The sequence below is a fragment of the Rummeliibacillus pycnus genome, assembly GCF_044359855.1.
GTDB lineage: Bacteria > Bacillota > Bacilli > Bacillales_A > Planococcaceae > Rummeliibacillus > Rummeliibacillus pycnus_A.
In genome coordinates this window covers 2,422,204-2,537,546 of the sequence record NZ_CP132291.1, presented here as the reverse complement: position 1 = coordinate 2,537,546, position 115,343 = coordinate 2,422,204, and the positions used below count along the sequence as shown (strand labels likewise).

Below are 115,343 nucleotides of genomic sequence, written 5' to 3'. Positions count from 1 at the left end.
GAGCTGTGCCAATATGAATATGCAAATCACTCGGATTACAATGCTCAACTTGTTTTAGATGTTCAAATGTTTTCAAAGTAATTTCTTTGACAGTCCCTAGCCAGCCAGAATGAATCACACCAATGAGGCCATTCTCTTCATGATAAAAAGTGACGGGTACACAGTCGGCTGTAAAAGAGCATAATAATAGATTTGGCTCAAAAGTGTATATGGCATCTGTATTCGGAATAGCTGTATCTTTACTTTCAGCACCTCTGCCTTTATCAGCAACCGTTACCTTATAGACATTTGCGCTATGAGTTTGATTGGCGCAAACAAAATGATCTAGTCCACAACCGAGAGAAATGGCTAATCTTTTACGGTTTTCCAATACATCATCGGGGTTAACACAAGTATGTAGTGCCATATTTCCTTGTTCACGTTCGATTTCATCCCTTAGAGTAATACCCGCAATAAACTTTTCATTATCTAAGTAAATGTTTGTTTTCATATCATCACCTAATTTTAATATATCTTAATGGACAGAAGATGTATAGGCATTCTGAATTTCGGCAAAAAAGCTCATATAGCATTGTGCCATATGAGCTGTAGTTTATTTGTTTAATAAGCTATGTTTTTTACCATAAATAAAGTAAATGATTAAGCCTATAATCATCCAAATCCCACAGAAAATAATTGTGTGTAGAGATAATTGAGTCATTAAGAAAATACATAGAACAAATGAGATAATTGGAATGGCTGGGAAGAATGGAACTTTAAATCCATCAGTTGGAATATCCTTTTTCTTACGTAAAAGGATTATGCCGATTGATACAACAGTAAAGGCTAATAAAGTACCCATATTGACTAGTTCAGTTAGCTTGTCTAAAGGAACAAAGCCCGCACAGAAAGCGATTAGGATTGCTGTAATCCAAGTGTTTTTAATCGGTGTTTGACGCTTTGTGTTTACTTCTGACATTATTTTTGGGAGTAAACCATCACGACTAAATGCGAAAATAAGACGGGTACCACCGTATAGCATTACAAGGATCACAGTCATCATACCAATCACTGCACCTAAAGAGATAATGCCAGAAATCCAATCTTGATGAACTAGTTGCATCGCATAGCTTACGGGATCATTTACATTTAATTCTGTGTAAGGAACCATTCCTGTTAAAACAAGCGATACAATAACATATAAAACTGTACAGATGAGCAATGAACCAATAATACCGATTGGCATATTGCGTTGTGGATTTTTCACTTCTTCAGCAGCTGACGATACTGCGTCAAAGCCAAGATAAGCAAAGAAAACAAGTGCAGCGCCCGACAATATACCACTTGTCCCAAATGGCGTGAATGGTTTCCAGTTTGCAGGCTCGACATAAAATACACCTACAAAGATAAAAAGAAGAATAACCGCTACTTTTAAGCAAACCATGATTGTGTTGAGTTTAGTTGATTCTTTTATACCCATACTTAATAGAAATGCGATTACTAAAATGATTACAATCGCAGGTAGATTTACATAAGTTCCATTTGCAGGATTAAATGCTCCTGAAATCGCTTGCGGTATATGAATATTAAAGCCTGCTAATAGTGAACTAAGATAAGATGACCAACCTGTTGCAACAGCTGCAACAGCTAAGCCGTATTCTAATATTAATGACCATCCAACAAGCCAAGCAACAACTTCTCCAAACACGACATAGCTATATGTGTAAGCACTACCTGTTACGGGAATTGATGAAGAAAATTCAGAGTAGCACATGGCAGCGAATGCACAAACAATAGCAGCGATGATAAAGGAGAAAATAATCCCTGGACCTGCGTGTTCAGCAGCAACAGTACCTGGTAAGATGAATATCCCTGTACCAACAATTGCACCGACTCCCAGTAGCATTAAATCGAACGCGCCTAGTGTTTTATTTAGTTGAACTTTTCCGTGTTGATGTAAAAGCTCATCAACGGACTTTTTTCGGAAAATAGTATTTTTCATTGGATACACTCGATTCTATTTAAATTATATAAATATTCTAAACATTTAAATATTAAAAGTCAAATAGAAATGTCGAATTTGTCCGAATTTTGTCGAATTAGGGAAACTATTTGCAATATAATAGTACTTTTGTGCGTTGAAACATTAAATTGCTGAAAGGGCTATATTTTTTTATGTAAAATAGTAATTTAATGTATTATTATATAAATTAATAAAAGGATAATGTGTAAATTTATAGAAGTAAAAGAAAGGGTTTTGATGATGTGGATATTAGCTGCATTACTTCTAGTAGGGATCTTCATAGTATGCCTCAAGTTAAACTTGATGCGATTAAAATTACAGCAAAAAATGAAACATTTAACTCCCATGATACAAGTTGTAGAGAATGCAAAAGATATTCTGTATTATTGTGACACTAAGCCAAAATTAAAATATCGTTATTTGAGCCCTGTCATTGATAATATACTTGGACCTGATTCTTTAAAGGAACATTTGCATTGTCCAAATAAAATCTATGAGATTGTCCATCCAGATGATTATGAGACCTTATTAAAGAAAATAACAGGGAATCTTGATTATAGTAAGCCGATTATTCTTAGATTGAAAAGGGATGACGGCGAATACATATGGTTTGAGGAGTATACAACACCGATTTATGAAAATAGTGAAGTTGTTGCTGTTCAAGGGATTTATAGAAATATAAACGAAAAAGTTGAATTACAGAAAAAGTTAGAATATAAAGTTTCCCATGATGCATTAACCAATATTTATAACCGTGAATACTTTGAAACAAAATTTTATTATTACGATAATGAGAGTAATGTTCCAGTTGCTATTGTTATATGCGATTTGGATGAGCTTAAATTCATAAATGATCAATTTGGGCATAAAATGGGAGACGTATTAATACAAGAAACCGCTAAGTTACTATACAGAATCTCTAGTGAGAAGGAAATTGTTGCAAGAATAGGTGGGGATGAATTTGCAATTATTTTAATTGATACGAATCCATCGCAGATTGAAGTATTTTTGGCTAATTTACAAAATGAAATTGATCTTTTCAATAGCAGTAATCATACATTTTATATAAAAATGTCGAAGGGGCATGCTTATAGTAGCTCATCCATTTTAAAAATGAAGCAGCTATTTATTGAAGCGGATAACAAAATGTATGAGGAGAAGAGAAAGAAAAAGAAAGATCAACTCCTAGAACTTGTTTAATTATGTCATATATTAAAAGTATCAGTTGGATGAATATTTAGATTATTCTCTCTAATTGTTATTGAAGGTTTCTACTTAAACTTACCACGCAACTTCGTTTAAGTAGAAAATGGGGATAGGAGCATTAACGAGCATCTTTGAATACATTACTAAGGGCTGCTCTGGTTGCATTAGGTTAATCAAATGGATTAGAAGGTTAAAAACAGTAGGATTTTAATTAACGGTCTAAGTTAAAAGAATAGAATTCTCTTGCGTGGTCTAAAAATTCTTAGAAGAGATTAGTAAAGACCAAAAATTTATAGGTCTTCATGCTTTACATAATATTGCTATATCGCTTTCTAAATGTTTTATTAATATAGTTAAAGTGATTTATTAGAAAATCCAAGTAACCCAGTAATACAAAATCACGAGTGTAAATAACACTGTAGGTGGTATAACAACCAGAGTAACTTTTATATATTTCCACCATGTAATTTTTATATTTCCATTTCTTACGATGTGCATCCACATTAGTGTAGCTAGTGTACCCATTGGGAGTAAAAGCGAGCCGACGTCACTCCCAATTACATTAGCCAAATAGGCAACCTTTAAGGAAAGTGGATCTAAATTCATATTCGTTAATGTCAATGTTCCGACCATAAGAGCAGGGTGATTATTAAATATGTTTGAGAGTATAGAAAGTAGTATCCCCATTAACACGCTAGTATGAAGTAGACTTCCAGAAACCATCGGACGCATAAACTCAATCAGCCATTCCGTTAGTCCAATATTGTTAAGACCATATATGATGATATACATACTAAATGCAAAAATAATAATATACCACGGGGTTTTTTTTAACATGTCACCTGGAGGTACTTTTAGGTAAATCCATCGCCATCCTAAAAGAACAAGTGAACCAAAAACAGCCATAAGGGAAACAGGAATGGAAACAAAGGAAGCGGCAAAAAGGCTGAGACGTACGGCAAAGACGAATAGTAGGATGTTGCGCATAAATTTTGTACGGTCATTCTCCGAAGCATACATAGAACTTTGCTTTAAAGGATGGTAATTTGGAAGTGATAATCCTGTGATTTTTGTCGGAACTTTTTTAGGTAAATCCTTTTTGAATCTTAAAAATAGGAGCACAACTAACAAGATCAACCCAAGTGTGGCGGGAACGAACATCATTGCCGTATGCAAATATAAACTCATATGCACAATTTTTAGTGCAATCAAATTTACGATGTTACTTACACCAATTGGAGCACTTGAAGCAGTGGCTATTAATCCCCCAGACAACAGATATGGAATTTTTTGATGGTTTTTTAAGCCCATATTGTTTAATAACATAACCAAAATAGGTGTTGTGATTAAAATACTACCATCGTTATTAAAAAAGAGAGTCATTAGAAAACATAAAAGATTCACATACCAGAATAAGCGGATACCTGATCCTCTAGCTTTTTCTGCCAATTTTTCTGCGACCCAGTTAAAGAAGCCGAAGCTCTCTAAGACTATTGCCATAACGATTGTTGCCATAATGGTTATGGCTGCGCCACTTATGGTTTCTGTAATAATCCCAAGTTCAGTAAGCGAGACACTTCCACTTAGTAATACAATTATAGCGCCAACTGTAGCAGGTATAGCTTCATTAATACCTTTAGGTCTCCAAAGAATAAATACAAGCGTAACCAAAAAGGTAATAATGGTTACCCAAGCCATTGGTTGCATATAATTCTGACCTCCTTCCTGGCTTGATTTTTAACATTAATAATGCATTGTGGTTACGGTCAATTTGTACGTATCACCTCTTCCAAGATGCTCTAATCTTCCTTACAATATTTATATGTAGTATAAAGAAAGCCGGTTTTGGCTTAGTACCCATATTTCAAAAATTTCATTTGTTTGTATCAAGAAAGGTACGGGTAAATGTCTAATGGTAAATCGTTCTAAAACTAGCGATGAAGGAGAATTGAACGCAGAGGATTTTGAACAATTGTCCAAGGCTTTTTTGATGAAAGGGAAAGCAAGTTTTTTTGAATAAACGAATTGGTAATAAATTTAAGAAGGGGTTGCTTAAAAGTGTAGAAAATCACTTTAAGCAACCCCTTCATACTATTCAGGACACTAAAAAGACTTTGACCAATGATGGTGCCGATATTGGGAATGGCCTATCCGAATATTGATCTGAAATATTGGCTAGTTGGTTATAAGAGATTCCTGTTCTACAGCCTCTTTTTGCCTTTTCTTAAACGGCTTTCTTAGATGAGGTCTTTTTTGCCTCAACATTTGCTTTTGCCTTTTTCTCAGTATCAAACTTAATGGCTTGTTCCTTGGCAGCATCTTCTGCAATTTTTCTCTCCTGTTCCATTTTATTTGGTTTAAATAATTGCTTGTACCCAAAAATTTCTCTCTACTTTATTTAGGGTAAAAATAAATGTAACTATAGATACCCTGTACCAAATTTTTATGCTAGAGAACATTAAAATATGAAAGGGTATTATAGGACAAATTTTCGCCATTCAGCTTTTCAAAACAATTTTTAAGATATTAGTTTACATCTACTAAACATTTTAATATAATACCTATAAGAAAACTAGGGTATTAAATGCAAAGGAGAGGTTGAGATGAATACTAATGCTTTTTTTAGATCTACGATGGCGAATGATTTTGCAACAAGAAAGTTTTTTAAATGTGTGGCAAGGGATATTGAAAGTCAGTTACAAGAATGGCATGTAGATTATAAAGTAACAGTTGAAACTTGGAGAACATATACATTATGTGTGCAAAATAGCGAGAAAACGTATCAAGTTGCTATATCTAAAAACCTTGTAGAAATTCTCCAACATGAAACTCCTTATGCATTAGACGCAATATTGTGGAAAGGTCTTATCAATCAAGGGTTAGAAGTACCAGATGCACAAGATAATTACCTAGAGATTGCTCTAAACTTTCATCAATGCGAACATCAACAATTTGCATTAAAAAACGTAAAGTAATCTTTGCTTTTGACAATAAATTATTTTAATAGAATAAAAACCACTAACTCGGTTGAGCTAGATGGTTTTTTATTATTTGGCTCTGCTCAATTGGCTTGTTTGCTTAGCGTACTGACACTTTAAACAAAAATTCGACATAGTCTATTATTGAAAGCGGAGCACGTATACAACTAGATATCTCTTATAAGTCCTCTCCTTCAATCGAAACGTTTTGTCGTTCAGTTACAAATTGTTTACCATTCCATTGCAATACATTCTGTACATAACCTAAGCCGTCTGCATGATATCTTCCGGATATTTTTTGAAACGCTAGAAGTTCATACGTACCATCACGATCAAAATCAACTGGATAAAGGCCGCCTAATGGATCAACCCATCCTTCGATAGGAGCTTTTAAAGTACCATCTAGATTATAAATTTCGGATAAGTATTCCTTTCCCTTATAGCGTATATCCAAGATATATTGCTTTGTAGGTGCTGAACTAGTTACACGTACTTTATAAAAATTCTCATAATCCACGGAGTATTTTGACTGTTGCTGGTAGGCATCATCATTGAAAATTAGGGTCATTCTCCTATTTAAGTAAGAATAAATATCGGCATATATGATGCCACCACTTCCACCTGTATCAATAGTAATAAATATGTCTTTAATGTGATTCCCTGTGAAATCTCCAAGGAAAATGGTGGGATTATATCCGCTATTATCTTTAAGAGGTATTTTTTCATAGGTATTTTTTGAATGGTAGAATATAACAAGATTGATATTCTGCCAATAGGGACTATCCATTTGTTTGGTACCCGTAAGATAAATTGTATCGATGGTACCATCTCCAGTAACGTCACCATAACTTTTTGTAATGACAATTTGAGGGGAGTCTACAGGAAGTCGTTCAAAACCATTAGGAGTCCATTGCAAATAATCTAAGTATGATGGTAATTGTTTTGTTTTCCATTCAATTACTAATGCTTTTTTTGTGCGATGATCAAGTTTTATCGCATGTAGCCCAGCAATTGTATGCTCGTCTATTTTCAGATGAGCGAGTGGCTGCCATTGAAAATTTACTTGTTTGAGCAAAAGAAGAAAGGTATCGCCTTGATAGATGTATACACTGACTAATTCCTCTACAGAATCGCCATCTACATCAACATGTTGAATAAGGACACCTTTTTGTGGTAATTCTAAAATTGAAGCTGTTGGAGGTAAAAAATAACGGATCATTTGTAAGTCGTTAAAAATAATAGCTCCCACCTTTTTTATATAAATCTATGCTAGGAAGGAATTAATATGAAAGAGATCGAAATTATTCATATGCATTGTCTTTAATAGAAATTAAAGAACACATTCTGGAGGAAAATGCAAATGATACAACAATTAGGACAAGTCATGATTTATGTAGACAATCAGGACGCAGCAAAAAGTTTTTGGACAGAGAAAGTAGGGTTTACGGTTCGTTCTGAAGAGAATAATGCGCAATTCCGAATGATTGAGATTGCACCAACAAGCAATGCTGAGACATCTTTTGTTTTGCAAAATAAGCAAATGGTTGCGCAAATGGAGCCAAACCTAAACTTAGGAACACCTTCTATAATGTTTTTTACAGATACCATAGAAAGTTTATATGAAGAATTTAAAGCAAAAGAAATTACAGTAGGGGATTTAGTAGAGATACCTAGTGGATAAGTGTTCAACTTTGCGGATGATGAAAATAATTATTTTGCAGTGACGGAGAAAAAATAAGAGGTAAAGATGCGATTATAAAATATACTAAAACTTTTGAAGGAGTGTATTCAATGACTGTAAATCCTTATTTAATTTTTAACGGGAATGCTCGTGAAGCGGTGGAGTTTTATGGTAAGGCTTTTCAAACAGAAAAGCCTCAGATTATGACATTTGGTGATGCTGACAATGATCCGAACTCTCAATTACCAGAGGAAGCAAAGGATTTAGTTATGCATGCCAATATTAAAGTTAGTGGCAGTGATATTATGTTCTCTGATACTTTCCCAGGTTCCCCATACACTGTTGGAAACAATGTTACATTAGCAGTTGTGAGTGATGATGAAGCATATATCCGTTCAGCATTCAGTGTATTGCAAGATGGCGGCGAAGTAATGATGGAGTTACAAAAGACATTTTGGAGTCCATGCTATGGAAGTGTAAAAGATCGTTTTGGAGTAGAATGGCAGTTTAATTTAGACGATGGAACAGTTTTTCAACCAGAGTAAACAAAATAATTAAAGGATGTAACTGTTTTTCTATAAACTAATAAGCAATTATTATAATAGAGGCAATTTTAGTTACTTAAAATATATGTTGAAGAAAAACAGCTCTAGTGTAGTTTATAAAACTATACTTAGAGCTGTTTTTTTATTTCGTTTTAAATCGTTGAACAACATCTTGCAATTCTTCAGACATGTTCAGTAATTGTGCGGCAGATGTTTCCATAGCCTCCATTGAGGATAGGGTTTCTTCTGTAGAAGCAGATACTTCTTCGGAAGCCGCTGCATTATCTCTGGCATGGTCATTTAACGTACGTGCAGTAGCTGCCATTTCTTGGATGGATGCAGATATCTGTTGAGATGTCGCAGAAACATTCTCGATTTTTGGTGTAATGTCACGCATGCTCGAAATAATCGCTTTGAATTTTGCAGCAGTATTTTGCGAAATGGTAATGCCTTCCTGTACATTTTCTAATGTTTGAATCATCGTTTGTACAGCTTCTCCAGAATCCTTTTGAACTGCAGTAATTAGTGAGGCAATCTTCGCAGCTGATTCTTGGGAGCTTTCGGCAAGCTTCCGTACTTCATCTGCTACAACAGAAAATCCTTTCCCGTGTTCGCCAGCACGAGCAGCCTCAATCGATGCATTAAGAGCCAGTAAATTTGTTTGACCTGCAATATCGCCAATGATATCTAAAATTGCCCCAATTTCTTTTGTGCGGTCATATAAAGACTTAATTTTGGCATCAGATGTTGTTACAAATTGATGGATTGAATCCATTTGAGATACTGTATGTTTAATGAATTGTTCGCCGTCTTCAGCTTGTTTTGTTGCATGAACAGATAGAGAAGATACTTCAGAAGCTTCTTCTGCTATAACTGTGATACCATTTGCAATTTCCTCTACAGAATTTGCATTTTGTTCGATATTATTAGTTTGCTGTTCGGTATTTATTGTCACTTGTTGCATTGCAGCTGCAATTTGCTGTGATGCAGCAATGTTTTGGCTAGCGCTTGCAGATAATTCTTCAGATGAAGAACGAACGAGTGATGTACTACTATTTACTTTTTGAATTAATGAAGAAAGGTTGTTTTTCATCGTGTTAAATGATTTAGCAAGTTCCCCAATCTCATCATTTGAATGAATAGTGATTTCCTCTGTTAAGTCACCAGCTCCCAATCGATGTGCACTTGCTTTTAATTTGTCGATTGGCTTTATAATCGAACGAACAATGAATAGGATTAAAATACTACCAATAACGATGAAAATGATCTCTACAATTAGTTCAATATTTAATGTCGCTGCAGCATCTTTTGTTGCTTCAGATTTAAATGTTGTACCAACTATTTTCCATCCAGTTGTTTTATTTGTCTGGTATAGTATTTTTTGATCTTTGTAATCTGTTTGACCAGATGATTCAGAGAAAACTTGTTTGATGTATGATTCTTTTGCAGCACTTCCACTCTTAATATGTGGATGCGAAATATAGTTTCCATTATTATCAACTAATGAAACATAGCCTAATTTACCAATTTTAACTTTATTGGCAACTTCCTTTAGTTTATCAATAGCAATATCAATACCGACTACTCCGGATCCGTCTGTTAGTTTCTTTGAAATGGTAATTACTAAATTACCATTTGTAGAGGAAATATAAGGCTCGGTAATTGCTACATCACCATTACTTTGAAGCGCTTCTTTATACCATGGGCGCTCGCGTGGATCATAATCCTTTGGATACTCAAAATATGGCATACGGATCATTTTCCCTTTAGCTGTACCCACATAAGCCATTGAAGATTCAGGATGTTCATTGACATATTGATCTAATACTTTTCGGAGGTCTGAATTCTTTGACGCATCTAATAATGAGGACGTGACTTTCTTTGATAAATACCCTACATCATGAGTTTTGGGCTGGATTGTATCTGTAATATTTGAATTTAATAGACCAACCATTGATTTTGCGCTATTAACCTGTTCGAATTCAATTTGTTTTTTTGTACTATTATATGAAATTACCCCAAGAATAATAGAAGGAATCACTAAAATTAGTAAGAATGCACTGAATAATTTTGTACGGAGATTCAATTTTAGAAATTTTTTCAATTAAAGATACCTCGCTACGTCGTTGATTAGTTTTAGTATTTCTCTGCCTTTTTGAATCATGTCTATACACTAAATTATCGGCCGTAACATATATAATTTATAGTAATATTTAATGATTCAAACGATTGAGATGGATGATTCAATTTTACCACAGTTTAGATAAATTTAATTATAAATAATCCAAAATGGTGGAAAAAAGATAAAATTATATCAATATTAGTAAGATAGTTTGTAATATTCAGATAACAAAAAGCTACACCCCCAATTGTAATAATTGACGATGTAGCTCTAATAGGTATGAAATGGTGTTTCCTAGTACACTTTATCTCCATTGAAAATAGAGTTTTTCACGACTACATAATCTACGTTACGAATCGCATCAAGTTTTGTACCGCCAGCATATGAAATAGAAGATTGAAGATCTTGTTCCATCTCAATTAGAGTATCTCTTAAATGCCCTTTATGTTCGACGTGCATTTTTTTACCTTCAACGTTTTTCTTTTCGCCTTTTTGGAATTCCGATGCAGAACCAAAATATTCTTTATATAATTTACCATCGAGTTCAATTGTTTTACCTGGGGACTCTTCATGCCCTGCAAACAGTGAGCCAATCATGACCATTGTTGCACCGAAGCGAACTGATTTTGCAATATCACCATTTGTACGAATACCACCATCTGCAATAATTGGCTTTGTTGCAGCTTTTGAACACCAGCGAAGTGCAGCTAATTGCCAGCCACCTGTACCAAAACCGGTTTTAATTTTAGTGATACATACTTTACCAGGTCCGATTCCAACTTTTGTAGCATCTGCGCCTGCATTTTCAAGTTCACGTACAGCTTCAGGTGTACCGACATTCCCTGCAATAACAAAAGTGGTTGGGATTAATCTTTTAATATGTTGAATCATGTTAATCACGGCATTTGAATGACCGTGAGCGATATCAATTGTAATATAATCTGGTGTTAAATTTGCTTTAGCTAAATCTTCGATAAAAGTGTACTCTTCAGATTTTACACCGACACTAATCGAAGCAATTAAGCCACGACTTTGCATATCTTTTACAAAATCTGCACGTTTTTCAGGATTGAAGCGGTGCATAATATAGAAGTAACCATTTTCAGCTAATTTAATTGCAATACTTTCATCTATAATTGTTTGCATATTTGCAGGAACAACAGGAAGTCTAAATTTGTGATCACCAAGCATTACGCTTGTATCACATTCAGAGCGACTATTAACAATACATTTTGCGGGAATTAATTGAATATCTTCGTAATCAAATACATTATCCATGAAACACACTCCTAAAAACGAATATTATTTTTTTATAACTCGGAAATGTTCGTCCTTTGGTAATTTACATTATTTTCGCCACATTGTCAAAAACTTTTCTTAGATTTATATATTTGAATCAAATTCATAAATGCTTTTCTAGTTGAAAAATCCGAATATTTTCTAAATAAACAACTCAATAATTCGTATGACATTTCATTCCTAGAATTTACTTAGTATGCCGCTCCAGATGGCGCTTTTCGCGGGACTTTAAATGTACCTCCCTGAATTAACATTTTCGAGGTTTTGCCATCTTCCGCTTCATAGACAATGTTCTAATAGATATGGCATATAATAATGGCCTATTTAAAATTTATATAAAGTATACGAACAATTAATGATATCCAACTTTGTAGTGGAGCATACAAATCTGAATAAAAGTTAATGTGTTGAAATGTTCGTATTAAAAAACTAAAAGTGGATTTATGAAATTGATTCATTTAAGTAAAATTAAATACAAAAATGCTAATAAAATAGAATGAGGATCCGTATTAAAAAGAAGTAAGCTCTGAAGGAGGAGATATTTTAATGTCAAAACAACTTAAGACGAACTAACATATTTATGTTAAAATCAGGTTTTAAGGGCTATAGGGAAAAACGAGACATCTAAGCTATTTCCTACTTTTACATAAACATAAAAATAATAAATTTCGATATATATTTAAAGAGATTAATGAGAGGAAGCAACTGATGAAAAATTGGGAATTTGTATTGAGAGACTATATCATTGGACGACCAGTTATTACGATTGAATATGATGAGGATGATTCTACAGTAGGCGAAATTATAGACGCCAATAGAGGTTTACTATATGGTCATATGGAGTTATCAGATGAAGGAAAACTAACTTCATTTATGGTTGATCTAGATGAGATTATGGAAAATAATGATGTTTCACTAGATGAATTTGAAGAATTGACACCTGATGAAATAATTGGTTGTGCAGAAGATTTTGCACAAGAATTTTGCCGTGATAACCTACATTTTAACATGATGACAGAATGGAATGGGGAATCTTATTTAATCGTTCTTGAGGCAAAAGATGGTGCGCTTAATCTATTTTTGCCTAATTCAGGTGCAACAATTGAGATCAATAAACAAGGATTTATTATTTCAGCAACACTATTCCAATCATACTATCAATTATCATATCCAGATATTGAAATTTCTGCTGATGATGCAAAAGATATTTTATGCCAATATCCTTTGGTAGAGCTTGGCATTCACGAGGACAATGGTGAAATGAAGCTTGTCTATTATCCAAAGCGTAAGTATATGGCAGTTCATGTGGATGGGCATATTGTAACCGCAGGAGACTTTTTTGAAGAGCAAGATGTAGAGGCACAAACATTTGAAAAAGTAACAGTTACTGAGACGATCGAAGATTTATTGGGCGTTACAAATGATATGCATTTGGTAGAAAATGAATCTGGACGTTATTGGTATAAAGCAGAAGATGATATTGAATTGGCTGAACCGATTATTAGAATTGAACATTCGGATGAAATTCAAATGGATTATGAATCATCTGTAGATTGGAAAGAATTAGAAGAAGAATTACCGGAAAAAGTTTTAGAAGAAAAAGCAACAATGTTCTTAGAAGCGGCTGTTGGTAATATTCATGAGAAATATTTACTTGAAGATCAGCTAGAAGATGATGATGATTTCGATATTATAAGCGAAGAGGATTTATCAGAAGAGGAACGACAATTCTTTGAAGAACTTGAAATGATGGAAGATGAAGAAGACTTTGATGAAGAAGATGATATTGACTTCGAACCTTTCACAACGTTTACATTTATACGCCATCATAAAGGAATTCGTATTGAGGATTATTCTATACATGTTAACGTCGGCATATATACTGGTATTGTCCGTGATTGTACAATCATATTACCAAATGAGGACGAATTAATTTCTATGGATATGAATCCTGTATTGTCATTAGAACAAGCTGATTCACTATTCAAAGACCAATTACACATGAAGCTTGCCCGTACTTCTAGCTATGATGATGAAGACGAGGAAGTGACAGTATACGGACTGGATTATGTTATGTATTTCCCAAATAGTAGAGATATTGAAAATATTGATGCAACAACAGGTGAAATTCAATATATTGATGCAGATATTTTGAAAGAGGGAGACTAATTATAGTCTGTATTTATAGCTTCGTATTTTATAGTTTGTATAGTACGAAAAAGGAACTAGAAAAATATTTATTTTATAAATATTTCGATAATTGACTGTTGACATGAAAATACTAGTATTGTAGACTGTTCACAACAAGTAAATACGACCTCACTTTTTGGTGAGGTAGAGGCGCGATATTTAATAGTTCTTAGCGGAGTTAGAGAAAGCGATGAAACTGGGAAGAAGGAAATGTTGCCGAAGTGTGTAATTGATCTCGAGATTACATGCTGGGTCTGCAGTGAATAATTGCAGGACTGTCTCAATAGACTACCCGGTTTATTGAGTTGTGCTATCTCATTAAGGGATAAAAGTAGAGGATTTAGGACTAGACATATTCTGGGACCTGAGTTCAACTCAGGTTCCTTTTTTATAGTCTTTTTTTCTTAATACACACATATGATGGATATCATTTTTAAAGGAGAGGGAAACATGAAAAAAACATGGGCATTATTATTGGGTGTTTTATTAATGACCGTCCTAGTTTTAGCTGGATGCGGATCGAAAGATTCTAAAAAATCTGAATCATCAGGAAATAATGATGGTAAAGATACGTTTAGAGTGGGTATGGAAGCAGGATATCCACCATTTAACTGGACTCAATCAGACGATTCTAATGGCGCAGTTGCTATTCAAGGAAATGCAGAATACGCTGGTGGCTATGATGTACAAATCGCTAAGAAAATTGCTGACGGTTTAGGTAAAAAATTGGTAATTGTTAAAACTGAATGGGATGGTCTAGTACCAGGGTTAACTTCAGGTAAAATTGATGCCATTATCGCTGGTATGTCACCAACCGCAGAACGTAAACAAACAATCGATTTCTCAGATATTTATTATAAATCAAACTTAGTATTAGTCGTTAAAAAAGGTAGTAAATTCGAAGGTGCAACTTCGATTGCTGACTTTAAAGGTGCTAAAGTGACAGCTCAATTAAATACTTTCCACTACTCTGTCATCGATCAAATCGAAGGTGTTAAAAAAGAAACAGCAATGGATAATTTCCCAGCTATGCGTGTAGCTCTTGAATCAGGCAAGATTGATGCTTACGTATCAGAAAAACCTGAAGCAGTGTCAGCAACAGCTGCAAACGATCATTTCGCAATGGTTGAATTTGCAGATGGTAAAGGTTTCAAAACAAAAGAAGAAGACACTGCTATCTCTGTAGGTGTACAAAAAAATAGTGACTTAACATCTAAGATTAACGAGATTCTAAAAGGAATTTCTGACGCAGATCGTGAAAAAATCATGGATGATGCAATTAAAAATCAACCAGCAGCTAAATAGTTTTAAACGAACTTAAGCAGGGCTACCGATTGTGAATGATTGCAATTGGTAGTTCTTATTGTGCTTTAAGGAGGAGTAATAATGAGCTTAGAATGGTTTATCAATATCATTACAAATAACTGGCCGATGTTCTTACGAGGCGCGTGGATGACACTAGTTATTTCAACGATCGGGACTATTTTTGGCGCATTAATCGGCTTGATTATTGGCGTCATTAATACAATCCCAAAAGGTAAGAGTGGTGCAAAAAAATGGATTTTAAAAATGATCAATATTGTTTTATCGATTTATATTGAGTTTTTCCGTGGTACACCAATGATTGTGCAAGCGATGGTTGTTTACTTCGGTTCTGATTTATTGTTTGGCATCGATATGGACCGCACCTTTGCTGCAATTTTTATTGTATCCATTAATACAGGCGCATATATGGCTGAAATCGTACGTGGTGGAATTATCGGTGTTGATCAAGGGCAATTCGAAGCCGCACGTGCAATTGGTATGAATCACTGGCAAACAATGATTCATGTAGTTCTACCACAAGTAATGCGCAATATATTACCGGCGACAGGTAATCAATATGTGATGAATATTAAAGATACATCGGTATTAAATGTAATAGGTGTAACTGAGCTATTCTTTCAAACGAAGTCCATTGCGGGGAACAACTTCCGATACTTTGAATCATTCTTTGTCGCATGTATCATTTACTTAGTTATGACGATAACCGTAACGCAAATTTTACGTTACTTTGAACGTAAGCTTGCAGGTGATGCAAATTATCAAATGCTAGATGAAACTGTGGTCATTCGCCGACCAGAGTCACCTCAATAGGGGTACGAAGGGGAGAAAACAATGGAAACAATAATTGATATTCGGCATCTCAGTAAATCCTTTGGTACACATGAAGTGTTAAAAGACGTAAACTTTTCTGTAAAAAAAGGTGAAGTAGTGTGTGTAATTGGATCATCTGGTTCAGGGAAGTCAACACTTTTGCGTTGTATTAATCTACTAGAAACGCCAAGTGGTGGCGAGATTATTTATAATGGTGAAAATATTTTAGACAATAAACGTAATATTAATACTTATCGCACACATCTAGGAATGGTGTTCCAGCAGTTTAATTTATTTAACAACTGGGATGTTCTAAATAATTGTATTGTTGGTCAAACAAAGGTATTAAAACGCTCAAAAGAAGAAGCAAAAGAAGTTGCGATAAAATACTTAAAAACAGTTGGAATGGATCGCTATTTAAAAGCAAGACCAAGCCAACTATCGGGTGGTCAAAAACAACGTGTAGCAATTGCTAGAGCATTATCCATGCAACCAGATGCACTATTATTTGATGAACCAACATCAGCTCTCGATCCTGAGATGGTAGGGGAAGTATTGAAGGTTATGAAAGAATTAGCAAAATCAGGACTTACAATGATTATTGTTACGCATGAAATGGAATTTGCAAGAGAAGTTTCAGATCGTATCGTATTTATGGATAAAGGAGTTATTGTTGAGGATGGTGTACCAGATGAAGTATTCAACAATCCAAAGCACGAGCGAACAAAAGCTTTCTTACAGCGTGCATAAGATAAATATTTAGCTGTCATCTCATTTTGAGAGGGAGCTTTTTTTGCAGAGTTGGATAAGATAAAAAAATAGAAACGTTGTCTTAACAACGTTTCTGAAATTATAATAGTTATTGTTTTGTGGTGATTAGTCGATTTTAGCCATTTCGATCACTAGAATATGTGATTTATCTTCAGCTTTAATATGAATAGCCTCTTCCGTAATTTCTAAACCATCGCGTGTTTCAAGGGCTACATCATTAATCATGGCACGCCCTTCTATTTCTACAAGATAAGCTTGACGACCTACTGCTACTTCGAAGTCAATTTCCTTACCAGCCTCTAATTCAATAGCATACAAATTAGTATCTTGGTTTACTTGAATAGGTGCAGTACCATTTTTGTCTGAAACCATATGAAGCCATTTGTTTTTGCGTTCATCCATTTCAAATAAGAATTCACCATAATGAGGTGTGTGGCCGTATTGATCAGGTAAAATCCAGATTTGCAGCATACGAAGTTCTTCGTCACCCATATTATGTTCACTATGGAAAACGCCAGTCCCTGCACTCATATATTGCACTTGACCACGAGTGATCGTATGCTTGTTACCCATGCTATCTTGGTGAGTAAGTGCACCATTTACAACATAAGAAATAATCTCCATATCACGGTGAGGATGTAGGTCGAAGCCTGTATGTGGTGCAATTAAATCATCGTTAATAACACGCAAAGCACCAAATTGAATATTTTCTGGATTATAATATTCAGCAAATGAAAAATGGAATGTACTGTTTAACCAACCTAGGTGGCTAGTACCCATGTGTTTATGATCAACTTTTCTAAGCATAGTAATCTCCCCTTCAAAATATCGAAAATTATCTTTAATTCGAGATAATTGTAAAACGAACCTACAATTAAGTCAATTTTCAAGTCCGCAAAAGTTGGAGATTGAAGGTGCAGAAACCTTGGGATTATCTAATCTCAACTATACGATTAAATCTTTGCAACGGTTTAAAAATCGACTTGTTCTCATTTTAGGTGAAGGGAATTCAGCTGTAGATTAGGCAAATGAATGACAACAGGTAGTTAAAAAGGTGTATGTAAGTTACCATAAAGAAAATAAAGGCATGATTAATTAAACGAGTAATCGTGAAATCTCACATTTGTCCTGGAAATATGTCTTTGTATATAAGTTACCAATAAATAACCTCTGCATTCAAAAATAAATGTAGAGGTTATTTATCTTTGTAAGGGCTATCTTGCTCGTTTAATAAAAATTTTTCTTTATGATGATGAAAATGTTAAAATAGTCTATATGTGAATTTTTAAGTCTTTTTAATAAGGTGATCTTCCATGAATACAATGTCATCAAAATGGTTAAAATCTGAAACAATATGGGTATCGTTGATCGCATTATTCACAGCGATTAGTAGCGAGATCAAACTCATACCGTTTAATGGAGAGCACTTCCGCTTTGGCTTAGGTAGTATTACCTTTCTATTATTAATCTTGATCCGTTTACCTAAATCAGTCATTCGAACGGGTGTAATAACTGGATTAACGGTCGTTATCTTTCGGATATTTTCAAATGTAACTTTATATAATGGTACATTTTCGGATAGCCTTATAGAACACTATCCGGCGTTTTTATATTATTTTGTTTATGTTTTATTATTTAGGTTTTTAAAGGTAGAACGATTAATTGAACAACCATTTAAGTTAGGTATAATTGCCACATTTATAGAGATTATTGCGAACAGTGCGGAACATATTATGCGTTTCTTAACCTTACCTAATTCCTATCTTGGTTCTTATGATTGGTTTTTAATCGTGATGGTTGCTTTATTAAGAAGTTTCTTTGTAGTAGGCGTATATAGCTCCATTATTATGTCTGAACAACGAAAACGATTGGATGAACAACTTACTCTAGGATCAGACTTATATGTCGAGACACTCTATTTGCAAAAAATGATGAATCATATCGAACAAATAATGGCTGACAGTTATGATTTATATCGGGATCTAAAAAAACAGCAATTACAAAATCAAAGTATTAGGGCATTACACATTTCCCAGGAAATTCATGAAGTGAAAAAAGACGCACAACGAATCTTCTCTGGATTGTCGAATATTACGATGCCTAAGACAGAAGACGTTTACCATTTATCGAATATTGTAGAGTTCGTCGTAACTGCAAATGTTAAGTATAGCGAGATGTTAAATAAGAAAATTGAATTTAAAGTAGAAAATACTGTAGATTTTGCACTAACTCAGCAAATTCCTTTACTTGCAATCCTCAATAATGTTACCGCAAATGCAATCGAAGCTGTAGAAGATGAGGGAAGTATTATACTTCAAGTATCTGATGATCAAGAAATGATTTTCTTCAGGATACAGGATACAGGAAAAGGTATAGCTGAAGAAGATTTAGATATTATTTTCGAACCGGGCTTTACAACAAAATATAACCAACAAGGCGTGGCAGCAACCGGAATCGGCTTATCTCATGTACAAGAAATTGTCCAAATGTTGGACGGTAAAATCCACGTTGAAAGCCCAGCTGTAGGGACTATTTTCTGTATTGGGATTCCTCGTAAAAACATACAAAAAGGAGTTGAGTAACTTTGCGATACTTTATTGTAGATGATGATGCAGCAAGCCGGCGAATGCTAAAACAAATTATTGTTGAAGGGGATATGGGAGTAATTATTGGGGAAGCTGATAGTGGGATGAATGCATTGGAGCCTATTTTATCAAGTGACCCAGATTTTGTACTTATTGACCTTTTGATGCCAGCGTTAGATGGAATCGAAACAATGGAACAACTTCGCAAACAAGGATTTAGAGGACATTTTATTATGATTTCGCAAGTAGAAAATAAAGAGATGGTTGGAGAGGCTTACGAAAAGGATATCGAATTCTTTATACACAAACCAATCAATCGAATTGAGGTACAAAGCATATTAAAGAAAACGTCCGAACGTTTTCTTTTGAAACGATCCCTGTTAACCATTAGAAAGTCAATTTTAAACTTTGAAGAAGAGACAAATGAGGAATCCTATCGTACGATGAAAGACATTGTTTCCTCTATATTAAATGATATGGGGATTGTCGGAGAGGTGGGGAGTGATGATATTGTTTCAATCATTGACTTTTTATCTTCAAGAGAAGAAAAGACAATGCAAATTCCACCATTGAAAGATATTTATGAAGAGCTTGCCAGTCAATCGAAATTTAGTAGTGCAGAGATTATAAAAGAAAGTAAAGCAATTGAGCAACGTATTCGTCGTACCATTTCCGTAGCGATGAATAATTTAGCTACTCTTGGAGTAGTCGACTATACGAATCCAGAATTTGAATACTATTCACCCCGTTATTTTGAATTTGCGGAAATCCGAGCATTGATGAAAACTATTGAAGATACTGCATCTGTTCCTAAAAAGATGAAAATCAATGTGAAGAAGTTTTTGCAAGTGCTGTATGTGGATGCAACCGAAAAATTCAAACATCCACCAAAATAAGGAATTAAATGTAAAAACCGATCTCATTTGGGCATAAAACCTATCTATTTTATAGAAAAGTTATATAAAAAAACGTTTTTTTTGAATTTTTATATCTTTAATAATGTCGGATGATGTCGGATTTCATAAGTCGCTCTTATAATGAAATTATGATTTATTGAATTTTTTAAAGCAACTATTTTGAAGGGGTGACTTAAACATGAAAAAATTTAAACTTGGATTAGCTTGGCAAATTTTAATCGGGTTAATTCTTGGTGTTATAGTTGGAGCTATTTTCTACGGAAATGAAAACGTAACCAAATATCTTCAACCAGTCGGAACAATCTTTATGAACATGATTAAAATGATCGTTGTACCGATTATTATATCAACATTAATCTTGGGTGTAGCTGGTCAAGGGGACTTAAAAAAGCTTGGTAAACTTGGTGTTAAAACTATCGTTTACTTTGAATTGATTACGACATTTGCCATTATTATTGGTATTGCAGCAGCGGATTTCTTCAAACCTGGTGTAGGTGTAAATATGGAACATCTTACTAAAGGTGATATTTCTAGTTATGTTGAAACAAGTAAAACAGTAGCAGAAAGTAGTCACGGTTTTGCCGATACGCTTATTAATATTGTTCCTACAAATATTGTTCAAGCAATGGCAAGTGGTAACATGCTTGCAATCATCTTCTTCTCAGTATTATTTGGTCTAGGTGTAGCAGCAATTGGTGAAAAAGGTAAACCAGTTCTAGCATTCTTCTCAGGTGTAGCAGATGCAATGTTCTGGGTAACAAACACAATTATGAAATTCGCTCCATACGGGGTGTTTGCATTAATAGCAGTTACAGTTTCAACGTTTGGGATTCAATCTTTGATTCCGCTAGGTAAGCTAGCCATCCTCGTTTATGTAGCAATGATTTTATTCGTTGTTTTAATACTTGGTGGGGTTGCAAAATTCTGTGGCTTAAGTGTATTCCGCTTAATCCGTATCCTAAAAGACGAATTATTACTAGCATACTCAACGTCAAGTTCTGAAACTGTATTACCACGTATTATGCAAAAGATGGAAAAAGCTGGTGCGCCGAAAGATATCGTATCATTCGTTATTCCAACAGGCTATTCATTTAACCTAGATGGTTCAACTTTATACCAATCAATTGCTGCGTTATTCATCGCTCAAATGTACGGTATAGACTTATCATTAGTTGACCAAATTACATTAGTGCTTACATTAATGGTAACTTCTAAAGGTATTGCTGGTGTTCCAGGGGTATCATTCGTCGTGTTACTATCAACTTTAACTGCTGTAAATATTCCAGTTGAAGGTCTTGCATTCATCTTAGGTATCGATCGTATCCTTGATATGGCTCGTACAGTTGTTAATGTTATAGGTAACTCATTAGCATCACTTGTTATGGCTAAATGGGAAAACCGTTTAGACAAAGAAAAATACGATAATTATTTTGAAAATGAAAAATTAGTTTAATTTATATTTAATAAAAGCTCTACTAACGTGAATGTGTTAGTAGAGCTTTTTTATTTATTGTACAATTAGATCAATTAATTAGGATATAACAAATAGTCATCTAACGGGCTTATTGAGATGATGAGTTTGCTATTTGCCAAGTGTTAAAGGATTTACAAAAGGTACATTTTCAAAAGGAACAGGCATATATGAGCGCCGAAGCAATTGGAAAATGCCCCTCTAAATATTTTATGATCAAAGTACGCCCTTCATTATAAGTGGAAGTCATGTAAAGTAAAGTTTTTTAAGTTAAAATGTTTATCTCTAAAATAAGCGGGTGATTTCTATGAATGATCAACAATATGATAAGTTACTACATATACACACAATAGGAAATCAAAAGGATTTTCTAATGTTAGCGCATTATTATCCTTATGAGCCAACACCTTATGATGTATTAGATTTATGTTTTGACAAGATTGAATTTGAAAAGAATGATTGTTTTATTGATTTTGGATGTGGTAAAGGCCGAGTTCCTTTTTATGTGAATCACCGCTTCCATATTGAGACACTTGGGATTGAAATGAATGAAAGCTATGTGCAACACGCATTACAAAATAAGATTCACTATTTGAAGGAACATCAATTAGAAAATGCACCAGTTAATTTTCTTTGTGCCAAAGCTGAGCAATATAAAATACAATCAACTGATAACATTTTCTTTTTCTTTAATCCTTTTTCAATTCGGATTTTCCGTAAAGTCATTCATAATATATTGAAATCACAACAAAAAAATCCCCGCAAAATGTATGTGATGTTATATTATCCATCTTTTGAATACATTCAGTTTTTGCAAGACGAAACTCATTTTAAGGTAGTGAAGGATGTTCTAGTACCAAATACATCCGTTTATAATATACACGAGCGAGTTATGATTTTTGAGACTGAGGAGGAGCTTTTATATGACAAATACATGGAATGAACGATTTAATACATCTGAATATATGTATGGCGAAGAGCCAAATGTTTTTATTGAAAAATTTGCATCACAGCTAGAAGGTCTAAAAAGTGTAGCTGCCTTTGCGGAGGGCGAAGGACGTAATGCAGTATTTTTAGCAAAATTAGGTCATGAAGTTACTGCTTTTGACTATGCTGAAAGTGGTTTACGTAAAACAAAGCAATTAGCGAGAAAAAATCATGTTGAAGTGAACACTGTACAGGTAGATTTACTGCAGGGTGTTATCCCTATAGAACAATTTGATGCTGCCATTATGGTGTTTGGGCATTTTCCTAGAGAAAGCCAACGAGTTGTATTTGAAAAAATTATAAAATCGGTAAAACTTGGTGGCAAGATCATGATGGAACTGTATTCAGATAAGCAACTCGATTATCAAACTGGAGGGCCAAAGAAATTAGAAATGCTTTATAAGCCTCAGGATCTTTTAGATTGGTGCGAAGGTAGTAAAATACTTCATTTTTTTGTAGGAGAACAAACGAGACAAGAGGGGAAACTTCATACGGGACTCGCTCATGTCATACAACTTATAATTGAAAAAAACTAATTCGGAGACAACTCTAATATTATTTAGAGTTGTCTATTTTTAATTTGGCGCTGCTAAATGTTAATGTTTGAAAGGAATAGTTATTGTGCTTGGGCGTTGGCACTGTGCATAAAAAATTTCAGAATCCTTTAATATAGCCTGTAATGAAAATAGGATTATAATCCCTATAAACTTACTTGAAATTAAAGCTACATTTTGGTATGATGAGAAAGTTCATTTAAAATAGTTATCATTGTTAACTATATTAGGAGGAAATATGCTTACATTTCGAACCTTATTTCATCAATTGATTTTGACTTACAGACCATTTGAAACGCAATTAAATGAGAAACTTGCAACTCATCATTTGCACAGAACAGAGTGGTCTATTTTGTATTATTTAGTTACCTCTGAATCGATGACATTAGTAGAAATAGCAAAACTTTTAAGTGTAGAAAAGCCAAATGTCACAAGAACGATGAAGAGTTTAGCAGAACGTGGTTATGTAGAAGCAAAAACAGGCCAAGACAAACGTGAAAAACATATGGTTGTTACGGCAAAAGGTATGGAAATTTATAATGAGATACGAATTACTGTTGATGCATTTGAACAACAAATGCTAGCTGGTATACCAGAGGATGAACAATTAGCATTTATTCAAACAATGCAAAAAATCAGAGGGAATTTATTAAATAGATAAGGGGTTTTAAAATGAGTAATGCGAAAGAGAAATTATGGTCAAAAGATTTTATCATAATGTCTATTATTAACTTCATTATTCTGGTTATTTTTTACTTATTAATGGTTACCATTGCTTCTTTTGCTGTGAAGGATTATCATGCAACGACGAGCCAAGCAGGATTAGTTACAGGTATTTATATTATTGGAACATTAATCGGGCGGTTAGCAACAGGAAGGATTATTGATCAAGTTGGACGTAAACGGATCCTTATTATTGGATTAATATCGTTTGTTGTTACAATGTCTCTTTATTTCATTCATGCAGGAATTACAGTATTACTTTTATGTCGCTTCGTAAATGGTATTTCTGTAGGGATTGCATCGACAGCAACAGGTACAATTGTAGCTCAAATTTTGCCACGATCCCGTAAAGGTGAGGGGATTGGCTATTATAGTATGAGTGCTACTCTTGGTACAGCAATTGGTCCTTTTATTGGTATTTTGATGAGTCAGCATACATCATATAATATTATTTTCTCATTATGTATGATTCTAGGTGTATTGTGCTTGGTAATTAGTTTTATTGCGAAAGTGCTACCTGTACCAGATGCGCCAGAATCTGAGACTGCACAAAAAGGCTTTAGTATTTCTCAATACTTAGAACCAAAGGCGATACCAATTGCAATTATTACAGTCTGCATGGCTCTTGGTTATGCAGGAATTCTATCGTTTATTAATTTCTTTGCAAAAGAGCGAGATTTAATAGCAGCATCCAGCTTTTTCTTCGTTGTTTATGCTATAGCAATTTTATTAACCCGTCCATTTAGTGGACGTTTAATGGATACAAAAGGTGCTAACTACGTTATGTATCCATGCTTTGTCCTTTTTGGATTAGGCTTATTATTATTAAGTACAGCTCATAGTAGTGTGGTCCTTTTAGTATCAGGTGCAATGATTGGAATAGGTTATGGTAATCTTTCTTCTGCAGCTCAAGCAATTGCAGTAAAACTTACACCTCCACATCGTATGGGATTAGCTACATCAACTTACTTCATTGCATTAGATGGGGGATTAGGTATAGGACCTTATTTACTAGGGTTTATAATTCCACTAATTGGATATGGAAAGTTATATGTATCATTAGGGATTTTTATCTTTATCACAATTGCTATTTACTTTGTATTACACGGTCGTAAAGATCATTTGATTTTAGAAAAAAATGCAGTGTAAATCTTTAAGCTCATGTATATTCTTTTATGGAATGCAATATATTTTAACATTAAACATTTTAATGCTAAAATATATTTATTCTTAAAAAGGAGTTGTAAGCAATGGGGAAATTAGATGGTAAAGTTGTAATTATTACTGGTGGTGCAGGCGGTATCGGTAGTGGCATGGCAAAAGCAATGGTTAAGGAGGGCGCAATTGTTACAATCGTTGATTTAAATGAAGAAACAGGGAAAGCAATGGAAAAAGAATTACAACAACATTCTCCACAGTCCATGTTCCTTCAAGCAAACTTAATGGATCGAGATAACCTACCAAATATCATTAAAACCGTTGTCGACAAATATGGTAAACTTAATATCTTAGTAAATAATGCACATGCTTCAAAACAAAAAACAATTGAAGAAACAACTCAAGCTGATTTAGACTTATCATTTGGTACAGGTTTCTATCCAACATTCTATTTGATGCAAGCAGCACTACCTTATTTAAAACAAACAAAGGGTAATATTATTAACTTTGCTTCAGGTGCTGGTCTTGAAGGACATGAAACACAAGGTGCTTATGCTGCCGCAAAAGAAGCAATTCGTGGTATCTCCCGTGTAGCTGCAAACGAATGGGGACGCTTCGGTATCAATGTAAACTTAATCAGCCCAATTGCAAACTCTCCAGGTGTTCAAGCATGGGCTAAAGCGCAACCTGAATACTATGAAGATGTAAAAAGTAAAATTCCAATGGGACGTTTTGGTGATGTTGAAGAAGATATCGGCCGTGTAGCAGTATTTTTAGCTTCGGAAGACTCACAATATATCACTGGTCAAACAATCATGACTGACGGTGGTTCAATCATGCTTCGATAGTATTTTATTTTGGGGGTTAGGAGGACATTTTGAAAAAAACAAATATTTTTCAACTCATACATGCAAATGAATTAGTGAATAATGCGAATATCATTCAATTTTCACAACGTATCCAAAACTATATAGGGATTTCCCCTATTTTAGTGCTCAGTGAGCTTAAGCAAAGAGGTGCTCAAAAGCAGACCGTATTAGCAGAGAACTTAGGTTATACACCAGGTGCAATGACCAATATTGCTTCAAAGTTGGTAAAAGAGGGCTATGCAGAACGCCAATATAATGCAGATGATCGCAGAAATGTATTGCTAGCCATCACCAACTTAGGTTTAAAAGCATTAGATGAAGCTCAGCGGGTTGGAAATCAGATACAAGTAGAACTATTCAGCGTGTTGAGTGAGGAAGAAATTGAACAATATCTGTCCATCCAGCAAAAGCTGTTGTTAAATATTAACAAGGATTCATAGAAAAAAGCTTAGTTCTTATGGGACTAAGCTTTTTCTTTTAGGTATGGTTATGGCATGGTTAAACCCTTCCAGAAAAAATCTACAATATGCTGAGCCATTTCATCAGCAGAAGGGAAGATAGCATGACCATTTGTATCACGGTAATTTCCTACGTTCATTAATGCTAGAAACAATTGTGTAGCAAATTTTCCATCATGATGAGGGATTTCCCCTTTTTCCATAGCTTTTAATAACACGTGTTCAATTGCTTCATGCATTTTTTCTTCAGATCGTTTCATTTGTTCTTGTTGTTCTGAAGATAAATTGATTTTTGCATCACGCATAAAATTATTTAAGTTTAAATCCGCTGTAGCAGATAGGTGAATTTGAATGAGCTGATATAAACGTATTTTTAATGGTTGGTCATTTTCTAATACTTTTTTAATATTGTCACTTATACGTACCATCATTTCAATCATACAGTCTGTATACAAATCTGCTTTTGTAGAGTAGTAATAGTAAATTGTAGCCTTCGTCACATTACAGGATTTGGCTACATCATCCATTGAGACAATTTTATAACCATTCAGCAAAAATAATGTAGTTGCTGTTTCTAAAATAATCGACTTTGTAGGTTTGGTCGATTGATCATGACGAGGCCTTCCTAGATTTCTTGGTTTTTGTTGCAAGTAGATCGCTCCTAAATCCGCCATTTTGTAACTACATTATAGCATATTGATAAAAGGCTTGAATAATTAACTAACCAGTATATATAATTAAAGCAGAAACGAAGGGAAGGTGAATGATGGATGCAAAAGGATCCATTTGAGCTGTGGGGATCGCTTGTAAGCGGTAAAAAGTCACATTGGATTACTTTAGTTGTTTGGGTATTATTAGTAACTGTTTTATCCTTTATATGGCCTCAGGTAAATAGCATCGAAAATGCGTCTACCAATGATTTGCCAAAAGATATGATGTCTCAACAGGCTAATAAGTTAATCGATGAGGAATTCGCAGATGATGCTGGGAATCCAATGCTTCTTGTCTGGCATCGAAATGAGAAATTAAAGGATGAAGACTTTGCAGCAATCCAAAAAGTCTATAAAAAATTAGCCGATCATCCATTATCAGTACAACAATCAATTCCTCCTCTTGGAACTGTACCAGCACAAGCACTAAAAGCAGAAGTATCGGAAAATGGTACAACGATTGTTACGCCGATATTTTTTGATCCAGATGCCCCAACAGATGCATTAAAGAAAAATGTAGAATCCTTTCAAAAATTGGTGACCTCAGAGTTAGGGAATAATCCGTTTGAAGAGAAATTAACTAATGATAATTTACAATTGCGTATATCAGGACCTGTTGGGATACAAATTGATGCTGTTAGTTTGTTTTCACAAGCAGATGTAAAATTGATGATTGCTACTGTATTACTTGTCTTGGTCTTACTAATTTTGTTATATCGCTCACCGTTATTAGCAATCATTCCACTGCTTGTTGTAGGTTTTGCCTATGGTATTATCAGTCCAGCTTTAGGTTTTTTTGCAGAGCAAGGGTGGATTAGCAAAGATGCTCAAGCTGTTTCAATTATGACAGTACTGCTTTTCGGAGCAGGTACAGATTACTGTTTATTCTTAATTTCAAAATATCGTGAAATATTATTTGAAATTGAGGATCGTTTTACAGCTATGAAAAGAGCGGTAAAGGAATCTGGAGGTGCAATTGCAATGAGTGCATTGACCGTAGTTATTGGTCTTTTGACACTTAGTCTAGCCAACTACGGATCGTTCCAGAGATTCTCTATACCATTTAGCTTTGCTGTTCTATTAATGGGTATTGCCTCATTAACAGTATTGCCTGCGATACTTGTTGTAATCGGTCGTGCAGCATTTTATCCATTTATCCCTAGAACGGTAGAAATGGAAAAGGAAAGGGCAAAAAAGAAAGGTAAATCCTATAAAGAATCTAAACCTCAACATCGTTTTAGTCGTAAGATAGGTGATATTGTAACGCGAAAACCATGGAGGGTTATCATAACAACAATCATTATACTTGGGGGATTAGCAGCAGTAGTTCCTAAAATGCAGTTTACTTATGATTTACTATCTTCCTTCCCAAAAGATATGGCTTCAAGAGAGGGATTTAAGCTCATTTCTGATAATTTTTCACCTGGTGAATTAGCACCTGTGAAAGTAATTGTAGATACAGATAATGCGAAAATCGATTTACAAAAAGAATTAGAAAATCTAGATTATATTAATGAGGTAAGCAAGCCTATAACAGGAAAGAAAAACAATGAACTTCAACTATACGAGCTCTATATGTCGGGAAATCCATATTCTACTGAAGCGATAGCGCAAATTCCTGAGCTGAAGAATCATGTAGCGAAAGTTCTTGGTGATGCAGGTGTAAAAAAGGCTAATGAACATGTATGGATTGGTGGAGAAACCGCTACGCAATATGATACGAATTCTACGATTGAGCATGACGAGTCTGTTATTATGCCTACAATGATTGCTATTATCGCGTTATTATTGCTTGTGTATTTACGATCAATAACAGCGACTGTCTACTTAATTGGTACTGTAGTTCTATCCTATTTTGCAGCAATTGGAGCAGGGTGGTTAGTGTTACATTATATCTTTGGCGCGGACGCAATTCAGGGATCTATCCCACTCTATTCTTTTGTATTCCTTGTTGCACTAGGTGAAGACTATAACATTTTTATGGTATCTGAGATTTGGAAGAAAAGGAAAACTCAAGATCATCTTTCGTCAGTTGCAGATGGTGTAGTGCATACGAGTAGCGTCATTACTTCTGCTGGTTTAATTTTAGCGGGTACTTTTGCAGTGCTAGCTACATTGCCAATCCAAGTTTTGTTGCAATTTGGTGTGGTTACTGCAATTGGCGTATTATTAGATACATTTATTGTACGCCCATTACTTGTACCAGCGTTAACAACGGTTACTGGTAAGTATGCCTTTTGGCCAGGAAAGCTTTTCCGTAACAAATACAAAGAATAATAGACATATAACATGGAGCTGAGAAAGAAATTACTCTTTCTCAGTTTTTTGATTATAAGTTATAAAACTGAATATTCTTTACTGTTGAAACAATACATATCCTAATGAAAAGATATAAAAACACTATATTAAATAAAAAATAATATAAAAATACCACTTTTGATATAAATTTTAAATATTTTAAATTTACTAAAAATTAATATAGACTAAATGATATGAATCATTTACAATATGAGTTGTAAAAAAGTCTAACAAATTTATAAAAAGAATAAAATTATATCTACTAATATTTCAGACTATTTATAATTATCTGAAATATCAAAAAAGAATAGACTGTAAGAGGGGGATATTACATGAAATCAAAAAACAAATTAAAACGTTATGCTTCGGTATTTTTGGCATCATCTTTAGTTGTTGGTGTATTAGCGGGTTGTGGTAGTAAAGATAACTCATCTTCAAGTAGCTCAGGAAGTAGTAGTAAAGAAATTAAAGTAGGTTTGAATCTAGAGTTATCTGGTGCAGTAGCTTCCTACGGCTCAGGCGTTTCTAAAGGTGCAAAACTTGCTATTAATGAAATCAACAAAGCTGGTGGTATTGATGGCAAAAAAATTGTTCCAGTCGAAATTGATAATAAGTCAGAGAATTCTGAAGCGACAGCTGCTGCAATTAAGTTAGCAACACAAGAAAAAGTTGTAGCACAAATTGGTTCTGCAACATCTGGGGATACATTAGCTGCTGTACAAATTGCAAATCAGAAGAAAATGCCAATTATTGGGCCATCTGCAACATCCGAAACAGTAACTGTAAATGAAAAAGGCCAGTTAAATGAATATGCTTTCCGCACTTGCTTCATCGACCCATTCCAAGGGAAAATCGCAGCAAACTTTGCTTTAAATAATTTAAAAGCAAAAAATGTAGCAATTTTCGCAGATAGTGCAAGTGATTATGCAAAAGGGTTAGCAAAATCATTTAAGGAAACAATTGAGCAAAACGGCGGTAAAGTTGTAGCAGAAGAATCTTATGTAGCAAAAGATACGGATTTCAAATCAACCCTAACACGTTTAAAATCTAAAAAGCCTGATTTCATCTATGTTCCAGGTTATTACGAAGAAGTGGGCTTAATTATTAAACAAGCCCGTGCAGCAGGTATTGATGTACCTCTTATGGGTGGAGATGGTTGGGATTCTCCGAAAATGGTTGAGTTAGCTGGTAAAGACTCACTTAATAATACGTACTTTACAAACCACTACTCTGCTGAAGATCCTGATGAAAGAATTCAAAAATTCGTAAAAGCATTTAAAGAAGCGAACGGTGATCAAGCACCAGATGCATTTAATGCCCTAGGTTATGACACTGTTTATTGGTTAAAAGATGCCATTGAACGTGCAGGCTCAACAGATGGTGAAAAAGTTAAAGATGCATTAGCAAGCACAAAAGACCTGTCATTAGTTACAGGTAATTTCTCAGTAGATGACAAACACAACCCGGTGAAAACAGCAACAGTTCTTGAATTTAAAGACGGTAAACAAGTGTTCAACTCTAAAGTTAATCCTTAATGTTTTATAACAAAAAGGGGGGCACTGACCTCCCTTTTGTTATTGTAATTTAAAGCTTTTTAATAAGGAGTGAGATTTATATGGAGTGGTTGCAACAATTAGTTAACGGTATTTCACTCGGTAGTATTTATGCGCTAATAGCTCTTGGTTACACGATGGTATATGGCATTATTAAACTGATCAACTTTGCACATGGAGATGTGTTCATGATTGGTGCTTTTATAGGGTTCTTTGCTATTTCGAGGTGGGATTTTGGATTCTTTCCAGCACTACTTTTAGCAATGGTTGTATGTGCGATCTTAGGGGTATTCATTGAACGTATTGCTTATAAACGTTTACGTAATGCAACACGAATTGCGGCTTTAATTACAGCAATTGGGGTATCGTTATTAATCGAATATACGACGATTTTCTTCCGTGGTGCACAACCAGAGGCATATCCAGATGTCATTTCAAACAAAACCTTTTATTTTTTAGGTGCACAAATTAGCATGCAATCAATTATGATTTTGTCGGTATCAATTGCTCTAATGATCATTCTACAATTCGTAGTACATAAAACGAAAATAGGTAAAGCAATGCGTGCAGTTTCGTATGATGTAGAGGCAGCTCGCTTAATGGGGATTAATGTTGATAATACCATCTCTGTAACATTTGCAATTGGTTCTGCTTTAGCGGGGGCTGCCGGTGTTATTTTTGGTGTCTACTATACTAAAATTGATCCTTTAATGGGTATTATACCTGGGGTTAAGGCATTCGTAGCTGCAGTTCTTGGTGGTATAGGTAGTATTCCGGGTGCTATGGCAGGTGGGATGGTACTTGGTGTTGTAGAAACAATTGTTAGTGCATTAGGTTTCTCATTATGGCGTGATGCAGCAGCATTCGTTATTTTAATATTGATATTAATCTTTAGACCGGCGGGTATCTTTGGCAAAAATACCCGTGAGAAAGTGTAGGTGAATAGTACTTATGAAAAAGTCTAAAGTTTTTTGGGTTTATGTTGCTATTGCGCTTGTTATCTATGCAGTTGTGCAGTTTTTGATTTCGAGTGGACAGCTTGATATGTATTATTCAAATCTATTAATTACAATTGCAATTAACATTATATTAGCAGTTAGTTTACATCTAGTTATAGGGATAACAGGTCAGTTTTCTATTGGCCATGCTGGGTTTTTAGCGGTAGGCGCTTATGTTTCAGCGATATTCACTACAAATTTAGGATGGCCATTCCCTGTAGCTTTACTAATCGGTTCTATTGTAGCAGCGATTGCAGGGTTAATCGTAGGTATTCCTACACTTCGTTTAAAGGGGGATTATTTAGCGATTGCTACCCTCGGATTTGCGGAAATTATTCGTATAATCTTCTTGAATATTGACTATGTAGGTGGGGCAGCAGGTATGCAAGTTGACTATTTGACCACTTGGACTTATGCATTCTTTGCTGTATTAATCACCATAATTGTCATTTCAAATTTCACAAATTCACGTCATGGTCGAGCTTGTATCGCTATTCGTGAGGATGAAATTGCTGCAGATGCAATGGGTATTAACACGACGTATTACAAAGTATTAGCCTTTGCAATTGGCTCATTCTTTGCTGGACTTGCAGGCGGATTATTCTCACATAACTTCTTTATCATTCAACCTTCACAATTTGGCTTTTTAAAGTCATTTGATATTTTAATTTATGTGGTACTAGGTGGTTTGGGAAGTTTATCTGGAGCTGTTATTGCGGCAATACTACTTACTGTTATTTCATTATATCTACAAGATTTCCCGGAAACTCGTATGATTATCTACAGTTTAGTATTAATCATCGTAATGCTATATCGTCCATCCGGTTTGCTGGGTACAAAGGAAATTACAGATATCTTCAAATTCGGTAAAAAGCCAAAAGGAGGAAATGTACATGAGTGACCTTCTTTTAAAAGTTGAAAATGTAGGGATTCAATTCGGTGGTTTGAAAGCTGTATCTGGTTTGAGTATGGAAATGTATCAAGGTGAATTGATTGGTTTAATCGGCCCGAATGGTGCTGGGAAAACGACAAGTTTCAATATGTTGACGGGTGTTTATAAACCAACAGAGGGTATTATTACTTTCGATGGTAAAAAGACAAACAATATGTCCCCGCACCAGGTGACGAAAAGTGGTGTTAGCCGTACATTCCAAAATATTCGATTGTTTAAAGAGCTATCTGTTTTGGATAATGTAAAGGTGGCAAACCATTCACTTGCACATCATTCTGTTCTCAGCTCGATCCTACGTTTGCCAAGTTACTTTTCAGGAGAAGCTAAAATGGAACAAGAATCAATCGAGTTTTTGAAGATATTTGGTTTAGATAAGTATATGTACGAATTAGCGAAGAACCTTCCATATGGGATGCAACGCCGCCTTGAAATAGCTCGTGCATTAGCAGCTAAGCCGAAGCTTTTATTGTTAGATGAACCGGCAGCAGGTATGAATCCTCAAGAAACACATGAATTAATGGAACTAATTGCACTTATCCGTGAAAAATTTGATTTAACGATATTGTTAATCGAACACGATATGGGGCTTGTAATGGGTATCTGTGAACGGATTTATGTTCTGGATCACGGGCAACTAATCGCTCATGGCAGTCCTGAAGAAATTCGCAATAATCCTAAAGTAATTGAAGCTTATTTAGGTGAGGAGGTAACGGAATAAGATGCTGAAAGTAAATGATATCAATGTATTTTACGGTAACATTCAAGCATTAAAGGGTTTCTCCTTGGAGGTAAATAAAGGCGAGATTGTAACATTAATCGGTGCGAACGGTGCAGGTAAAAGTACACTATTAAAAACGATATCGGGATTATTGAAACCTAAGCAAGGAACAATTGAATACCTTGGGAGCTCAATTGCAGGAAAGCCTGCACAATCTATTGTTAAAGTAGGTATTTCGCAAGTTCCAGAAGGTCGCCGTGTATTTGCTAATATGACAGTAGAAGAAAATCTTGAATTAGGTGCTTATTTACGAAATGACCGAGCAGAGATTGCTAAGGATAAAGAACGTATTTTCAAGATATTCCCTATTCTATTAGAACGTCGTAAACAATTATCAGGTACGTTATCTGGTGGTGAACAACAGATGTTGGCGATGGGTCGAGCGGTTATGGCAAAACCAAAACTTCTATTGTTAGATGAACCATCTATGGGGCTGGCGCCACTTATGGTAAAAACAATTTTTAATACAATAGAAGAAATTCGCAATGAAGGAACGACCATTTTATTGGTTGAGCAAAATGCCCATATGGCTCTTTCAATAGCTGATCGTGCATACGTAATTGAAACAGGTCGTGTTGTGCTATCTGGTACAGCCAAAGAATTGCAAGAAACTGAAAAAGTAAAAGCTGCATATTTAGGTGGATTGTAATAAGAAAAAAGCCACATTCTCAGTGTGTTAATTTCATTGGGATTGTGGTTTTTTTTATGCATATAAATAAAGGGATATATCCATAAAATATAGAAATGAATTAGTTATCAAGATTATTCTGAAAAAAGAGGGGATAATGCATATATGATTGATATACATAGTCATATCATTTTCGATGTTGATGATGGTCCTAAAAGCTTAGAAGATTCAATAAAACTGCTTATTAATGCAACAACTGAAGGAATTACTGAAATCATTTTCACTTCACATGTCTTTCATCCACACTACCATGCAAACGTAGAAACTGTTAAGGAAAGAATAGGTATATTACAACGTGGATTAGAAGTACACAACATCGCCTTAAAGATACATGAAGGACATGAAGTACGAATAAATGAACATATTTGTAGACAAATAGATGATGGAAGCGCACTAACTTTGGCTAATTCTAAATATTTACTTCTAGAGCTGCCATCCCACGGAGTCCCTAAATATACGTTTGAAATAGTTAATCGAATAATGGCGAAGAATATTATACCAATTATTGCTCATCCCGAGCGAAATAAGGGAATTGCAGAAAAACCTGAACTACTTGAGCAACTTATTCGACAGGGAGCCCTCTCGCAAATAACTGCGGGTAGTGTTATGGGGCATCTTGGTAGATTTGTTCAGCGCACAGCTTTAGATTTAATTGATGCAAATTTAGTACACACCTATGGATCGGATGTACACAATTTGAAAACACGGCCATTTTTATTTAACCAGGGGTTAAATTATTTAGAAAAACACAAACGCTCTGAATTCGTAGATATCTTTTTGGAAAATAATGAACGAATCATTGCAAATAGAGAAATACTCGCGTTTGAACCAATGATTGCAGAAAAGAAAAAATGGTGGAATATTTTCGCAGGTAAATAACGAGGCTTATTATCTAAGCCTATACTCTAATTGATATCGAATATGTATGATTATTGAATAATAGTTACAGAAAAATATAGTAGAAAGCTATAAGTAGCATCAATAGGTAATGTAAATGAATAAATCTGAACAAGTAAGGCCACTTTAAAGGAGCTAGGTATGTCTAAGATTTCCTTTATAGTGGCCTTTGATATTGGGAATAAATATGGAAAGAACAGATTGGATGGAGTTAATAGAAATATAACGATTATCCATCCGCAGTCTCTTTGAAGGCGCATTTCCTTGATAATTTTGTAAGTAAAAACGAATGAAGTGAATTACTAGTCTATTAGGAATTTCCCTTAAAAGTATGAATAACTTGAGAGAGTAAACACTATACTACTAAGAGAAGAGAGTAGTAGGTAGTTGGATAAGGGAGGCGAAATAATTGGAAGCAACTATTAAATTAAGTGATTTATTTAAAATCTTAAAAGGACACGCATTTCTAATCATTGCTATAGCGGTAGTTTCGATTAGTATAGCCGCAATTATTAGTTATTTTGTGCTAACACCAATTTATACAGCGGATACACAAATACTAGTCAATCAAAAAAATGAAAAGAGAGATCAGTATGTAGCATCTTCTCAGATTGATGCTGATTTGCAGTTGATTAATACGTATAATGTCGTTATTAAAAGTCCGTTAATTTTATCAAAGGTTATTGAAAAACTGGATTTAGATACTACTCCTGAAAAGTTAACGAATCAAATAACAATTTTAAACACTAATAACTCACAGGTTTTTACAGTCCATGTAGAAGATGCGAAAGCGTCACGAGCTGTAGAAATTTCAAACACGATTGCTGACATATTTAAAAATGAAATTCCGACATTAATGAAAGTAGATAATATCAATATTTTATCCTATGCAAAATTAAGTGAAGATCCAAATCCTGCAAAACCTAACAAACTGCTTAATATGGGAATCGCAGCTATTATTGGTTTGATGTTGGGTATTGGTATAGCGATCTTAATAGAAACCCTCGATACAAGGATTAAATCTGAACAGGATATAGAGGAAATCTTAGATATACCAGTTATTGGATTAGTTAGCCCGATTATAGATAAGAAAACTATCAATTTTGCAAAAGAAACAAATAGGTTTTCGATTCAATCACGTAGAGTAAGGAGGATATAGCAATGTTCCATTCTAAGAAATCCAAAAAGAAGAAACCCTTGAAATTGGAGAGGAATCTCGTTACCATATCAGACTCTAAATCCATCATATCCGAGCAATTTCGGACAATACGTACAAATATTACATTTTCCGTAACGGATGAAGAGTTAAAAACCTTATTAGTGACATCATCTATCCCTGGTGAAGGAAAGTCAACAAATGCTGCGAATATTGGCGTCGTTTTTGCACAAGAAGGCAAAAAAGTTTTAATAGTAGATGCAGATATGCGTAGACCAACATTACACCATACTTTTCGTTTATCAAATACGGACGGTTTATCCAATGTACTGATAAGAAAGCAAACAGTCCAAAAAGCAATACAAGAAACCGCAATAGTGGGGTTATATGTAATGACTAGTGGGCCTCTCCCACCTAATCCATCAGAGTTACTTGCTTCAAAAACAATGGAAGCTTTCATAAAAGTAGTAGAGCAGGAATATGACCTTATTATTTTTGACTCACCACCTTTATTACCAGTGACGGATGCACAAATTTTATCGCACAAATGTAATGGAACACTGTTAATAGTGGATATGAATATTGCAAAGAAAGCAGATGTTATGAAAGCAAAGGCGTCTCTTACTAATTCACAAGCTAAAATCATGGGTGTTGTATTAAATAACTCTGCACTACCTGGTGATCATTATCACTACCAATATCAATGAGAAAAAATGATAATAGTGGTGTGTAATGAATTGGAAATCCACAATAATAAAAATTTTTCTCGTCTATTAAGAGAATAGACTTTTAAATAACTGTCAAACAAGTCATGGAAATGACCGTATGACAGTTATTTCTATGTAATTTATTCTGGGTTTCATATATGAAAATTGATATATTTTACCATTTAATAGAAAAGATTGAGACTTAATTGTTCTCTTAAAAGAGAATAATTAAGTCGTTTAGAAGAGAGAATATGGCAAATCTATAAAACTTTCGAAATTAAGCCCGAAATATTTGAATATTTAATAGATATAGAACATTATAATAAGTGAAGGCGCCCTCGAATATTCATTCAAAGTTTAATATAGATAAATGTAAGCGAGTTCGAGTGAGTGAGTTTTCAATAAAATTTAAGGGAGAGATTCTACTATGATTTATGCAAATCCTAATACTGAAGGTGCAGTCGTAAACTTCAAAGAAAAATACGATAATTTTATCGGTGGCGAATGGGTAGCACCAGTAAAAGGGCAATATTTTGAAAACAAATCACCAGTGAATGGTGAGGTTTTCACAAAAGCAGCTCGTTCAACTGCTGAAGATATTGAATTAGCTTTAGATGCAGCACATGCAGCAAAAGATGCTTGGGGCAAAACTTCTGCAGCAGAACGTGCCAAAATCTTAAATAAAATTGCAGATCGTATAGAAGAAAATCTAGAAAAGATTGCTGTTGCTGAAACTTGGGATAATGGTAAAGCTGTACGTGAAACATTAAATGCCGATATTCCTTTAGCAATTGATCACTTCCGATATTTCGCTGGTGCGATTCGTGCTCAAGAAGGTCGTACTTCTCAAATAGACAATGACACAGTTGCCTATCACTTCCAAGAGCCACTAGGTGTTGTTGGTCAAATTATTCCTTGGAATTTCCCAATCCTAATGGCAGTTTGGAAAATTGCACCTGCATTAGCTGCTGGTAACTGCGTTGTTTTGAAACCAGCAGAACAAACACCTGCTTCATTAATGGTTGTTATTGAGTTAATCCAAGACTTATTACCACCTGGTGTTGTTAATGTTGTAAATGGTTTTGGTATTGAAGTAGGGAAACCACTGGCTACGAATCCACGTATTTCTAAAATTGCGTTCACTGGTTCAACTGCAGTAGGTCGCCAAATTATGCAATACGCAACTGAAAACATCATTCCTGTAACGCTTGAACTAGGCGGTAAATCTCCAAATATATTCTTTGAAGATGTTATGGAACAAGATGATGAATTTTTGGATAAAGCAATTGAAGGATTAGTAATGTTTGCTTTAAATTCTGGTGAAGTTTGTACATGTCCTTCACGTGCATTGGTCCAAGAATCTATTTATGATAAATTCATAGAACGTGCATTACAACGTGTTGAGTCTATTAAAATCGGTAACCCACTTGATACTGAAGTAATGATGGGTGCTCAAGCATCAAATGAACAACAACAAAAGATTCTGTCTTATCTAAAATTAGGTAAAGAAGAAGGCGCTGAATGTTTAATTGGTGGTGAAGCAAACCAAATTGAAGGTCTTGAAGATGGTTACTACATCAAACCTACTGTGTTCAAAGGTCATAACAAAATGCGTATCTTCCAAGAAGAGATCTTTGGCCCGGTTATTGGCGTTACTACTTTCAAAGACTTCGATGAAGCAATTGAAATCGCAAATGATACTTTATACGGCTTAGGTGCTGGTGTATGGTCTCGTTCAGGTGATGTTGCATATCGTGCAGGCCGTGCAATCCAAGCCGGTCGTATTTGGACTAACACTTATCACCAATATCCAGCAGGTGCTGCATTCGGTGGTTTCAAACAATCAGGTATTGGCCGTGAAAATCACGCAATGATGCTTGATCACTATCAACAAACTAAATGTTTACTAGTGAACTACAACCGTAAACCACAAGGCTTTTTCTAGACTGCATGGTAGAACGTGTAGTTGCGACAGAGGAAGCACTCGATTTAATCAATCATATTAAAAGTATTCATGGGCCTATCATGTTTTATCAATCTGGTGGATGTTGTGATGGCTCCGCACCTATGTGCTACAGTGAAGGCGACTTTAAACTTGGATCTGCAGATGTATATCTCGGATCAATAGGTGATGTCCCATTTTATATGCATAAAAGTCAATATGATTATTGGAAGCATACGCAACTAATAATTGATGCGCTTGATGGTAGAGGTGCCACTTTCTCGTTGGATAGTGTAGAGGAAAAACATTTCATTACTAATTCACGAGTATTCACAGATGAAGAGTATGAAGAAGTTAAAAAGCTTATATAACCATGAAATCTCCAGTCGTTAATGACTGGAGATTTTTTTCGGTTTCTCCACCAAAAGAAGAGTGAAGTTTCTGATCATTGGAAGGGTGTTTTTTATTGTTCATGCTGAACAGAGTGAGTGTTCAACCACTCTACACCAAAGTCAACTAAAGGTCTTATAGGAATAATACGTGTACGTGCTTGGCCTAATTTACCATAGTGAATTGAGCTACTAAATTGTGCTTCAAATTCTTTTCCAATAACAGGAAAGCGCTCGGAATCTACATCTAACATATCATATGTAACCCACTGTCTTTTGCCATTTACTAGAATTGATGCGCCTTGCTTGGAGTAATATTTTTGATCTGCTAAATATTCAGCAAGATGTAAAGCTGTACAGGAATCGTAATTAACACCTATTAAAACTATTTTTACGGATGATTGATACATTTTCCAAATGGGTGATTCTACACCAAAAGAGTTCTCGAGAGGATGGTTACTCATCCACTCTTTAGCATTTTTACCCCATGCCATAAAAGAATGAGCAGGATGGTCACTTCGAATTGTATCAGGATGTCTTAAAAAACACTCTGCGATTTTCCCCATACCGCGTAATGATGTTAAATGCGGATTATATGCCGGTATTGCATCTCGAATTGGTTGATGCCACGCTTCAGGTACTGGTGGTAAAGACCAATAAGATGGCTCAGAGTTTGCAGTAGATTGTGCAGGCATGACAATCGTTCCTTTTGGGGTAATAACTTGCATTAATGCCTCAACTACAGCTTGTTCTGCACCAGCAATCCAGCCCATTTGACTAAGTGAAGAGTGGACGATAATCGAATCGCCTTCTTGAATGCCAAGTGAATGAAGTTGCTTCATTAGTGTTGCTGTAGATTGAAATTTATTTGTTTTTTGAATACTATCAAATTCTGTCATGAATATCACCTCACTTCACCATTTATTATAACAAAAGGGATAATATACAAATAGTTCTAATCGATGGATTGAGGATGCAAAAGAACAAGGCGCTATAGTAGCTACAGAAGGAACATTCTCATCGTACTTTGACACCAACCATCATGACGAATGTAAAATCGGATATTAAAATCGTATGTCAGGAAACATTTGCACCAATTGTGTCGAATGTTTCATATGAAACATTCGACGAAACTATTGCTTTATTGAACAATTCCGACTTAGGATTAAATGCTGGTATATTTACAAATAATTTAGAGGATGCTATGAGAGTAGTGGATGATATGAGTTGGAAACTGGGGCTGTTATTATTAACGTTCCAATTTTCAGAACTGATAATATGTCTACTAGTGGTGTTAAAAATAGTGGTTATGGTCGTGAAGGTATTAAATATGCTGTGAATGAAATAACGGAAATGAAATTTATTACAATTAGAACAGATCTGTAATATAATTACCTTTCCATAATATATAACAACTTAATGTTTTTAAAAATAGTTAATAAATGTTGCATTGATACAGATTTAAAGATAGCATGGATACAGATATAATTTTTAAGGAGTGTTGTTTATGCTTGAATCTATCCCAATGAGCCAATCTAGAACAATTCAAACGAGATTAGTATTACCTCCAGATACAAATCATATGAATACAATTTTTGGAGGTAAAGTTTTGGCATATATTGATGAAATTGCTGCTATTACGTCGATGAAACATGCCAAAATGCAAACTGTTACAGCTTCATTCGATTCCGTTGATTTTTATTCTCCTGTTCGCTCAGGGGAAGTTTTAGAACTTGAAGCAATCGTAAGCTCCACTGGCCACTCATCTATGGAACTTTATATCGTGGTACGATCACAAGATATTCATACGGGAGAAAAGAAATTAACAACTGAATCATTTGTAACGATGGTAGCTGTAGATGGAAATGGGAAACCTCAGGAAGTAGCACCTGTTTTTCCTGAAACAGAAGAAGAAAAGAGATTATTTGAATCTGGTCCACAACGTCGACAACATCGTAAAGAAAAACGAGATATGCCGCATAAATTCTTTTCATTGTAATAATTACACTTCATAGCATTTCTCAACTAACTGGATTGTAGAAATGTATTCTAAGCAAAATCAAACGCCAACTCTTTATATAAGGAGTTGGCGTTTTTAATGACTAAGATTGAAACTATTTCCAGATTAAACTCGTAGATAAATTAGAGATTTTTTCTGGGGGATGAGTAATGATGATTGAGGAACTTAATAAGGAAATATCTTATTTGAAAATTCAAAAGCATAAAAGAGATCGAGTATTAAGAAGGCAAAGAGCAATAGAAGAACAAATAATTGATGAAGAGCTTAGAAAGGATCGTTTTGAACAACAACTTCGTAAAGAAACAAAGGATGTTGAAGATTTAGATCGTTTTTCTTTTTTGAAGATGTTTCGTAAGTTAACAGGGAAGCAAGATGAAATCCGCCAAAAAGAAATAGCTGAAATGGCTGCTGCAGAGGCAAAGTGGCGAGAGTCTGAAAAAATGATTACTACATTAGAACAGGACTTAGAGGAAACAAGGCTGGAGGTAGCAAATTCAGAATGGGAAGATCTAGATGAACGTTTAGATCTTATAATTGCTCAAAAAAAGTTGTGGATTTTTGATAATAATTTACCCGAAAGTGAGCAAATAAAGTCTTTATATCAAAGTAAAGATGAGATACATATATTGAAAAGGGAAATAGCTGAGGCATTAACAGCAGGTGATGAAGCAAAAAGAGCCTTGAAGTTTACGCTAAAAAGGTTAGATAGTGCTGAAAATTATTCATCGTGGGATACGATATTTGGTGGAGGAATCATCGCAACAGCGATGAAGCATAGTGAATTAGATGAAGCTGAAGATGCTATTCATAAATCCCAAAGAGCTTTACAACGATTCCATACAGAGTTAGTGGATGTGCATGATATCGATTTAGAACCACTAATAGTTGAAAGAGAAGGTTTTACTAAGTTTGCAGATTACTTTTTTGATGATGTTTTTTCTGCATGGACAATCCACTCTAGAATTCAATCTTCACAAGAGCATATTGAGGAAGTGCTTAATAAGATTGAAGAAATATGTAATTTATTGGACAAGAAAAAAGGTGAAGTCGAAAACGAGGAAGAGGGAATAACTGAACAATTATCAGAAATATTAGGATAAAAAAGAAGCGACTATTTGGGACGGCATACAGCGTCTTTAATAGCCACTCTTTATTGTTGTATTACTCTAAATCACAAGCAATATCCGTTAATTGATCAGCAGATGAGGAGACTTGGGCTGCCCCTTCGCTTAGATCATTTAATAATTGAGAAATTGTTGTGATATCTTCCATGGTATCTCCATTGATTTCTTTAATGCCAGCGACTGCTTCTGCAATTTTATGGAATGATTGTGATAGCTCGTTTTGCATGCTGACGCCTTTTGTAATTTGCTTATCAACACCTTTAACGGAGCCAGACATATTTTCGATATTGTTTTCTGTATCTTGAATAAGTTGCGATACATTTTGAACAGCACTTTTTGTCTCTTCTGCAAGCTTACGCACTTCATCAGCAACAACGGCAAAGCCTTTACCGTGTTCACCTGCACGAGCTGCTTCGATGGAAGCATTTAATGCCAACAAATTTGTTTGATCAGCAATATCTGTTACAAGATGAACGATTTCGTTTATCTTATGTGAAGATACACGTAATTGGCTCATCGTTTCATCAAGTAATGTAACGCTTTTTGACATTTGATTCATCAAATCAGTTTGTGTATCAAGAAGTTGTTTTCCGCTTTCTGACTTTTCTTGTGTAGCAGTGACAAATGTAAGGCCTTGTTGTGTTGATTGAGCGATTTCATCAGCCTGGTTTGCTAATGATTGAATAGATGCCGTTGTTTCTTGGCTAATTGCACTTAACTCCTCTGCTGTGCTTTGAACAGATAAAACGACTTTATGTTTTAATTGATCGTTTTGTGTGCGTTGGTCTTCTTGTTTGTTCTCATAGGCTTCAATTACAACTTGTTGTTCTAAGTTAATTAGTTTAGAAAAGGCATTAATCGCCATAGTTGTCTCTTTCCCTGATAAGTCAAGTTGGTGTATAAAGTTAGCGAATGTCGTTGTTAATGATTGAAATGAATTAATATACCATTTCGATTGAAGTCCAATGTGTACATGAACGTGCGCGATTCTTATTCTTTGTTGAACATATTCATCGTTGATTTGACAATTAAACATTTCGCTTATATGACGCGTTAATGTTACTTTTAATCGATCAATTGCGGAATGCTTATTGATAATTTGAATTAAGTCAGGCGATTGACTAATTGTTTCATAAAATTTATCAACCATTTCTAGTGTTAAATCCTTTGAAATTGGTTGCAATTGTTTAATAATTGCTAAGTCTTCTTTTGTTAATTGCAATAATTGGATTTGTTTTTGTAATTCGGGGTGCTTTGATAGATCTAATGTTACTTGACCGATATATTGGTCAATTTTAAAATAATTCTCACCTTTTTTTGCGTTATGCTTACTAGACCAAAGTGCCACGTTAATTTCTCCATTCTATCGTTAGAAAATTAATCTTTAATATTTCTATTCTATCATTTTTTATAAGAGATGAAAGAATAATGTGTAAATTTGAACTAAGTAATTTGAAGCTTTTGGAGTTCATCTGTTAGATCAAATTGAAAATTCAATTGTGATTAAAGACCTAGCTGAAGTGACTGCTATTACAGAAATATTGTTACAAATGATTTCATATTTTCAATTAAAAATAGAAATTGGAACGGTTTTCAAGTTACGCAAATATGTGGGCATGCTACAATAAAGAAAACATTAGGAAGAAAAGGATGTTACTCGAAATGGATAAACAGCGAGGTATGAAATTTGCATTACCATTAGCGGCCGTTGTAGCGGTGTCTTCAATGATGTTGCTAAATTCAAATTACACAGCAGTACCAATGAATCATCGTATTATGATTACGGTGGGTGCAACAGTTGTATCATATATTCTATCGTTTATTATGTTTGGCTTAACAGATAAAGAAAAGTAAACTTATTAAAACTATATTTTTCCTATAAAAAACACATCACTAATTGTTAGTATTCTAGAACAATTAGTAATGTGTTTTTTTAGGGCTTAAATAAGTTAAACCAACCTTTATATTTGAACCAGCCAAGCATTGAAACAGCAATGCCCAACATGATCAATAAGACGATAAAATAGCCATAATGCCACTCTAGTTCGGGCATATTTTTAAAATTCATGCCATATACGCCAGCAATGAATGTTAAAGGAATAAATATAGAGGAAATGATCGTCAAAATCATCATAATACCATTCATGCGGCTAGCATTTACAGACATGTGACTATCTCTCATATCTGCTGTTAGTTCACGATTAGATTCCACCATTTCGGTTAACTTGACTAAATGGTCATGAATATCGCCGAAATAGGCACGTTCCTGTTCATCTAGATGGAAACGGTAAGAATTTAATATTCGATAAAGTAAATCACGCATTGGTAAAATAGTACGTCGTATATGAAGTAAATCACTTCTTAAGTCAAATACATAGCGCATAGACTTAGTGCTGTTTTGATAATTTAATTGATCTTCAATTTCATTTAAATGATCCTCAATATTGTAAACCATTGGGAAATAACTATCGACAATTTTATCAATCGCTTGATACATCACAAATAAGGTTCCTCGTTCCCATGTTTGAGGTCGATTCATCAAGCGTTTGCGAACAACATCAAATTCTGGAACGGATGATTTGTGATAAGTAACGACGAAATTAGGAGATACGAACAAGTTTACTTCTTCGGCTTCAAAAGTTTCCTCATTAATCTTATGTGCAACAAGGAAGTGATAATCATCATAATAGTCTAATTTTGGACGCTGTAATCGCATTAAGCAATCCTCAATGGCAAGTGGGTGAAAATGAAAGAATTGATCTAATAGGACATCTTCCGAAGCGCTAGGCTTTTCAAAATCTACCCAATACCAATCAAATTTTCCTTCTTTAATTTCTTCTAATGGAAAATCCATTTTAAGTTGTTGGTCAGTTGTCACTCCAAGTGTTCGAATCATAGCTACTCCTCACTTCAACTGTTGTTATTCCTATCCTCTCACAAAAAGGTCAAGGTTACCATGAATTTTATCCATTTGTGCTATTGTAATTGTTTTCTGCGACGAGTAACCGCAGGAGTAAATGCACAAAATACAACCGTAAAGTCTAACGAAGCCCTAAATTAAAAAAAGCCGTTCATAAGAGTAGCTTTTGTAAAAGTATAATTAATGGTTAGCTAGCCAATTTTTAAAAGGTGTACTAGTTGAAACTTTTTCTAATATATATGAATCTCGTGAATTAGAGTGGTCTGCAGTAGTACGAGATAATTTATGTTGAATTGTTTTGCTACATGTTGTTGTTTGTTCATTGCAATCATGCATAAGGGAGCTTTTTAATAAGCAGTATGGCATGCCAATGAAAATGAGTAAGCTAATCAGAATTATTCCTACTAACAAAAAAGCCTTCTTCATAGGAGAAAATCCCCCTCACTATGTGATATTAGAGAAGACGCAAAGTAACCTGAAATGTTCCAATAAAAAGTTCCAAAGAATGAAACTATTCGAAATGTATAACGTAAATTAGCTATAACTGTGAATTGAAAGTGAGTGATTGAAAGTGGAGGAAAAAGGACTGAAAGTAATATTACATGCCAGTGCATTTTTTGCACCATGTTTTGTACCGATTCTCTTCTTTATTCTTATAAAAGATGAGGAAGTTAAACGTTTATCCATTCAAGCATTATTATTCCAATTTGTTATGTGGTTATTGGTGACTATTGGAGGGATTCTGACTTTTACCATTATCTTGGCTATTATTGGTATCCCGATGATCATCATATTTGGCCTTATGGTGGTTATTATTCCGATTATCGGCATTGTTAAAGCATTGCAAGGTGAAACATGGGAATATCCGATTGTTGGAAAATGGATTTAATACGTTAATTAATGAGCATACTGCATTTAGCGGTATGCTTTTTGTGTATAGTATGATGCAAAAAATAACAAAAGAATGCAGAATATTTGCGTCATTTTTTATGACCTTATATAATATAGTCAAAGATAGTCAAAGTCAGTGATGTAAGTGAGGTGGAAGCTAAAATGCGAAATATCTCTGACATTATAGAAGGGTATTTGAAGGAAGTTATTGAATTAGGTGGTAAAGGACATATTGAAATCAAGCGAAGTGAAATTGCAGATAAATTTCAATGTGTACCATCGCAAATAAATTATGTTATTAATACAAGATTTACTGCAGAACGTGGGTATTTAGTTGAAAGCAAACGTGGTGGTGGCGGTTATATTCGAATATTACGCATAAAAGCTGATTCAGAAGCAGAGTTGATTAACGAAATTTTGCGTCAGGTTGGTGATTCTATTTCTCAAACGATGGCACAAGACTATATTTTCCGTTTGATTGATGAAGATGTAACTACTCGTAGAGAAGCGAAAATGATGATTGCGGCTCTTGATCGTTCAGTGCTGTGCATTAATTTGCCTGCGCGAGATGAGTTACGCGCACGAATTTTGCACGCAATGTTACTAGCGTTAAAGTATGATAAGCAAACGTAAAGAGGTGCAAGAGATGATTTGTGAAAATTGTAAACAGCGACCTGCTACTATCACAGTTACACAGATGAAAAACGGCAAAAAAGTCACGAGACACTTTTGTGATGTATGCAACAAGCAATTAGATCACTTTCACTTGAACCTTGATTCAGATGAAAGTCCGAATGCAATGCAAAAATTATTTTCAAATTGGTTTGGAACACCAAGCTGGTCTGTGCAATCAGTACCAATTAGCAATACACAGGCTAAAGTACAAAATGAAAGCTGCTCGCAATGCGGTATGACATATAGAAAGTTTTTAGAAGAAGGCAAATTTAATTGTCCAACTTGTTACGACACATTTAAAGAACAGCTACCGCAAGTGCTAAAACGTCTGCATAATGGTGCAACAGAACACATAGGAAAAGTTCCAGGCTCTATAAATGAAAGTTATCAAATGAAACGGCAGATTGAAGCTTTACGTCAAGATATGAAAGTTGCTGTTGAAGAAGAGCGTTTTGAAGATGCAGCAAACATTCGGGACCAAGTTCGAGCATTAGAGCAGAAGCTACAAGTAGGAGGTGAGGGAAAGGATGAACATTGACCACTTTCTTAAAAGTAAGCCACCTATTTGGATGCGTGGCGATATTGATTATGGAGATATCATAATGAGTACGCGTATTCGATTAGCAAGAAATCTAACAGGTTTCCGTTTTCCAAGGGCTTTTTCAGAGGAAGAAGCATTACAAATCGATAAAATGGTATCGAATGCTCTTATTGATGGGGATAAAAAATTTAATATACCGTTCTCCTATTTCTCACTCTATGATATGCCGGCGCTACAACGACAAGTGTTAGTGGAGAAACATTTAATTAGCCCACAACTAGCAAATAAAACAAAATCTGGCTCAATCTTAGTATCAGAAGACGAAACAATTAGTATTATGGTAAATGAAGAGGATCATATCCGAATTCAATGCTTACAACCAGGTTTGCAACTAGATAAAGCATATCACTTGGCAGATGAAGTAGATCGCTTATTGGAAAACAAATTACCTTATGCCTTTGATGATTCATTTGGTTACTTAACAAGTTGTCCAACTAATACTGGCACGGGTTTAAGAGCGTCTGTGATGATGCATTTACCAGCTTTAACGGTAACGAACCAAATGGGTTCACTTATCAATACAATGGCACGATTAGGTATGGTTGTGCGAGGTATTTATGGAGAAGGAACAGAAGCTGTAGGTAACTATTACCAAATTTCGAATCAAATTACACTTGGAAAACCTGAAGAAGATATCATTTTAGATTTACAAAGTGTAGCTGAACAAATTATCCAAAAGGAGATTGATGCAAGACGAGCGTTATTAGAGCATGCATCCATTGCTGTATCTGACCGTTTGAATCGTTCATTAGGTGTTTTAAAATATGCCAGAATTTTATCAGGCGAAGAAGCAGCGAATTGTTTGTCAAATGTCCGATTGGGTATAGATTTAGGGTTTATCCCAACGATTCCAGATTGTATCTTAAATGAATGCATGTTAATAATGCAACCAGGCTTTTTACAACAACATGCGGGTACAACACTCCAAGCAAATGAAAGAGATGTATACCGCGCATCTATAATTAGAGAACAATTGCAATTTAATAATACAGATTCTAAACAATAGTATAACGGTGAAGAAGGGGAGGATATTCATGATGTACAATCGTTTTACACAGCGTGCACAAAAAGTTTTACAGCTTGCGCAAGAAGAGGCAATTCGTATGAAACACGAAGCTATTGGTACCGAGCATATACTGTTAGGATTAATTCGTGAAGGTGGCGGAATCGCTGCAAAAGCGCTAGAAGCAATAGATGTAAGTTCTGAAATGATTGAAGAAGGTATTGAAGAATTAGTTGGTATGGGTACAAAAAATGTTGGTCCCATTGTACATTACACACCCCGTGCTAAAAAAGTAATCGAGTTATCAGTTGATGAATCTCGTAAGTTAGGCCACTCCTACATTGGTACAGAACATTTACTGTTAGCGCTAATTCGAGAAGGTGAAGGTGTAGCAGCGCGAGTATTAAATAATGCAGGAGTAAGTCTAAATAAAGCACGCCAACAAGTATTACAACTTTTAGGTAGCAGTGATCATCCACAAGCAAATAATAATACTGCTCCTGCAGCGAATACACCAACTTTAGATAGCTTAGCGCGTGACCTTACTCAAATCGCTAGAGAAGGAAGCTTAGATCCTGTTATTGGTCGTAGCAAAGAAATAACACGTGTAATTGAAGTACTATCTAGACGTACAAAAAATAACCCAGTTTTAATTGGTGAACCTGGTGTTGGTAAAACAGCGATTGCTGAAGGTCTTGCTCAACAAATCATTAACAATGAAGTACCAGAGACATTGCGAGACAAACGCGTCATGACTTTAGACATGGGTACCGTTGTAGCGGGTACTAAATATCGTGGTGAATTTGAAGATCGCTTGAAAAAGGTTATGGATGAAATCCGCCAAGCAGGTAATGTTATCTTATTTATTGATGAATTACACACATTAATTGGTGCAGGTGGTGCAGAAGGTGCCATTGATGCATCCAATATTTTAAAACCATCCCTTGCTCGTGGTGAATTACAATGTATCGGTGCTACAACACTTGATGAGTACCGTAAATATATCGAAAAAGATGCAGCACTTGAACGTCGTTTCCAACCAATTCAAGTGGATGAACCTTCTGTGGAAGAAGCAATCCAAATTATTAAAGGTTTACGCGATCGTTATGAAGCACATCACCGTGTGAAAATTACAGACGCAGCAATTGAAGCCGCTGCAAAAATGTCAGATCGTTATATTTCAGACCGCTTTTTACCGGATAAAGCAATTGACTTGATTGATGAAGCAGGTTCAAAAGTACGTTTACGTTCATTCACAACACCACCAGACTTGAAGGAATTAGAACAACAATTAGATTCCTTACATTCTGAGAAAATGGCTGCAGTGCAATCACAAGAATTTGAAAAAGCTGCATCATTGCGTGATACAGAACAAAAACTAAAGGACAAATTAAATACAACAAAAAAAGAATGGAAAGAAGCGCAAGGCAAAGCAGAATCAAAAGTAACAGTAAATGATATTGCGGAAGTCGTATCAATGTGGACAGGAGTGCCTGTTGCAAAATTAGCACAAGCAGAATCCGAAAAATTATTACATCTTGAAGAAGAATTACACAAACGTGTCGTTGGCCAAGGTGAAGCAGTTGAAGCAATTTCTAGAGCTATTCGTCGAGCTCGAGCTGGATTAAAAGATCCAAAACGTCCAATTGGTTCATTTATTTTCTTAGGTCCAACCGGTGTTGGTAAAACAGAGCTTGGTCGTGCATTAGCAGAAGTAATGTTTGGTGATGAGGATGCGATGATTCGGGTTGATATGTCTGAATACATGGAAAAACATTCGACTTCACGTCTTGTAGGTTCACCTCCAGGTTATGTAGGCTTTGATGAAGGTGGTCAACTAACAGAAAAAGTTCGCCGCAAACCATATTCTGTTATCTTACTAGATGAAATTGAAAAAGCACATCCGGATGTTTTCAATATTCTATTACAAGTACTAGATGATGGGCGTTTAACAGATTCTAAAGGACGCGTTGTTGATTTCCGTAATACAGTAGTTATTATGACTTCAAATATCGGTGCAGAGGAATTAAAATACCGTAAATCTCTAGGTTTTGGTTCACAAAGCGCAACACAAAGTCAAGAAAATGTTAAAAACGTTATGATGGAAGAATTGAAAAAGGCATTTCGACCTGAGTTTTTAAATCGTATCGACGAAATGATTGTTTTCCACTCTTTAGAAAAAGAAGAACTAAATCAAATTGTTGTTCTAATGGCGAAAACATTAACAAAACGTCTAGAAGAACAAAATATAACACTTGAGTTAACACCAGCTGCAATCGAAAAAATTGCGAAAGAAGGATATGATCCACAATACGGTGCTCGTCCATTGCGTCGTGCTATCCAAAAACATGTGGAAGATCGCCTTTCTGAGGAAATTTTAAAAGGAACTGTATTAACAGGACAACGAGTTGTTTTTGATGTTAAGGATGATCAATTCGTTGTAGATGTGAAAGAATTAGTAACAAAATAATGTATGTGTTATGGCGATTCTGTTAATTAACGCCGTGCAAGGCATTCCAAATAAGAAATTTGGAATGCCTTGTTTTATAATATAAGAAAAAGAGAAATACTTTCTAATGGGAGGAAATATGGTTAAAAAGAAAACGAAATTCTTTTGTAATTCATGTGGTTACGAATCACCAAAATGGTTAGGAAGATGTCCTGGGTGTGGGGAATGGAACACGATGGTTGAAGAAGTTGAAGTCGTTTCTAAAGGGCCTAGAGGAGCATTCCAACATTCTACAAACGTCTCGCAAAAGGCAACACCTATTATTTCTGTAGAATCAGAAGAAGCCCCAAGAATAGAGACGGAACTTAAAGAATTAAATCGCGTCCTAGGAGGTGGAGTGGTTCCAGGTTCACTTATCTTAATCGGAGGGGATCCGGGTATCGGTAAATCCACGTTATTACTACAGGTATCTGCGTTACTATCCAATAAAGGTCACCGAGTTCTTTATATTTCAGGGGAGGAATCTGTTCGTCAAACTAAGTTACGAGCAGAACGACTTGGAGTCAAATCTCCGGAACTTTATATTTACTCGGAAACCAATTTAGAATTTTTAAACCAAACGATTGAAGAAGTTCAACCAAAGTTTGTTATTGTGGATTCAATTCAAACTGTATACCATCCAAATGTGACAAGTGCACCAGGAAGTGTATCTCAAGTTCGTGAATGTACTGCGGAATTTATGAGAATTGCAAAGACAAAGAATATTGCCATTTTCCTTGTTGGACATGTAACGAAGGAGGGGCAAATTGCTGGCCCCCGTATTTTAGAACATATGGTAGATACCGTGTTGTATTTTGAAGGTGAACGTCATCATACTTATCGAATTTTACGTAGTCAAAAAAATCGTTTTGGTTCTACGAATGAGATTGCCATTTTTGAAATGTTGCAGAATGGTTTAAAAGAAGTGTTAAATCCCTCAGAGTTGTTTCTGCAAGAACGATCTCAAGGCACACCAGGTTCAACCGTTGTTGCATCTATGGAAGGGACACGCCCAATCTTAGTAGAAATTCAAGCGCTTGTAACACCATCAAGCTTTAACTATCCAAAAAGAATGGCAACAGGTGTTGATCAGAACCGAATCTCCTTGTTAATGGCTGTATTAGAAAAAAGAATGGGTATGTTACTACAAGCTCAGGATGCTTATATTAAAGTGGCTGGTGGAGTAAAGTTAGACGAACCTGCAATTGATTTGGCTGTATTAGTAAGTATTGTTTCTAGTTTTAAAGATATTGCTGCAAAACCAATGGATTGCTATATTGGCGAGGTAGGTTTAACAGGTGAGGTACGTCGTGTTTCCCGTATTGAACAGCGTGTGCAAGAAGCTGCTAAATTAGGTTTTAAACGCGCTATTATACCAGCATCTAATTTAGGTGGTTGGGATTATCCAAGTGACATTGAGGTGCTTGGTGTAGATACTGTGAATCAAGCATTAAAGTTGAGCTTTAAGGAATTATAAGATAAGATATTGAACGGCTTTTTTGTCGTTTAATGTCTATATAAATGCCTTTATGACATAGATTGTATTAAAGGGGTTTTCAAAGCGTATTTAAGGAAATCTATGTATAATTAATATTTAAGGAGGTGCATTTAATGCTAAAGAGAATTATCCAAATTGCGTTTCTATTTATCGGGGGAACGATGGGTTTATTTATATTACCGCCATTATACGAATTGATTCATTTATCCTCAAACCCATGGTTAAATAATCCGTATACTTCTGTTGCGATTGGCGCTTTTATATTATTTGGTTTTTCGTTTTTGTTCTCGGATTATTTTGTGAAATTTATTCGATGGATGGAAGAAAAATTATTAAAGGCACCTGTAGGAGATTTATTGTTTGGTACGTTAGGATTGATTGTTGGATTAATTGTTGCGTATTTAGTAGGGTTTGCAATCGATAGTATTAAAATTCCTTTTATCACAACAATATTACCGGTTCTATTATCTATTGTATTGGGGTATCTTGGGTTCCAAGTAGGTTTCAAAAAACGTGATGAATTAATTAATGTCTTCACATCTGGTAAGTCTTCACAAAGTGGACTAAAGAAAAAGTCAGCAGAGGAATCGGAATTTCTTGGTTCGATGTATAAGCTTTTAGACACAAGTGTGATCATAGATGGACGTATCGCCGATATTTCTGAAACAGGTTTTGTTGAAGGGGTTTTAGTTGTCCCTCAATTCGTTTTAACAGAGTTACAACATATAGCAGATTCTTCAGATACATTAAAGCGTACAAGAGGTCGTCGTGGTTTAGATATTTTGAGAAAGCTTCAAGACGAAAGAGCTTCACAAGTGTTAATTACAGAAGTCGATTTTGAAGATATACAAGAAGTTGATTTAAAATTAGTACGCCTAGCAAAGAAAATGGGTGGACAGATTTTAACAAATGACTTTAATTTAAATAAAGTATGTGATTTGCACAATGTAAAGGTGCTAAATATTAATGATTTAGCAAATGCTGTGAAACCGGTTGTTATTCCAGGCGAAGAAATGAATGTAATTGTTATTAAAGATGGTAAGGAGCACAACCAGGGTGTAGCATATTTAGATGATGGGACAATGATTGTTGTAGAAGAAGGGAAATCTTTTATTGGTCAAGCAATTGTTGTGACAGTAACGAGTGTGTTACAAACATCTGCAGGTCGAATGATTTTTGCAAAACCAAAGCAAAATGGAAGAACAGCATAGTGTAAAATATGAAAGAGACAGGGTGTACTTATTATGCCTTGTCCTTTTCATTGATGAGGAAGTGAAAATAGTACAATGCAATACGATGTGATTTTACCAGCTGCTGGTAGTGGGAAGCGGATGGCTGCAGGAAAAAACAAATTATTTTTGGAGTTGCGTCAAAAGCCCATTTTAATACATACATTAGAGGTTTTTCAACAAGATGAAGCATGTAAGGGCATTTGGTTGGCTGTAAAACCCGAAGAGCGTTCATATATAGAATCACTTTTAGCGGAATTTCATATTACAAAAGTAAAAGGACTTCCTGATGGTGGCTCAGAACGTCAACACAGTGTAAACGCCTGTGTGAAAAAGGTAAAAGACGGTAACATTGTTTTAGTACATGATGCAGCGCGCCCCTTTATTACAATACCGATTATTCATAAATTGGTAGAAGCTGCTCATACCAAGGGTGCGGCAATTGCAGGCGTACGGGCTAAGGATACGATGAAAAGAGTAAAAGATGGTGTTATTGAAGAAACAGTAGACCGTTCAAGTCTGTGGATGATTCAAACACCTCAAGCATTTGATTTTCAAGTGTTAAAATGTGCAGAACAGCGAGCAGAAGAAGAGCATTTCTTAGGCACTGATGAAGCAATGCTCGTTGAACGTTTAGGACAATCTGTATATATTGTTGAAAGTAGTTACGAAAACGTTAAAATAACTACTAAAGAGGACTTAGTTTTTGGTGAGGCCATTCTAAGTCAACGTATAGGAGGATAACTATGTTTCGAGTAGGACAAGGTTTTGATGTACATGCGTTTGCTGAAGGACGTCCATTAATAATTGGAGGGATTACGATTCCTCATGATAAAGGATTGCTAGGCCATTCAGATGCCGATGTTTTGTTACATACAGTAACAGATGCAGCACTTGGTGCGATTGGAGAAGGAGATATTGGTCATCATTTTCCTGATACTGATCCAACTTTTAAAGATGCGGATTCTTCCAAATTACTAGCGTATATTTGGAAAATTGTAGAGGGTAAAGGCTATTCTTTAGGGAATGTGGATTGTACAATTATGGCACAACGTCCAAAAATGGCACCGTATATTGAACAAATGCGTAATCACATTGCAGAACTTTTGCATGCAGATCCATCTCAAGTTAATGTCAAAGCAACAACTACTGAAAAGCTTGGTTTTACTGGACGTGAAGAAGGAATTGCTGCAATGGCAACAATTTTACTTATAAAAAATTGACTTCCTTTAATTTTTATACTTGCAGTGGTAAAATGAACAAAGTTGAATTTTTGAACGACAAATAGGAGGATTTTAATCATGACTAACAAAGTTCGTGTTCGTTATGCACCAAGCCCAACTGGACATTTACACATTGGTGGCGCACGTACAGCACTTTTCAATTATTTATATGCAAAACATTATGACGGAGATTTCATTCTTCGTATTGAAGATACGGACGTAGCTCGTAATATTGAGGGTGGCGAAGCGTCGCAAATCGAAAACCTAGCTTGGTTAGGTATCCACCCAGTAGAATCACCAGTAATCGGCGGACCTTATGCTCCTTATCGTCAAATGGAACGCTTAGATATCTATAAAGAATATGCTCAAAAATTAATCGATATGGGCATGGCATACAAATGCTTCTGTACTTCAGAAGAATTAGAAGCTGAACGTGAAGCTCAACGTGCAAATGGTGTTGCAGCACCAATGTACAAAGGTACTTGTCGTCATTTATCTGCTGAACAAGTAGCGGAAAAAGAAGAAGCTGGCATGCCTTACACAATTCGTTTCAAAGTACCAGAAAACGAAACATACAGATTCGATGACTTAATTCGTGGTGAAGTATCATTTGAATCAAAAGACGTTGGTGACTGGGTTATCGTGAAAGCAAACGGTATCCCAACTTATAACTTTGCCGTAGTATTAGATGACCAAATGATGGAAATGACACATGTATTCCGTGGTGAAGAACACTTATCTAACACACCAAAACAATTAATGGTTTACCGCGCATTTGGTTGGGAAGCACCACGCTTTGGTCACATGACGTTAATCGTTAATGAAAATCACAAAAAGCTTTCAAAACGTGATGAATCTATTATCCAATTCATTTCTCAATACAAAGACCTTGGTTATTTACCTGAAGCAATGTTAAACTTCTTAGCATTACTTGGCTGGTCTCCGGAAGGCGAAGAAGAAATCTTTACGGAAGAACAATTAATCGAACAATTCGATGAAAAACGTCTTACTAAATCACCATCTATGTATGATACAAATAAATTAAAATGGATGAACAACCAATACATGAAAAAATTATCTCCTGAACATGTGGTTGAACTATGCTTGCCATTCTTACAAAAAGCAGGTTTAGTAGCAGAAAATCCAACAGCTGAAGAAGCTGAATGGGCTGGTAAATTAATCGGACTTTATCACGAACAAATGAGCTTCGGTGCTGAAATCGTAGAGTTATCTCAAATGTTCTTTACAGAAGAACTTGAATATAATGATGAAGAAAAAGAAGTTTTAGCTGGGGAACAAGTATCAGAAGTAATGGCTGCATTTAAAGCGCAGCTTGAAGCTTTAGAAGAATTTGAACCTGCAGAAATCAAAAAAGCAATCAAAGCTGTTCAAAAGGAAACGGGTCACAAAGGTAAAAACCTTTACATGCCAATCCGTGTTGCTACAACAGGTGAAATGCATGGTCCAGAATTAAATGATGCACTTGTATTACTAGGTAAAGAAACAGTTCTTAACCGCATTGAAAAATATGTAAAATAATTTTGTTTGCTTTTTTTCTACTTCATTGTACAATAAAGCTTACAAATGATAAAAAAACGTTGAAGAGGAGAAGTATGCGGCACATGCTCTCAAAGAGAGGACCATCAGCGGCTGAAAGTGGTCTGGGCCAATGTAAAGCAGAAATGCACCTCTGAGTGCTAGGTTGAAAATTATTTTAGTAGGCTTAGTCGGTTCGTCACCGTTAAAAACGTTCAAGCGGGAAGTGTTTTGTAATGCTTCCAACCAGAGTGGAACCGCGCACACATGGCGTCTCTGTCTTTTAAATAAGACAGGGGCGTCTTTTTTATTTAACAACTAGCGTCTGCAGCTAGATAGATTTTATAAAATGGGAGGGGCATTAAAATGTTTAAGAGAATGAGAGAAGATATTGCAACGATCTTTGAAAATGATCCAGCAGCTCGTAGTACACTAGAAGTTGTATTAACTTATTCAGGGTTACATGCTATATGGTCACACAGAATTGCACATGCTTTGTATAAACATAAATTTTATTTTATTGCGAGATCTGTTTCACAAATCAGTAGATTTTTTACAGGCATTGAAATTCACCCTGGGGCTAAAATTGGTCGCCGCTTTTTTATTGACCATGGTATGGGTGTCGTTATTGGAGAAACATGTGAAATCGGAAATAATGTTACTCTGTATCAAGGTGTGACATTGGGTGGAACAGGGAAAGAAAAAGGCAAACGCCATCCGACATTAGAAGATAATGTTTTAGTTGCTACTGGTGCAAAAGTACTTGGTTCTATTACAGTTGGAGAGAATAGCAAAATTGGTGCAGGGTCAGTTGTTTTGAAACCTGTACCGCCAAATGCAACGGTTGTTGGTATCCCAGGTAAAGTCGTAATTCAAGATGGTGTACGTGTAAATCATGAACAAAAATTAGATCATCAAAATATTCCTGATCCAGTAGAAGACCGTTGTCAACAAATGGAACAAAAAATAAATGATTTATATAAAGATCTTGTGAATAGCAAAAAGGAGAGATAATCCCCATGGGTATTCAAATTTTTAACTCATTATCACGTGAAAAGGAACCGTTTGTACCTCTTGAAGAAGGTAAGGTCAAAATGTATGTATGTGGGCCGACTGTCTATAACTACATTCATATAGGTAATTCACGTCCTGTCATCGTTTATGATACAGTGCGTCGTTATTTAACTTACCGTGGCTATGAAGTTACTTATGTTTCCAACTTTACAGATGTGGATGATAAAATTATTAAAGCGGCAAATGAGTTAGGTGAAGAAGTTTCAGAACTAACAGAACGCTTTATTAAAGCGTATTTTGAAGATATTACTGCACTTGGATGCCAAAAAGCAGATGCACATCCACGTGTAACCAATCATATGAACGAAATTATTGAATTTATCGGTGTGTTAATCGAAAAAGGCTATGCTTATGAATCTCAAGGAGATGTTTATTACCGTACTCGTAAATTTAAAAGTTACGGTAAATTGTCACATCAATCTGTAGATGATTTAAAAATTGGTGCTCGTATTGAAGCTGGGGAAAAGAAAGAAGATGCTTTAGATTTTGCACTTTGGAAAGCTGCAAAACCAGGGGAGATCTTCTGGCATAGTCCATGGGGAGATGGTCGCCCAGGTTGGCATATTGAATGTTCTGTAATGGTGCACAATCATTTTGGTGATACTATTGATATTCATGCAGGTGGTCAGGATTTGACATTCCCTCACCATGAAAATGAAATTGCTCAATCAGAAGCATATACAGGTAAAACTTTTGCACGCTATTGGATGCATAATGGTTATATTAATATTGACAATGAAAAAATGTCTAAATCACTAGGGAATTTCATTTTGGTACATGATATTATTCAACAAATTGATCCGCAAGTATTGCGCTTCTTTATGCTGTCAGTTCATTATCGTCATCCAATTAATTTTGCACAAGATTTAGTTGAATCAGCAGCTGCCGGTTTAGAACGTATCCGTACTTCTTTCAACAACTTACAGCACCGCCTAAATGCTACTGCTAATCTAGGAGAAAAAGAACAATCTTTGTTAGATGCAATAGTGCAAGAGCGTCAAAACTTTGAAATGGCGATGGATGATGATTTTAATACGGCAAATGCGATTGCTGCACTGTTTAGCTTATCTACAGAGGCTAATAAATATTTGAATGAAACAAACACAAATGAAGAAATTCTAAAAGTATTTATCGATACACTAAAAGAGCTTTCAATGGTCCTTGGTATCGAACTTGAAGTAAAAGAAGAACTGTTAGACGAAGAAATCGATGCATTAATCGAAGAACGTCAACAAGCAAGAAAAAATCGTGATTTTAAACGCTCTGATGAAATTCGTGATCAACTAAAAGACATGAACATTATTTTAGAAGATACACGTCAAGGCGTTCGATGGAAACGAGGTTAATTGAAGTGGGAGAACTTCGTAATGCAGATGTAAAACAATTAAATGCACTCGCTTTAGCTTATATGGGAGATGCTGTATTAGAAATCGCAATTCGCGAGCATTTACTAAGAGCAGGACGTGTGAAACCAAATATTCTTCACCGTGAGGCGACGCATTATGTTTCTGCAAAAGCTCAATCAATGGTTATTCACCAAATGATTGATGAAGATTACTTTACTGAAGAAGAAATGGCCGTATTGAAGCGTGGTCGTAACGCAAAGTCAGGGTCTGTACCAAAAAACACCGATGTCCAAACATATAATTACAGTTCAGCATTTGAAGCAGTCATTGGCTTTTTATATTTAACTGGGCAGGCAGAGCGCGTCGATGCGATTATCCAATATGCAATAAATTTGATTGAAAATAAGAAAGAGGTGTCAAAATAATAATGACAGAACAAACAAAAGAAATAATCGCTGGAAAAAACCCGATTTTAGAGGCACTTCGATCTACAAGAGATATAAACAAAATTTGGATAGCTGAAGGCGTTAAAAAAAGTGGAATCAACGAGTTGCTTGACTTAGCAAAAGAACGTGGCATAATCGTGCAATTTGTACCTAAGAAAAAAGTAGATCAGTTATCTTCAGAGAATCATCAAGGTGTTGTTGCTTCAGTTGCTGCTTACAACTATGCAGAATTAGAAGACCTTTTTAAAGTGGCTGATGAACGTGGTGAAGATCCATTCTTTCTCATCTTAGACGAATTAGAGGATCCACACAATTTGGGCTCTATTATGAGAACTGCAGATGCAGTTGGTGCACATGGTATTATCATTCCAAAGAGACGTTCCGTTAGTTTGACGGCTGTTGTTGCAAAAGCTTCTACAGGAGCCATTGAATACATTCCAACAGTGCGAGTAAACAACTTATCCCAAACTGTTGAAGAGTTAAAACAACGTGGTGTTTGGATAGCAGGAACAGATGCTAAAGGATCAGTCGACTATCGTAAAATGGACGCAACTTTACCATTAGCTGTTATTATCGGTAGTGAGGGTCGGGGAATGAGTCGCATCCTAAAAGAAAAATGTGATTTCCTTTATAATTTGCCTATGGTTGGCCATGTAACATCATTAAATGCATCAGTAGCGGCATCATTATTGATGTATGAAGTGTTCCGAAAACGCCACGAAGTTTAAGGTGACTGCTGATGAACATACTCTTAGTTGATGGTTATAACATTATTGGTGCATGGAAGGAATTACAAGCTTTAAAAGAACATAAGCTAATAGATGCGAGAGATCGACTGATAGAGTTAATGGCAGACTATCAAGCCTATTCGGGAATGCGCGTCATCGTTGTCTTTGATGCGTATCTCGTTCCAGGCATTGCAACAAAGGTGAAGCAACATAATGTTGAAATCATCTATACTAGGGCAAAAGAAACTGCAGATGATCGTATTGAAAAGCTAACAGCGGAATTGGCAACTAAACGCAATAAAATCTATGTAGCTACTTCAGATATGGCAGAGCAAAATGTCATATTTGGAAACGGCGCATTGCGAAAATCAGCACGTGAATTTGAAATTGAAATGCAAAATGTACGTACTCAGATTTCTCAAAAAGTGAAAAGTATACAGTTTGAAAGGCCAAGTTCTAAAATTCAATTATCGTCTGAAGTTATGGAAAAATTTGAACAAATGCGAAGAGGAAATAAATTGAGTGATTGACTGATATTTTCCAATTCCGTTATACTGTTTCTAAATAGGCTAGCGCAATCGGGGTGATACTTTGTTAACAAGTGATCATTTACACGTGAAGCATCAACAATTTGAAGATTTGACTGATGAGCAATTAGTCGAAATGGCGCGTAATGGTGATACAGAAGCGTTGGATTTTCTGATCAACAAATATAAGCCATTTGTACGCTTAAAAGTGAAGTCCTATTTTTTAATTGGTGCTGATAAAGAAGATATTGTGCAAGAGGGTATGATCGGGTTGTATAAAGCAATCCGTGATTTTAAAGGTGATAAATTAGCTTCTTTCAAAGCTTTTGCAGAACTTTGCATTAAACGCCAAATTATTACCGCTATCAAAACAGCAACAAGACAAAAGCATATTCCACTAAATTCATATGTATCATTAGACAAGCCAGTGTTTGAAGAGGAATCAACAAAAACTTTGATGGATATGCTTACAGGTGCGACAATCGATGATCCGGAAAAACTGATGATTCATCGAGAAGAGTTTAACCACTTAGAAGAAAAAATCGGTGAGGTACTAAGCGATTTAGAACGTCAAGTATTGGCCCTCTATTTAGAAGGGTGCTCTTATCAGGAAATTTCTGCAAGATTAGATCGGCATGTAAAATCAATTGATAATGCATTACAACGTATTAAACGAAAATTAGAAAGACATTTAGAGGTAGAATAGTAGTTTGATAGCATTAAGAGGTTAGTTGACAGCTTGTATAATAGGTGATAGGCTTTTAAAAGGACGAATGCCGAAAGGTGATATTATGGCACAAAAGGTCGCACTAAGCTGTGAAAAATGCGGGGCTAGAAATTATCATTTACCCGCAACAAAGGACAATTCAAAAAGAATAGAACTTAAGAAATATTGTTCTCATTGTAATGAGCATACATTACATAAACAAACTAAATAATACAATTCGTTATGTATATATGATTATATTCGGAGGTTTGGTTGGATGGGTAAGATAGGTGAATTTTTCCGCGGCGTTCTATCAGAAATGAGAAAAACAAGTTGGCCGAAGCGTAAAGAATTGACGAAATATACAATGATTGTTGTTTCAACATTATTGATAATGGCAGCGTTTTTCATGGTAATCGATTTAGGCATTTCGAAATTATTGCGCTGGTACTTAGAGTTATGATTTAATAAAGTTAATATGTTTGAAAGGGCCCGTGTGTTGTAACGGGTTTTTTCATTTTGCCTTTTAGAAAAGGAGGGAAGGACGAACAGTCCTATCTATTATGGAAAAAAATTGGTATGTTGTCCATACTTATTCAGGTTATGAAAACAAAGTAAAAGCAAACCTTGAAAAACGTGTTGAAACAATGGGGATGCAAGATAAAATCTTCCGTGTGATTATTCCAGAAGAACAAGAAACTGAAGTAAAAGACGGTCGTAAAAAAACATATATGCGTAAGACCTTCCCGGGTTATGTTTTAGTTGAACTAGTTATGACAGATGATGCTTGGTATGTTGTTCGTAATACACCAGGTGTTACTGGATTCATCGGTTCTTCAGGTGGTGGAGTAAAACCAACACCATTACTACCTGAAGAAGTAGAAGTGATTCTACAACAAATGGGTGCAAATGAAGTTAGTGTTGATCTAGACTTTAGCGTAGGTGACTTAGTTGAAGTTCTAGAAGGACCTTTCGCTCATTTCCAAGGGATTGTCAACGAAATCATAGCTGATAAAGGCAAAATAAATGTAACAGTTGATATGTTCGGTCGCGAAACAAAAATGGAACTAGATTTTGATGAAGTTGTAAAAGTTTAAATGTAAGGTACTTGCCTTGTATTTTAAAAAGTGTTATCATTTCATAGGTCATACTGTGGAAATATATCACATGTGACAAAGTAATTTTTAATGTTATCGGATTAAGCCGACAGACAGATATTGAGTGGGAGGGGAAACCCAATTACCACATCACGGACTTAAGGAGGTGTGTCTCGTGGCTAAAAAAGTTGTTAAAGTTGTAAAACTTCAAATCCCAGCTGGTAAAGCAAATCCAGCGCCACCAGTAGGTCCTGCATTGGGTCAAGCAGGTGTTAATATCATGGGATTCTGTAAAGAATTCAACGCTCGTACTGCGGACCAAGCAGGGTTGATCATTCCAGTTGAGATTTCTGTATTTGAAGATCGTTCATTCACTTTCATTACAAAAACTCCACCGGCAGCAGTGTTACTTAAAGTAGCAGCTGGTATTAAATCAGGTTCAGGCGAACCAAACCGTAAAAAAGTAGCTACAGTGAAACGTGATAAAGTACGCGAAATCGCTGAAACTAAAATGCCAGACTTAAACGCAGCATCAGTAGAAGCTGCAATGTCAATGGTAGAAGGTACTGCACGTAGCATGGGTATTGTGATCGAAGACTAATCCCATTACTTGATAAAGTATTGTTTTTTGGAGGTTGCGATTGTTTCTTATAGTGATATTTGAAACTCGCAGCCTTTATTCGTGGGAGGTTTAATCCGTTACAACCACAATCAAGGAGGAAATATATAATGGCTAAAACAGGTAAAAAATTGCAAGATGCAGCTAAATTAGTTGATCGTAACCAACAATACACAGTAGCTGAAGCAGCTGAACTTGCTAAAAAAACAAGCACTGTTAACTTTGACGCAACAGTTGAAGTAGCATTTAACTTAAATATCGACACTCGTAAAAATGACCAACAAATCCGCGGAGCAGTTGTGCTTCCAAACGGTACTGGTAAAACTCAACGCGTTTTAGTTTTCGCTAAAGGCGACAAAATTAAAGAAGCTGAAGCAGCTGGCGCTGATTACGTAGGCGATGCAGAATATATCCAAAAAATCCAACAAGGCTGGTTTGACTTCGATGTAATCGTTGCTACTCCAGACATGATGGGTGAAGTTGGTAAACTAGGTCGTGTATTAGGACCTAAAGGCTTAATGCCAAACCCTAAAACTGGCACAGTTACTTTCGATGTAACTAAAGCAGTTAACGAAATCAAAGCTGGTAAAGTTGAATACCGTGCTGACAAAGCTGGTATTGTTCATGCTCCAATTGGTAAAGTTTCATTCGAAGCTGACAAATTAGCTGAAAACTTATCAACTCTTGTTGACGTAATCCTTAAAGCAAAACCTGCTGCTGCAAAAGGTACTTACATCAAATCTTTACATGTAACTACTACAATGGGACCATCTATCAAAGTTGATCCACTTTCTGCTACAGCAGCAAAATAATTTTTGATTGACAACGCAATTATCATTTGTTATGATTTATAGCGTTGTGAATCATCCATTTGTACCGTAGACCGTAGGGGCGAGCTATCGCTTAATTATCCTACCGAGGACAAAGGAACTCAGACTCTTACTTAAGATGATGAAATTCCGCCTCTTGTCTACTAATGGCAAGAGGCTTTTCTTTTGTTGGTATAAATGACCCATTCTTATAGGAGGTGTCAAGATGAACAAAGCAGTTGAAGCAAAACAAACTGTTGTTCAAGAAATCGCTGACAAGTTTAAAAGTGCAGCATCAGTAGTAGTAGTTGACTACCGTGGTCTTTCAGTATCTCAAGTTACTGAACTACGTAAACAATTACGTGAAGCTGGTGTAGAATTCAAAGTATACAAAAATACTTTAGTTCGTCGCGCTACTGCAGAAGTTGGCCACGAAGAACTTAACGAAGTTCTTACAGGTCCAAACGCAATCGCATTCTCAAATGAAGATGTAGTTGCTCCTGCACGTATCATCAATGACTTTGCGAAAGCTAACGAACAACTAGAAATTAAAGCTGGTCTTATTGAAGGCACATATGCTAGCGTTGAAGAAGTTAAAGCATTGGCTGAACTTCCATCACGCGAAGGTTTACTATCTATGCTATTATCAGTACTTCAAGCTCCAATGCGCAACTTAGCTCTTGTAACAAAAGCTGTTGCAGAACAAAAAGAAGAACAAGGCGCTTAATTTTAAGTGTAGCTTAATCTTCAAGGCATAATATGCCAAACTAAAAAACTTACATTCCGTATAGGAGGAAAATATAATGAACAATGAGCAAATCTTAGAAGCTGTCAAAGCTATGACAGTTCTTGAATTAAACGATTTAGTAAAAGCAATCGAAGAAGAATTCGGTGTTACTGCTGCTGCTCCTGTAGCTGTTGCTGGTGGCGCTGCTGCTGCTGCAGAAGAAAAAACAGATTTTGATGTTATTTTAGCTTCTGCTGGCGATCAAAAAATTAAAGTAATTAAAGTGGTTCGTGAAATCACTGGTTTAGGTCTTAAAGAAGCTAAAGAAGTTGTAGATAACGCTCCTAAAGCTCTTAAAGAAGGCGCTTCTAAAGAAGAAGCTGAAGAAATCAAAGCTAAACTTGAAGAAGTTGGCGCATCTGTAGAAGTTAAATAATTTCTGCTGATTGAATGTGAAAAGCTCGTCAATTTTGACGAGCTTTTTCTTTATCTATAGATGATGGAGGGCATTATTCTTGTCAGAACATTATTATTCAAAAGAACCTCAAGTAGAAAGTAAACCGCGCAGATGGAATTTTACACTTCGGGGATTTTCATTTGTATTTGAAACTGATGCAGGGGTTTTTAGTAAAAGCGAAGTAGATTTTGGCTCCCGTGTATTAATTGATAGTTTTGAGATGCCGGCAATTGAAGGGTGTATTCTAGATGTTGGTTGTGGATATGGACCAATTGGATTGTCAATTGCAAAAAGTTATCCAAATCGTATGGTTCAAATGATGGATGTCAATGAGCGAGCGGTCAATCTAGCAAAGAAAAACGCTGAATTGAACGGGGTTCAAAATGTGCAGATTTATGAGAGTAACGCACTTTCATCTGTTCAAGAAGAACATATCGCTGTTGTTTTGACAAATCCTCCGATTCGTGCAGGCAAAAACACTATTTTTAGATTCTATGATGAAGCATTTGAGAAATTAGTGGATTCAGGTGAATTGTGGATTGTAATTCAGAAGAAACAAGGCGCGCCATCTACTGTGGAACATTTGGAATTAAAATTCTCTAAAGTGGAAATAGTAGAAAAGAAAAAAGGATATTGGATTATCAAAGCTACGAAATAAATTTGTCAAAACTTATAGATTGACTTGACAAAAACGCTGTGATAACATAATACAATGCAAAAATATTAATTTGAAGGCGTTTGCCTATTGGCTGAAAATGTAAATAGCAGGAGCTTTCGAATTTAACTTTGGTTAATCGAAAATGAGCTCATCAACGAACTCGTTTTCTTTTTGTCTTTCGTAATCATACAACATTTATATGGTTTCTGAAAGACCTATTATCGCTTTATTGAGGGGTGAATGAGTTGACAGGTCAACTAGTTCAGTACGGACAACACCGCCAGCGTAGAAGCTTTGCGCGTATTAAAGAGGTGCTGGAACTTCCGAATCTTATTGAGATTCAAACCGCATCTAACGAGTGGTTTCTTGAAGAAGGTTTACGTGAAATGTTCCGTGACATTTCACCAATTGAAGACTTTACAGGAAATCTATCACTAGAATTCGTCGACTACAGTCTCGGAGAACCGAAATATGATGTCGATGAATGTAAACAACGTGACGTGACTTATGCTGCACCATTGCGTGTAAAAGTACGTCTGCTTAACAAAGAAACAGAAGAAGTGAAAGAACAAGAAGTATTCATGGGTGACTTCCCGCTTATGACAGAAACTGGTACTTTCATTATTAACGGTGCGGAACGCGTTATTGTTTCACAATTAGTTAGATCACCAAGTGTATACTATCACGATAAAACAGATAAAAACGGTAAAAAAGGTTTTGGCGCTACAGTCATTCCTAACCGTGGTGCTTGGCTTGAATACGAAACAGATGCAAAAGATGTTGTCTATGTTCGTATCGACCGTACACGTAAACTACCAATCACAGTACTTTTACGTGCACTAGGCTTCGCATCAGACCAAGAAATCATCGAATTAATTGGTGATAATGAGTTCTTGCGTAACACATTAGAAAAAGACAACACTGAAAGCACAGAAAAAGCACTATTAGAAATTTATGAACGTCTACGTCCTGGTGAACCGCCAACAGTAGAAAGTGCAAAAAATCTGTTGTATTCACGTTTCTTTGATCCAAAACGTTATGATTTAGCAAACGTTGGTCGTTACAAAATGAACAAAAAACTTCATATTAAAAATCGTCTATTCAATCAAACAATTGCTGAAACATTAGCAGATCCTGAAACAGGCGAAATTTTAGTTGAAGCTGGTACATTAATTGACCGCAGAGTATTAGATCGTTTAATTCCATATTTAGAAAATGGTGTTGGTTTCAAAACTGTTTCTAAAGTTGGAGGAGTTCTAGAAGGCGATATTCAAATTCAAGAGATTAAAATCTATGCTCCTAATGATGAATCACAAAAAGAAATTAAAGTAATCAGTAATGCTTATGTTGAAGAAGAAGTGAAACACATTACTCCTTCTGACGTAGTGGCATCTGTTTCTTATTTCTTTAACTTATTATATGGTGTGGGTGACACAGACGATATCGACCACTTAGGTAACCGTCGTCTACGTTCTGTAGGTGAACTTCTACAAAACCAATTCCGTATCGGTCTATCTCGTATGGAACGTGTCGTACGTGAACGTATGTCTATTAACGACACAGCGTCTATTGTGCCACAACAATTAATTAATATTCGTCCAGTAATTGCAGCTATTAAAGAATTCTTCGGTAGCTCTCAATTATCACAATTCATGGACCAAACAAACCCATTAGCTGAATTAACACACAAACGTCGTCTATCAGCCCTAGGACCTGGTGGTTTAACACGTGAACGTGCTGGTTTCGAAGTACGTGACGTTCACTATTCTCACTATGGTCGTATGTGTCCGATTGAAACGCCAGAGGGTCCAAACATTGGTTTGATCAACTCACTTTCAAGTTATGCTAAAGTGAATAAATTTGGCTTCATCGAAACACCTTATCGTCGTGTAGACCCTGAAACAGGTCGCTTAACTAATCATATTGATTATTTAACTGCAGACGAAGAAGATAACTATGTTGTAGCTCAAGCGAACTCACTATTAAATCCTGATGGTTCGTTTACTGAAGAAGAAGTTGTTGGTCGTTTCCGTGGAGATAACTCTGTATTCAAACGTGATACAGTTGACTACATGGATGTATCACCAAAACAAGTAGTATCTGCAGCAACAGCATGTATTCCATTCTTAGAAAACGATGACTCTAACCGTGCTCTAATGGGTGCCAACATGCAACGTCAAGCTGTTCCTTTGTTAAACCCAGAAGCTCCTTTCGTTGGTACTGGTATGGAACACGTAGATGCTCGTGACTCAGGTGCCGCAGTAGTTGCAAAATATGCAGGTATTGTTGAACACGTAGAAGCACGATCAATTCACGTACGCCGTATCGAAGAAATCGACGGAAAAGAAGTAAAAGGCGATTTAACAAAATATAAATTACAAAAATTTGTACGTTCTAACCAAGGTACAAGTTACAACCAACGTCCATTAGTGAAAGTTGGCGAACGTATTCAACCTCGTGACATTCTTGCAGATGGTCCTTCAATGGAATGCGGAGAATTAGCACTTGGTCGTAACGTAGTCGTAGCATTCATGACTTGGAATGGATATAACTATGAAGATGCTGTAATCATGAACGAACGCCTTGTTAAAAACGACGTTTATACTTCTGTTCATATCGAAGAATACGAATCAGAAGCTCGTGATACTAAACTCGGACCTGAAGAAATCACTCGTGATATTCCAAATGTCGGAGAAGAAGCATTACGTAACCTTGATGAACGTGGTATTATCCGTATCGGTGCTGAAGTAAATGATGGCGATATCTTAGTTGGTAAAGTAACTCCTAAAGGTGTAACTGAACTTACTGCAGAAGAACGTTTATTACATGCAATCTTCGGTGAAAAAGCTCGTGAAGTTCGAGATACTTCATTACGTGTTCCTCATGGTGCAGGTGGTATCGTACTTGATGTCAAAGTCTTCAACCGTGAAGATGGCGATGAATTATCTCCAGGTGTTAACCAAATGGTTCGTGTCTATATTGTTCAAAAACGTAAAATTCGCGTTGGGGACAAAATGGCCGGTCGTCACGGTAACAAAGGGGTAATTTCACGTATCTTACCTGAAGAAGATATGCCATTCCTTCCAGATGGTACTCCAGTTGACATCATGTTAAACCCATTAGGTGTACCATCTCGTATGAACATCGGACAAGTATTAGAGTTGCACTTAGGTATGGCTGCTCGCTACTTAGGCGTTCACATGGCAACACCTGTATTTGATGGTGCTAGCGATGAAGATGTATGGAAAACAATGGAAGAAGCCGGCATGAATCGTGACGGTAAAACAGTCCTTTATGATGGTCGTACAGGTGAACCATTAGATAACCGTGTATCAGTTGGGGTTATGTATATGATCAAACTTGCTCACATGGTTGATGATAAACTTCACGCTCGTTCTACAGGTCCTTACTCACTTGTTACGCAACAACCTCTTGGTGGTAAAGCGCAATTCGGTGGACAACGTTTTGGTGAAATGGAAGTTTGGGCTCTTGAAGCATATGGTTCTGCATATACACTACAAGAAATCTTAACTGTTAAATCCGATGACGTTGTAGGTCGTGTTAAAACTTATGAAGCTATCGTTAAAGGTGAAAGCGTTCCTGAACCAGGCGTTCCTGAATCTTTCAAAGTATTAATTAAAGAACTTCAATCTTTAGGGTTAGATGTGAAAATGCTAACAATCGATGATGAAGAAATTGAATTACGTGATAGTGAAGACGATGATGATCTTCAACCTAACGATTCATTCAATATCACTTCAAACGTCGATGAAGAAGCATCAGTAGGATCTCCTGAATAATTTATTTTAACAGTATTTGGGATGTTGGACAGGACCGGTTTTGGGCTTGTCCTCCTTCCCGTTTTATCAATAAATCAATCGTCGAGCTAATGAAAAGTCATTCAAGACTTCAGAATAAAGGGAGGTAGGCTCCTTGATAGACGTTAATAATTTTGAGTACATGAAAATCGGTTTAGCTTCACCTGATAAAATTCGCTCATGGTCTTATGGAGAAGTAAAAAAACCAGAAACTATTAACTATCGTACACTTAAACCAGAAAAAGATGGTTTGTTCTGTGAACGCATTTTCGGACCTACAAAGGACTGGGAATGTCATTGTGGTAAATACAAACGCGTACGCTATAAAGGTGTAGTTTGTGACCGTTGTGGTGTAGAAGTAACACGTGCAAAAGTACGTCGTGAACGTATGGGCCACATTGAGTTAGCTGCTCCAGTTTCACATATTTGGTATTTTAAAGGTATTCCAAGCCGTATGGGTCTAATTTTGGATATGTCACCTCGTGCACTTGAAGAAGTGATTTACTTTGCTTCTTATGTTGTAATCGAGCCAGCGGACACACCACTTGAGAAAAAACAATTGCTTTCAGAAAAAGAATACCGTGCATACCGCGAGAAATACGGTAAAACTTTTGAAGCTGCAATGGGTGCAGAAGCTATCAAACAATTACTACAAGAAATTGACCTTGATAAAGAAACAGAAGCACTTAAAGAAGAACTTAAAACAGCACAAGGTCAGCGCCGTACACGTGCTATTAAACGTTTAGAAGTTGTTGAATCATTCCGTCATTCAGGGAACCGTCCTGAATGGATGATTTTAGATGTACTTCCTGTGATCCCTCCAGAATTGCGCCCAATGGTACAACTTGATGGTGGCCGTTTCGCGACTTCTGATTTAAACGATTTATATCGTCGTGTTATTAATCGCAATAATCGTTTAAAACGTCTTCTTGATCTTGGGGCTCCTGGAATTATCGTTCAAAACGAAAAACGTATGCTTCAAGAAGCAGTAGATGCTTTAATCGATAATGGTCGTCGTGGTCGTCCAGTAACTGGTCCTGGTAACCGTCCATTAAAATCTCTTTCTCATATGTTAAAAGGTAAACAAGGTCGTTTCCGTCAAAACTTACTTGGTAAACGTGTTGACTACTCTGGTCGTTCTGTAATCGTAGTAGGTCCATCACTTAAAATGTACCAATGTGGTCTTCCAAAAGGTATGGCAATCGAATTGTTCAAACCTTTCGTGATGAAAGAACTTGTTGAACGTGGTCTTGCACACAACATTAAATCAGCAAAACGTAAAATCGAACGTATGCATGAAGAAGTATGGGATGTTCTTGAAGACATCATGAAAGAACACCCAGTATTACTTAACCGTGCACCGACTCTTCACAGACTTGGTATCCAAGCATTCGAACCAACTCTAATTGAAGGTAAAGCGATTCGTCTTCACCCATTAGTATGTACAGCATATAACGCTGACTTCGATGGTGACCAAATGGCGGTTCACGTTCCATTATCAGCTGAAGCACAAGCTGAAGCGCGTTTATTAATGCTTGCTGCTCAAAATATTTTGAATCCTAAAGATGGTAAACCAGTCGTAACACCTTCACAAGATATGGTATTAGGTAACTACTACTTAACTCTTGAACGTCAAGGTGCTGTCGGTGAAGGTACAATCTTCTACGGACCAGAAGAGCTAAATGTTGCTTATCAAAACCAAGAAGTTCACTTGCATTCTCGTATTGCAATCAAAGCTTCATCTTTAAATAACAAAACATTTACTGAAGAACAAAATAAAATGTTGTTGATTACTACAGTAGGTAAAGTATTCTTCAATGAAATTCTTGATGATTCATTCCCATACATCAATGAACCAACAACAACTAATTTACAAGATGCAACACCAGATAAATACTTTGTTTCAACAACAACAAATGTGAAAGAACATATCGCAGCTCAGGAAAGAATTAAACCATTTACTAAAAAATATCTAGGTAAAGTTATTGCCGAAGTATTTGCTCGTTATCACATTACTGAGACATCGAAAATGCTTGACCGTCTAAAAGATCTTGGTTTCAAATATTCTACGAAAGCTGGTATATCAATTGGTATCTCAGATATCATCGTATTACCAGGTAAACAAGAAATTTTACACAAGTCTCAAGAACAAGTAGATAAAGTAATGAAACAATTCCGTCGTGGTTTAATTACTGAAGAAGAACGATATGATCGCGTTATTTCATTCTGGAGTGCTGCAAAAGATGAAATCCAGTCTAAACTGATGGACTCACTTCCTGCAGAAAACCCAATCTTCATGATGAGTGACTCTGGTGCCCGTGGTAACGCATCTAACTTTACGCAACTTGCTGGTATGCGTGGTCTGATGGCCAACCCAGCTGGTCGTATTATCGAACTTCCAATCAAATCTTCATTCCGTGAAGGTTTAACAGTATTGGAATACTTCATCTCTACTCACGGTGCTCGTAAAGGTCTTGCCGATACAGCGCTTAAAACAGCCGATTCAGGTTACCTTACTCGTCGTTTAGTAGACGTTGCACAGGATGTAATCGTTCGTGAAGATGACTGTGGTACTGACCGTGGTTTAGCTATCACTTCTCTAAAAGAAGGAACAGAAATCATCGAAGCACTAGAAGAACGTGTTATTGGTCGTTATGCTAAGAAAACAATTCGTCATCCAGAAACAAACGAAGTCGTTGTTGCAAAAGATCAATTGATTACACCTGAACTTGCTCGTCAAATTGATGAAGCTGGAATCGAAGAAGTAACAATTCGCTCAGCATTTACATGTAACACTAAACATGGTGTGTGTAAAAAATGTTACGGCATGAACTTAGCAACTGGCGACAAAGTTGAAGTGGGTGAAGCAGTAGGTATTATCGCTGCTCAATCTATCGGTGAACCAGGTACACAATTAACAATGCGTACATTCCACCAAGGTGGAGTAGCAGGTGCCGATATCACTCAAGGTCTTCCACGTATCCAAGAAATTTTCGAATCACGAAACCCTAAAGGTCAAGCAGTAATCACTGAAATCGCAGGGGTTGTTTCTGATATCGAAGAAATTCGTGAAGGACAAAAAGAGATTACAATTCAAGGTGCAGTAGAAACTCGTAAATACTTGGCTCCTTACAATGCTCGTTTGAAAGTACAATTAAACGAACAAGTAAAACACGGTCAAATTCTTACAGAAGGTTCTATCGATCCTAAAGAATTATTAAAAGTAACAGATGTTTCTTCTGTAGAAGAATATCTATTAAAAGAAGTTCAAAAAGTATATCGTATGCAAGGGGTAGAAATCGGAGATAAACACATCGAAGTAATGGTTCGCCAAATGCTTCGTAAAGTACGTGTTATTGAAGCTGGTGAAACAGAATTACTTCCAGGTTCATTACTAGATATTCACCAATTCTCTGAAGCAAATGCTGAAGCCATACATGCAGGCAAAATCCCTGCAACATGTCGCCCAGTAATCCTTGGTATTACAAAAGCTTCTCTTGAAACAGAATCATTCTTATCTGCTGCATCATTCCAAGAAACAACTCGTGTCTTAACTGATGCTGCGATCAAAGGTAAACGTGATGAATTACTTGGTCTTAAAGAAAATGTTATCTTAGGTAAACTTGTGCCGGCTGGAACAGGTATGCAACGCTATCGTCAAATTAAAATTGCTGAAAGCGAAGCAGAAAAAACAGAAGAAACACTTGCTGCTGAGTAATTTTTAAAGATAATACAAGGAGGAGATATAATCTCTTCCTTGTAATTTTTATCAATATTCGTTGACATCATAGCTAATGGGTGTTAATATATTTTAGGTTGATAGTTGATTGTCTATCATTTCGAAGGATATGCAAATGTCTTATGAAAAAGTCAAATAGGCTAACAAAACAATCAATGGTATTAAACAAACAGTCAAAGTATTACAAACTGGTCATGTTACCGAAGTTTTCGTTGCTCTAGATGCAGACGTTCGAATGACCACGCATGCGGTGCAAGTAGCACAAGAAAATGGTATTCCCGTTGTATTTGTAGACTCGAAGAGAGAACTCGGTAGAGCCTGCGAAATTGAGTTAGGTGCTGCAGTTAGTGTATTTACTGAATGGTAGTTTTTGCGGTGATCACGCAAAGACTTTGTTTTTTACCCCAAAATGAACCACCTGGATGTGTGGATTTAAAGAAACGAAATGAAGGGAGGAAAAATCGATGCCTACAATTAACCAATTAGTACGTAAGCCTCGTCAATCCAAAAGTAAAAAATCAAAATCACCAGCGTTAAACAAAAGTTACAACAGCTTTGCAAAATCATTGACTGATGTTAACTCACCACAAAAACGCGGTGTTTGTACACGTGTTGGTACAATGACTCCAAAAAAACCAAACTCAGCGTTACGTAAATACGCTCGTGTACGTTTAACAAACCAAATCGAGGTTAATGCTTACATTCCTGGTGAAGGCCATAACTTACAAGAACACAGTGTTGTTCTTATTCGTGGCGGTCGTGTAAAAGATTTACCAGGGGTACGTTATCACGTTGTACGTGGTGCATTAGATACAGCTGCAGTAAACGGCCGTATGCAATCTCGTTCTCTATATGGTGCTAAAAAACCGAAAGAAAAAAAATAATGTAAATTAGCTTTTAGCTGAAAGGAGGAAAACAAATGCCTCGTAAAGGTCCTGTTTCCAAACGTGACGTGTTACCAGATCCAATTTATAATTCAAAACTAGTAACTCGTTTAATCAATAAAATGATGGTAGATGGTAAAAGAGGTACTTCTCAAAAAATCTTATACGGAGCTTTCGAATTAGTTAAAGAACGCTCAGGTAAAGATCCTCTAGAAGTATTCGATGCTGCATTAAACAACGTAATGCCAGTTCTTGAAGTTCGTGCTCGCCGTGTAGGTGGTGCTAACTATCAAGTACCAGTAGAAGTACGTCCAGAACGTCGTACAACTCTTGGTCTTCGTTACCTAGTAAACTACTCTCGTCTTCGTGGCGAAAAAACAATGGAAGAACGTCTAGCTAACGAAATTCTAGATGCTTCTAACAACACTGGTGCATCAGTTAAAAAACGTGAAGATATGCACAAAATGGCAGAAGCGAACAAAGCATTCGCTCACTACCGTTGGTAATCACAATTTAATCTTAATCCATTATGGAAGGAGAAAGGCCGCATGACTAGAGAGTTCTCCCTTGAAAATACTCGTAATATTGGAATCATGGCTCACATTGATGCTGGTAAAACAACAACAACTGAGCGTATCCTTTATTACACTGGTAAGATTCATAAAATCGGTGAAACTCACGAAGGTGCTTCTCAAATGGACTGGATGGAGCAAGAACAAGAACGTGGTATCACTATCACTTCTGCTGCTACAACAGCTCAATGGAAAGGTAACCGAGTTAACATTATCGACACACCAGGACACGTAGACTTCACTGTAGAAGTTGAACGTTCTCTTCGTGTACTTGATGGTGCTGTGACTGTACTTGATGCACAATCAGGTGTAGAACCACAAACTGAAACTGTATGGCGCCAAGCGACTACTTACGGCGTACCACGTATCGTATTCATCAACAAAATGGATAAAATCGGTGCTGACTTCTTATATTCTGTAAATACTTTACACGAACGTTTAGAAGCTAACGCTCATCCAATCCAATTACCAATTGGTGCTGAAGATGAATTCAATGCAATTATTGACCTTGTAGAAATGAAAGCTACATTCTACAAAGAAGGCGATGATGGTTCAAACGCTGAAGTTAAAGAAATTCCAGAAGAATACAAAGCACAAGCTGAAGAATATCGTGAAAAATTGATCGAAGCTTTAGCTGAACTTGATGAAAATCTAATGGAAAAATACTTCGCTGGTGAAGAAATCACTAAAGAAGAAATCAAAGCAGCTATCCGTAAAGCTACTTTAAACGTTGAATTCTACCCTGTAACTTGTGGTACTGCGTTCAAAAACAAAGGTGTTCAATTAATGCTTGATGCAGTAATTGATTACCTTCCAGCTCCAACAGACGTTGCTTCTATTAAAGGTACTTCTGTTGATGGCGAAGAAGAAATCGTACGTCACTCATCTGATGACGAACCATTCTCAGCATTAGCATTCAAAGTTATGACTGACCCTTATGTTGGTAAATTAACTTTCTTCCGTGTGTACTCTGGTGTACTTGAATCAGGTTCATACGTACAAAACTCTACAAAAGGTAAACGTGAACGCGTAGGTCGTATCCTACAAATGCACGCTAACTCTCGTGAAGAGATCAGTACAGTATACGCTGGGGACATTGCAGCTGCAGTAGGTCTTAAAGCTACTACTACAGGTGATACTCTATGTGACGAAAATAGCTTAGTTATTCTTGAGTCAATGGAATTCCCTGAACCAGTTATCTCTCTTTCTGTAGAACCAAAATCAAAAGCTGACCAAGATAAAATGGGACAAGCTTTACAAAAATTACAAGAAGAAGATCCTACTTTCCGTGCTCACACTGACACAGAAACTGGCCAAACAATCATCTCTGGTATGGGTGAGCTTCACCTTGATATCATTGTTGACCGTATGAAACGTGAATTCCACGTTGAAGCTAACGTAGGTGCTCCTCAAGTATCTTACCGTGAAACTTTCCGTACTGGAGCTCAAGTTGAAGGTAAATTTGTACGTCAATCAGGTGGTCGTGGTCAATACGGTCACGTTTGGATCGAATTTGAACCAAACGAAGAAGGTAAAGGATTTGAATTCGAAAACGCTATCGTTGGTGGTGTAGTTCCTCGTGAATACATTCCAGCTGTAGAAGCAGGTATTCGAGATTCTTTACAAAATGGTGTCCTTGCTGGATTCCCATTAATCGACGTTAAAGCGAAATTATTCGATGGTTCTTACCATGATGTCGATTCAAACGAAATGGCATTTAAAGTAGCTGCTTCAATGGCTCTTAAAAACGCAGTTTCTAAATGTAACCCAGTTCTTTTAGAACCAGTTATGAAAGTAGAAGTTGTAATGCCAGAAGAATATCTTGGTGATATCATGGGTAACATTACTTCTCGCCGTGGTCGCGTAGAAGGTATGGAAGCTCGCGGTAACGCTCAAGTTGTTCGTGCAATGGTTCCACTTGCTGAAATGTTTGGTTATGCAACAACTTTACGTTCAGCTACACAAGGTCGCGGTACATTCTCAATGGTATTTGACCATTATGAAGAAGTTCCAAAATCTATTGGTGAAGAAATCATTAAACAAAACAAAGGTGAATAATTAAATCAATTTTTTAATTGAATTTTACCTTGTTATCAAGTATAAATAACATGTAAGCTATGTTATCTTCAAGGAGTAGGGCCCTATTGCTTGAAGGTACATAACTATAAACTAAAACTTATAACCCTGAGGAGGCAATTTTAAAATGGCTAAAGAAAAATTCGACCGTTCTAAAACACATGCTAACATTGGTACAATCGGACACGTTGACCATGGTAAAACTACATTAACTGCTGCAATCGCTACAGTTCTTTCTAAAAAAATGGGTGGGGAAGCTAAATCATACGATCAAATCGATAACGCTCCTGAAGAAAAAGAACGCGGTATCACAATCAACACTTCTCACATCGAATATGAAACTGAAACTCGTCACTATGCTCACGTTGACTGCCCAGGACACGCTGACTATGTTAAAAACATGATCACTGGTGCTGCTCAAATGGATGGCGGTATCTTAGTAGTATCTGCTGCTGATGGTCCAATGCCACAAACTCGTGAACACATCTTATTATCTCGCCAAGTAGGTGTTCCTTACCTAGTAGTATTCTTAAACAAATGCGATATGGTAGACGACGAAGAATTACTTGAATTAGTTGAAATGGAAGTTCGTGACTTACTATCTGAATACGATTTCCCAGGCGATGATGTTCCTGTAATCAAAGGTTCTGCTCTTAAAGCTCTTGAAGGTGAAGAAGAATGGGAAGAAAAAATCGTTGAATTAATGGACGCAGTAGATTCTTATATCCCAACTCCAGAACGTCAAACTGACAAACCATTCATGATGCCAGTCGAAGACGTATTCTCTATCACTGGTCGTGGTACAGTTGCAACTGGTCGTGTAGAACGCGGTCAATGTAAAGTTGGTGACGTTATTGATATCGTAGGTATCACAGAAGAAACTAAACAAACAACTGTAACAGGCGTTGAAATGTTCCGTAAATTATTAGACTACGCTGAAGCAGGCGATAACATCGGTGCTTTACTTCGTGGTGTAGCTCGTGAAGATATCCAACGTGGACAAGTACTTGCTAAACCAGGTACAATCACTCCACATACTTCATTCAAAGCTGAAGTTTACGTTTTATCTAAAGAAGAAGGTGGCCGTCATACTCCATTCTTCTCTAACTACCGTCCTCAGTTCTACTTCCGTACAACTGACGTTACTGGCGTAATCACTCTACCAGAAGGCGTAGAAATGATCATGCCTGGCGATAACACTGAAATGAACGTAGAATTAATTCACCCAATCGCTATCGAAGAAGGTACTAAATTCTCAATTCGTGAAGGTGGCCGTACTGTAGGCGCTGGCGTAGTATCAACTATCAATAAATAATATAAGCTTTAATAAGCTTTTTAAAACCATTCCGAGTGCACACGGAATGGTTTTTTTATACTTAAATTCTATGACCAGATATAATTTTTCTATTATATTGTATTTTAATTTGGTTTATTATTCTTGTTACTTCAGTAAGTAATGAAAATCAATTATTATGGAAGAGTGCTATTATTTATGTAACAGTAAAATAACAAACAAAATAATTGTCAAAGTCTATTGTTTTTTATATAATTGATAGCGTGAAAAAAGCAGTAATAATAAGAGCAAAGAAAATCTTCAACATTGAAAAGAATTTAGCGAAATTACTTGCTTATTCGTAGTATTCTATGTATAATATTAAATGTTGGTCTTTGACTGCGATGAAGCGGGAGGTTGCCGGCACACCCGGCCGCATTGCCATGGCGCGTGTGTGGGAAATTTCCGTGGAGAATGTCTAGGAAATAGGCGAAAAGGAGGGAAAATAATGGCAAAGCAAAAGATTCGTATTCGTTTAAAAGCATATGATCACAGAATTCTTGATCAATCCGCTGAAAAAATTGTGGAAACTGCTAAGCGTTCAGGTGCAAGTGTATCAGGTCCGATTCCACTTCCAACTGAAAAATCTGTTTACACTATTCTACGTGCGGTTCATAAGTACAAAGATTCTCGTGAACAATTTGAAATGCGCACACATAAACGTCTAATCGATATCGTTAACCCAACACCTCAAACTGTTGATGCGTTAATGAAATTAGATTTACCATCAGGCGTTGATATTGAAATCAAACTATAATGGTAAAAGTAAAATATATCCCAAAATTTATAGGAGGTGTGACGAATGACCAAAGGAATCTTAGGTAGAAAAATCGGTATGACGCAAGTTTTTGCTGAGAATGGTGATTTGATCCCTGTAACTGTTGTTGAAGCTGCTCCAAACGTAGTACTTCAAAAGAAAACAGCTGAAACAGATGGCTACGAAGCAATCCAAATCGGTTTCGACGATAAACGTGAAAAACTTTCAAACAAACCAGAAAAAGGACACGTAGCTAAAGCAAACACTACTCCTAAGCGCTTCATCCGCGAATTCCGCGATGTAAACTTAGCTGAGTACGAAGTTGGTCAAGAAGTCAAAGTTGAAATTTTCGCAGAAGGCGATGTAGTAGATGTAACAGGTGTTACTAAAGGTAAAGGTTTCCAAGGTGTTATCAAACGCCACGGACAATCTCGTGGACCAATGGCTCACGGATCTCGTTACCACCGTCGTCCTGGTTCAATGGGTCCAGTTGCTCCGAACCGCGTATTCAAACAAAAAAAATTACCTGGTCAAATGGGTGGCAACACAGTAACTATTCAAAATTTAACTATTGTTAAAGTTGATGCTGAACGTAACTTGCTACTTATTAAAGGTAATGTTCCTGGTTCTCGTAAAGCATTAGTAACAGTTAAATCTGCTATTAAAGCTAACTAATTTTCCGAAGAAAGGAGGAAACAGGAATGACAAAAGTTAACGTACTTAGTCAAACAGGTTCTTCTGTAGGCGAAATCGAATTAAACGATGCGATCTTCGGAATTGAACCAAACCAATCAGTGTTATTTGACGCTATCATCGCTCAACGCGCTTCACTACGTCAAGGTACACATAAAGTTAAAAACCGTTCTGAAGTTGCTGGTGGTGGTCGTAAACCATGGCGTCAAAAAGGTACAGGTCGTGCTCGTCAAGGTTCTATCCGTTCTCCACAATGGCGTGGCGGTGGTATCGTATTCGGCCCAACACCTCGTAGCTACAGCTACAAACTTCCTAAAAAAGTTCGTCGTTTAGCTCTTAAATCAGCATTATCTTCACTTGTTGCTGAAACAAACTTCTTAGTTTTAGATGCTCTTAAATTAGAAGCACCAAAAACAAAAGATTTCGCGAAAGTTCTATCTGATCTTTCTATCGAAACTAAAGTATTATTTGTAACTGCAGACTTAGATGAAAACGTAGCATTATCTGCTCGTAACATCCAAGGCGTAACAGTTCTAACTGCTGCTGGAATCAACGTTCTTGATCTTGTAGGTCATGATAAAGTTGTATTCACTCAAGCTGCAGTACAAAAAGTTGAGGAGGTGCTTGGTTAATGGAAGCACGTAATGTATTAAAACGTCCTGTCATTACTGAGCGTTCTTCAGAACAAATGGCAGAAAATAAATATACTTTTGAAGTTGACACTCGTGCCAACAAAACAGAAGTAAAAGATGCTGTTGAAGAAATCTTTGGCGTGAAAGTTGAAAAAGTCAACATCATGAACTACAAAGGTAAATTCAAACGTGTCGGTAAATTCGGTGGTTACACAAACAAACGTCGTAAAGCTATTGTAAAATTAGCTGAAGGCGAAATCGAATTATTCGAAATGTAATTATCGTTCAATATGAACAATAAAGAAGGAGGGAACACAAATGGCGATTAAAAAGTATAAGCCTACCTCAAATGGTCGTCGTAACATGACATCATCTGACTTTGCTGAGATTACTACTAACAAACCTGAAAAATCTTTGTTAGAATCTACAAAACGCAAAGCTGGTCGTAACAACCAAGGTAAAATCACTGTTCGTCATCATGGTGGTGGCCACAAACGTCAATACCGTGTCATCGATTTCAAACGTTTGAAAGATGGCATTCCAGGACGCGTTGCTACTATCGAATATGATCCAAACCGATCTGCAAACATCGCATTAATTAACTATGCTGATGGTGAAAAACGTTATATCCTAGCACCAAAAGGTCTAGAAGTTGGAATGACTATTGTATCTGGTCCAGAAGTTGATATTAAAGTAGGTAACGCCCTACCATTATCAAACATCCCAATGGGTACAACAATCCATAATATCGAAATGAAACCTGGTAAAGGTGGACAACTAGTACGTTCTGCTGGTACTTCTGCTCAAATTCTAGGTAAAGAAGATAAATACGTAATCATTCGTCTTCAATCTGGCGAAGTTCGTATGATTCTAGGTACATGCCGTGCTACTATCGGTGCAGTTGGTAACGAACAACACGAACTAATTCACATTGGTAAAGCTGGTCGTTCTCGCTGGTTAGGCAAACGCCCAACTGTACGTGGTTCTGTTATGAACCCTAACGATCACCCACATGGTGGTGGTGAAGGTAAAGCTCCTGTAGGACGTAAATCACCAATGACACCTTGGGGTAAACCAGCACTTGGTTACAAAACTCGTAACAAGAAAAACAAATCCGACAAACTTATCATTCGTCGTCGTAAAAAATAATGTGATTAGACTACGGTTCAATGAGAGAACCGTGGTGAAATCACGGAGGGAGGTTCCAAAATGGGTCGTAGCTTGAAAAAAGGACCTTTTGTTGACGAACACTTAATGAAAAAAGTGGAAGCTCAACAAGATTCAGAAAAAAAACAAGTGATCAAAACTTGGTCTCGCCGCTCTACAATCTTCCCGAATTTTATCGGTTTAACAATCGCTGTATATGATGGACGTAAACACGTGCCTGTATACGTGACTGAAGATATGGTAGGTCATAAACTAGGCGAATTTGCACCAACTCGTACTTTTAAAGGTCATGGTGCAGATGATAAGAAAACTTCAGTACGCTAATTTGAGGGGAGGTAAATCCTGATGCAACAAGCTAAAGCTATTGCTCGCACAGTTCGAATTGCTCCTCGTAAAGTCCGCTTAGTAGTTGATTTAATCCGAGGCAAGCAAGTAGGCGAAGCAGTTGCAATTTTACGCCATACTCCAAGAGCAGCATCTCCTGTAGTAGAAAAAGTGTTAAAATCTGCAGTCGCTAACGCTGAACACAATTATGATTTAGACGTTAACAACTTAGTAATTTCAGAAGTATTCGTTGACGAAGGTCCAACATTGAAACGTTTCCGTCCACGTGCTCAAGGACGTGCAAGCGCAATTAACAAACGTACAAGCCACATTACAATCGTGGTATCTGAGAAGAAGGAGGGATAATACGTGGGACAAAAAGTACATCCAATAGGATTACGTGTCGGTGTCATTCGTGACTGGGAGTCTAGATGGTACGCAGAAAAAGACTATGCTACATTACTTCACGAAGACATTAAAGTTCGTAAATTCATCGAAACTAGATTAAAAGAAGCATCGGTTTCTAAAGTTGAAATCGAACGTGCTGCAAATAAAGTCAACATCACAATTAGCACTGCGAAACCAGGTATGGTTATCGGTAAAGGCGGTACTGAAGTTGAATCACTTCGTAAAAACCTTAACGAAATGACTGGTAAACGCGTACACATCAACATTGTTGAAATCAAACGTGCTGATCTTGATGCTAAATTGGTAGCTGAAAATATTGCTCGCCAATTAGAAAACCGTGTATCATTCCGTCGTGCACAAAAACAAGCAATTCAACGTACAATTCGTGCAGGTGCTCAAGGTATTAAAACTCAAGTATCTGGTCGTCTAGGTGGCGCTGATATCGCTCGTGCTGAACACTACAGTGAAGGAACTGTTCCGCTTCATACTCTTCGCGCTGACATTGATTATGCTCATGCAGAAGCTGACACTACTTATGGTAAATTAGGTGTTAAAGTATGGATCTACCGCGGTGAAGTCCTTCCAGTTAAGAAGAACTCTGAGGAAGGAGGCAAATAATATGTTATTGCCAAAACGCGTTAAATACCGTCGTGTACACCGTGGCAAAATGCGTGGTGAAGCGAAAGGCGGCACACAAGTAACATTTGGTGAATTTGGTTTACAATCATTAGAAGCTAGCTGGATCACTAACCGTCAAATCGAAGCTGCACGTATTGCTATGACTCGTTATACAAAACGTGGCGGTAAAGTTTGGATTAAAATCTTCCCACACAAACCATACACTAAAAAGCCTCTTGAAGTACGTATGGGTTCAGGGAAAGGTGCTCCTGAAGGTTGGGTAGCCGTAGTAAAACCAGGTAGAATTATGTTTGAAATCGGTGGCGTTTCTGAAGAAATCGCTCGTGAAGCACTTCGTTTAGCAGCTCATAAATTGCCTGTTAAATGTAAGATTGTTAAACGTGAAGAAATTGGTGGTGAATCTAATGAAAGCTAATGAAATCCGTGAACTTACAACTGTAGAAATCGAAGTAAAAGTAAAATCACTGAAAGAAGAGCTTTTCAACCTTCGCTTCCAATTGGCGACTGGTCAATTAGAAAACACAGCTCGCATTCGTGAAGTACGCAAAGCGATTGCGCGAATGAAAACTGTGATTCGCGAAAGAGAAATCAGTGCAAATAACTGATAAAGAGGAGGTTTGCAAGCATGACTGAGCGTAACCAACGCAAAGTTTACACAGGCCGCGTAGTTTCAGACAAAATGGACAAAACAGTCACTGTTATGGTTGAAACTTACAAAAAGCATTCGCTTTATGGTAAACGTGTAAAGTACTCTAAAAAGTTCAAAGCGCATGATGAAAACAACGTAGCTAAAGTTGGAGATATCGTACGCATTATGGAAACTCGTCCGCTATCAGCTACTAAACGCTTCCGTTTAGTCGAAGTTGTAGAAAAAGCGGTTATTATCTAATAAAATTCGGAACAACATAGTCCGAAGGGAGGTAACCTAAGTGATTCAACAAGAAAGTCGTTTGAAAGTTGCCGACAACTCAGGTGCGAAAGAAGTTCTAACTATTAAAGTACTAGGTGGTTCTGGACGTAAAACTGCTAACATCGGTGATGTTATTGTTTGTACAGTCAAGAAAGCAACACCAGGTGGCGTTGTCAAGAAGGGCGAAGTAGTTAAAGCTGTTATCGTTCGTACTAAAAGCGGTGTTCGTCGTAAAGACGGTACTTACATCAAATTTGATGAAAACGCATGTGTAATCATTAAAGATGATAAATCACCACGCGGAACACGTATTTTCGGACCAGTTGCACGTGAATTACGTGACAACAGCTTTATGAAAATTGTTTCATTAGCTCCGGAAGTTCTTTAATTACATGAAAGTGCCAATCAAGGAGGTGCGACAGAATGCATGTTAAAAAAGGCGACAAAGTAATGGTTATTACAGGTAAAGATAAAGGCAAAACAGGTGTAATCCTAGCTGCTTTCCCTAAAAAAGATCGCGTGTTAGTTGAAGGTGTAAACATCGTTAAAAAACACGTAAAACCTAACCAACTTAATCCACAAGGTGGAATTGTCAGCCAAGAGGCAGCAATTCACGTTTCGAACGTAATGCTAATCGATCCTAAATCTGGCGAGCCGACTCGCGTAGGTTATAAAGAAGAAGATGGCAAAAAAGTTCGTGTAGCAAAAAAATCAGGTGCAGTAATCGATAAATAAGTTTAAAAGAGAAGGGAGGTACTAACATGAACCGCCTAAAAGAAAAATATGTAAATGAAGTTTCTTCAGCTCTTATGAGCAAATTCGAATACACTTCAACTATGCAAGTACCAAAAGTTGAAAAAATCGTTATCAACATGGGTGTTGGTGATGCAGTTCAAAACTCTAAAGTTCTTGATACAGCTGTAGAGGAATTACAATTAATCACTGGTCAAAAACCAGTTATTACTAAAGCTAAAAAATCTATCGCTGGCTTCCGTCTTCGTGAAGGTATGCCAATCGGCGCAAAAGTTACATTACGTGGTGAACGTATGTATGACTTCTTGGACAAATTAATTTCTATTTCTCTTCCACGTGTACGTGACTTCCGTGGTGTTTCTAAAAAAGCATTCGATGGTCGCGGTAACTATACTCTAGGTGTAAAAGAACAATTAATTTTCCCTGAAATCGACTATGATAAAGTTTCAAAAGTACGCGGTATGGATATCGTTATCGTTACTACTGCGAACTCTGATGAAGAAGCTCGCGAGTTGTTAACACAATTCGGTATGCCATTCCAAAAATAATATAGGGAGGCGAGAACGTGGCTAAAAAATCAATGATCATTAAACAACAACGTGGTTCAAAGTTTAAAGTGCAAGAATATACACGCTGTGAACGCTGTGGTCGTCCACACTCTGTATACCGCAAATTCAAACTTTGCCGTATTTGTTTCCGTGAACTTGCTTATAAGGGACAAATTCCTGGCGTCAAAAAAGCCAGCTGGTAATCCCCTAATTTGGGAAGGAGGTAAATTGTAATGACTATGACAGATCCAATTGCAGATATGCTTACACGCATTCGTAATGCTAACATGGTCCGTCACGAAAAATTAGAGCTTCCAGGTTCTAATATCAAAAAAGAAATCGCTGAAATTCTTAAGCGTGAAGGTTTCATTCGTGACGTTGAATATGTTGAAGATGACAAACAAGGTATTATCCGTATCTTCTTAAAATACGGTCAAAATAACGAACGCGTTATTACAGGTTTAAAACGTATTTCTAAACCAGGTTTACGTGTTTACGCTAAAACTAATGAAGTACCAAAAGTGTTGAACGGATTAGGTATCGCTTTAGTTTCAACTTCACAAGGTTTATTAACAGACAAAGAAGCTCGCGCTAAAAAAGTTGGCGGCGAAGTTCTAGCATACGTTTGGTAATTAGCAACAAAAGAATGGAGGTGCAACATTAAATGTCTCGTATAGGTAAAAAGCCAATCGAGGTACCTGCAGGTGTTACTGTATCAGTAAGTGCTGATAACGTAGCAACTGTAAAAGGACCAAAAGGCGAATTAGTTCGTGCTTTTAACAAAGATATTAAAATCGAACAAGAAGGTAATGTGATTACTTTAACACGTCCTTCTGAATCTAAAGAACACCGTACAAACCACGGTACAACTCGTGCTTTGCTTGCTAACATGGTAACAGGTGTATCTGAAGGATTTGCTAAATCTCTAGAATTAGTTGGGGTTGGTTATCGTGCTCAAATGCAAGGTAAAAAACTTGTATTGAACGTTGGTTACTCTCACCCAGTTGAATTCACACCAGAAGATGGTTTAGTAGTCGAAGTACCTTCTAACACTAAGGTTATTGTTAAAGGTATTTCAAAAGAAAAAGTTGGAGCTCTTGCTTCAAACATCCGTGACGTACGTCCACCAGAACCTTATAAAGGTAAAGGGATCCGTTACGAAGGCGAATTCGTTCGTCGTAAAGAAGGTAAAACAGGTAAATAATGCTGCCTAAGCATTAGAAAGGAGTGACCCTTTGTGATTACGAAACAAGATAAAAATCAAGTTCGTAAAAAACGTCATGCTCGCGTACGTGCTAAAATTTCAGGTACTACACAACGTCCACGTTTAAATGTATACCGTTCAAATCAACACATTTACGCTCAAATTATTGACGATACTCAAGGCGTAACACTTGCTTCAGCTTCAACTATGGATAAAGGTTTTGAAGGCACTGCAAGCAATGTGGAAGCTGCTACAAAAATTGGTGAAACAATCGCTAAACTTGCTGCGGAAAAAAATATTAAAGCTGTTGTATTTGACCGCGGTGGTTACTTATATCATGGACGCGTAAAAGCTTTAGCTGAAGCTGCTCGCGAAAACGGTTTAGAATTTTAATAAGAAGGAGGTACACTTATCATGGGTCTTAATTTTGACGCAAACAATCTAGAACTTGAAGAACGCGTTGTTACTATCAACCGCGTTGCTAAAGTTGTAAAAGGTGGACGTCGTTTCCGCTTCACTGCATTAGTTGTAGTCGGAGATCGTAATGGCCATGTAGGTTTTGGTACAGGTAAAGCTCAAGAAGTACCTGATGCTATTCGCAAAGCTGTAGAAGATGCGAAGAAAAACCTTATCGAAGTTCCACGTGTTGGTGGTACTACACCTCACTTAGTAATTGGAAGCTTTGGTGCAGGAAATATCTTGATCAAACCTGCTGCTCCTGGTACAGGTGTTATCGCTGGTGGTCCAGTACGTGCCGTACTTGAACTTGCTGGTATTTCTGATATTCTTTCAAAATCTTTAGGTTCAAACACACCAATCAACATGGTGCGTGCAACTATTAAAGGTTTATCTGAATTAAAACAAGCTGAAGAAGTTGCAAAACTTCGTGGTAAATCAGTAGAAGAATTACTAGGTTAAGGGAGGGAAATAACATGTCAAATAAACTAGAAATTACCCTCACTAAAAGTATTATTGGTGCTAAACCAGCACAACGTAAAACTATTGAAGCATTAGGTTTACGTAAAATGCATCAAACTGTTGAACATGCTGACAACGTAGCTATTCGCGGTGCGATCACTAAAGTTGCTCATTTAGTAACAGTAACAGAAAAATAATTTTAAATTTAATAACAAGGAGGTGCCATCTAATGAAACTTCATGAGTTAGAACCAGCTACTGGTTCACGTAAAGAACGTAACCGTGTTGGCCGTGGTATTGCGACTGGTAACGGTAAAACTTCTGGTAGAGGTCATAAAGGTCAAAATTCACGTTCAGGCGGCGGCGTTCGCCCTGGATTTGAAGGTGGTCAAAACCCACTTTTCCGTCGTTTACCAAAACGTGGCTTCACTAACATTAACCGCAAAGAATACGCTATCGTAAATCTTGATGTGTTAAATCGTTTTGAAGAAGGCACAGAAGTTACACCAGCTTTACTTGTTGAAACTGGCGTTGTGGGTAAAGAAAAAGCAGGTATCAAAGTTCTGGGTAACGGTTCTCTTGATAAAAAGCTTTCTGTAAAAGCTCATAAATTCTCTGCGTCTGCAAAAGCAGCAATTGAAAATGCCGGCGGAAACATTGAGGTGATTTAATGTTTCGAACAATCTCTAACTTTATGCGCGTGAGAGATATTAGAAATAAAATCATTTTCACCCTTTTGATGTTGGTAGTTTTCCGTTTAGGATCATTCGTTCCAGTACCAAATGTAGATGCTGAAGTATTACAACAGACTGATCAATATAGCTTGGTTGGTTTCTTGAATACTTTTGGCGGTGGAGCTCTTAAGAACTTCTCTATTTTTGCGATGGGAATTATGCCTTACATTACGGCATCAATTATTGTTCAACTGTTACAAATGGATGTTGTGAAGAAGTTCACTGAGTGGTCAAAACAAGGTGAAGTTGGGCGACGTAAAATTTCCCAATTTACACGTTACTTTGCAATTGTCCTTGCTTTTATTCAATCAATCGCTATGTCTTACGGTTTTAACCGTATGTACGGCGGTTCATTGATTAAAGAAGAAGGAGTATTGACTTACTTAACAATTGCAATCGTGTTAACTGCTGGTACAGCATTTTTATTATGGCTAGGCGAACAGATTACAGAAAAAGGTGTTGGAAATGGTATTTCCATAATTATCTTCGCTGGGATCGTTGCTGCATTACCAAATACAGTGAACCAAATTTATGCTCAACAGTTTGAAAATGCTGGTGACCAATTATTCATCAACATTATCATGCTTGTCGTAATTGCATTAGCGGCTATAGCAATTGTAGTTGGCGTTATTTACGTTCAACAAGCGAATCGTAAAATTCCAATTCAATATGCAAAAGGCTCTGGAGCACAACGTGGAGCACAACAATCTCATCTTCCATTGAAAGTTAACTCTGCCGGGGTTATTCCAGTAATCTTTGCTGTTGCATTTCTTGTAACACCAAGAACGATTGCTACTTTCTTTGAAGATAATAAAGTAACACGATTTATTGAAAAAACGTTTGATTATGGTCAACCAATTGGGATGATCTTATACGTAGCGTTAATTATAGCGTTTGCGTATTTCTATGCGTTTGTTCAAGTAAATCCAGAAAAAGTTGCAGATAATCTGAAAAAACAAGGTGCATATATTCCAGGTATTCGTCCTGGTAAAAACACTCAAGATTATTTAACAACTGTTTTATATCGCTTAACATTTGTAGGGTCAATTTTCTTGTCAGTAGTGGCAGTTCTTCCAATTTTGTTTATCAATATTGCAAATCTTCCATCATCTGCACAAATTGGCGGTACTAGTTTGCTAATCGTAGTTAGCGTTGCGTTAGAAACGATGAAACAATTAGAATCACAACTTGTAAAACGACACTATAAAGGTTTCATGAAGTAAAAGTTGGTTTTTTGGAACGGTATTCGTTCCTAAAAACCTTCATACTAATATTGGGGGCACTCCGTATGAATATCGTTTTAATGGGTTTGCCTGGTGCTGGTAAAGGTACTCAAGCAGACAAAATTGTTGAGAAGTACGATATCCCTCATATTTCTACAGGCGATATGTTCCGTGCAGCTATGAAAAACGGTACGGAATTAGGGCTTGAAGCTAAATCGTATATCGATAAAGGTGCTTTGGTACCTGATGAAGTAACGATTGGCATCGTTCGTGAACGTTTAAGCCAACCTGATTGTGATCAAGGATTCTTACTAGATGGCTTCCCACGTACTACTACTCAAGCTGAAGAATTGGATGGTATTCTATCTGGTCTTGGCAAAAAAGTAGAACACGTTGTGAATATCGAAGTAGAACAAGAAGAATTGATTAAACGTTTAACAGGTCGTCGTATCTGTAAAGTATGTGGCTCTTCTTATCATTTAGTTTTCAATCCTCCAAAAGAGGAAGCGAAATGTGATAAAGATGGAGGAGAACTTTATCAAAGAGCAGACGATAATCCGGAAACGGTCACTAACCGTCTGGAAGTAAATATCAAGCAATCTCAACCATTACTTGATTTTTACAATAAGAAAAATGTTTTAACTAACATTAATGGTCAGCAAGATATCAATGATGTATTTGCTGATGTTGATGCTCTATTAAAAGGCAACCGCAACTAATACCCGATCAAGGGCGCAGATTTCTGCAACCGCGGGAGTATGTGGTAGCGCATAGCGGAAAGTTATTTTCGAGAGCTGCAAAAGCATATTGTACCCGGTCTATACACTGATGAATAATTTGTATCTTTTGTAGGATACCATTTATCTTTGATGCAATCTCTATTCTGAAAGGGTATAATGGGTTTCGTGGAAAAGTATCTGTGTAAACGGGTATGCAGGATCTCATCTAGGATAGCCGGGGAGCGTGTGAGATACAGGTATAACCTGGCACATAAATCTTGGTTCGAGAAGCGAAGCCTGATGAGCGTCTTTCGAACATCTCTCATACAATCCAAACATATGTTGAGGCATGTAACTTACTCTTGCAGCAAATTCCGAAAGAATTTGACGAAAAGAACCTGAATTGCATATAGAAGGGAGACAGGGTCGATGGCGAAAGACGATGTAATTGAAATCGAAGGCACAGTTGTTGAAACTTTGCCAAACGCGATGTTTAAGGTAGAATTAGAAAATGGTCATACAGTTCTTGCTCACGTATCGGGCAAAATTCGTATGCACTTTATTCGCATCTTACCTGGAGATAAAGTAACAATTGAGTTATCTCCATATGACTTAACTCGCGGTCGTATCACATACCGTTTTAAATAATCTTTTGCACTCCGGACCACTAAGGAGGTTAGGTTAGATGAAAGTGAGACCATCTGTGAAACCGATCTGCGAAAAATGTAAAGTTATTCGCCGACGCGGTAAAGTAATGGTAATCTGTGAAAATCCTAAACACAAACAAAAACAAGGATAATTCCCAAGGAGGTGCACATCGTACATGGCACGTATTGCTGGTGTTGACATTCCACGCGAAAAACGCGTTGTAATTTCATTAACATACATTTTCGGTATCGGTAACACTACAGCTAAGAAAGTTCTTGCTGACGCTGGTGTTTCAGAAGATACTCGAGTTCGTGACTTAACTGAAGACGAACTAAACAAAATCCGTGAACAATTAGATAAATACAAAGTTGAAGGTGACTTACGTCGCGAAACTTCACTTAACATCAAACGTCTAATGGAAATCGGTTCATTCCGCGGTATTCGTCACCGTCGTGGCTTACCAGTTCGTGGACAAAATTCTAAAAACAATGCGCGTACGCGTAAAGGTCCTCGTAAAACTGTAGCTAACAAGAAAAAATAATAGGTAAAGGAGGTTTCTTCTTAACATGGCACGTAAACAACAAACTCGTAAACGTCGTGTGAAAAAAAATATCGAAGCTGGTATTGCACACATCCGTTCTACATTTAATAATACAATTGTAACCATCACTGACATGCAAGGTAATGCTGTTTCATGGTCTTCAGCTGGTGCGCTAGGTTTCAGAGGTTCACGTAAATCTACACCATTCGCTGCACAAATGGCTGCTGAAACTGCTGCTAAAGCATCTCTAGAACATGGTTTAAAAACTTTAGAAGTAACTGTTAAAGGTCCTGGTGCAGGTCGTGAAGCTGCTATCCGTGCACTTCAAGCTGCAGGTTTAGAAGTTACAGCTATCAAAGATGTAACTCCAGTTCCTCATAATGGTTGCCGCCCACCAAAACGTCGTCGTGTATAATAGTTGCAACTCTCTTATGTATTGAGTACACTTTTTATACACAAACAGAATAACAATCTTAATGATTGATTGACATTCGATTTTATGATGGAATTAATACCATATATTCGATGTTTTGAAGGAGGGTAAATTGAATGATCGAAATTGAAAAACCAAAGATTGAAACCGTTGAGATCAGTGATGATTTAAAATACGGCAAGTTTGTTGTAGAACCACTTGAACGTGGGTATGGCACTACTTTGGGTAATTCACTACGTCGTATCCTTCTGTCTTCTTTACCAGGAGCTGCTGTAACCTCAATCCAAATTGACGGCGTACTACACGAATTCTCTACTATTGAGGGCGTTGTAGAAGATGTTGCATCAATTATTTTGAACATTAAAAAGCTAGCTTTAAAAATCTATTCTGATGAAGAAAAAGTCATCGAAATTGATTTTAAAGGTGACGGGGTTGTAACTGCTGCGGATATTACGCATGACAGTGACGTAGAAGTATTAAACCCAGATCTATACATTGCAACTGTTGCTAAAAATGGTCATCTTCGTATGCGTATGTATGCGCAACGTGGACGTGGATACACTCCAGCTGATCAAAACAAACGTGAGGATCTTCCTATCGGCGTGATCCCGATCGACTCTATTTACACTCCAGTTTCACGCGTCAACTACACAGTTGAAGGTACTCGTGTTGGACAATCTTCTGATTACGATAAACTTTCACTAGATGTGTGGACAGATGGCAGCATCGGTCCTAAAGAGGCGATTTCGCTCGGAGCTAAGATTTTAACCGAGCACTTAAATATCTTCGTTGGTTTAACTGATGAGGCAAAAACTGCTGAAATCATGGTTGAAAAAGAAGAAGATCAAAAAGAAAAAGTTCTAGAGATGACTATCGAAGAACTAGATCTTTCTGTTCGTTCTTACAACTGCCTAAAACGTGCAGGCATCAATACTGTTCTTGAACTTGCTAACAAGTCTGAAGACGATATGATGAAAGTACGTAACTTAGGACGTAAATCATTAGAAGAAGTAAAAGCGAAGTTAGAAGAGCTTGGTTTAGGGTTACGAGAAGAAGACTAAGCGATTTTAAAATATGTATGATCAGTAATTGAACGAAGGAGGGAAACATCCATGGGTTACAGAAAACTTGGACGTACAAGTTCTCAACGTAAAGCGATGTTACGTGATTTAGCAACAGACTTAATCATTAACGAACGCATTGAAACAACAGAAACTCGTGCGAAAGAATTACGCTCAGTAGTTGAAAAAATGATTACTCTAGGTAAACGCGGTGACTTACACGCTCGTCGTAAAGCTGCAGCATTTATCCGTCGTGAAGTAGCAACTTCAACTGATGCTGAAGGTAATGAATCAACAGTTTTTGCACTTCAAAAATTGTTTGATGATGTAGCACCACGCTACGCTGACCGTCAAGGCGGTTATACTCGCATTATGAAAATGGGACCTCGCCGTGGTGACGGTGCGCCTGTAGTTGTAATTGAATTAGTTTAATTATAACGATGCGGGGGAGGGTGTACTTGTTCACAACAATTTGAACTTACACCCTCTTTTTTTCAAAAAATGAAGATTTATACGACAAATTTAAAAGCTGAGCGTTATGATGAGCGGACATTGTGCTGTCTCGTTTAGCTCTACGCACCCCATTCACGTTTAAGGTCTGAGCAACCTTTGAACGGGAGATATCCACTTATGCGCATTTCTCTGAATGGGGTGCGCGCTTTTTTATTTCATTTTGATAGTAATTCTTAGATTCGACTTTTGCCATAACGGGCAAAGTCGTATTTTTTTAATAAAAACTAATTCCAGCTAGTAATCATACATAAAACAGTGTAAGTTATAGAAGAGCAGAGCTTAGTATAGTCTAGTGAGAGGAGTTTAAACACATGCATGAAATCTTATCACTGAATAATGTGACATTCACATATGCACCTGATGAGCCCGCAGTAAAAAATGCAGTGGAAGATGTTTCTTTTAAGGTTGAAGAGGGCGAATGGATTGCAATTGTAGGTCATAACGGTTCAGGTAAATCAACCATTGCCCGCCTAATTAATGGTTTGCTTTTTCCTCAAAAGGGGAATGTGCAAGTTATGGGGCAAACATTAAACGAAGAAAATTTATGGGAAGCTCGTTCTCAAATCGGAATGGTTTTCCAAAATCCAGATAACCAATTTGTGGGGGCTACCGTACAAGATGATGTAGCCTTCGCTTTAGAAAATAATGGTATTCCATATGAGGAAATGTTCAAGCGTGTACATGATGCCTTACAGCAAGTAAAAATGCAAGGCTATTTAAATCATGAGCCTCAACATTTATCAGGTGGGCAAAAACAACGTGTTGCTATAGCAGGAGCACTTGCGCTACAACCACGCTTACTTATTTTAGATGAAGCAACATCCATGCTCGATCCTCAAGGGCGTCAAGAGGTACTCTCGATTGTAAGAGCCCTACGTGAAGAAACAGGGTTAACCGTTTTATCAATTACCCATGATTTAGAAGAAGCAATCATGGCTGATCGTTTATTGTTTATGAATGGTGGAAAAAAGTTTGCTGAAGGAACTCCATCTGAAATTTTTGCATTAGGCGATCGATTAGTTGAACTTGGATTGGATTTGCCATTTGCGATGAAACTTACAAAGCTTTTACAAGCAGAAGGTGTACAACTTCTAGGTGAATACATGACAGAAGAACAGTTGGTGAATGATCTATGGACATCGAACTTCAAAAAGTAAGCTTTGCATATGCACCTGGAACGCCTTTTGAAAAAAGAGCGTTATTTGATGTAGAATTAGCTATTCCTTCAGGTAGTTATCAAGCCATCATCGGACATACTGGTTCAGGTAAATCAACAGTCTTGCAACATTTAAATGCATTATTAAAGCCTACAGAAGGAGCCATACGTATTGGCAATAAAACCATTACTGCAGGTAAAAAAGAAAAGGATTTACGTTTAGTACGTCAAAAAGTGGGTATTGTTTTTCAATTTCCTGAACATCAATTGTTTGAAGAAACGGTAATAAAAGATATCATCTTCGGGCCCATGAATTTTGGTGTTTCAGAGGAGGAGTCCATTGAACGTGCACATACATTAACGAAGTTAGTAGGACTTCCTGAAACAGTACTTGAGAAATCCCCTTTTGACTTATCAGGTGGGCAAATGCGTCGGGTAGCTATTGCTGGTGTATTAGCAATGGAACCTGAAGTGATTGTTTTAGATGAACCAACAGCTGGGCTGGATCCTAGAGGCCGTAAAGAAATTATGGATTTATTTTATCAATTACACAAAGAACGTAATCTAACGACAATTCTGGTAACACATAGCATGGAGGATGCAGCACGGTATGCTGATCACATAGCAATTATGCATGAAGGACGTTGTGTACTAACAGGCACACCACAAGAAATTTTTAGTGATGCTGATAAATTAGCGAGCTATCGTTTGGAAGTGCCTCATATTGTTCATTTTCAAAATCAACTTGAATTGAAAATTGGTCGTAAGCTTCCAAGGCTTTGTTTAACAGAAGAAGAGTTGGCAAAGGTGATTGCGCAAGTGTTACGTGAGGAGCGTGATCACCAATGATGGATAAAATGATTTTCGGCCGTTTCATACCAGGGGATTCATTTGTTCATAGATTGGATCCACGTTCTAAGCTGGTATTTGTATTTGCGTTTATCATTGTTGTGTTTTTGGCTAATAATACGCCTTCATACATTGCTCTATTAGTATTCACATTACTAATAATATTGATGTCACGCATTAAAATGTACTTTTTGATCAATGGTTTAAAGCCTGTTTTAATATTGATGGTATTTACTTTTTTATTGCATATATTCTTTACAAAAGAAGGACCATTAATATTTGAGTGGAAGTTTATCCATATTCACGAAGAAGGGCTTAGACAAGGGATCTATATTTCCATTCGTTTTTTAGTATTGGTGTTTGTGACATCCATCTTAACATTAACAACTTCTCCTATTTCTATTACGGATGGGATGGAAGTGTTGTTAAATCCGCTGAAAAAGTTAAAACTACCTGTACATGAATTAGCGTTAATGATGTCCATTTCATTACGCTTTATCCCAACATTAATGGATGAAACAGACAAGATTATGAAGGCACAAATGGCAAGAGGTTCTGATATTACAACAGGCACAATTAAAGAGCGAATAAAAGCAGTTGTTCCATTATTAGTTCCGTTATTTGTAAGTGCTTTTAAACGAGCAGAAGATTTAGCAATAGCTATGGAAGTTCGTGGGTATCGCGGTGGAGAAGGAAGAACTCGTTATCGTCAATTAAAATGGAGTATAGGAGATACGATAGCTCTTCTTTCCATTGTGGTGATGACAATTGTATTAGTATATTTGCGTAGTTAATAGAAATAGGAGATTGCATAACGATGAAAAGAAGAATGAAAGCCACCATCGCATATGATGGTACCAATTTTTCGGGATACCAAGTACAGCCTAAACAAAGAACTGTACAACAGGAAATTGAAAAGGTACTTACCAAAATGCATAAAGGTGAGATTGTCCATGTGACAGCAAGTGGTCGAACAGATGCCAGGGTCCATGCAACAGGACAGGTTATCCACTTTGACACAACATTGTCTATTCCTCTTGATCGTTATGCACGAGCATTAAACGTTCAATTGCCACGAGATATTCGTGTTGTGAATATTGAGGAAGTATCTGATGATTTCCATTCTCGTTATAGTGTCCATGGCAAGCGGTATCGCTATATTTGGTCATGTGAAGAGATTCAGAGCCCTTTTAGACGTTTTTATGCGACACCCACCAATGGGGTGAAGCCAGATGTTAAGGCAATGGAGGAAGCAGCACAGTACATTCTGGGAACTCATGATTTTTCATGCTTTTGCGCAGCAAATACAAGTGTGCAAGATAAAGTTCGTACAGTCTCTTTTTTAGCATTCGAGTGGCACGGAGAAGAACTGAATATGGTGATTGAAGGAAATGGCTTTTTATATAATATGGTGCGTATCATTGCAGGAACACTTTGGGAAGTAGGGATTGCTAAACGTCAGCCATGCGAGTTGGCTGAAATCATTGCATCTTTAGACAGAGGAAATGCAGGTAAAACTGCATTACCACAAGGTTTATACCTTGAAAATGTGCACTATGAAGATTGAAGCAACATTTCCAGGTGTTTTTCTCGAAATGCTTGACTTACATTGCTATATGTTGTAAGATGACATATGGTATTTTCATTACCCCACAAGATAAGCCCCGAATCTTAGCTTTTGAGGATAAAGAAAACAATTGGAACAGAGTAATAGAAACAATTTGATAATTGTAGGAGGATACTAAAATGCGTACAACATTCATGGCTAAAGGTCACGAAGTAGAACGTAAATGGTTAGTTGTAGACGCTGAAGGCCAAACTCTTGGTCGCTTAGCTTCTGAAGTAGCTGCTATTTTACGTGGTAAACATAAAGCAATCTATACACCAAACGTTGACACAGGTGATAACGTAATCATCATCAACGCAGAAAAAATTGAGTTAACAGGTAACAAATTAAAAGGTAAAATTTACTACCGCCATACTCAATTTGCTGGCGGTTTAAAAACTCGCACAGCTGGCGAAATGAAAGAAAAATATCCAACTAAAATGTTGGAATTAGCAATTAAAGGCATGCTTCCTAAAAACTCTTTAGGTCGTCAAATGTTCAACAAACTACATGTTTACACTGGTTCTGAACACCCACATGCTGCACAAAAACCTGAAGCTTACGAGCTTCGCGGATAATAATTAGAGGAGGATACAACCTTGGCACAAGTTCAATATATCGGCACTGGTCGTCGTAAAAGCTCAACTGCCCGCGTACGTTTAGTACCAGGCGAAGGCAAAATCGTTATCAACAACCGCGACGTTGAAAACTACGTCCCATTCGCATCTTTACGCGAAGTTATTAAACAACCATTAGTAGCAACTGAAACTCTAGGTAGCTACGATATTTACGTAAACGTAAACGGTGGTGGTTTCACAGGTCAAGCAGGCGCAATTCGTCATGGTATCGCTCGTGCGTTACTAACAGTTGACCCTGATTTCCGTCCAGCACTTAAATCAGCAGGTCTACTTACTCGTGACCCTCGTATGAAAGAACGTAAAAAATACGGTCTTAAAGGTGCTCGTCGTGCACCACAATTCTCAAAACGTTAATATCAGCGTTATATCAACGTTTTCAAGCCCTTTCTCGGATTTACCGAGAAAGGGTTTTTTTACGTTTAAATTTAGATTGAATACCCTTTGAATACCTTTTAGAAATCCATAAAGTCCTCAAACATGTTTGCAACGTTGTCTTTCGCTGTTAGAGTGACATGAGTCCGAGATGTTCATAGAAATATAACTATGTTCCAATCTAACTTGACCATTTTTAATGCTTATATCAGCTCCTAAAAGCAGAGAGGGATGTGTATTCGAAATCTAAGTAACGATTAACAAATAAAAAAGCAGTACCTACACTTTTATAGTGGAGGTACTGCTATATTAAATGGTAGGAGCTTTATTAATTAAAATACACTTGCCAATATAAGAGCTTTTTCAAGGACATCTGAAATAATTTCTTCTGTTTTAGCTGAAAATTGGTTAGGACCCTCAATCACTACTTTCGCTCTTTCCTTTACACCGAAAAAATTCATCATACTTGTTACATATCTAACAGCCATTCCTTTTTAAGCTGTTGGTCCTTTAAAATATACACCTCTGCTTGCAGATTTTTATCGAAAAAATAAAAGTGACCGTTTTTTTACGGTCACTTTTATTATTTTTCTATCTATATATCTCTTTATTGTTCTTTTCAAACTTGTTGATACGATGGTAAATGCGGAATAGTAATTGTACTAGAGGTTCCAATTTGTTTGAAAAATAAATGACTAGACTACTTGTTGCAAATGAAAGTACTATACTTCCTATCACGTCAAATGGGTAATGAACGCCAACATAAACACGTGAAAGTCCAACCATTGTAGCCCACAGTAAAATAATATATTTCCCACGAGTATTCCGTAAAAGCAATGTCCATGCAATAGCAAATACTAATATTGCATGATCACTTACGAAAGAAGAATCTGCAGCATGCGGTACTAATTTGTGTACATGGTGTGCTACAAATGGACGTGGGTGATAATAGACCATATGAATAATTACATTAATGAATAATGCAATGGCTGAAGAAAAAACAGCATATAATGCTGTATATCTTATTTCGATACCTTTTTGTTTATTTCCTATAAACCAAAGGTAAAATAACAAAAGGACTACCACATAAGGGACACTATTCGAAAGAAATACCATAAAATGATCCAATAAGCTTGAGTGTCCGGCTAGTCCGTTAATTTGTTGAAATAGCTCGTAATTCATTATTTTAATTCCTCCACAAAATAAATTCTATATTAATTGACGAATTAACATAATTTAAGTTCGCTATTTCAGGATACTATAGAAAAAGAGATTATGAATAAAAATAGAATGAAAAAATTATTAAAAATCTATTAAGAAGTAAATGTAATAATATATGAATGCTACATACTGGATAGGGGGTATTTTGTTCAAAAGCGTTTTATTCTTTTAGCCACTTAATGTGATATATAATATCCAAAAATTAATTATTAAGGATATATATTTAAAATCTAAATAATGTATACTTATTATGGTGCATGTAAGATTTTGGATTCTCGTTTCTATAAACGGATAAATGGTAGCAAATACTAACTATACATAATTTAATTCTCTTAAAAAATTTCTGAGGTGTAACTTTATGAGTGTAAAATTTAAAAGCTTTTTTTCGTTTGGCGTTATTTTCTTACTAATTCTTTTTTTGGGGATATTTCAACAGATAAACTCTAACACACAAAAGAATAATGCAAAGCAAATTAAGGAAAAGGCATTACAATCTGCCTTATTAGCAGATCATTTAAAACTATCAGTAGTTGAGGTTCAACAATATTTATCAGATATTAGTGCTACTAGGGCGCAAGATGGATTGGATGACGGGTTTGAAAAAGCAGAGGAACAAAGTCAAATTTTTTATAAAAATTTAAATAAATTAAAACAGCTTGATCCCGAAAAATCAAAAGAACTTGAGGCCATCAAATTATCCTTTGATTCTTACTATTTGAATGGTAAACAAATGGCCCAGCGATATATACAGGGTGGACCAAAAAAAGGGAACAAAGCGATGGCGAATTTTGACCAAACTGCCTTAGATATTAACAACAAAGTTGATCAGTTTCAAAATGAAAAAGTATCAGAGATTAATCAATCATTAGAGGATATAGAAAATTTAATAGATAAGAATGAATTGAATTTTGATATTATTGGGATTATTGTTTTTCTGGTAGGTATAATAATTGCTACATTATTAAGTAGAGCTATTCATAAACCATTACATAAATTAATGGAATCAAGCGAAAGGATTGCTCAAGGAGATTTAAGCCATTCAGTTGTACTAAAATCTCGCGACGAATTTAGTAAGTTATCGCAATCCTTCGAACAAATGAGATTGAATCTAAGCCAGCTTATTCATCAGATAAACCAAACATCTGAACAAATCACTTCTTCTTCTGAGGAACTAACTGCAAGTGCAGAGGAAACGGGAAAAGCAACCGAACAAATTACAAATGCTATGCAAGAAGTAGCAGATGAAACAGAAAAACAAGTTGTTGTTTCAATAAGTTCATCCGATTCTGTTTCTGAAGTGGCTACGGGTATGAGTCAATCTGCTACTGCCATTCAAGCGGTAACGGATTTAAGTAATCATGCAAAAGATTATGCGGGGAATGGTAATGCTACTGTACAAAAGGCATTAGTCCAAATGGAAAAAATCCGAAGTAAAGTTGATAGTTCATCTGATATTATAAATAGACTTGGAAAGAAATCAAAAGAAATTGGACAAATCACTACTTTGATTACAGATATATCTAATCAAACAAATTTATTAGCATTAAATGCTTCTATTGAATCAGCTAGAGCTGGTGAACATGGTAAGGGTTTTGCTGTAGTAGCAGAGGAAGTAAAAAAATTAGCTGAACAATCTAGTCGATCAGCTAGCAAGATTTATGAACTAATTGAACAGATTCAGACGGAATCTGATAATGCCATCCATTCGATGAATGAGGGAACGGCAGCAGTGAAAGATGGTATGACAATGACTTCTGAAGCTGGAACTGCTTTTAAAGGTATTTCTACTATTATTGAAAAAATATTTGAACAAATACAAGACGTATCAGCTGTCATTGAGCAAGTAAATGCTAGCGCGGATAATATGGAAGAAGTGATGAATGAGATACATCGAGGTTCAGAGGAGTCTGCTTCAAATGCGAAGAATGTTGCTCAAGCAGCAGAAGAACAAAATGTTTCCATGCAAGAGATATTTACTTCAGCAGATGCCCTTAGTAATATGGCAATTGAATTACAAAAATCTGTAAATCAATTTAAGCTGTAAATATAACTTTCTATTAAATCGAATCTTTCAACGTCCTGCCAATGCAGGGCGTTTTTTTATCAAAATCTAAAAGTGTTTTAATACTGAATAATGTTCTTAAGTATTGAACAACTTTGAATCTAGGAAAGGACATATACTCCCTTACACAGGCATATGTTAGTGTAAAAAGGTGGTGTCTGTGCTTGAAGCGGTGGCTCATATGGAGTGTAGTATTAATAGCTTGTATATTCTTAGTTGTATATGAAACAAAAGCATCTAATCGTGGCTTCTTTGTTTCAGAAACTTTAGGTGGCGTTAAAATTGTCTTAGATGCTGGGCATGGTGGAATTGATGGTGGTGCGTCAACATCAGAACTTGTTGAAAAAAATATTACGCTAGCAATTACAAAAAAAGTGGAAAAGCTCTTAAAGGAAAAGGGAGCAAAAGTAGTGATGACGCGTACTAAAGACGATGATGTGATTGCTGAGCATCAACCAAATGCTGAATTTCAAACATTGAGAGAAAGAAAAAAAGAAGATATTTTTCTGAGAGAGAAATTGGTTAATGAAGCAAAACCAGATCTTTTCATCAGTATTCATGCAAATGCCATTCCAGAATCAAAGTGGCATGGCGCTCAAGTGTTTTATCATAAAGATGGCCATCCGGCCGGTGAGCTTTTAGCTAAAGCCATTCAAGAGTCTATTAAAGAACAGCTCAAGAATACCGATCGTGAAGCATTAGCAATTAAGCAAGTCTATTTACTCAAGAAGGTCAAAATGCCGTCAGTACTTGTAGAAACAGGTTTTCTAAGTAATCCACAAGAAGCAGAGTTACTTTCAACACCTGATTATCAACAAAAAATGGCTGAAGCAATCGTAGAGGGGATCGAGCGTTACTCAGATTCTATTGTAGAATGAGTAGCGCACAATACTTATTTGTAAGCGTTATGATATACTAAAGTCGAAATTATAATTAGAGGAGTGTCTACAGTGATTAATGAACAACAAGTTCGAGAATTAGTTGGAGAATTAAAAGATCCTTTTCTACATAAAGCATTGTCTGAAACAGGCGGCATTGTTGAAGTTTCAATTAAAGAGGAAAAGGAACATGCCAGTGTAAAAATCGCTATTGCGAAAACAAATACACCGGAACAACTTTCTCTTCAAATGGAAATTGTTAATGTATTAAAGGGTGCTGGATGTAAAACTGTTGGTATTCGATTCTCAGAACTTTCATCCGAAGATATTGAAAAATTCCGTGGTACGGCAACTCGTGCAGAAGCACAAGATCTATTGTCTCCATTAAATAAAGTGAAATTTATATCTATTGCATCTGGTAAGGGTGGCGTAGGTAAATCTACCGTTTCGGTTAACTTAGCGGTTGCATTATCTCGCCTTGGTAAAAAAGTTGGTTTAATTGATGCAGATATCTATGGTTTTAGTGTTCCAGATATGATGGGTGTTCAAACAATGCCTGTTATTGAAGAAAATCGTATTATTCCAGTCGAACGTTTTGGTGTGAAAATGATTTCTATGGGATTCTTTGTAGAAAATAATGCACCAGTTGTATGGCGTGGACCAATGCTTGGGAAAGTGTTAGATCAATTCTTCCGCGATGTGGATTGGGGAGATCTTGATTACTTACTATTAGATTTACCTCCAGGTACAGGGGATGTAGCGCTTGATATTCATCAAATGCTACCTGAGTCTAACGAGATCGTTGTGACAACTCCACATCCAACGGCAGCATTCGTAGCAGCTCGTGCAGGCGCAATGGCGATCAAAACTGAACATACTATCTTAGGTGTTATTGAAAACATGTCATGGTTCCAATCTGATGTATCAGGAGAGCGCGAATATGTATTTGGTCAAGGTGGCGGTCCTAAATTAGCTGACGAACTACGCACAGACTTACTTGGACAGATTCCTTTAGGACAACCAGATTGGAATGAAGTTGACTTTGCTCCATCTGTATATGCGAAAAACCACTCCACTGGTCAAATTTATCTTGAAATTGCACAACGTGTGATTGATAAATTAAATAAAGAATAACAAAGAGGGATGTATCATAAGTGTAGACAGTCACTTATGATACATCCCTTTATAATTAGTTAAAGGTCGTGTAATAGCTTTGGAAAAGATCCGTTCCTATTTTCCTTGGCTTTTTCCTTTGTTTTCACCGCCGCCACCGCCACCGCCGCCTTTAGATGTTTCCCCTCCTGAAGGTTTTTCAGCTGCAGATTGAATAAGCTTCATCCATTTTTCTTGTTGCAGTGGGCTATTAATTACTTCTGTAATGACTTTTTCTAATTCCTTTTTAGAATTTGCGGATTTCATAATTTTTTCTAATTGCTTTTGCATATCGGGTTGTGAGAAGAACTGTTCTAAATCTTTTTGGAAAGAAGCATCTTTCATCAAATCTTTAGCCAAGTCTTTTTGTTCTTTTTTCATACCTTTTGCAAAGGTTTCGCGGAATTTAGGATCTTCAAATTCTTTTTTCCAAAAATCTTCTGCTTTTTTTGACATTAAAGTTTCCTGTACCGCTTTTTTGACATCATCATGCTCCAATACGAGTAAATCACGCATATCTGGATCCTCTAATAGCTTTCGGAATACTTTTTTCCCCTCTTCTGTTTGCAAAGCATCAAGAGTGGATTTCTTTATATCATCATAGGACTGATTTTGTTGAACGGGAGAGGAGCAACCAGATAGAATAACGAATAGAAGAGTAAAAATTACCGCCTTTTTGTACATATACTTCCCTCACTTTTGCATAAGTCGTTTCAATTATTGTTCACATTTGTCCGTGGAATATGTATGGAATGAGGGAAGAAATAGATTTTTTCGATATTGGTTGTTAGAATGAAACAAGAATCTGTAAAAAACGGAGGCCTTTAGTCGTGACGATACGAAATTGGTTTAAATTTGCTTTTAGAGCACTCATAATTGGTGGGGTTGTTACCGGATTAATGAGTATAATCGTTCGTTGGGGAGATTTTTATGCTCAACATTTTTCAAATGGTGAATGGGGAGAAGCATTTGGCGGACTCCTATGGTTTGTCTTCCTTGGTTTTACAATGAGTATGATTTGCCAAATGGGATACTTTGCCTACTTAACAGTGCATCAAATAGGTGTTAATATTTGCAGGTCATTAACTTTATGGAATTGGATACAAATATTATTAATAATTGTTGCTGTAATAGACGTTATTTTATTCCGCTTCAAACCATATGCGCACAGCGCTAATGATTGGCTTCTTTACATAGGTTTATTAGTTGTTTTAATCATAGCAGCAAGTTTAACAGCAATTAAAAAAGTGAAAATGACTGGCAAAAAGCATATTCTGATTTCTTCCTTGTTCTTTATGATTTTTGTTAGTGTTATTGAATGGCTCATCGCACTTTGGGTTCGATCATCTGGTGGTAATGAATACATCACGATATTATTATTCCCAATTATTGCGGTAAATGCATTCCAATTATTGGAGCTACCAAAATATAATGCAAAATCTGCCGAGGATATAAAAAAACGAGAAGAACGTCGTAAAGCGCGTAGTGAACAAGAGGACCAAAATACTAAAGTGAAAAAGACGCAAGAAGAAAACCAAAATAATAAAAAGACAAAACGTAAATAATGAAAGGAGCAGCTTCATTGGTGTAGAATCAAAACACTTATGAAACGGCTCCTTTTTCACTATCCAAAAATTAATATATATCCTTTACTTCTCTGTTTACCCTTGAATGGAGGAGTCCAAAGGTAGACTTTGAACACCTCCATTATTTTGGGGATTTTTTCGTTTTAATAGAGTATCCAAAAATCGTTTCCTCTATAGGTTGAAAGGAGTTCCTTTCTATAAGTTGGTCAATTTGTTTTAGTTGTAACCGTTCTTCCTGGTGGTATGGAATAGCCACAATATCACCTTTTGAGAGCTTCAATTCACTCTTGCTCGTTTGAATTTTAGATGCCGCTAGCATGTTAATCTGTTCCTTCCATAAAACTCTTGTAACTTCTGGGAGAAAGACATAGTCCTTCGTTCTAAACCAAAGAGGTGGTTGCTTCATAATAGAACTAAAAGTGCTAATATCTCTTTCGAGCTGTGAAGGGTGGGTCTCATAGAAATCACTGTTTTTCCCCAATAATCCTATTGGAATGTTTTTAGATTGAATAACTTTAACAAGGGTTGGGGATCTCTTTAATAAATCAGTATCCACCATTAATAATGGATATGGAACTTTAGCTTCGTTTAACCATTCGATAAATTTTGCATCTGCATATGATAAATCTATCGTTAAAGAAATACCGTAGTTTCCTTTTGTAATCACATTTGGTTCATCTGTTAAACGAAACACTTCTAATATTGAATTTTTAGAAGGTATTAGAAATAACAATAAAGCCATCATAATAACCGTCATTGTAAGTATTCTTTTAATCAGTATGCTCACCTCCTGGCTATATATATGATTACAAACAACCTTTTAAAACTTTTTTAATATAAAGTGTTGACAATTATTTAGAAGAAGCGTATAGTTATCAACGTTGACTCGTTAAGAGAAAACAAACAACATATTAAGACTTAAAACTTCTGATAAAAAAGTTCTTGACTTTAGAAATCGGATGTGATAAGATTTATAAGTCGTTAAGATAACGACAAGATATGAACCTTGAAAACTGAACAAGCAAGACGTTAATCAATAAACTTTGTTTACTAACTTCTGTTAGTAACAAGGACAAACAATAGATATCATCTTATAGATGATACGCTAGCAAAGCTAATGAGCTTTCAAACTTTACTTTTATGGAGAGTTTGATCCTGGCTCAGGACGAACGCTGGCGGCGTGCCTAATACATGCAAGTCGAGCGAATGATGAGGAGCTTGCTCCTCTGATTTAGCGGCGGACGGGTGAGTAACACGTGGGCAACCTGCCCTGTAGACTGGGATAACTTCGGGAAACCGGAGCTAATACCGGATAATCCATCTTCTCTCATGTGAAGATGTTGAAAGGCGCTTCGGCGTCACTACAGGATGGGCCCGCGGTGCATTAGCTAGTTGGTGGGGTAATGGCCTACCAAGGCAACGATGCATAGCCGACCTGAGAGGGTGATCGGCCACATTGGGACTGAGACACGGCCCAAACTCCTACGGGAGGCAGCAGTAGGGAATCTTCCACAATGGACGAAAGTCTGATGGAGCAACGCCGCGTGAGTGATGAAGGTTTTCGGATCGTAAAACTCTGTTGTAAGGGAAGAACAAGTACGTTAGGAAATGAACGTACCTTGACGGTACCTTATTAGAAAGCCACGGCTAACTACGTGCCAGCAGCCGCGGTAATACGTAGGTGGCAAGCGTTGTCCGGATTTATTGGGCGTAAAGCGCGCGCAGGTGGTTTCTTAAGTCTGATGTGAAAGCCCACGGCTCAACCGTGGAGGGTCATTGGAAACTGGGGAACTTGAGTGCAGAAGAGGATAGTGGAATTCCAAGTGTAGCGGTGAAATGCGTAGAGATTTGGAGGAACACCAGTGGCGAAGGCGACTGTCTGGTCTGTAACTGACACTGAGGCGCGAAAGCGTGGGGAGCAAACAGGATTAGATACCCTGGTAGTCCACGCCGTAAACGATGAGTGCTAAGTGTTAGGGGGTTTCCGCCCCTTAGTGCTGCAGCTAACGCATTAAGCACTCCGCCTGGGGAGTACGACCGCAAGGTTGAAACTCAAAGGAATTGACGGGGGCCCGCACAAGCGGTGGAGCATGTGGTTTAATTCGAAGCAACGCGAAGAACCTTACCAGGTCTTGACATCCCAGTGACCGCTCTAGAGATAGAGTTTTCCCTTCGGGGACATTGGTGACAGGTGGTGCATGGTTGTCGTCAGCTCGTGTCGTGAGATGTTGGGTTAAGTCCCGCAACGAGCGCAACCCTTAATCTTAGTTGCCATCATTCAGTTGGGCACTCTAAGGTGACTGCCGGTGACAAACCGGAGGAAGGTGGGGATGACGTCAAATCATCATGCCCCTTATGACCTGGGCTACACACGTGCTACAATGGACGGTACAAAGAGTCGCTAACTCGCGAGAGTACGCTAATCTCATAAAACCGTTCTCAGTTCGGATTGTAGGCTGCAACTCGCCTACATGAAGCCGGAATCGCTAGTAATCGCGGATCAGCATGCCGCGGTGAATACGTTCCCGGGCCTTGTACACACCGCCCGTCACACCACGAGAGTTTGTAACACCCGAAGTCGGTGAGGTAACCTTTTGGAGCCAGCCGCCGAAGGTGGGATAGATGATTGGGGTGAAGTCGTAACAAGGTAGCCGTATCGGAAGGTGCGGCTGGATCACCTCCTTTCTAAGGAATATTTCGGAAATAAGTTCTTGGAACTTATACGATTAACGCTTGCTGTTCAGTTTTGAAGGCTCATCGCTTTCAAAACTTGTTCTTTGAAAACTGGATAAAACGACATTGAAGAAATTCTTAAGTAACACATTTTTTATATTAAGTTTTAAATTTTTTAGGCTTAATAACTTATAGGTTAAGTTATTAAGGGCGCATGGCGGATGCCTTGGCACTAGAAGCCGATGAAGGACGGCACTAACACCGATATGCTTCGGGGAGCTGTAAGTAAGCTTTGATCCGGAGATTTCCGAATGGGGGAACCCACTGTTCGTAATGGGACAGTATCTTGACGTGAATACATAGCGTCATGATGGCAGACTCAGGGAACTGAAACATCTAAGTACCTGAAGGAAGAGAAAGAAATTTCGATTCCCTTAGTAGCGGCGAGCGAAACGGGAAGAGCCCAAACCAAGAGGCTTGCCTCTTGGGGTTGTAGGACACTCAACACGGAGTTACAAAGGAATGAGTTAGACGAAGCGGCTTGGAAAGACCCACCAAAGAAGGTAACAGTCCTGTAGTCAAAAGTTCATTCTCTCCTGAGTGGATCCTGAGTACGGCGGAACACGTGAAATTCCGTCGGAATCCGGGAGGACCATCTCCCAAGGCTAAATACTCTCTAGTGACCGATAGTGAACCAGTACCGTGAGGGAAAGGTGAAAAGCACCCCGGGAGGGGAGTGAAAGAGATCCTGAAACCATGTGCCTACAAGTAGTTAGAGCCCGTTAATGGGTGATAGCGTGCCTTTTGTAGAATGAACCGGCGAGTTACGATTACATGCAAGGTTAAGTTGAAAAGACGGAGCCGTAGCGAAAGCGAGTCTGAATAGGGCGAATGAGTATGTGGTTGTAGACCCGAAACCAGGTGATCTACCCATGTCCAGGGTGAAGGTAAGGTAACACTTACTGGAGGCCCGAACCCACGCACGTTGAAAAGTGCGGGGATGAGGTGTGGGTAGCGGAGAAATTCCAATCGAACCTGGAGATAGCTGGTTCTCTCCGAAATAGCTTTAGGGCTAGCCTCGTGATAGAGAATCCTGGAGGTAGAGCACTGTTTGGACTAGGGGTCCATCCCGGATTACCGAATTCAGACAAACTCCGAATGCCAGTGATTTATGCACGGGAGTCAGACTGCGAGTGATAAGATCCGTAGTCAAAGGGAAACAGCCCAGACCACCAGCTAAGGTCCCAAAGTAATTGTTAAGTGGAAAAGGATGTGGCGTTGCTTAGACAACCAGGATGTTGGCTCAGAAGCAGCCATCATTTAAAGAGTGCGTAATAGCTCACTGGTCGAGTGACGCTGCGCCGAAAATGTATCGGGGCTAAACAATTCACCGAAGCTGTGGATAGACATCTACGATGTCTGTGGTAGGAGAGCGTTCTAAGTGCTGAGAAGTCAGACCGGAAGGACTGGTGGAGCGCTTAGAAGTGAGAATGCCGGTATGAGTAGCGAAAGATGGGTGAGAATCCCATCCACCGAATGACTAAGGTTTCCTGAGGAAGGCTCGTCCTCTCAGGGTTAGTCGGGACCTAAGCCGAGGCCGATAGGCGTAGGCGATGGATAACAGGTTGATATTCCTGTACCACCTCCCTACCATTTGAGTAATGGGGGGACACAGTAGGATAGGGTAAGCGCACTGTTGGTTATGTGCGTCTAAATAGTAAGGCGTGAGAGTAGGCAAATCCGCTCTCTATAACGTTGAGCTATGATGGCGAGCTCGTATGAGCGAAGTTCCTGATTTCACACTGTCAAGAAAAGCCTCTAGCGAGGTAGGAGGTGCCCGTACCGCAAACCGACACAGGTAGTCGAGGAGAGAATCCTAAGGTGAGCGAGAGAACTCTCGTTAAGGAACTCGGCAAAATGACCCCGTAACTTCGGGAGAAGGGGTGCTCTAGTAGGGTGCAAGCCCGAGAGAGCCGCAGTGAATAGGCCCAGGCGACTGTTTAGCAAAAACACAGGTCTCTGCAAAACCGTAAGGTGACGTATAGGGGCTGACGCCTGCCCGGTGCTGGAAGGTTAAGGGGATTGCTTAGCGTAAGCGAAGGTGAGAACCGAAGCCCCAGTAAACGGCGGCCGTAACTATAACGGTCCTAAGGTAGCGAAATTCCTTGTCGGGTAAGTTCCGACCCGCACGAAAGGCGTAACGATCTGGGCACTGTCTCAACGAGAGACTCGGTGAAATTATAGTACCTGTGAAGATGCAGGTTACCCGCGACAGGACGGAAAGACCCCGTGGAGCTTTACTGTAGCCTGATATTGAATTTTGGTACAGCTTGTACAGGATAGGTAGGAGCCAGAGAGACCGGAGCGCCAGCTTCGGTGGAGGCGTCCTTGGGATACTACCCCAGCTGTATTGAAATTCTAACCCGTACCCCTTAGCGGGGTAGGAGACAGTGTCAGGCGGACAGTTTGACTGGGGCGGTCGCCTCCTAAAGAGTAACGGAGGCGCCCAAAGGTTCCCTCAGAATGGTTGGAAATCATTCGTAGAGTGTAAAGGCACAAGGGAGCTTGACTGCGAGACCTACAAGTCGAGCAGGGTCGAAAGACGGGCTTAGTGATCCGGTGGTTCCGCATGGAAGGGCCATCGCTCAACGGATAAAAGCTACCCCGGGGATAACAGGCTTATCTCCCCCAAGAGTCCACATCGACGGGGAGGTTTGGCACCTCGATGTCGGCTCATCGCATCCTGGGGCTGTAGTCGGTCCCAAGGGTTGGGCTGTTCGCCCATTAAAGCGGTACGCGAGCTGGGTTCAGAACGTCGTGAGACAGTTCGGTCCCTATCCGTCGTGGGCGTAGGAAATTTGAGAGGAGCTGTCCTTAGTACGAGAGGACCGGGATGGACACACCGCTGGTGTACCAGTTGTTCTGCCAAGAGCATCGCTGGGTAGCTATGTGTGGACGGGATAAGTGCTGAAAGCATCTAAGCATGAAGCCCCCCTCAAGATGAGATTTCCCATTACGCAAGTAAGTAAGATCCCTTGAAGACGACAAGGTAGATAGGTTCGAGGTGGAAGTGTGGTGACACATGGAGCTGACGAATACTAATAGATCGAGGACTTAACCAAAAGTTGATTTAAGAACTTCAATGAATGTTTATCCAGTTTTGAGAGAACAATCTCAATAGTCTAGTAATGATGGCAAAGAGGTCACACCTGTTCCCATGCCGAACACAGAAGTTAAGCTCTTTAGCGCCAATGGTAGTTGGGGGCTGTCCCCCTGCGAGAGTAGGACGTTGCTAGGCACATTAAGGTACTACTAATTTTATTGGTAGTATCTTTTTTTATATTGATATAATAAGAGAAGATTATATTAATGAACTATTTTAATCTAAAGAATATTATGTTTATCTAGAGATCTTTATAAAAAATTATGGAAATAACTTGATCTAATACACGTTTAAATTAAAAAAACAAAAAAATCTAATAACTTTTATAAAAACTACTTGCATGTTTTTAATATCCTGTTATAATAATAAATGTATTAGAGGTAACATAATAATATTGTTCCGAAGTAGCTCAGTTGGTAGCAGCATCTGACTGTTAATCAGAGGGTCGCAGGTTCGAGTCCTGCCTTCGGAGCCATTTTTTTGTCTGTGCTTCCATAGCTCAGCAGGTAGAGTGCTTCCATGGTAAGGAAGAGGTCACCGGTTCGAGCCCGGTTGGAAGCTTTTGAAACTTTATTAATCGAAAAAATAAATATATTAATTATTTTTTGTTTTAGGGTTGCAAAACTAATTGAAATGTGATATTATTATTCTTGTCCTGTTAAAGACGTAAATTTTCTAAAAAGGCCCCTTGGTCAAGCGGTTAAGACACCGCCCTTTCACGGCGGTAACACGAGTTCGAATCTCGTAGGGGTCACCACTTTTAATAATTACATATTAACAATTTGGAGGATTAGCTCAGCTGGGAGAGCATCTGCCTTACAAGCAGAGGGTCGGCGGTTCGATCCCGTCATCCTCCACCACTGTTTCGGAGGGGTAGCGAAGAGGCTAAACGCGGCGGACTGTAAATCCGCTCCTTCGGGTTCGGCAGTTCGAATCTGCCCCCCTCCACCATTTTTTGGGGTATAGCCAAGCGGTAAGGCAACGGATTTTGATTCCGTCATGCCCTGGTTCGAATCCAGGTACCCCAGCCATTTTTATTTTATGAGTCATTAGCTCAGTTGGTAGAGCATCTGACTTTTAATCAGAGGGTCGCTGGTTCGAATCCTGCATGACTCATCATTCATAAGATATAACCTTCTTCTAAAATATTAGAAGAAGGTTTTTTGTTGCTTTAATTTCCATGTCTTTTCCTCTCGCTGCAATTTTATCTAAAAGAGCATCATGTAAATAAATTCCTTCATATATCGTAATTTCCTTATAAATGAATCAATTTCATTTCAACACATTAACTCTTCCATATTCAGATTTGGATGTTCCGCTACAGACAGTGCTTTCCACGTGCTTGGCTTCAATCTCCCCGTTGAATTCTGCATCGCTAACGTCGACTTAGTGGCACTAACGTTCCTGCGGGGCTTTCAGCTCAAGCTTATCTAAATGTACCTCACTGAATTAGCCTCGCACGAAGTATGTGAATGCATTTTCGAGGATTCCCTATCGAAAGCGTTGCAATGAAAAAATTAGATATCGATTAATGTTCATATATTTTATATGAATTTTGCATAATAAAATTGATTCAAATAAAAGGTTAATGACTTCTTTAAAATTCTTTTGCTAAAAGTATTCTATTATTTTTGAAATTTTTGAACTGAATAAAAATACAGAAAAATGTCTTGTTGAGCCATGAGTATTCCTGCCGTTACAATAGAATTAGCTTACAAAGGGGGTATGACTTCATGGAGACATTAAAGATATCGATGATTGGGGTCCCTATGGATATGGGACAATTACGCAGAGGCGTAGATATGGGGCCAAGTGCAATTCGTTATGCAGGTGCTGTTGAGCGTTTAGAAGAGCTTGGCCATAGAGTAATAGATGAAGGTGACATCTATATTGATCACTCAAAGAAAGAGGAATCTCCAGATACAACATTAAGAAATTTAGAGGCAGTTACTGATGCAAATACTAAATTAGCTCAAAAAGTTCATGAAGTAGTAGAGAAAGGAAGTTTTCCATTAGTATTGGGTGGAGATCATAGTATTGCTATCGGAACATTAGCCGGCATATCAGATCACTATGAAAATTTAGGCGTTATTTGGTACGACGCTCATGCAGATATGAATACAAGTGAAACATCGCCTTCAGGAAATATTCATGGTATGCCATTAGCTATTAGTTTAGGTCTCGGTCATGAAAGATTAGTTAATATCAGAGGATTTGCACCTAAAGTAAAACCGGAGAATATTGTGATTGTCGGTGCACGCTCAATTGACCAAGGTGAAAAAGAATTAATCCGTAAAACAGGAATCAAAGTATATTCGATGCATGAAATTGATCGCCTAGGAATGACGGATGTGATGCAAGATGCTATTATTTATTTAAAAAGTCAGAATGTGGATGGAGTTCATTTGTCGTTAGACTTAGATGGTATTGACCCAATCTATACGCCAGGAGTAGGAACTCCAGTACCAGGTGGTATTACGTACAGAGAAAGTCATTTAGCAATGGAAATGTTACAAGAGTCAGGTTTAATCACGTCTGCAGAGTTTGTTGAGGTCAATCCAATTCTGGATGAAAAAAATAAAACAGCTGATGTAGCGGTAGCTTTAATGGGCTCATTATTTGGCGAGACGCTAGTTTAAAAAGGATGAGCAGTTTGCTCATCCTTTTTTTATATCTATTTAATGGGGTTAACCGTCGTTCTTAATGCTATATAACTGTTGTACTATGCCGCTGCTCATTTCCTCGATTGAAGGCTATTGTGATATACATATATAAACTAGCCACTTGCCCATTTATATATGTTTTTAAAGTTTTACCACTAAAGTGGTGAAAATGAAAAAAGTTGTAAGAAATAGAAGGGAGTATTGGTATAATAAAAATAATAATGTTTAAAAATGTGAAATAAAAATGAAACCAACTGAGGAATCGGTTCGTATATTATAGGCAGCCGCATGGCGGAGGGGAAATCACATGGATGCGTTAATCAACAAAAGAATAAAGCAAGTGCTGAAAGGTGACCAACATGCGTATTCAGATATTGTGAGCCTCTATCAGCAAAAAGTATATCAAGTATGCTACCGCATGCTCAACAACCAACATGAAGCAGAAGATATAGCACAAGAGGCTTTTATACGTGCATATACAAACTTGCACACTTTCGATTTAAATAGGAAATTTTCCACCTGGCTATTTCGTATCGCAACAAATTTGTGTATAGATCGCATAAGAAAAAAGAAACCAGACTATTACTTAGATGCACAAGTTACAGGTACGGATGGACTCGATATGTATTCTCAGATTTCTTCATCAGATCGACTCCCTGAAGAAGAGATTGAAAGAATGGAATTGCAAGAAAGAATTCAATATGAAATTAGTTGCTTGCCAGAAAAGTATCGAACAATCATAATCTTGAAGTATATTGAAGAATTGCCACTGCAAGAAATTAGCGAAATTTTGGATATGCCATTAGGAACAGTAAAGACACGTATTCATCGAGGGCGTGAAGCGCTAAGAAAGCAATTGAGCAATTTGTAGGGGGTTTTCACTATGAGTAAATGTCCTGAACATATCGTGCAATACATGCATGAATATCTAGATGGGGATATTAGCCGCGAACAAGAGCAAGAGTTGAAGTCATATATGCGAAATTGTGATGATTGCCAGAAGCACATGCAAGAGTTAACTAGAACAATCGCGTTCGTGAAAAGTGCAGCCGTTATTGAAGCGCCTCCAAATTTTGTAGAACAAGTAATGCAAAAACTTCCTAAAAGAAAGATGCGTAATGGCATACAACGATGGATTCGTAGACACCCAATTTTAGTAGCAGCAGCAATGTTTTGCATTCTTATGAGTGGGTCACTCCTATCAGGCTATAAAAATGACCAAGAATTTTCGTTTACAAAACAGCCGAATTTACAAGTGCAAGGTCAAACGGTAATTGTTCCTGAAGGAGAGACTGTAAAAGGTGACATCGTTGTGAAAAATGGAGATATTATTGTAAAAGGTGAAGTTGACGGGAATATTACAGTTATTAATGGTAAATATATGGCTTCTACTGCAAATGTCACCGGACAAATTGAGGAAGTTGACGAAGCTTTTGAATGGCTATGGTATAAAATTAAAAGTAGTGTGAAAAGTGCTTGGTCTTTTATTGATAAAAATGAATAAACTAATTGAGAAGTCTGCTAACTTAATAGTGGGCTTTTCTGCTTCATACGGGCAGAAAGTAAGGTAGTTGTGCTATACTTGACGTATACGTACTCGCTAGAAAAGTGGGGGATCCACATGACTTTTATTAATGAATTTACACAGTTTACCAACAATCAATGGATAAGAATGGTATTAAACATCATTGATATTTTATTAGTATGGTTGGTCTTTTATAATATACTTACATTGATTCGTGGCACAAAGGCCGTTCAGCTTTTAAAAGGTATTTTTGTGATCGTGATCATTCGAATTATTACGGTTTATTTAGGACTAACTACATTAGGCTGGATGACGCAACAAGTTATTGAATTTGGATTTTTGGCGATCATCATTATTTTCCAACCTGAATTACGTAGAGCGTTGGAACAATTAGGGCGAGGAAAGTTGTTTGCTCGAAGTAATTTACAAGA

The 115,343-nt window shown here is 37.0% G+C and carries 122 protein-coding genes, 7 tRNA genes, 3 rRNA genes, 2 pseudogenes, 1 riboswitch and 2 other annotated features (2 of these 137 only partly in view); of the genes and pseudogenes, 118 read left to right on the top strand and 16 right to left on the bottom strand.

Features of this window, described 5'->3' with window-relative positions:
* Positions 1-490, bottom strand: partial view of a peptidoglycan editing factor PgeF gene (gene pgeF, locus Q8X41_RS12500; protein ID WP_397536646.1) — the 5' portion only. 275 nt of this gene lie to the left of the window's left edge; 490 of the gene's 765 nt are visible here — the first part of the coding sequence; its start codon is at positions 488-490; its stop codon lies beyond the left edge, outside the window.
* Positions 491-592: 102 nt separating this feature from the next.
* Positions 593-1,981: an amino acid permease gene (locus Q8X41_RS12495; protein WP_397536645.1), complete on the bottom strand. Its 1,389-nt coding sequence runs from the start codon at positions 1,979-1,981 to the stop codon at positions 593-595.
* A gap of 258 nt (positions 1,982-2,239) precedes the next feature.
* Here Q8X41_RS12495 and Q8X41_RS12490 point away from each other — a divergent pair, with 258 nt between their 5' ends.
* Positions 2,240-3,202 (top strand): diguanylate cyclase domain-containing protein, encoded by a 963-nt coding sequence (locus Q8X41_RS12490; protein ID WP_397536644.1) that lies wholly within the window; start codon positions 2,240-2,242, stop codon positions 3,200-3,202.
* A gap of 372 nt (positions 3,203-3,574) precedes the next feature.
* Here Q8X41_RS12490 and Q8X41_RS12485 read toward each other — a convergent pair whose 3' ends face one another.
* A complete protein-coding gene (locus tag Q8X41_RS12485; RefSeq protein WP_397540265.1) occupies positions 3,575-4,906 on the bottom strand; it encodes an arsenic transporter in 1,332 nt (443 codons plus the stop codon).
* 905 nt (positions 4,907-5,811) lie between these two features.
* Between Q8X41_RS12485 and Q8X41_RS12480 the strand changes: the two genes are divergently transcribed.
* Positions 5,812-6,183, top strand: a complete 372-nt coding sequence (locus Q8X41_RS12480) for a hypothetical protein (protein WP_397536643.1) — start codon at positions 5,812-5,814, stop codon at positions 6,181-6,183.
* Positions 6,184-6,364: 181 nt separating this feature from the next.
* Here Q8X41_RS12480 and Q8X41_RS12475 read toward each other — a convergent pair whose 3' ends face one another.
* Positions 6,365-7,405: a hypothetical protein gene (locus tag Q8X41_RS12475; RefSeq protein ID WP_397536642.1), complete on the bottom strand. Its 1,041-nt coding sequence runs from the start codon at positions 7,403-7,405 to the stop codon at positions 6,365-6,367.
* 141 nt (positions 7,406-7,546) lie between these two features.
* On the opposite strand from Q8X41_RS12475, the gene Q8X41_RS12470 reads away from it, so the two are divergent.
* Both Q8X41_RS12470 and Q8X41_RS12465 read left to right on the top strand, forming a co-directional pair.
* Positions 7,547-7,867: a VOC family protein gene (locus Q8X41_RS12470; RefSeq protein WP_397536641.1), complete on the top strand. Its 321-nt coding sequence runs from the start codon at positions 7,547-7,549 to the stop codon at positions 7,865-7,867.
* A gap of 110 nt (positions 7,868-7,977) precedes the next feature.
* Positions 7,978-8,412, top strand: a complete 435-nt coding sequence (locus Q8X41_RS12465; RefSeq protein WP_397536640.1) for a VOC family protein — start codon at positions 7,978-7,980, stop codon at positions 8,410-8,412.
* Positions 8,413-8,554: 142 nt separating this feature from the next.
* Here the strand turns inward: Q8X41_RS12465 and Q8X41_RS12460 are convergent, their stop codons facing one another.
* Positions 8,555-10,516, bottom strand: coding sequence for a methyl-accepting chemotaxis protein (locus Q8X41_RS12460; RefSeq protein ID WP_397536639.1), 1,962 nt, complete (start codon positions 10,514-10,516; stop codon positions 8,555-8,557).
* A gap of 312 nt (positions 10,517-10,828) precedes the next feature.
* A complete protein-coding gene (gene guaC, locus Q8X41_RS12455; RefSeq protein WP_397536638.1) occupies positions 10,829-11,812 on the bottom strand; it encodes a GMP reductase in 984 nt (327 codons plus the stop codon).
* A 729-nt stretch (positions 11,813-12,541) separates the two neighbouring features.
* Between guaC and Q8X41_RS12450 the strand changes: the two genes are divergently transcribed.
* From Q8X41_RS12450 to Q8X41_RS12435, 4 genes are all read left to right on the top strand, one after another.
* On the top strand, positions 12,542-14,002 hold the full coding sequence (locus Q8X41_RS12450) for a hypothetical protein (RefSeq protein ID WP_397536637.1): 1,461 nt from the start codon (positions 12,542-12,544) through the stop codon (positions 14,000-14,002).
* A 158-nt stretch (positions 14,003-14,160) separates the two neighbouring features.
* Positions 14,161-14,344, top strand: a riboswitch (Lysine riboswitch).
* A gap of 129 nt (positions 14,345-14,473) precedes the next feature.
* Complete coding sequence (locus Q8X41_RS12445) at positions 14,474-15,328, top strand: transporter substrate-binding domain-containing protein (protein ID WP_397536636.1); 855 nt, start codon at positions 14,474-14,476, stop codon at positions 15,326-15,328.
* Positions 15,329-15,409: 81 nt separating this feature from the next.
* Positions 15,410-16,159 carry an amino acid ABC transporter permease gene (locus Q8X41_RS12440; RefSeq protein WP_397536635.1) on the top strand — a complete coding sequence of 250 codons (750 nt, stop codon included), beginning with the start codon at positions 15,410-15,412 and terminating at the stop codon, positions 16,157-16,159.
* 21 nt (positions 16,160-16,180) lie between these two features.
* Positions 16,181-16,909: an amino acid ABC transporter ATP-binding protein gene (locus Q8X41_RS12435; RefSeq protein ID WP_397536634.1), complete on the top strand. Its 729-nt coding sequence runs from the start codon at positions 16,181-16,183 to the stop codon at positions 16,907-16,909.
* A 126-nt stretch (positions 16,910-17,035) separates the two neighbouring features.
* On the opposite strand, the gene Q8X41_RS12430 is transcribed toward Q8X41_RS12435, so the two are convergent.
* Complete coding sequence (locus Q8X41_RS12430) at positions 17,036-17,737, bottom strand: pirin family protein (protein WP_397536633.1); 702 nt, start codon at positions 17,735-17,737, stop codon at positions 17,036-17,038.
* 82 nt (positions 17,738-17,819) lie between these two features.
* On the opposite strand from Q8X41_RS12430, the pseudogene Q8X41_RS12425 reads away from it, so the two are divergent.
* The 10 genes and pseudogenes from Q8X41_RS12425 to Q8X41_RS12380 form a co-directional block, all read left to right on the top strand.
* Positions 17,820-17,951, top strand: a pseudogene (locus tag Q8X41_RS12425) (thioredoxin reductase); the annotation flags it as partial.
* Positions 17,952-18,243: 292 nt separating this feature from the next.
* Positions 18,244-19,512: an ATP-binding protein gene (locus Q8X41_RS12420; protein ID WP_397536632.1), complete on the top strand. Its 1,269-nt coding sequence runs from the start codon at positions 18,244-18,246 to the stop codon at positions 19,510-19,512.
* Between the two features lie 2 nt (positions 19,513-19,514).
* Entirely contained in the window at positions 19,515-20,411 is an 897-nt protein-coding gene (locus Q8X41_RS12415; RefSeq protein ID WP_397536631.1) for a response regulator, read from the top strand.
* Positions 20,412-20,610: 199 nt separating this feature from the next.
* Positions 20,611-21,885, top strand: coding sequence for a cation:dicarboxylate symporter family transporter (locus Q8X41_RS12410; RefSeq protein WP_397536630.1), 1,275 nt, complete (start codon positions 20,611-20,613; stop codon positions 21,883-21,885).
* Between the two features lie 325 nt (positions 21,886-22,210).
* Positions 22,211-22,846 carry a class I SAM-dependent methyltransferase gene (locus tag Q8X41_RS12405; protein ID WP_397536629.1) on the top strand — a complete coding sequence of 212 codons (636 nt, stop codon included), beginning with the start codon at positions 22,211-22,213 and terminating at the stop codon, positions 22,844-22,846.
* A complete protein-coding gene (locus Q8X41_RS12400) occupies positions 22,827-23,426 on the top strand; it encodes a class I SAM-dependent methyltransferase (protein ID WP_397536628.1) in 600 nt (199 codons plus the stop codon). Before Q8X41_RS12405 ends, Q8X41_RS12400 begins: the two co-directional genes overlap by 20 nt.
* Positions 23,427-23,682: 256 nt before the next feature.
* A complete protein-coding gene (locus tag Q8X41_RS12395; RefSeq protein ID WP_397536627.1) occupies positions 23,683-24,105 on the top strand; it encodes a MarR family winged helix-turn-helix transcriptional regulator in 423 nt (140 codons plus the stop codon).
* Positions 24,106-24,116: 11 nt separating this feature from the next.
* Entirely contained in the window at positions 24,117-25,316 is a 1,200-nt protein-coding gene (locus tag Q8X41_RS12390) for an MFS transporter (protein ID WP_397536626.1), read from the top strand.
* A gap of 101 nt (positions 25,317-25,417) precedes the next feature.
* On the top strand, positions 25,418-26,173 hold the full coding sequence (locus tag Q8X41_RS12385; protein WP_397536625.1) for an SDR family NAD(P)-dependent oxidoreductase: 756 nt from the start codon (positions 25,418-25,420) through the stop codon (positions 26,171-26,173).
* 29 nt (positions 26,174-26,202) lie between these two features.
* Complete coding sequence (locus Q8X41_RS12380; protein ID WP_397536624.1) at positions 26,203-26,634, top strand: MarR family winged helix-turn-helix transcriptional regulator; 432 nt, start codon at positions 26,203-26,205, stop codon at positions 26,632-26,634.
* A gap of 47 nt (positions 26,635-26,681) precedes the next feature.
* Here Q8X41_RS12380 and Q8X41_RS12375 read toward each other — a convergent pair whose 3' ends face one another.
* Positions 26,682-27,308, bottom strand: a complete 627-nt coding sequence (locus tag Q8X41_RS12375) for a TetR/AcrR family transcriptional regulator (RefSeq protein WP_397540264.1) — start codon at positions 27,306-27,308, stop codon at positions 26,682-26,684.
* A gap of 114 nt (positions 27,309-27,422) precedes the next feature.
* On the opposite strand from Q8X41_RS12375, the gene Q8X41_RS12370 reads away from it, so the two are divergent.
* The 11 genes from Q8X41_RS12370 to Q8X41_RS12320 all read left to right on the top strand — a co-directional run bounded on the left by Q8X41_RS12370 (position 27,423) and on the right by Q8X41_RS12320 (position 39,702).
* On the top strand, positions 27,423-29,639 hold the full coding sequence (locus tag Q8X41_RS12370; RefSeq protein ID WP_397536623.1) for an MMPL family transporter: 2,217 nt from the start codon (positions 27,423-27,425) through the stop codon (positions 29,637-29,639).
* Positions 29,640-29,992: 353 nt separating this feature from the next.
* Positions 29,993-31,195 carry an ABC transporter substrate-binding protein gene (locus tag Q8X41_RS12365; protein ID WP_397536622.1) on the top strand — a complete coding sequence of 401 codons (1,203 nt, stop codon included), beginning with the start codon at positions 29,993-29,995 and terminating at the stop codon, positions 31,193-31,195.
* A gap of 80 nt (positions 31,196-31,275) precedes the next feature.
* Positions 31,276-32,151, top strand: a complete 876-nt coding sequence (locus Q8X41_RS12360; RefSeq protein WP_397536621.1) for a branched-chain amino acid ABC transporter permease — start codon at positions 31,276-31,278, stop codon at positions 32,149-32,151.
* Between the two features lie 13 nt (positions 32,152-32,164).
* A complete protein-coding gene (locus Q8X41_RS12355) occupies positions 32,165-33,112 on the top strand; it encodes a branched-chain amino acid ABC transporter permease (RefSeq protein WP_397536620.1) in 948 nt (315 codons plus the stop codon).
* Positions 33,105-33,881 (top strand): ABC transporter ATP-binding protein, encoded by a 777-nt coding sequence (locus tag Q8X41_RS12350; protein ID WP_397536619.1) that lies wholly within the window; start codon positions 33,105-33,107, stop codon positions 33,879-33,881. Before Q8X41_RS12355 ends, Q8X41_RS12350 begins: the two co-directional genes overlap by 8 nt.
* 1 nt (position 33,882) lies before the next feature.
* Entirely contained in the window at positions 33,883-34,590 is a 708-nt protein-coding gene (locus Q8X41_RS12345; protein ID WP_397536618.1) for an ABC transporter ATP-binding protein, read from the top strand.
* A gap of 144 nt (positions 34,591-34,734) precedes the next feature.
* A complete protein-coding gene (locus Q8X41_RS12340; RefSeq protein ID WP_397536617.1) occupies positions 34,735-35,508 on the top strand; it encodes a tyrosine-protein phosphatase in 774 nt (257 codons plus the stop codon).
* A 427-nt stretch (positions 35,509-35,935) separates the two neighbouring features.
* Positions 35,936-36,685: a YveK family protein gene (locus tag Q8X41_RS12335; protein ID WP_397536616.1), complete on the top strand. Its 750-nt coding sequence runs from the start codon at positions 35,936-35,938 to the stop codon at positions 36,683-36,685.
* A gap of 2 nt (positions 36,686-36,687) precedes the next feature.
* Complete coding sequence (locus Q8X41_RS12330) at positions 36,688-37,389, top strand: CpsD/CapB family tyrosine-protein kinase (protein ID WP_397536615.1); 702 nt, start codon at positions 36,688-36,690, stop codon at positions 37,387-37,389.
* Between the two features lie 427 nt (positions 37,390-37,816).
* Positions 37,817-39,334, top strand: a complete 1,518-nt coding sequence (locus tag Q8X41_RS12325; protein WP_397536614.1) for an aldehyde dehydrogenase family protein — start codon at positions 37,817-37,819, stop codon at positions 39,332-39,334.
* Positions 39,335-39,339: 5 nt separating this feature from the next.
* Positions 39,340-39,702 (top strand): DUF779 domain-containing protein, encoded by a 363-nt coding sequence (locus Q8X41_RS12320; RefSeq protein WP_397536613.1) that lies wholly within the window; start codon positions 39,340-39,342, stop codon positions 39,700-39,702.
* A gap of 92 nt (positions 39,703-39,794) precedes the next feature.
* On the opposite strand, the gene Q8X41_RS12315 is transcribed toward Q8X41_RS12320, so the two are convergent.
* On the bottom strand, positions 39,795-40,619 hold the full coding sequence (locus Q8X41_RS12315) for an aminoglycoside N(3)-acetyltransferase (protein ID WP_397536612.1): 825 nt from the start codon (positions 40,617-40,619) through the stop codon (positions 39,795-39,797).
* Positions 40,620-40,762: 143 nt separating this feature from the next.
* Between Q8X41_RS12315 and Q8X41_RS12310 the strand changes: the two are divergent.
* From Q8X41_RS12310 to Q8X41_RS12295, 4 genes and pseudogenes are all read left to right on the top strand, one after another.
* A pseudogene (locus Q8X41_RS12310) lies at positions 40,763-40,885 on the top strand (aldehyde dehydrogenase family protein); the annotation flags it as partial.
* Positions 40,886-40,998: 113 nt separating this feature from the next.
* On the top strand, positions 40,999-41,106 hold the full coding sequence (locus Q8X41_RS12305) for a hypothetical protein (RefSeq protein WP_397536611.1): 108 nt from the start codon (positions 40,999-41,001) through the stop codon (positions 41,104-41,106).
* Between the two features lie 121 nt (positions 41,107-41,227).
* Complete coding sequence (locus Q8X41_RS12300) at positions 41,228-41,719, top strand: acyl-CoA thioesterase (protein ID WP_397536610.1); 492 nt, start codon at positions 41,228-41,230, stop codon at positions 41,717-41,719.
* Between the two features lie 170 nt (positions 41,720-41,889).
* Entirely contained in the window at positions 41,890-42,840 is a 951-nt protein-coding gene (locus Q8X41_RS12295) for a hypothetical protein (protein ID WP_397536609.1), read from the top strand.
* 61 nt (positions 42,841-42,901) lie between these two features.
* Here Q8X41_RS12295 and Q8X41_RS12290 read toward each other — a convergent pair whose 3' ends face one another.
* Complete coding sequence (locus Q8X41_RS12290) at positions 42,902-44,212, bottom strand: protoglobin domain-containing protein (protein WP_397536608.1); 1,311 nt, start codon at positions 44,210-44,212, stop codon at positions 42,902-42,904.
* Between the two features lie 314 nt (positions 44,213-44,526).
* Here Q8X41_RS12290 and Q8X41_RS12285 point away from each other — a divergent pair, with 314 nt between their 5' ends.
* A complete protein-coding gene (locus Q8X41_RS12285) occupies positions 44,527-44,718 on the top strand; it encodes a hypothetical protein (protein ID WP_397536607.1) in 192 nt (63 codons plus the stop codon).
* A gap of 79 nt (positions 44,719-44,797) precedes the next feature.
* On the opposite strand, the gene corA is transcribed toward Q8X41_RS12285, so the two are convergent.
* Together corA and Q8X41_RS12275 are read right to left on the bottom strand one after the other, a co-directional pair.
* On the bottom strand, positions 44,798-45,760 hold the full coding sequence (corA, locus tag Q8X41_RS12280; protein WP_397536606.1) for a magnesium/cobalt transporter CorA: 963 nt from the start codon (positions 45,758-45,760) through the stop codon (positions 44,798-44,800).
* A gap of 204 nt (positions 45,761-45,964) precedes the next feature.
* Positions 45,965-46,210: a hypothetical protein gene (locus Q8X41_RS12275; protein WP_397536605.1), complete on the bottom strand. Its 246-nt coding sequence runs from the start codon at positions 46,208-46,210 to the stop codon at positions 45,965-45,967.
* A 145-nt stretch (positions 46,211-46,355) separates the two neighbouring features.
* Here Q8X41_RS12275 and Q8X41_RS12270 point away from each other — a divergent pair, with 145 nt between their 5' ends.
* The 66 genes from Q8X41_RS12270 (at position 46,356) to rpsI (ending at position 97,971) form a co-directional block, all read left to right on the top strand.
* Positions 46,356-46,673: a DUF4870 domain-containing protein gene (locus tag Q8X41_RS12270; protein WP_397536604.1), complete on the top strand. Its 318-nt coding sequence runs from the start codon at positions 46,356-46,358 to the stop codon at positions 46,671-46,673.
* A gap of 164 nt (positions 46,674-46,837) precedes the next feature.
* Complete coding sequence (locus Q8X41_RS12265; protein WP_397536603.1) at positions 46,838-47,308, top strand: CtsR family transcriptional regulator; 471 nt, start codon at positions 46,838-46,840, stop codon at positions 47,306-47,308.
* Between the two features lie 13 nt (positions 47,309-47,321).
* On the top strand, positions 47,322-47,888 hold the full coding sequence (locus Q8X41_RS12260; protein WP_397536602.1) for a UvrB/UvrC motif-containing protein: 567 nt from the start codon (positions 47,322-47,324) through the stop codon (positions 47,886-47,888).
* Positions 47,878-48,957 carry a protein arginine kinase gene (locus Q8X41_RS12255; protein ID WP_397536601.1) on the top strand — a complete coding sequence of 360 codons (1,080 nt, stop codon included), beginning with the start codon at positions 47,878-47,880 and terminating at the stop codon, positions 48,955-48,957. The genes Q8X41_RS12260 and Q8X41_RS12255 overlap by 11 nt, the downstream gene beginning before the upstream one ends.
* A gap of 28 nt (positions 48,958-48,985) precedes the next feature.
* Entirely contained in the window at positions 48,986-51,424 is a 2,439-nt protein-coding gene (locus tag Q8X41_RS12250; protein WP_397536600.1) for an ATP-dependent Clp protease ATP-binding subunit, read from the top strand.
* A gap of 118 nt (positions 51,425-51,542) precedes the next feature.
* Positions 51,543-52,919 (top strand): DNA repair protein RadA, encoded by a 1,377-nt coding sequence (gene radA / locus Q8X41_RS12245; protein WP_397536599.1) that lies wholly within the window; start codon positions 51,543-51,545, stop codon positions 52,917-52,919.
* Between the two features lie 134 nt (positions 52,920-53,053).
* Positions 53,054-54,151 (top strand): PIN/TRAM domain-containing protein, encoded by a 1,098-nt coding sequence (locus Q8X41_RS12240; RefSeq protein WP_397536598.1) that lies wholly within the window; start codon positions 53,054-53,056, stop codon positions 54,149-54,151.
* Between the two features lie 75 nt (positions 54,152-54,226).
* Complete coding sequence (gene ispD, locus Q8X41_RS12235) at positions 54,227-54,913, top strand: 2-C-methyl-D-erythritol 4-phosphate cytidylyltransferase (RefSeq protein ID WP_397536597.1); 687 nt, start codon at positions 54,227-54,229, stop codon at positions 54,911-54,913.
* Between the two features lie 2 nt (positions 54,914-54,915).
* Positions 54,916-55,392: a 2-C-methyl-D-erythritol 2,4-cyclodiphosphate synthase gene (ispF, locus tag Q8X41_RS12230; protein WP_397536596.1), complete on the top strand. Its 477-nt coding sequence runs from the start codon at positions 54,916-54,918 to the stop codon at positions 55,390-55,392.
* 78 nt (positions 55,393-55,470) lie between these two features.
* A complete protein-coding gene (gltX, locus tag Q8X41_RS12225; RefSeq protein WP_397536595.1) occupies positions 55,471-56,931 on the top strand; it encodes a glutamate--tRNA ligase in 1,461 nt (486 codons plus the stop codon).
* A gap of 50 nt (positions 56,932-56,981) precedes the next feature.
* Positions 56,982-57,209, top strand: a binding site (T-box leader).
* Positions 57,210-57,294: 85 nt separating this feature from the next.
* A complete protein-coding gene (gene epsC / locus Q8X41_RS12220) occupies positions 57,295-57,942 on the top strand; it encodes a serine O-acetyltransferase EpsC (RefSeq protein WP_397536594.1) in 648 nt (215 codons plus the stop codon).
* 5 nt (positions 57,943-57,947) lie between these two features.
* Positions 57,948-59,348: a cysteine--tRNA ligase gene (gene cysS, locus Q8X41_RS12215; protein ID WP_397536593.1), complete on the top strand. Its 1,401-nt coding sequence runs from the start codon at positions 57,948-57,950 to the stop codon at positions 59,346-59,348.
* 5 nt (positions 59,349-59,353) lie between these two features.
* On the top strand, positions 59,354-59,773 hold the full coding sequence (locus tag Q8X41_RS12210) for a Mini-ribonuclease 3 (RefSeq protein ID WP_397536592.1): 420 nt from the start codon (positions 59,354-59,356) through the stop codon (positions 59,771-59,773).
* A gap of 2 nt (positions 59,774-59,775) precedes the next feature.
* A complete protein-coding gene (rlmB, locus tag Q8X41_RS12205; protein WP_397536591.1) occupies positions 59,776-60,522 on the top strand; it encodes a 23S rRNA (guanosine(2251)-2'-O)-methyltransferase RlmB in 747 nt (248 codons plus the stop codon).
* 11 nt (positions 60,523-60,533) lie between these two features.
* Positions 60,534-61,052, top strand: coding sequence for an NYN domain-containing protein (locus tag Q8X41_RS12200; protein ID WP_397536590.1), 519 nt, complete (start codon positions 60,534-60,536; stop codon positions 61,050-61,052).
* A 61-nt stretch (positions 61,053-61,113) separates the two neighbouring features.
* Positions 61,114-61,755, top strand: a complete 642-nt coding sequence (gene sigH / locus Q8X41_RS12195; protein ID WP_397536589.1) for an RNA polymerase sporulation sigma factor SigH — start codon at positions 61,114-61,116, stop codon at positions 61,753-61,755.
* Positions 61,756-61,822: 67 nt separating this feature from the next.
* Positions 61,823-61,987, top strand: coding sequence for a 50S ribosomal protein L33 (gene rpmG / locus Q8X41_RS12190; protein ID WP_397540263.1), 165 nt, complete (start codon positions 61,823-61,825; stop codon positions 61,985-61,987).
* A gap of 45 nt (positions 61,988-62,032) precedes the next feature.
* Positions 62,033-62,218: a preprotein translocase subunit SecE gene (secE, locus tag Q8X41_RS12185; protein WP_397536588.1), complete on the top strand. Its 186-nt coding sequence runs from the start codon at positions 62,033-62,035 to the stop codon at positions 62,216-62,218.
* Positions 62,219-62,318: 100 nt separating this feature from the next.
* Positions 62,319-62,852, top strand: a complete 534-nt coding sequence (nusG, locus tag Q8X41_RS12180; RefSeq protein WP_397536587.1) for a transcription termination/antitermination protein NusG — start codon at positions 62,319-62,321, stop codon at positions 62,850-62,852.
* Between the two features lie 175 nt (positions 62,853-63,027).
* The gene (gene rplK / locus Q8X41_RS12175; protein WP_146013888.1) at positions 63,028-63,453 is read left to right on the top strand and encodes a 50S ribosomal protein L11; all 426 of its coding nucleotides are present in this window, start codon (positions 63,028-63,030) and stop codon (positions 63,451-63,453) included.
* A 128-nt stretch (positions 63,454-63,581) separates the two neighbouring features.
* The gene (gene rplA, locus Q8X41_RS12170) at positions 63,582-64,283 is read left to right on the top strand and encodes a 50S ribosomal protein L1 (protein ID WP_397536586.1); all 702 of its coding nucleotides are present in this window, start codon (positions 63,582-63,584) and stop codon (positions 64,281-64,283) included.
* 46 nt (positions 64,284-64,329) lie between these two features.
* Positions 64,330-64,474, top strand: a sequence feature (ribosomal protein L10 leader region).
* A 32-nt stretch (positions 64,475-64,506) separates the two neighbouring features.
* The gene (gene rplJ / locus Q8X41_RS12165; protein WP_397536585.1) at positions 64,507-65,007 is read left to right on the top strand and encodes a 50S ribosomal protein L10; all 501 of its coding nucleotides are present in this window, start codon (positions 64,507-64,509) and stop codon (positions 65,005-65,007) included.
* Positions 65,008-65,083: 76 nt separating this feature from the next.
* Entirely contained in the window at positions 65,084-65,443 is a 360-nt protein-coding gene (gene rplL, locus Q8X41_RS12160; protein ID WP_397536584.1) for a 50S ribosomal protein L7/L12, read from the top strand.
* Between the two features lie 79 nt (positions 65,444-65,522).
* Positions 65,523-66,122 (top strand): class I SAM-dependent methyltransferase, encoded by a 600-nt coding sequence (locus Q8X41_RS12155; RefSeq protein ID WP_397536583.1) that lies wholly within the window; start codon positions 65,523-65,525, stop codon positions 66,120-66,122.
* 245 nt (positions 66,123-66,367) lie between these two features.
* A complete protein-coding gene (rpoB, locus tag Q8X41_RS12150) occupies positions 66,368-69,922 on the top strand; it encodes a DNA-directed RNA polymerase subunit beta (RefSeq protein ID WP_397536582.1) in 3,555 nt (1,184 codons plus the stop codon).
* A gap of 133 nt (positions 69,923-70,055) precedes the next feature.
* Positions 70,056-73,658: a DNA-directed RNA polymerase subunit beta' gene (gene rpoC / locus Q8X41_RS12145; protein ID WP_397536581.1), complete on the top strand. Its 3,603-nt coding sequence runs from the start codon at positions 70,056-70,058 to the stop codon at positions 73,656-73,658.
* Positions 73,659-73,830: 172 nt separating this feature from the next.
* On the top strand, positions 73,831-74,046 hold the full coding sequence (locus Q8X41_RS12140) for a ribosomal L7Ae/L30e/S12e/Gadd45 family protein (protein ID WP_397540262.1): 216 nt from the start codon (positions 73,831-73,833) through the stop codon (positions 74,044-74,046).
* Positions 74,047-74,143: 97 nt separating this feature from the next.
* Positions 74,144-74,563, top strand: coding sequence for a 30S ribosomal protein S12 (gene rpsL, locus Q8X41_RS12135; RefSeq protein WP_102693539.1), 420 nt, complete (start codon positions 74,144-74,146; stop codon positions 74,561-74,563).
* A gap of 35 nt (positions 74,564-74,598) precedes the next feature.
* Positions 74,599-75,069: a 30S ribosomal protein S7 gene (gene rpsG, locus Q8X41_RS12130; protein WP_102693540.1), complete on the top strand. Its 471-nt coding sequence runs from the start codon at positions 74,599-74,601 to the stop codon at positions 75,067-75,069.
* Between the two features lie 42 nt (positions 75,070-75,111).
* Entirely contained in the window at positions 75,112-77,193 is a 2,082-nt protein-coding gene (gene fusA / locus Q8X41_RS12125; protein ID WP_397536580.1) for an elongation factor G, read from the top strand.
* Positions 77,194-77,338: 145 nt separating this feature from the next.
* On the top strand, positions 77,339-78,526 hold the full coding sequence (gene tuf, locus Q8X41_RS12120; protein ID WP_397536579.1) for an elongation factor Tu: 1,188 nt from the start codon (positions 77,339-77,341) through the stop codon (positions 78,524-78,526).
* A 466-nt stretch (positions 78,527-78,992) separates the two neighbouring features.
* Entirely contained in the window at positions 78,993-79,301 is a 309-nt protein-coding gene (gene rpsJ / locus Q8X41_RS12115; RefSeq protein ID WP_004233624.1) for a 30S ribosomal protein S10, read from the top strand.
* Between the two features lie 45 nt (positions 79,302-79,346).
* Positions 79,347-79,976 (top strand): 50S ribosomal protein L3, encoded by a 630-nt coding sequence (gene rplC / locus Q8X41_RS12110; protein ID WP_397536578.1) that lies wholly within the window; start codon positions 79,347-79,349, stop codon positions 79,974-79,976.
* Between the two features lie 26 nt (positions 79,977-80,002).
* A complete protein-coding gene (gene rplD, locus Q8X41_RS12105) occupies positions 80,003-80,626 on the top strand; it encodes a 50S ribosomal protein L4 (protein WP_397536577.1) in 624 nt (207 codons plus the stop codon).
* Positions 80,626-80,904 (top strand): 50S ribosomal protein L23, encoded by a 279-nt coding sequence (gene rplW / locus Q8X41_RS12100; protein WP_397536576.1) that lies wholly within the window; start codon positions 80,626-80,628, stop codon positions 80,902-80,904. The genes rplD and rplW overlap by 1 nt, the downstream gene beginning before the upstream one ends.
* Before the next feature lie 40 nt (positions 80,905-80,944).
* Complete coding sequence (gene rplB, locus Q8X41_RS12095; protein ID WP_397536575.1) at positions 80,945-81,775, top strand: 50S ribosomal protein L2; 831 nt, start codon at positions 80,945-80,947, stop codon at positions 81,773-81,775.
* 60 nt (positions 81,776-81,835) lie between these two features.
* On the top strand, positions 81,836-82,117 hold the full coding sequence (gene rpsS, locus Q8X41_RS12090) for a 30S ribosomal protein S19 (RefSeq protein ID WP_102693547.1): 282 nt from the start codon (positions 81,836-81,838) through the stop codon (positions 82,115-82,117).
* Positions 82,118-82,138: 21 nt separating this feature from the next.
* Positions 82,139-82,483 carry a 50S ribosomal protein L22 gene (gene rplV / locus Q8X41_RS12085; RefSeq protein ID WP_102693548.1) on the top strand — a complete coding sequence of 115 codons (345 nt, stop codon included), beginning with the start codon at positions 82,139-82,141 and terminating at the stop codon, positions 82,481-82,483.
* A gap of 3 nt (positions 82,484-82,486) precedes the next feature.
* Positions 82,487-83,143, top strand: a complete 657-nt coding sequence (rpsC, locus tag Q8X41_RS12080; RefSeq protein WP_397536574.1) for a 30S ribosomal protein S3 — start codon at positions 82,487-82,489, stop codon at positions 83,141-83,143.
* A 1-nt stretch (position 83,144) separates the two neighbouring features.
* On the top strand, positions 83,145-83,579 hold the full coding sequence (rplP, locus tag Q8X41_RS12075) for a 50S ribosomal protein L16 (RefSeq protein WP_397536573.1): 435 nt from the start codon (positions 83,145-83,147) through the stop codon (positions 83,577-83,579).
* Positions 83,569-83,769, top strand: coding sequence for a 50S ribosomal protein L29 (gene rpmC, locus Q8X41_RS12070; RefSeq protein ID WP_102693551.1), 201 nt, complete (start codon positions 83,569-83,571; stop codon positions 83,767-83,769). The genes rplP and rpmC overlap by 11 nt, the downstream gene beginning before the upstream one ends.
* 20 nt (positions 83,770-83,789) lie before the next feature.
* A complete protein-coding gene (rpsQ, locus tag Q8X41_RS12065; protein WP_397536572.1) occupies positions 83,790-84,053 on the top strand; it encodes a 30S ribosomal protein S17 in 264 nt (87 codons plus the stop codon).
* A 40-nt stretch (positions 84,054-84,093) separates the two neighbouring features.
* On the top strand, positions 84,094-84,462 hold the full coding sequence (rplN, locus tag Q8X41_RS12060; protein WP_397536571.1) for a 50S ribosomal protein L14: 369 nt from the start codon (positions 84,094-84,096) through the stop codon (positions 84,460-84,462).
* Positions 84,463-84,497: 35 nt separating this feature from the next.
* On the top strand, positions 84,498-84,809 hold the full coding sequence (gene rplX, locus Q8X41_RS12055; RefSeq protein ID WP_397536570.1) for a 50S ribosomal protein L24: 312 nt from the start codon (positions 84,498-84,500) through the stop codon (positions 84,807-84,809).
* 26 nt (positions 84,810-84,835) lie between these two features.
* The gene (gene rplE, locus Q8X41_RS12050; RefSeq protein WP_397536569.1) at positions 84,836-85,375 is read left to right on the top strand and encodes a 50S ribosomal protein L5; all 540 of its coding nucleotides are present in this window, start codon (positions 84,836-84,838) and stop codon (positions 85,373-85,375) included.
* Positions 85,376-85,392: 17 nt separating this feature from the next.
* The gene (locus Q8X41_RS12045; RefSeq protein WP_068450148.1) at positions 85,393-85,578 is read left to right on the top strand and encodes a type Z 30S ribosomal protein S14; all 186 of its coding nucleotides are present in this window, start codon (positions 85,393-85,395) and stop codon (positions 85,576-85,578) included.
* A gap of 30 nt (positions 85,579-85,608) precedes the next feature.
* On the top strand, positions 85,609-86,007 hold the full coding sequence (rpsH, locus tag Q8X41_RS12040) for a 30S ribosomal protein S8 (RefSeq protein WP_397536568.1): 399 nt from the start codon (positions 85,609-85,611) through the stop codon (positions 86,005-86,007).
* 32 nt (positions 86,008-86,039) lie between these two features.
* The gene (rplF, locus tag Q8X41_RS12035) at positions 86,040-86,579 is read left to right on the top strand and encodes a 50S ribosomal protein L6 (protein ID WP_397536567.1); all 540 of its coding nucleotides are present in this window, start codon (positions 86,040-86,042) and stop codon (positions 86,577-86,579) included.
* Positions 86,580-86,612: 33 nt separating this feature from the next.
* Entirely contained in the window at positions 86,613-86,972 is a 360-nt protein-coding gene (gene rplR, locus Q8X41_RS12030) for a 50S ribosomal protein L18 (protein ID WP_397536566.1), read from the top strand.
* A gap of 21 nt (positions 86,973-86,993) precedes the next feature.
* Positions 86,994-87,497, top strand: a complete 504-nt coding sequence (gene rpsE, locus Q8X41_RS12025) for a 30S ribosomal protein S5 (RefSeq protein WP_397536565.1) — start codon at positions 86,994-86,996, stop codon at positions 87,495-87,497.
* 14 nt (positions 87,498-87,511) lie between these two features.
* Positions 87,512-87,694 (top strand): 50S ribosomal protein L30, encoded by a 183-nt coding sequence (gene rpmD, locus Q8X41_RS12020; RefSeq protein WP_397536564.1) that lies wholly within the window; start codon positions 87,512-87,514, stop codon positions 87,692-87,694.
* 32 nt (positions 87,695-87,726) lie between these two features.
* The gene (gene rplO, locus Q8X41_RS12015) at positions 87,727-88,167 is read left to right on the top strand and encodes a 50S ribosomal protein L15 (RefSeq protein ID WP_397536563.1); all 441 of its coding nucleotides are present in this window, start codon (positions 87,727-87,729) and stop codon (positions 88,165-88,167) included.
* The gene (gene secY / locus Q8X41_RS12010; protein ID WP_397536562.1) at positions 88,167-89,453 is read left to right on the top strand and encodes a preprotein translocase subunit SecY; all 1,287 of its coding nucleotides are present in this window, start codon (positions 88,167-88,169) and stop codon (positions 89,451-89,453) included. The genes rplO and secY overlap by 1 nt, the downstream gene beginning before the upstream one ends.
* A gap of 65 nt (positions 89,454-89,518) precedes the next feature.
* Positions 89,519-90,172 carry an adenylate kinase gene (locus tag Q8X41_RS12005; protein WP_397536561.1) on the top strand — a complete coding sequence of 218 codons (654 nt, stop codon included), beginning with the start codon at positions 89,519-89,521 and terminating at the stop codon, positions 90,170-90,172.
* A gap of 429 nt (positions 90,173-90,601) precedes the next feature.
* The gene (infA, locus tag Q8X41_RS12000; RefSeq protein WP_038179110.1) at positions 90,602-90,820 is read left to right on the top strand and encodes a translation initiation factor IF-1; all 219 of its coding nucleotides are present in this window, start codon (positions 90,602-90,604) and stop codon (positions 90,818-90,820) included.
* Between the two features lie 37 nt (positions 90,821-90,857).
* Complete coding sequence (rpmJ, locus tag Q8X41_RS11995) at positions 90,858-90,971, top strand: 50S ribosomal protein L36 (protein WP_000868344.1); 114 nt, start codon at positions 90,858-90,860, stop codon at positions 90,969-90,971.
* 24 nt (positions 90,972-90,995) lie between these two features.
* On the top strand, positions 90,996-91,361 hold the full coding sequence (gene rpsM / locus Q8X41_RS11990; RefSeq protein WP_102693564.1) for a 30S ribosomal protein S13: 366 nt from the start codon (positions 90,996-90,998) through the stop codon (positions 91,359-91,361).
* A 25-nt stretch (positions 91,362-91,386) separates the two neighbouring features.
* Positions 91,387-91,776 (top strand): 30S ribosomal protein S11, encoded by a 390-nt coding sequence (gene rpsK / locus Q8X41_RS11985; protein WP_053997247.1) that lies wholly within the window; start codon positions 91,387-91,389, stop codon positions 91,774-91,776.
* Between the two features lie 134 nt (positions 91,777-91,910).
* The gene (locus tag Q8X41_RS11980) at positions 91,911-92,855 is read left to right on the top strand and encodes a DNA-directed RNA polymerase subunit alpha (protein ID WP_397536560.1); all 945 of its coding nucleotides are present in this window, start codon (positions 91,911-91,913) and stop codon (positions 92,853-92,855) included.
* Positions 92,856-92,906: 51 nt separating this feature from the next.
* Complete coding sequence (gene rplQ / locus Q8X41_RS11975; RefSeq protein ID WP_397536559.1) at positions 92,907-93,287, top strand: 50S ribosomal protein L17; 381 nt, start codon at positions 92,907-92,909, stop codon at positions 93,285-93,287.
* A 392-nt stretch (positions 93,288-93,679) separates the two neighbouring features.
* Positions 93,680-94,525, top strand: a complete 846-nt coding sequence (locus Q8X41_RS11970) for an energy-coupling factor ABC transporter ATP-binding protein (protein ID WP_397536558.1) — start codon at positions 93,680-93,682, stop codon at positions 94,523-94,525.
* Positions 94,501-95,373, top strand: coding sequence for an energy-coupling factor ABC transporter ATP-binding protein (locus Q8X41_RS11965; RefSeq protein WP_397536557.1), 873 nt, complete (start codon positions 94,501-94,503; stop codon positions 95,371-95,373). Before Q8X41_RS11970 ends, Q8X41_RS11965 begins: the two co-directional genes overlap by 25 nt.
* Positions 95,370-96,167, top strand: coding sequence for an energy-coupling factor transporter transmembrane component T family protein (locus Q8X41_RS11960; RefSeq protein ID WP_397536556.1), 798 nt, complete (start codon positions 95,370-95,372; stop codon positions 96,165-96,167). The genes Q8X41_RS11965 and Q8X41_RS11960 overlap by 4 nt, the downstream gene beginning before the upstream one ends.
* 23 nt (positions 96,168-96,190) lie before the next feature.
* Complete coding sequence (gene truA / locus Q8X41_RS11955; RefSeq protein ID WP_397536555.1) at positions 96,191-96,940, top strand: tRNA pseudouridine(38-40) synthase TruA; 750 nt, start codon at positions 96,191-96,193, stop codon at positions 96,938-96,940.
* A 179-nt stretch (positions 96,941-97,119) separates the two neighbouring features.
* The gene (gene rplM, locus Q8X41_RS11950) at positions 97,120-97,557 is read left to right on the top strand and encodes a 50S ribosomal protein L13 (RefSeq protein ID WP_397536554.1); all 438 of its coding nucleotides are present in this window, start codon (positions 97,120-97,122) and stop codon (positions 97,555-97,557) included.
* A gap of 21 nt (positions 97,558-97,578) precedes the next feature.
* Complete coding sequence (gene rpsI / locus Q8X41_RS11945; RefSeq protein WP_146550579.1) at positions 97,579-97,971, top strand: 30S ribosomal protein S9; 393 nt, start codon at positions 97,579-97,581, stop codon at positions 97,969-97,971.
* Positions 97,972-98,321: 350 nt separating this feature from the next.
* On the opposite strand, the gene Q8X41_RS11940 is transcribed toward rpsI, so the two are convergent.
* Together Q8X41_RS11940 and Q8X41_RS11935 are read right to left on the bottom strand one after the other, a co-directional pair.
* Positions 98,322-98,477, bottom strand: a complete 156-nt coding sequence (locus Q8X41_RS11940) for an ACP phosphodiesterase (RefSeq protein ID WP_397536553.1) — start codon at positions 98,475-98,477, stop codon at positions 98,322-98,324.
* A 103-nt stretch (positions 98,478-98,580) separates the two neighbouring features.
* Positions 98,581-99,171: an undecaprenyl-diphosphatase gene (locus Q8X41_RS11935; protein WP_397536552.1), complete on the bottom strand. Its 591-nt coding sequence runs from the start codon at positions 99,169-99,171 to the stop codon at positions 98,581-98,583.
* Positions 99,172-99,568: 397 nt separating this feature from the next.
* On the opposite strand from Q8X41_RS11935, the gene Q8X41_RS11930 reads away from it, so the two are divergent.
* From Q8X41_RS11930 to Q8X41_RS11920, 3 genes are all read left to right on the top strand, one after another.
* Complete coding sequence (locus tag Q8X41_RS11930; RefSeq protein ID WP_397536551.1) at positions 99,569-101,254, top strand: methyl-accepting chemotaxis protein; 1,686 nt, start codon at positions 99,569-99,571, stop codon at positions 101,252-101,254.
* Between the two features lie 182 nt (positions 101,255-101,436).
* The gene (gene cwlD, locus Q8X41_RS11925; protein ID WP_397536550.1) at positions 101,437-102,150 is read left to right on the top strand and encodes an N-acetylmuramoyl-L-alanine amidase CwlD; all 714 of its coding nucleotides are present in this window, start codon (positions 101,437-101,439) and stop codon (positions 102,148-102,150) included.
* 72 nt (positions 102,151-102,222) lie between these two features.
* Complete coding sequence (locus tag Q8X41_RS11920; protein WP_397536549.1) at positions 102,223-103,284, top strand: P-loop NTPase; 1,062 nt, start codon at positions 102,223-102,225, stop codon at positions 103,282-103,284.
* Between the two features lie 96 nt (positions 103,285-103,380).
* Here the strand turns inward: Q8X41_RS11920 and gerD are convergent, their stop codons facing one another.
* The gene (gene gerD / locus Q8X41_RS11915) at positions 103,381-103,986 is read right to left on the bottom strand and encodes a spore germination lipoprotein GerD (protein ID WP_397536548.1); all 606 of its coding nucleotides are present in this window, start codon (positions 103,984-103,986) and stop codon (positions 103,381-103,383) included.
* A gap of 146 nt (positions 103,987-104,132) precedes the next feature.
* On the opposite strand from gerD, the gene Q8X41_RS11910 reads away from it, so the two are divergent.
* Positions 104,133-104,867 (top strand): KinB-signaling pathway activation protein, encoded by a 735-nt coding sequence (locus Q8X41_RS11910; RefSeq protein WP_397536547.1) that lies wholly within the window; start codon positions 104,133-104,135, stop codon positions 104,865-104,867.
* Positions 104,868-105,009: 142 nt separating this feature from the next.
* Here the strand turns inward: Q8X41_RS11910 and Q8X41_RS11905 are convergent, their stop codons facing one another.
* On the bottom strand, positions 105,010-105,645 hold the full coding sequence (locus Q8X41_RS11905; RefSeq protein ID WP_397536546.1) for a hypothetical protein: 636 nt from the start codon (positions 105,643-105,645) through the stop codon (positions 105,010-105,012).
* 380 nt (positions 105,646-106,025) lie between these two features.
* On the opposite strand from Q8X41_RS11905, the gene Q8X41_RS11900 reads away from it, so the two are divergent.
* The 14 genes from Q8X41_RS11900 to cdaA all read left to right on the top strand — a co-directional run.
* Positions 106,026-107,573: ribosomal RNA gene (locus Q8X41_RS11900) — 16S ribosomal RNA — on the top strand.
* A 182-nt stretch (positions 107,574-107,755) separates the two neighbouring features.
* Positions 107,756-110,683: ribosomal RNA gene (locus Q8X41_RS11895) — 23S ribosomal RNA — on the top strand.
* A 59-nt stretch (positions 110,684-110,742) separates the two neighbouring features.
* Positions 110,743-110,859 (top strand): 5S ribosomal RNA (gene rrf / locus Q8X41_RS11890).
* Together the 16S, 23S and 5S rRNA genes with 7 tRNA genes alongside form the textbook arrangement of a ribosomal RNA operon.
* A gap of 263 nt (positions 110,860-111,122) precedes the next feature.
* A tRNA-Asn gene (locus tag Q8X41_RS11885) sits at positions 111,123-111,199 on the top strand.
* Positions 111,200-111,212: 13 nt separating this feature from the next.
* Positions 111,213-111,285: transfer RNA gene (locus Q8X41_RS11880), tRNA-Thr, on the top strand.
* Between the two features lie 121 nt (positions 111,286-111,406).
* Positions 111,407-111,481: transfer RNA gene (locus Q8X41_RS11875), tRNA-Glu, on the top strand.
* Positions 111,482-111,508: 27 nt separating this feature from the next.
* Positions 111,509-111,584 (top strand) — tRNA-Val (locus tag Q8X41_RS11870).
* Positions 111,585-111,591: 7 nt separating this feature from the next.
* A tRNA-Tyr gene (locus Q8X41_RS11865) sits at positions 111,592-111,675 on the top strand.
* 5 nt (positions 111,676-111,680) lie between these two features.
* Positions 111,681-111,755 (top strand) — tRNA-Gln (locus Q8X41_RS11860).
* Positions 111,756-111,767: 12 nt separating this feature from the next.
* Positions 111,768-111,840: transfer RNA gene (locus tag Q8X41_RS11855), tRNA-Lys, on the top strand.
* 617 nt (positions 111,841-112,457) lie between these two features.
* Positions 112,458-113,363, top strand: coding sequence for an arginase (rocF, locus tag Q8X41_RS11850; RefSeq protein WP_397536545.1), 906 nt, complete (start codon positions 112,458-112,460; stop codon positions 113,361-113,363).
* A gap of 331 nt (positions 113,364-113,694) precedes the next feature.
* Positions 113,695-114,258: an RNA polymerase sigma factor SigW gene (gene sigW / locus Q8X41_RS11845; protein ID WP_397536544.1), complete on the top strand. Its 564-nt coding sequence runs from the start codon at positions 113,695-113,697 to the stop codon at positions 114,256-114,258.
* A 12-nt stretch (positions 114,259-114,270) separates the two neighbouring features.
* A complete protein-coding gene (locus tag Q8X41_RS11840; RefSeq protein ID WP_397536543.1) occupies positions 114,271-114,891 on the top strand; it encodes an anti-sigma factor family protein in 621 nt (206 codons plus the stop codon).
* A gap of 117 nt (positions 114,892-115,008) precedes the next feature.
* On the top strand, positions 115,009-115,343 hold the beginning of the coding sequence (cdaA, locus tag Q8X41_RS11835; RefSeq protein WP_397536542.1) for a diadenylate cyclase CdaA. Its footprint extends 508 nt past the window's final position; the window shows 335 of its 843 coding nt (coding positions 1-335); the start codon lies at positions 115,009-115,011; the stop codon falls past the right edge of the window.

Bases quoted from the DNA above. Each gene is read 5' to 3' on its own strand.
- Q8X41_RS12495 (WP_397536645.1), bottom strand. From the start codon at position 1,981: ATGAAAAATACTATTTTCCGAAAAAAGTCCGTTGATGAGCTTTTACAT.
- Q8X41_RS12490 (WP_397536644.1), top strand. From the start codon at position 2,240: ATGATGTGGATATTAGCTGCATTACTTCTAGTAGGGATCTTCATAGTA.
- Q8X41_RS12485 (WP_397540265.1), bottom strand. From the start codon at position 4,906: ATGGCTTGGGTAACCATTATTACCTTTTTGGTTACGCTTGTATTTATT.
- Q8X41_RS12480 (WP_397536643.1), top strand. From the start codon at position 5,812: ATGAATACTAATGCTTTTTTTAGATCTACGATGGCGAATGATTTTGCA.
- Q8X41_RS12475 (WP_397536642.1), bottom strand. From the start codon at position 7,405: ATGATCCGTTATTTTTTACCTCCAACAGCTTCAATTTTAGAATTACCA.
- Q8X41_RS12470 (WP_397536641.1), top strand. From the start codon at position 7,547: ATGATACAACAATTAGGACAAGTCATGATTTATGTAGACAATCAGGAC.
- Q8X41_RS12465 (WP_397536640.1), top strand. From the start codon at position 7,978: ATGACTGTAAATCCTTATTTAATTTTTAACGGGAATGCTCGTGAAGCG.
- guaC (WP_397536638.1), bottom strand. From the start codon at position 11,812: ATGGATAATGTATTTGATTACGAAGATATTCAATTAATTCCCGCAAAA.
- Q8X41_RS12450 (WP_397536637.1), top strand. From the start codon at position 12,542: ATGAAAAATTGGGAATTTGTATTGAGAGACTATATCATTGGACGACCA.
- Q8X41_RS12445 (WP_397536636.1), top strand. From the start codon at position 14,474: ATGAAAAAAACATGGGCATTATTATTGGGTGTTTTATTAATGACCGTC.
- Q8X41_RS12440 (WP_397536635.1), top strand. From the start codon at position 15,410: ATGAGCTTAGAATGGTTTATCAATATCATTACAAATAACTGGCCGATG.
- Q8X41_RS12435 (WP_397536634.1), top strand. From the start codon at position 16,181: ATGGAAACAATAATTGATATTCGGCATCTCAGTAAATCCTTTGGTACA.
- Q8X41_RS12430 (WP_397536633.1), bottom strand. From the start codon at position 17,737: ATGCTTAGAAAAGTTGATCATAAACACATGGGTACTAGCCACCTAGGT.
- Q8X41_RS12420 (WP_397536632.1), top strand. From the start codon at position 18,244: ATGAATACAATGTCATCAAAATGGTTAAAATCTGAAACAATATGGGTA.
- Q8X41_RS12410 (WP_397536630.1), top strand. From the start codon at position 20,611: ATGAAAAAATTTAAACTTGGATTAGCTTGGCAAATTTTAATCGGGTTA.
- Q8X41_RS12405 (WP_397536629.1), top strand. From the start codon at position 22,211: ATGAATGATCAACAATATGATAAGTTACTACATATACACACAATAGGA.
- Q8X41_RS12400 (WP_397536628.1), top strand. From the start codon at position 22,827: ATGACAAATACATGGAATGAACGATTTAATACATCTGAATATATGTAT.
- Q8X41_RS12395 (WP_397536627.1), top strand. From the start codon at position 23,683: ATGCTTACATTTCGAACCTTATTTCATCAATTGATTTTGACTTACAGA.
- Q8X41_RS12390 (WP_397536626.1), top strand. From the start codon at position 24,117: ATGAGTAATGCGAAAGAGAAATTATGGTCAAAAGATTTTATCATAATG.
- Q8X41_RS12385 (WP_397536625.1), top strand. From the start codon at position 25,418: ATGGGGAAATTAGATGGTAAAGTTGTAATTATTACTGGTGGTGCAGGC.
- Q8X41_RS12370 (WP_397536623.1), top strand. From the start codon at position 27,423: ATGCAAAAGGATCCATTTGAGCTGTGGGGATCGCTTGTAAGCGGTAAA.
- Q8X41_RS12365 (WP_397536622.1), top strand. From the start codon at position 29,993: ATGAAATCAAAAAACAAATTAAAACGTTATGCTTCGGTATTTTTGGCA.
- Q8X41_RS12360 (WP_397536621.1), top strand. From the start codon at position 31,276: ATGGAGTGGTTGCAACAATTAGTTAACGGTATTTCACTCGGTAGTATT.
- Q8X41_RS12355 (WP_397536620.1), top strand. From the start codon at position 32,165: ATGAAAAAGTCTAAAGTTTTTTGGGTTTATGTTGCTATTGCGCTTGTT.
- Q8X41_RS12350 (WP_397536619.1), top strand. From the start codon at position 33,105: ATGAGTGACCTTCTTTTAAAAGTTGAAAATGTAGGGATTCAATTCGGT.
- Q8X41_RS12345 (WP_397536618.1), top strand. From the start codon at position 33,883: ATGCTGAAAGTAAATGATATCAATGTATTTTACGGTAACATTCAAGCA.
- Q8X41_RS12340 (WP_397536617.1), top strand. From the start codon at position 34,735: ATGATTGATATACATAGTCATATCATTTTCGATGTTGATGATGGTCCT.
- Q8X41_RS12330 (WP_397536615.1), top strand. From the start codon at position 36,688: ATGTTCCATTCTAAGAAATCCAAAAAGAAGAAACCCTTGAAATTGGAG.
- Q8X41_RS12325 (WP_397536614.1), top strand. From the start codon at position 37,817: ATGATTTATGCAAATCCTAATACTGAAGGTGCAGTCGTAAACTTCAAA.
- Q8X41_RS12320 (WP_397536613.1), top strand. From the start codon at position 39,340: ATGGTAGAACGTGTAGTTGCGACAGAGGAAGCACTCGATTTAATCAAT.
- Q8X41_RS12315 (WP_397536612.1), bottom strand. From the start codon at position 40,619: ATGACAGAATTTGATAGTATTCAAAAAACAAATAAATTTCAATCTACA.
- Q8X41_RS12305 (WP_397536611.1), top strand. From the start codon at position 40,999: ATGTCTACTAGTGGTGTTAAAAATAGTGGTTATGGTCGTGAAGGTATT.
- Q8X41_RS12300 (WP_397536610.1), top strand. From the start codon at position 41,228: ATGCTTGAATCTATCCCAATGAGCCAATCTAGAACAATTCAAACGAGA.
- Q8X41_RS12295 (WP_397536609.1), top strand. From the start codon at position 41,890: ATGATGATTGAGGAACTTAATAAGGAAATATCTTATTTGAAAATTCAA.
- Q8X41_RS12285 (WP_397536607.1), top strand. From the start codon at position 44,527: ATGGATAAACAGCGAGGTATGAAATTTGCATTACCATTAGCGGCCGTT.
- corA (WP_397536606.1), bottom strand. From the start codon at position 45,760: ATGATTCGAACACTTGGAGTGACAACTGACCAACAACTTAAAATGGAT.
- Q8X41_RS12275 (WP_397536605.1), bottom strand. From the start codon at position 46,210: ATGAAGAAGGCTTTTTTGTTAGTAGGAATAATTCTGATTAGCTTACTC.
- Q8X41_RS12265 (WP_397536603.1), top strand. From the start codon at position 46,838: ATGCGAAATATCTCTGACATTATAGAAGGGTATTTGAAGGAAGTTATT.
- Q8X41_RS12260 (WP_397536602.1), top strand. From the start codon at position 47,322: ATGATTTGTGAAAATTGTAAACAGCGACCTGCTACTATCACAGTTACA.
- Q8X41_RS12255 (WP_397536601.1), top strand. From the start codon at position 47,878: ATGAACATTGACCACTTTCTTAAAAGTAAGCCACCTATTTGGATGCGT.
- Q8X41_RS12250 (WP_397536600.1), top strand. From the start codon at position 48,986: ATGATGTACAATCGTTTTACACAGCGTGCACAAAAAGTTTTACAGCTT.
- radA (WP_397536599.1), top strand. From the start codon at position 51,543: ATGGTTAAAAAGAAAACGAAATTCTTTTGTAATTCATGTGGTTACGAA.
- Q8X41_RS12240 (WP_397536598.1), top strand. From the start codon at position 53,054: ATGCTAAAGAGAATTATCCAAATTGCGTTTCTATTTATCGGGGGAACG.
- ispD (WP_397536597.1), top strand. From the start codon at position 54,227: ATGCAATACGATGTGATTTTACCAGCTGCTGGTAGTGGGAAGCGGATG.
- ispF (WP_397536596.1), top strand. From the start codon at position 54,916: ATGTTTCGAGTAGGACAAGGTTTTGATGTACATGCGTTTGCTGAAGGA.
- gltX (WP_397536595.1), top strand. From the start codon at position 55,471: ATGACTAACAAAGTTCGTGTTCGTTATGCACCAAGCCCAACTGGACAT.
- epsC (WP_397536594.1), top strand. From the start codon at position 57,295: ATGTTTAAGAGAATGAGAGAAGATATTGCAACGATCTTTGAAAATGAT.
- cysS (WP_397536593.1), top strand. From the start codon at position 57,948: ATGGGTATTCAAATTTTTAACTCATTATCACGTGAAAAGGAACCGTTT.
- rlmB (WP_397536591.1), top strand. From the start codon at position 59,776: ATGACAGAACAAACAAAAGAAATAATCGCTGGAAAAAACCCGATTTTA.
- Q8X41_RS12200 (WP_397536590.1), top strand. From the start codon at position 60,534: ATGAACATACTCTTAGTTGATGGTTATAACATTATTGGTGCATGGAAG.
- rpmG (WP_397540263.1), top strand. From the start codon at position 61,823: ATGCCGAAAGGTGATATTATGGCACAAAAGGTCGCACTAAGCTGTGAA.
- secE (WP_397536588.1), top strand. From the start codon at position 62,033: ATGGGTAAGATAGGTGAATTTTTCCGCGGCGTTCTATCAGAAATGAGA.
- nusG (WP_397536587.1), top strand. From the start codon at position 62,319: ATGGAAAAAAATTGGTATGTTGTCCATACTTATTCAGGTTATGAAAAC.
- rplA (WP_397536586.1), top strand. From the start codon at position 63,582: ATGGCTAAAACAGGTAAAAAATTGCAAGATGCAGCTAAATTAGTTGAT.
- rplJ (WP_397536585.1), top strand. From the start codon at position 64,507: ATGAACAAAGCAGTTGAAGCAAAACAAACTGTTGTTCAAGAAATCGCT.
- rplL (WP_397536584.1), top strand. From the start codon at position 65,084: ATGAACAATGAGCAAATCTTAGAAGCTGTCAAAGCTATGACAGTTCTT.
- rpsL (WP_102693539.1), top strand. From the start codon at position 74,144: ATGCCTACAATTAACCAATTAGTACGTAAGCCTCGTCAATCCAAAAGT.
- rpsG (WP_102693540.1), top strand. From the start codon at position 74,599: ATGCCTCGTAAAGGTCCTGTTTCCAAACGTGACGTGTTACCAGATCCA.
- fusA (WP_397536580.1), top strand. From the start codon at position 75,112: ATGACTAGAGAGTTCTCCCTTGAAAATACTCGTAATATTGGAATCATG.
- tuf (WP_397536579.1), top strand. From the start codon at position 77,339: ATGGCTAAAGAAAAATTCGACCGTTCTAAAACACATGCTAACATTGGT.
- rpsJ (WP_004233624.1), top strand. From the start codon at position 78,993: ATGGCAAAGCAAAAGATTCGTATTCGTTTAAAAGCATATGATCACAGA.
- rplC (WP_397536578.1), top strand. From the start codon at position 79,347: ATGACCAAAGGAATCTTAGGTAGAAAAATCGGTATGACGCAAGTTTTT.
- rplD (WP_397536577.1), top strand. From the start codon at position 80,003: ATGACAAAAGTTAACGTACTTAGTCAAACAGGTTCTTCTGTAGGCGAA.
- rplW (WP_397536576.1), top strand. From the start codon at position 80,626: ATGGAAGCACGTAATGTATTAAAACGTCCTGTCATTACTGAGCGTTCT.
- rplB (WP_397536575.1), top strand. From the start codon at position 80,945: ATGGCGATTAAAAAGTATAAGCCTACCTCAAATGGTCGTCGTAACATG.
- rpsS (WP_102693547.1), top strand. From the start codon at position 81,836: ATGGGTCGTAGCTTGAAAAAAGGACCTTTTGTTGACGAACACTTAATG.
- rplV (WP_102693548.1), top strand. From the start codon at position 82,139: ATGCAACAAGCTAAAGCTATTGCTCGCACAGTTCGAATTGCTCCTCGT.
- rplP (WP_397536573.1), top strand. From the start codon at position 83,145: ATGTTATTGCCAAAACGCGTTAAATACCGTCGTGTACACCGTGGCAAA.
- rpmC (WP_102693551.1), top strand. From the start codon at position 83,569: ATGAAAGCTAATGAAATCCGTGAACTTACAACTGTAGAAATCGAAGTA.
- rpsQ (WP_397536572.1), top strand. From the start codon at position 83,790: ATGACTGAGCGTAACCAACGCAAAGTTTACACAGGCCGCGTAGTTTCA.
- rplX (WP_397536570.1), top strand. From the start codon at position 84,498: ATGCATGTTAAAAAAGGCGACAAAGTAATGGTTATTACAGGTAAAGAT.
- rplE (WP_397536569.1), top strand. From the start codon at position 84,836: ATGAACCGCCTAAAAGAAAAATATGTAAATGAAGTTTCTTCAGCTCTT.
- rpsH (WP_397536568.1), top strand. From the start codon at position 85,609: ATGACTATGACAGATCCAATTGCAGATATGCTTACACGCATTCGTAAT.
- rplF (WP_397536567.1), top strand. From the start codon at position 86,040: ATGTCTCGTATAGGTAAAAAGCCAATCGAGGTACCTGCAGGTGTTACT.
- rpsE (WP_397536565.1), top strand. From the start codon at position 86,994: ATGGGTCTTAATTTTGACGCAAACAATCTAGAACTTGAAGAACGCGTT.
- rpmD (WP_397536564.1), top strand. From the start codon at position 87,512: ATGTCAAATAAACTAGAAATTACCCTCACTAAAAGTATTATTGGTGCT.
- rplO (WP_397536563.1), top strand. From the start codon at position 87,727: ATGAAACTTCATGAGTTAGAACCAGCTACTGGTTCACGTAAAGAACGT.
- secY (WP_397536562.1), top strand. From the start codon at position 88,167: ATGTTTCGAACAATCTCTAACTTTATGCGCGTGAGAGATATTAGAAAT.
- Q8X41_RS12005 (WP_397536561.1), top strand. From the start codon at position 89,519: ATGAATATCGTTTTAATGGGTTTGCCTGGTGCTGGTAAAGGTACTCAA.
- infA (WP_038179110.1), top strand. From the start codon at position 90,602: ATGGCGAAAGACGATGTAATTGAAATCGAAGGCACAGTTGTTGAAACT.
- rpmJ (WP_000868344.1), top strand. From the start codon at position 90,858: ATGAAAGTGAGACCATCTGTGAAACCGATCTGCGAAAAATGTAAAGTT.
- rpsM (WP_102693564.1), top strand. From the start codon at position 90,996: ATGGCACGTATTGCTGGTGTTGACATTCCACGCGAAAAACGCGTTGTA.
- rpsK (WP_053997247.1), top strand. From the start codon at position 91,387: ATGGCACGTAAACAACAAACTCGTAAACGTCGTGTGAAAAAAAATATC.
- Q8X41_RS11980 (WP_397536560.1), top strand. From the start codon at position 91,911: ATGATCGAAATTGAAAAACCAAAGATTGAAACCGTTGAGATCAGTGAT.
- rplQ (WP_397536559.1), top strand. From the start codon at position 92,907: ATGGGTTACAGAAAACTTGGACGTACAAGTTCTCAACGTAAAGCGATG.
- Q8X41_RS11970 (WP_397536558.1), top strand. From the start codon at position 93,680: ATGCATGAAATCTTATCACTGAATAATGTGACATTCACATATGCACCT.
- Q8X41_RS11965 (WP_397536557.1), top strand. From the start codon at position 94,501: ATGGACATCGAACTTCAAAAAGTAAGCTTTGCATATGCACCTGGAACG.
- Q8X41_RS11960 (WP_397536556.1), top strand. From the start codon at position 95,370: ATGATGGATAAAATGATTTTCGGCCGTTTCATACCAGGGGATTCATTT.
- truA (WP_397536555.1), top strand. From the start codon at position 96,191: ATGAAAAGAAGAATGAAAGCCACCATCGCATATGATGGTACCAATTTT.
- rplM (WP_397536554.1), top strand. From the start codon at position 97,120: ATGCGTACAACATTCATGGCTAAAGGTCACGAAGTAGAACGTAAATGG.
- Q8X41_RS11940 (WP_397536553.1), bottom strand. From the start codon at position 98,477: ATGGCTGTTAGATATGTAACAAGTATGATGAATTTTTTCGGTGTAAAG.
- Q8X41_RS11935 (WP_397536552.1), bottom strand. From the start codon at position 99,171: ATGAATTACGAGCTATTTCAACAAATTAACGGACTAGCCGGACACTCA.
- Q8X41_RS11930 (WP_397536551.1), top strand. From the start codon at position 99,569: ATGAGTGTAAAATTTAAAAGCTTTTTTTCGTTTGGCGTTATTTTCTTA.
- gerD (WP_397536548.1), bottom strand. From the start codon at position 103,986: ATGTACAAAAAGGCGGTAATTTTTACTCTTCTATTCGTTATTCTATCT.
- Q8X41_RS11905 (WP_397536546.1), bottom strand. From the start codon at position 105,645: ATGACGGTTATTATGATGGCTTTATTGTTATTTCTAATACCTTCTAAA.
- rocF (WP_397536545.1), top strand. From the start codon at position 112,458: ATGGAGACATTAAAGATATCGATGATTGGGGTCCCTATGGATATGGGA.
- sigW (WP_397536544.1), top strand. From the start codon at position 113,695: ATGGATGCGTTAATCAACAAAAGAATAAAGCAAGTGCTGAAAGGTGAC.
- Q8X41_RS11840 (WP_397536543.1), top strand. From the start codon at position 114,271: ATGAGTAAATGTCCTGAACATATCGTGCAATACATGCATGAATATCTA.